Origin of the sequence: Paraburkholderia sp. IW21, from assembly GCF_041321145.1 — a bacterium.
Lineage (GTDB): Bacteria > Pseudomonadota > Gammaproteobacteria > Burkholderiales > Burkholderiaceae > Paraburkholderia.
The window spans coordinates 1-111,997 of sequence record NZ_JBGGWA010000018.1 but is presented as its reverse complement, the minus strand read 5'-3'; the positions used below and the strand labels follow the sequence as shown (position 1 = coordinate 111,997).

The window sequence follows — 111,997 nt, the reverse complement described above, 5'->3', positions numbered from 1 at the left end:
GCCAATACCTTGATTTCCACTGCTTGCTCCTGAGTCAGCATCGGCGGCAAAAGCCGCCATCGTCTACCAGGTGGGTCAGGTTTACTGCGGCGACAGGGTCATTTTTACATCGGCGCTAACAGTGAGTCAGCACCACTTTCGAAAGGTCGACCGCGTCGCGTTCACGGCCAAACTCCAGCAGCGGTATCAGTCGCTTAAAGAACAAGAAGCGCTTTTCGATGCCGGTGTTGCCGTAATCGAAAATCTGCGAGAGGAACGCGTACAGGCGGACGAATGCGCCCATATCATTTTTGAAGAGAACGAGCGCGTCGAGCGCATCTTTCGCGGCCTGAGCGGCCTTGTCGTCGTGCTGCTCTTCGGCAAGGGTCCTCTCCTGCTGCCTGGCTTTGTAGCGTTTGAGCAGCCGGTCCGCCACAGGCGCAATGGCTGCGTTCAACTGCGCTTGAGTTCCTTTCGCGTCCAGTTCGACCTTCGCCACCCGTTCGACCTCAAAGTCATCGTAGTTGCCACTCCCATCGAGCTTGGTGTAGCTGCGTTACCGAAGGGACCGTTTGGTGACGGCGTCACAGGCGTAGGTGCCAAGAAGGCGACCTACTTCTTGCGTTCGGTGCGCAAAGGGTTCATCCACGTCTATTACCCATCCCAAAGCAAGTGGCAAATCTATGGCGTGACGTCCGAAGGCTATGTCTTCAACTACCCGCTCGACGTCGACCTGCCCGAAACGCAGGAGAAAGGATTCAACTGTCAGCAGACCGGGCACAAGGAACTCGCGCAGTGCATCAGCATCGACCATCCGCAGAAGGCAGGCAAGGTCTATCTGGCTTTCAGCGACGTACGCTGGACGGCTCCTGTGCGCAAGCGTTATGAAGCCAACGAAAATGGTTGCAGGGACCACCGGATGCAGCTCTTCGATGCAGCGGGATGGGCGAACGGCAGCCATTCGCAGAAGCATGCCCAGACCATTGCGCACGTTACCGACTATGTGCTCGAGTACAAGGGCGGCGTGGACGTCGCTGCATCTTGCTCGCCGTTTGCCTTCAAGGACCGCGCAAGCGAAGCGAGCGGGCTCAAGCAATTTACGGACGCACACGACAAGGGCAATGGCGTTTTCTTCGCACTTTGGGACCCAGCTGGCATCACGCAGGAGCTCAACGCCGAGCAGTTTGTAGCGATGGGTGCGGCCATGAAGCCGTATCAGAGAAAAATGTGGACGGCGAGCGCGATTGACGGAATGAAATCCTCTATCGAAGAAAGTGCAGAGGAGGACGAGAATGCGGCCGCAGAGCAGCTCAAGGGACAGTCGGCTGAAACGTACGCCCTTTACTCCCTGTTTGATGGGGGGAAGGCCTACGAAAAGGCGGTCAAGTCCATCGACGAGCAGAAGGAACGGGAGATGGATTCGGTGAAGGCAGCTGCCTGGAAGCCGTACACCGAATCCTACAGCCAGAATGCGGTGACGCAGTTCCGCAATGACATGAAGACGCAGATGCAACAGATAGAAGACACGGTGCTCAACCCGCTCGCAGACGACTATGTCGCCTGGCTAAAGGGCACGCAGCTGAGGACGGTGTTTGCGTGGGACTTCCATGAACTCGATGTAGCAAAGGGCGTCGAATACGCCGAACTCTTCTACGCATGTATATATGGGTCGGCTGACCGCAGGGTGGTCTATGACCTGGTCCTCGAATGGGCCAAGGGAGACTTGAAGGACCGCCACAATCCGCTTCTGCGTTCGATGATTCTGAACCACGACCCGTCGGCTGAAAAACTGAAGGAAGCGGCAGGATTCCCTATGCTTGAAGTGCGGGAGCCGGCCGCGAAGCTCATTGAGCTGAACCACTCTGCCAACGAGATTCTCGAGAAGGAAGGCCGGGGCCTGATTGTGCGGGCCGACAAGGCAGTGGCTGGCATGCTGCACGAGCTGGGTGGTCCGATTGCCGGCTTTATCGCCAAGACTGGCGATACAGCGAGTGTCCGGGTTCTCACAGCGTGCATGAGTCTGCGTTCGCGCACCACCGTCATCTACAAGCCCGTCGAAGGAACCGTCAACCAGTGGATTTCCTTTATGGCGCGCCAGATGTACGAACAGATGCCCGCGAACAAACGTCCAAGCCTGGGTTCGCTGAACGCGAACCTGCGTAAGACTTTCCAGAGCTCGTCTCCCAAGGATGGCCCAATCAAGGTTCCGCAGTTCATTGTCTTCAACGCCGATGAGGCTCTCCAGGCGTCATCGGGCGCTACTTCCCTCAGTGGCAGGGGGACGGCAATCTTTGCACCGGGAGTGCGCGCGGTATTGACGGAAGAGAACATCAATGCAAGCTTTCTTCCAAAATTTCGGGCTGCGACACAGGGTGAAGTTGGATACGGCGTCATCGGGGTTATCTTCAATGCGGTGAACTGGATGTTGGCTAGCAAGGAGTTGGCAAAGTCCAGTGCGCTGAACCGCAAGGAGAACCATGACAAGTTCGTTGCTGCTATCGTCTCAACGTGTGCGGCGTCCTTCCAGACGGTTGGTAATGGAATGAAGGCATTTAGCAAACTGGGGGGGCGTTATTCGCAGCTGTTGCTGAAATGGGGCACCGTTATCGAAATTGCCTTCCGTGTCGTAGGTGCGGTAGCCGGATTGGTCGGGGCGTGGTATGACCTTCAGCAATTCAAGACCGAACGAGAGTCCGGACATGCGGGCCTAGCCTCCTTGTATTTTGCATCTGCCGTTACAAACGGCCTGCTTTGCCTTGCCATGATTGCCGGCGCGACCGTCCTGATTTTTGCGCTTATGGTTGTGCTTGTTGTCATCGGTCTTTTAATAGCATGGAAGAAGCACCGGGAAATCGAGGAATGGCTCAATAAGTGCTTCTTCGGTACAGCGACGGAAAAGTTCTCAGAACTCGACGAACGCAAGCAGTTCGAAGCGCTGACCTCATAAGCGAGTCACCATGGCATACGATTACCTGACAAAGATTCGAATCAACCGTCCACTAACCGAGGAAGAGGTCGCACGGCGCATTAATGTTCACAAGCCCGTCGTCAATGAAGCTGCCGATGCTTACACCGTGTTCGGGATGAACGATGTTTATCTCGAAGTCTGCGACGCTTCTTACTCGCAGGTTGGCTGGGGCCTTCTTGCTTTCCTGCTTTGTTTCCCGGCATTTGCTTTACTCACCGTGGAAGCCGCGCAGAGCGCGATTGTCGATACGCCGGCGATGGTCAGGAACGGTGAACAGGGGGTGTTCAGTGCCGGCATGTGGGTCTTCACCGTGATTACGGTGCTGTGCTGCGTGCTCACGGTTGTGATACTTCTGCGCGATTGCTTCAACTACAGGCACAAGGCCGTGCGCTTCAATCGCCAGACGCGAATGGTGTACGCCTTCCGGCACAATGGGCCGGGCGGAGTAATCGCGGTACCTTGGGACAAGGCGTTTTTCTACCCGCACCGATTGCCTTCCAATGGGCTGGCGGGGGGAGCGCCAACACTGATGCGGTGCTTTGTCCTTGACGACGCCGGAAAGAAAATCGTCAACACGTTCAGCTTCGGTGCTCGTACGGTCAACGGCGCAGACGAGTCCACTCCGATTGGCAAACAGGTCCTCTATCAGGTTCAGGCCAACTTCGAGTTCATCCGGCGGTACATGGAGCAGGGTCCGGACGCGCTACCGAAGGTCGAACGGTATCTTCCGCGAGGCCCCTCTCTGCGCGCCTCAATGAGCGTCTGGTTCTATGGCATAGGAGCTGTCGGCAGTGCTGGTGGTGCCATGCGCGTTGTCACCATCCTGCTTTCGGGGCCGATATTCCTGCTGTCGATACTGCATTACATTGCGCAACTGACGAGCCGGGAGCCGGTATGGCCGACCGAGATAGAAGCCGCCTGCGGCAACTCAGCGTCGCCCGCAATGGCTCAAGCCTGAGGTTGCGGGCTTCCTTTGCTGTGTGAACGCGCTACTACTGTCTCGCCCGGATTCGCTTGAGTGAACTGCCAGACCTGCGTCGCGGCCAAGGTCAGCACGTTAGCCCGTGTCGCAACGCCACTCCCTTCCGGGCACTGATTCGCACGCGGGCAAACACGTCAACATTTAACTTGTCACCATATATCCGATGCGAAAGAAATGCGGCCTTCTCTTCTGTGCGACGACGCTGATTTTCCTCACAGCCTGCCACAGCGCATCAGACAGCTCGCTAGCTCGCGCAGCCGCCACGCTCGCAAAGACGGAGGCCCCACATGACGCCCAGTGGGTCCAACTCGAAAGCAGTGACGCGGCCGTGCAGGAGTGTGCCATCAAGTTCCCGGACGCTGACCACCCCTGGACCGCGCGTATCGGACTTAAGCCGGGGCAATATGCTATTCACGCTCGCATCCAACAAGATGGGACAACTGGTTCCTGGTCGTCAGGCGAGGTATGGTCGGACGCGAAGACCGATGACCGATGACGGCAAAGACACGCTGGATGAGAGCACGCTCAAGGCGAGGTTGCATGACTGCGCCACGCACGTAATGTCCGTCGGTTTGCTTGAGAGCAATCTTGGCCCCGACAACGCCGTCGTAACGGGACTACGTGCGCTGGAAAAGCAGGATATCGAGAATGCGAAGGCGCTTCGCAAATCGGCGCAGAGCGGCAGCTAGGGCTGGTGTGCCGTCAAACAGCCAATTCGAGTTCACAGCATCGCGACACCGCCGAAGCGGCATTGAGGTCATTTGATATTCGCCGTCAGTGCTGACGTTAAAACCGAAGCCTTGTTTGATGGGATTCCCGCGTGGCCTGACCGCAAGAGTTTCGGCGCAGAAACACGCTCTGCCATTTGCCGGAATTTATTGAGCGAGAAGGAGGATGTCTTACCATGAGCCGCAAATTTATACTGAAAGACGACACGACTACCCACAACGGTGTGGTGCTAGACGGCATCGCAGGTTCGTCGTTCGACGGCCGGCCGTTGGCCTATCTTGGGGCTCCTGTATCGTGCCACACGTGCAACACCGAGGGCATCATCATCAGCGATGGCTCGCCTCATACGATGAGCGTGATGGGCAAGCAGGTCGCGCTCGAGAACGATTTATGCCAGTGCAAATGCGAGCCTCTTCCGAAGCTGGTGGCGTCGCAGACCATGGGCTCACTAACATCCTGATTGGCGCAAGCTCATTGCGGTCTAGCGACGACTTAACAGTTTTCATTCAAAGAGAGTCGATGGTCGATAAGCCGTGGACAAAGTGCCGCGACTAGGGTGAACTGCTGGTGCCCGCCTAGTCGTTTCGCGAGCTGCCTCGGAGCTTAGGAGGAATCGCTAGGGCAGCGTAAGCGAGAAGATATGGCGTATGACTACATGACCAGGGTGGGGTTGAATCGCCCAGTTGACGAGAGTGAAGCGACGCGGCGCATAGACGTCCGCAAACCGGTCGCCGCCGAGGCTGCTGACGCCTATACCGTGTTCGGCATGAACGATGTGTACCTGGAGGTTTGTGACGGCTCATATTCGCAGGTTGGATGGTGTCTGCTTGCCTTCCTGGTTGGGTTCCCTGCGTTCGTATTTTTCACGGTCACTGCGATACAGGGCGCTGTGGAGATAACTCCGGCGATGGTCAGGAACGGTGAGCAGGGAGTCTTCAGCGCCGGGATGTGGTTTTTTGCGGTGGTGGGAGTGCTTAGCTGCGCGTTCACGGTGTTGCTTCTCCTGCGCGACTGCTTCAACTACCGGCACAAATCTGTGCGGTTCAACCGCAAGACTCGCACGGTGTATGCGTTTCGGCACAACGGCCCGTGCGGTGTCATCGCCGTTCCATGGGATAAGGCATTCTTCTTTGTACACCGGCTGCCCTCCAACGCCACGTTTGGCGGAGCGCCCACTCTGATGCGCTGTTTCGTTCTTGACGTCTCCGGCAAGAAAATCGTTGACACCTTCAGCTTTGGGCTTCGGACAGTCAACGGAGCGAAAGAGTCCACGCGCTACGGCAAACAGGTGCTTTATCAGGTCCAGGCCAACTTCGAGTTCATTCGCCGTTACATGGAAAGCGGTCCGGATTCGCTGCCACCTGTGAAAAACTATCTGCCGCGCGGCCCCTCTCTTCGAGCTTCCATGAGCCTATGGTTCTACGGACTGCGCGACATTAGCGGCGTTAGCACGGGACTCCGCATTTTTTCCACCGTACTCAGTGTGCCAGTTTTTTTGCTGTCCGTGCTCCACTACATTGCCCAGCTAACCTGTCGTGAACCGATATGGCCGGAGGACGTCGAGGCAGCATGCGACAACGTCCGGGCAGCGGTTGTAGCGGAAGTGTGACTGGCGACGGACGCCGCCCTATGCAATGGCCTTAGAAGGCGCGAGCCGGTTTGGCCCGCGGACGTCGAGGTTGCCTGCTTCTAGACGATGTTGGCGATGTAAAACGGCGTCGCTGTTGAACAAAAACCAGAGGAAGGTGCAGCATCGCCATTGCGTAGCGCAGACGTCAAAGCGATGGCGCTCATCTCGCAGTGCGTCGTACGCGGCGTGTTACAGCCACGATGTCAGGGTTCGACTAGAGGACCGTGCCGAATTGCTGCTGGTCGAGAGAAATGGTTGCAATGATGGAATCGAACTCCGCCATCAAATCCGGATGACGTTGGGCAACGTATTGCCGTGCAGAATCGTTTTCGAGGAGCTTGGCGAGATACCCTTTCGCAAGCACTAAATTCAACACGTCTTGACCGTAAGTCTGTTCCACGAGCTTGTACTGACCCTGCAGATTGCTCATTTCCCGCTCCATTTTCGCCATCTGCTCCGGGCTAACGCCGGTCAGTTTACGTGGCTTCTTGCCTTCGACAAGACGCGCTGCAGGCGTTGCTACCAACAATGCCTCCGCGTAGGAGACAGACACGTTGTTCGCGGCCACCATCAGCTCAACGCATTCGACCTGCCGCGTGGGCTTCATTTTGCGGATAGCGCGAACAAGCTCCGGTGAGAACTGCCGGTCTCCGAGAAGTTCAGCCGCTTCTGGGCACACGCCATCGAGCAGAGACATCTTCTTTATAATCAGGGATACATCCACGGAAAGAGCTTTCGCCAATCGTTCGGGCGATACGCCTCGGTCAATTACACGCCGAATCATATAGTGCTCCTGGATTGTCGAGAGGCGATTGACCCGGTTGTTATAGGTGTAGCTCTCGTCATCGGTCGCGACAAGACAGGCAACCCGCTCGTGCCCCAAGTCCTGGATGGCAAGTAAACGTAGATGCCCATCTAGCAGAACATGTTCCCCGGAAGACTGGTCCGCTGGCGTTACGGAAAGCGGTTCGATGAGGCCTACCTCCTCAATTGAAGTTCTTATCTGCCTGAATTTGCGCGACTCGAGCACCGGCGCCGGTATTCTCCGCGATGGCAAGATGCAGGAGACCGGCACCGACAACGGCTCGGGGATGAATCCGAGAGTTACGCCAGTCATGTGGCACTCCCGGTTGGCCAAACGCGTTCGGCAAGATACTTCGGCAGGCTGGCCAGCCCCTCAGCGCGCAGCAGGTTGATGAAGTTCTCATCGGCAAACAGTTGCCTCAATGCGCCGACCACAAATAACAACCGCTGTTGCGTGAACTCGGCCTTTCTCACCATGGACTTCTGACGTTCGACCTCGTGCTCATACGTTCGCACGAGACTCGATGTGGTCACAGCGGCGGATTTACTCGTCATATTGTGCGCGGTGCTTCGCCCGAGTGCCTTTCTGCGCTCGATGACGCGACGAGCGCTCATCAGTTGCTTGCCCCGCAATTTTCCCGACTCATAGGCCTCCTGGAGCGCTGCCTGTATTTCGGCATCATCGTCGCCGGCGCCGACAATCATGAGGGCCGCATTCAGGGGGACGACGCCTTTCTCCACCGCAACGACAAGTCTCTCTTCTCCCTGGCGCAGCAGCATAAGGATGCCGTGAACGTAAGCCGGCGTTAGACCCGTCTTTTCGGCAATGACCTTCGGCGCATATCCCTGCTCCTGCAGTTGCCGAATGCCGGCGAGCCGTTCGAGCGGGCGACACTGTCTGCGCGCGATGTTTTCCGTCAGACTCATGACGAACGCGTCCTCATCGCTGACGCTCACCACGAGTGCGGGAATAGTTGCTTCCCCGAGCGTGCGGAACGCCTTCAATCGCCCCTCGCCGCACACGAGCAGGTATTTTTCTATGCCGCCGGCCGTTGCACGCGGCGTGACCACGATAGGCTTCTTGAGTCCGATGGCCTTGATGTTGTCGACGATTTCATTGAAAACCCGACCGTTGCGTTCTCGCGGATTGATGACTTCAATCTGGGAGATGGGGACCATCCGGATTTCTCCGGGCTGCTGCCGCGCGTTCACGCTACTCTCCTGAGACGCGCACGCTCGGCCATGCCATAGAGGTAGTCCAGCGTATCAAAGCGATAACTCTCAAACTCGACTGGATTCTGGTCGGCGAGGTGAATACGCGGTTGTCCAAAATCCAGACGTGGCAAAAGATAGTAGTCCAGCGTCGATGCATTCGTCTGGTCGAGTCGCACCGCGACTGTGATATCCGGCAGGAGGCTGGTATCGAAGCGCACCTTCCAATGATTCCGGCCATTGTCATGCGCCTGGCAGCGCGCGAGCACAATGCACGCCGTGAATTCGTCATTGACCGTCAGCAGGTCGGTTGCCGGGTCGCGTATCACCGTGCCGCCCAAATCCGCGATTTTCCTCTCCGTCTGCGCAATGATTTCCGGATGCAGTTGCCGCAGGAAGCGGTTGGTCTCAATGTATCGATAGTCTCTGCCAGGAGTAAAACCGACTGTCTGGTAGGCGCGAATCAAACTGCCGAATCGATAAACATAGACCGACGTAGAAGGCATGCCATCTGTTTCGTCAATCACTACGCCAGACAGGAACCCGCGACTGCGGTACAGGTTGCGCAATCGTTCGATTAACTCCTCATTCGAATAATGCCGCGCCCTCGCTCTCATAATGCCCTGAGCCGTGTAGAACGTTTCACTTGGCACAATTGCCTGAAATGCTCCCTCCTTTCGAATCCACATGTCCGGTGTGTTGGTCACCCGCATCTTTTTCAGCTTGAACGACACACGGTTATAGACGTTGTTGCCAATGTATTTCTCGTTGGTTAATACCTCCCGTACCGTGGCTCGAGTCCACTCCCGGTCAAGGTCGGTCCGCACGTGCATGCCGTTCAGGCGAGCTGCGATTTCGTATTCGTCGAGTGACTCGTCGATAAACCAGTTATAGATTAGATTGACAGTTCGCACCTCGCTTTCCGGCCCCGGCATGAGGATTACCCGGTCCGTCTGCAGGCTTTTATGTTCGCCCCGGCACAGCTCCGCCTTCATGAGACCGTGCTCATCGACCAATACGCGGCGCAGCCCGTAGCCGGCTGGGCCTCCTTGCCGGAAGCCCATCTCAATTAAACGGCACTGGCCCGCGAAAACCTTCGCAGACAATTCACGGCTGTACTCGCCAGCCATTGCCCGCTTTACCCCTTTCACGATGGTCGAGACAGGTGACCCGTCGTTCTCGAACTGCTCGGCGCAGTACGCAACCTGGATGCCGGCACGGCGGCAGATGTACTCGTAATACGCGCTCTCGTCGGCATCCTGGAATCGCCCCCAGCGACTCACGTCATAGACGAGGATTGCGCCGAAATCGGCTTTGCCATTGACCACATCGGAGATGAGATTCTGGAGTGCCCGGCGACCGTCGATTCGAAGACCGCTTTTACCCTCGTCGGCATATGTGCGGACGATTTCGAATCCGCGGCGGGTCGCGTAGTCCCGAATTCGGTCGCGCTGGTTCTCGGTCGAATACTGCTGGTGCTCGGTCGACATGCGGACGTACTCGGCTGCCCGTCCTGCCATGGAGCCGGCGACGACTGCTGGACCCGCGCTATTGATTGACATGCTCCGCTCCGCAACTCAGACACAGACACGCGGCAGGCACCGAGCGCAAGGGGAGCCCCAAAGTGCGAACGCCGCGGCTTCACATTAGGCGGTGGCGTTTGAAAGCGAACGGTGACAAGGCAAACATAGCAGGCCAGACGCCAATGTGTATCACGTCATCTCTTTGCAATCACATGGGCGGTGCTGGCGGCGCAGACAGCACGGCGATGTGGACGGTCCACGCGTCCATTTTTGCAGCGCTGGCATCATCCGCATGACACAGCACGTAGAAGCCAGAGCCCAGCGGCCGGGGCAGTTCGATGACATCCATCTTTGCAATAGGCTTGAAACTCCGTCGTGCATTGCGCATCCGCTGCATGCTGCTGTTACGCTCCCGGTACGCCGGATGTGCAGCTCGATATTCGCGCCAATAGTCGGAGTGGCCTGCGCGCCATCTCGCCTGGGCACGGGCCTGGTTGTCGCGATAGTCGCGGTCGATACGGAGCCGGTGGTTCTGCCAGTCGCGTCGACGGGCGCGCTGGCACGCTTCCAACGAGCAGTAACGCTGACGAGGAACATGCAGCAGCGGCACGAACGCGTTGCCACAGGCGAGACAGAGGCGGGGGGATTTCATGAGTGCCCTCGAGGTCGGGTTGCGACGGGCAGACGCCGACGCCTCGACCAGTCACCGAAACGGCTGGCCTGAGACGGAATAGAGAGAGGCTTAACTCGGTAGCTGCTTCGTTAAACAGCCATCGCTGTCTGCCTGGCGCGTGAGTAGGCCAGTCTCAGAAACTTGGACATTTCTTGACCGCCGGCGTGCATCGAGATGGGTCGCTCACGACGGCCCTATGGGCGATGGCGATGGGAGAGCTTCGCCAGGACGGTACCCCGTTGTCATGCCGGTTCAGCTGCGTGCAAAAAAATCTCACGCGATGCTTCCCCAAATCTCATCCGATGCGTCGCACAGTCCGCAGAGCCTTGTCTGACGGGCCCAAAAATCTCACGTTTTGAGTGTCGCTACAAGCTGTGCTTTGCAAGTGGATCGCGACTGACTCCAGCAAGCGCATCTACCTAGGGTACGTTCATCGACAACATTATGATCGCAGTCGGACGCCCTAGTCTCCGATTCGTCACTAAAATACACAGGCCCCTGATCCCCGGATCATGGGCCTTTTTCTTTTCGTAATTCAGGCCGCGGTCGGGTTCCTCACGCACGCAGCTCAGCCTCGCTAGGCTTGTGCACAAATTCGTGAGCAACTAATGTTCTCGCCAAACCTGCGGCCCGCTCTGACGCCGAGGGTTAGATTTCATACTCGACGCACGCGACATCGGACGATCCTGATGTTGCGGTAGAAGCACTGCGGTCGCAGCGGTCCTTGGAAGAACTTCCCGTGAAGAGCATGATTACCTTTTTGGAATCAAAGGTACGGGCGCAACTGCTTTATGATTGGCGTCAGCCATGATCAACTCCTACAGTGAGCTGGTTTGTGGTCAGCGGGTCGTGTGGGTGGCAGCCCATGCGTCCCGCGCTTCATCTCCTTCCTCGTTCTCCTTGATGCTCGGCTCGGCGCTTTCGCGTCCTCTTCTACTCTCCAGCGAGCCAATCGTTCACTGATGCTTTATAAACTTGATGCGTCGTGATCGTCGGCTATGTTGTTAGGCATCCAATGTATTTTCGCGTATTGTCGAAGGTTGTGCAACAGCGTCGAGCGCTCGATGAAGAACGAAACAGGGCACACATTTCATCTCTAGCTTTGAGACAGATTCGCCCTACAGACGTCGTATGAGATCGAGCATGTCGAAGCCCGACTGACGCTCCCGCATCGCTCGGCTTTCCTCCCTAAGCCGACCCAATCAAGCCTCAATAAAACCCACCAACAATGCCTAATGCATATTAGAGCGCCTATATAAGAGATATTTAACATTCTTCAATGATTCAATTTGCCTCGCGTTGTAAATGTTTTGTAAAAAATCACGCGACTAGCGTGGCGCGTGAAAAGCAAAGAAAAGTAAAAGAGGCAGCACATGGAAGCACGTCATATAAGCGGTAGCGTCAATGGCAGGCCAAGCCCAGCGCCTTACAACAAATGCATCAACCAAATAAATCGGCCGTTTAAATCCGAGCAGCAAATCCGTCAATAACGAAAAAAGCAAACTCAAAATAGAAAACCGCCAAAACCTGAGAGCGAAACAACCCATAACGACCACGCGACACCCAAAGAGACCACCGTGAATTCCGCCGACCTGTTGCGCGCCTTTGCCTCCCCGTCCCTGACGCAAACCAATCGCGCCTTCCGCCTGCACTGGGGCTCAGCCCAGTCGAGCCTTGAGCAAGTGCTGATCGCGCATCGCATCGACATCAGCGAGGGCCTGTGCTCAGGCATTGTGGGTCACTGACGTGTCTGTCGACGCGCGCGGACTTGCCGCTCAATGCGCTCATCGGCTTGCCGCTGTCGGCGCAGATGGTCACCGACCGTGGCGCCTTGCACCCGATCTGCGCGATCGTCACCGACGCGCACGCGGGTCAGTCGGACGGGTCGCTGGCGACCTACCAGTTGACCATGCGCGATGCGTTATCGGCGCTGGAGGGGCGAACCAATAGCGCATCTTCCGCACGCTGAGTGTGCCCGATGTGATTGAGAAGCTGCTGGGCGAATGGCAGAGAAAGAGTCCGGCGCTCGCGCGCGCGTTCGATTTCGACCGGTCGTCGCTGGATCGCGCGAAGTATCCGGTGTGCGAGACGCTGTTGCAGTTTCACGAGTCGGACGCGGATTTCATCCGGCGGCTGTGCCGTCGCGTGGGGCTGCGTGGGTCACGGCGGCGGGCAAGCGGGGAGCGGCCCCATCGGCCGACGGCGCCGGTGAGTCGCCGGTGCACACGCTGGTGCTTGGACCGCCCGATGAAACTGCCGAAGTCGTCGGTCGGCACGGTGCGCTATCACCGCGACGCGGCCACCGAAGCGCGCGACTCGATCACGCTGTGGTCGGCCTCGCGTCAGCTCGTGCCGGCGACGTGCAGCGCGCGAGCTGGGACTACAAGAGCGCGTCGGTGGCGCAGGCGTCGGAGACGAGCATCGTCGATCAGGGCGAATCCGGCAACGAGCTCGCGTAGCTGCTGCGCGATGCGGTCATCGACGTGCCGCACGCGGGCGATTCGTGGTCGGACTATGAGCGCGTCAGCAAGGCGCGCATGCTCGCCCATGAGTTGCGCTCGGCGAATGTGGATGGCGTGAGCGGGGTGCGGGATCTGGCTGTGGGCAGATGGTCCGAGTTGACCGGGCATTCAGTGGACACGGCTTGCTCTGCTCCCAGTTCAGATGCTATGTGCCGATAAATTCGCGCTTACACCGGGCCAACGTCCCATACCGCCAACCTTTCCATCAAGACAGACGCAACCGAGTCTCAATAAAACCTACCCGGTTCACCTAGAGTGTGTATCTAAGGACTATTTAACATTCTCCAACAATTTAATTTGCGCCATCTAGTATCCGCTTCGTAAAATCACCCGATTCCGCGAAGGCCGCGTGAAAAAGCAATTGCGCGTATCCAGTGCTGGTGAAGATCTCCCTAGTCGCGGCCGTGCAGAAAAGCGTCATCGCGAGTGACAGAGCCCGTATCACGATCGAGAACGCCGATGTGGAATTGCGCTGTCTGGGCAAGCCAACAACTAAAGCCGGACCGCATTATTTCGAAGAGCTCACAAGCCTCGATAACCCATTGCTGACAATGTCGCCAGGCGAATCGACAATCAACAACGCGTCCAACCAACCGCGCTAATTTTGATGATCATCAGCCCTCCCTTCCTGCCTACGTCTGGCAGGACGTCTAGCAACAGGACGTCGTCGATCCAATGATGGATGCCGTTGACCAATCCGTGTTGGCGCATGGGATTTACCCGATCGCATTTGATCGGCGCTGGCATACCGGTGTCCATCTGATGCCCGCGACACTAAACGAACGCGTGCGTGCAATTGCTGACGGCGAAGTCGTTGCGTACAGGTGTGCCAATCAGCCGTCGACGGTGGCGAAGGTAACCCGCCCGTGCAGAAAATCTTTTACCACTGCATGCCATTTCGCGATGCGTCGGCCGCTGTTAATTTGCCGAGCGCGGTCGGCAACCCCAACATGAATTTTAATGGCTATATCGCTCGCTGCGTGGCTTATACCCAACCGTTAGCGGTATTAGCGGATATTCTTTTCCCCGACGCGTCAGGCGGACTGCTGCTATTTCCAGAGGGCCGCACACCGCGGAGAACGTGAATATGAACTCTAAAAAAACCATTGCCGTTGCTTTGATCCTATTTGTTGTGGCTTTGAGCGGCTATGCTAACGTGAAGCTCAAAGCCGCGAGCGAAAGAAGTGAAATAGAAGTTCAAACTTGCAAAGTTTCCATCACGCCGAGTGCGCGCGGGGAAATTATGAAGCCGAGGGAGGAAAATAATTATAAGTTTGCAGGGTATAGCGAAGCCCTTATTTCTAACGGAGTCAGTCAACGTTTCGGGTTCTCGATTGGTTGTGTTGACCGAATTACGGATAGAAATGATGTGGCTAAAGAGTACGGTGGATACTTTGATCCAGGAAAAAAGACGTGGGTTGCATACTATCTTGATGAACAGGACAAGGACAGTCTTGCCCCTGCAACACACATCTACGCGATTCACACTTCCAATGCTAGCGGATTCGCACGGACGACCGATGACGTGATTGGGGATCCCCGTCAGCGCGCGCGTACATTGTCATACTGTCTGTTTTACGACGCGAAGGCGATTTGCGGAGAGGGGCAAGTTATGAACTTATCCGATCAAAAGGCAAACTTTCTCCCGACTGCACTGAAAATTTTGCGTAGCGTGGAGTTTGTCGATGTTCAGCCTCCCGAAGCAGGAATCAAGCAAAGCGGCAAATAACCCGCCAATTCACCGCATTTTTTGCGGAGAATAATTTGCCCTTGCGACAAATCCAGCCCCTAATTTCCGCATGAATCACGGAGATTGGCTCTGCATCTGGGAAGCACCTGACTGGCCCGCATGGCGCTATGACTTATCCCGCCTCGCAGCGCCGCTTGCGGCAGTCTCCTGAGCCCAGGCCTGCTGCTAGGGCGTTTTGCCGATGTCGGCCTGACGCTACGCGACAAGGCCAGTCTCGACGCGCTCACCGAAGACGTCATCAAAACCAGCGAAAATAGAAGGCGAACGACTCAACGTTGCGTCGGTACGCTCGTCAATAGCTACGATCAAACCGTCCAGCTTCAATCCCAAACAATCCGCTCAAAAATCGCCTTCAACTTTCCCCCCCGCACGCCATTCACCATCACAGCATGCGCGACCCTCCCGGCGAGATGCGCTCGAAAGTCGGCGTGACCATCACGATTCTGCGAAGCGGGCCCGCACCTAACGCAATTGGTCAGCACCGCCTTCAACGCGTCGAATGTCGGCCGCGCAAGATTCGGATGGCTGTTAACCACCACCCCCGCAAGATGCTGTCTCGCCCCACGACGCATCACGCGCGTCTTCCTCAGATTGACCGCAAACCCTTCCTCTATAGCAATCGCCGCCACCCGAATCGAAAGCCGCTCAGCCATCCGCGCGAGATCTTCGCCGCCGGAAAAAGCCAGATCGTCGGCATACCGCGTGTAGGTCGCACCGACGGTCCGCGCGAGCCCAGCAAGCCGAAGGTCCAGTCGAAAAGCACACAGATTCGCCAACGCGGGCGAAGTAGGCGCACCTTGCGGCAAATGCCTTGTCCGATAGCGCTGGCGTTCCTGCCAATCGATCCTGTCCCGCACATCGGGCGCCAGCAGGCGACCGCTCGGAACCCGATTGGTACACAGCGCAGTCACCGCACGCACAACTTCCCGAGGGTAGCCCAAAGTGCGGATCGCGGAGTAAACCCTTCCCGCATGAACAGACGCAAAGAAGTCAGTCAGATCAAAGCGGATCACTACCGCTTGTCCACCATGAGGCGCAGCAAACGTGACGATATTCCGCCCACGTCGAAAACCATGCGCGGCGTCGTGAGTTGGAATCCGATCGAGCAAACCGTGAAGCACTTTCCGCTGCAAGCTGCGCAAGCGCGATTTGGGAATCTCGATGATGCGACACCGTCCGTCGCGTTTCTCGATCGCCTTATAGGAATAGTGATGAAGCGGTGCCGTCGCATTCTGCGCCGGCACGCGCCAGCGATCCGCAAACCAGTCCAGTTCGGCGGCCTCGATCTCGAGCCACGCGGCCAGATCGCCGAGCGTGGGCAACTGGGGCAGCACGACTTCATGCAAACGCGGCGGGGGCGGGCGCTGTACCGGAGGCCTGATCAACACGCGGAGAATGGCGGGACGGTTTTCACTCTGCCACGCCGCGACAAAGCCCGGATGCTCAGCAACAATCCTCGACAGTTCCTTGCGATCGACGCTATCCCATCGCGAGCCAAATCGCTTCGCCACGCTGCGCGCCAATCGACTCATCCAGTCCGCGGGCGTGCCCAACGCAAGCGTCATTCGCTCGACCATCGCTGTGGGTTCAGCAGGCCCAGCAAGCATGGCATCGGCGATACCGAGGGTAACGAGTTGCAGCGAAGATAACGGCATAGAGCAAAGAGAGGGGCGGGACGGCCAGTCAACGCGTCTTGTGCTGCGTGAGCCGGCTTGCGCAACGCGCAAGTGACGCTCATGCGACGAACTGTGGAGGTCATTCTGATCCACGGGGTAGCCCCGTAGTGCCCGGAACGTATGCTTCCCGAACCTTGGCAAGCTTGACCAGCCGTCCCGCGAGGCGACGATAAACGACCGGCCTAGGACTTGTCAACGCCTTGGCAGTACGAAGCAATTTTGCGATAAACAACGCTCGCGCAGACAAACCCGATCAGCGTTGCGCTAAAGCCAGTTGCTGGATTCGGCATTCTTTGCTGCGACTATGCCGCCGTCAAAACCCTCAACTTATCCACATCCCCCTCTGGACAACTTTTGTACAACCCACCTGACACGTTGTGGGCGAAACCTTGATAAAACCGCAACCTCCCCAAACCGTTCAAAAGTTTTCCCTAGCTCCGCGCTCCTGTCCGCGCACGCTCCGCAGGGTTATCGATTCCGCAGTCCCTTGATCCGTCAGCGAAGTTTCAAGTTATCCACAACTAGGCGCGAGGCTTGTTAACTATTACTACGTATACATATACAAAGACTATAAAAACCAGAGAGGCGTACACGAAGCACGCTGCACAAGCGAGCACAGAGCAGGCAAAGCCGACAAATCATCAAACCAAAGGCAAACAAATCTCAGTCAGCAGATCGGCAGGCGCAGTTTCCTTCGGGCTATTCAAATACTCTTCGAACACCGGCGCATCCGCAGCTTCACGACCCGACTGCACGAGCCACGTCCCATACAACCACTCATAAGCCGCTCGCATATCGCTATACGGCCCCTTATGCCGCAACACCGCGTACTCGCCACCTTTCACATGCGTCACGGAAACCGGCGGACTCACCGTCACCGAAGCCTGAACCGGATGTGGCAACAACACCCCCGCCTTCGACCGCAACGCGTTCTCTTCCACGACACCCGGATCGTCGAAGTAAATCCCGATCATGCGCATCTGCCCCGCCAGCAAATTGTGTTTCGCCAGCCAGCCGAACAGCCCATCGAACGCCTTGCCGATCTGCATATACGGTCCCACGTGATCGACCGATAAAACATCCATCGGCTCCACGTTACGAAACACCACTTCATGCATCGTCATTTGATCACCTCCTGAAAGCGCCGGACGAAACCGGCTATGTGTGCCTCGCGTGCGATATTGCGCGGGCGGAATGCCGAACGCCGCGCGAAAGGTGCGAGAGAAAGATTGCAAACTGCTATAGCCCGAGCGCTCGGCAATTTCAGCGATCGGCATGACGCCGTTCGCGAGATATCCCGCCGCGCGGTGCAACCGCAAGCGGCGTACGGTCGTTGCTACCGTCTCGCCGTACATCGCCTGATAGATCCGGTGCCAGTGATACGGCGACAAACACGCGATTTCCGCCAGACGATCGATATCGAGTGGTTCGTCGAGATGATCGTAAATATGGTCCAACACGCGGCCAAGCCGAGTTTCGTAGCGTGCCCGATTGTCTGATTGGTTCATGAGTGAGTGGCCCACCAGGAAGATTACCGAATGGATGCAAACAAAAATACCACGTCCCCATTTACCAAATCCTGCGAACTTCATTTGCCGAACCTGAAAGGAGTTAAGCGCCCACTGACACAATCGCCTCAGAACTTTGCCGAATTTCGATAACACCTCGAATAATGGCTCACTACCATCGGCTGAAGCCTGTCCGCTCATGCACCGCAAAGCCTTGCGGCGTCGAGCAAGCGGCAACATCAGGAGCGCCCGATGAAGTCAGAGTCCAAAAGTCAGCACGTCGGTAAAGTCACGCATCACGAGTTGAAGCAGACGCTCGGCACGTGGCAACTGTGGGGGATCGCGGTCGGTCTGGTCATTTCCGGCGAGTACTTCGGCTGGAGCTACGGCTGGGCGAGCGCCGGCACGCTCGGTTTCGTCGTCACGGCGGTTTTTATCGCGGCGATGTACACGACCTTCATTTTCAGTTTCACCGAACTCACCACGTCGATTCCGCATGCGGGCGGTCCGTTCGCCTATGCGCGCCATGCTTTCGGCCCGACCGGCGGTTATCTGGCGGGCGCGGCGACCTTGGTCGAATTCGTCTTTGCGCCGCCTGCGATCGCGCTCGCAATCGGCGCATATCTGCACGTGCAGTTTCCGGGTCTCGAACCCAAACACGCGGCGATGGGCGCGTATCTGGTCTTCATGGCGTTGAATATCATCGGCGTGCAGATCGCCGCGGCCTTCGAGTTGTGTGTGACGCTGCTGGCGATTTTCGAATTGCTGGTCTTCATGGGCGTTGTGTCGCCCGGTTTCCAGTGGTCGAACTTCACGAAGGGCGGCTGGTCGGGCGCGGACACCTTCAGCATGGGCTCGTTCCACGGTATGTTCGCGGCGATTCCGTTCGCAATCTGGTTCTTCCTCGCGATCGAAGGCGTCGCAATGGCCGCTGAAGAAGCCAAAAATCCGAAGCGATCAATTCCGATCGCCTACGTCACAGGCATTCTGACGCTGGTGGTGCTCGCCATCGGCGTGATGGTGTTTGCAGGCGCCGCCGGCGACTGGACCAAGCTGTCGAATATCAACGATCCGCTGCCGCAAGCCATGAAATTCATCGTCGGTGAACATAGCGGCTGGATGCATATGCTCGTGTGGCTCGGCCTGTTCGGGCTCGTCGCGTCGTTTCACGGCATCATCCTCGGATACTCACGTCAGATCTTCGCGCTGGCTCGCGCGGGTTATCTGCCGGAGTGGCTCTCGAAGGTGCATCCGCGCTTCAAGACGCCGCATCGCGCGATCATTGCGGGTGGCGTGGTCGGCATCGCCGCGATCTACAGCGACGAGTTGATCCAGTTCGGCGGTCAGACGCTGACGGCGAACATCGTGACGATGTCCGTATTTGGCGCTATCGTGATGTATATCATCAGCATGTTGTCGCTGTTCAAGCTGCGCCGCTCGGACCCGAACATGGAGCGCCCGTTCCGCGCGCCGCTGTTTCCGTTCTTTCCCGCGTTCGCGCTGGTGGCCGCGGTGATTTGTCTGGCGACGATGGTCTACTTCAATTTCCTGGTGGCCATCGTATTCGCGATCTTCCTCGCGCTCGGCTACGTCTACTTCCTGTTGACGCGCCATCAACGCGAAGCGGCGCCGGCGGACGCTTTGCTCGAAGAATGACGGATCGAGCCGCTGTGCGAGCAGCGGCGATGGAGTCGTAAAGATGAGCTACACCGAGACAATCGGCAGCCGCACTTATCGCTTTGCCGACCTGAAAACGTTGATGGCGAAAGCCAGTCCGCTGCGTTCGGGCGACCAGCTCGCGGGCGTCGCGGCGGCGAGCGAAGAAGAGCGTGTGGCGGCCAAGATGGCGCTCGCGCAGGTGCCGCTGCGCACGTTCCTCAACGAAGCGTTGATCCCTTACGAAAGCGACGAGGTCACGCGCCTCGTGATCGACGATCACTCGCCGCAGGCCTTCGCCGAGATCGCGCATCTGACGGTCGGCGATTTCCGCAACTGGCTGTTGAGCAGCACGACCGATGCCGACGCGCTCACGCGTATCACCGCCGGTCTCACGCCGGAGATGGTGGCGGCGGTCTCGAAGCTGATGCGCAATCAGGATCTGATCGCGGCGGCGCGCAAACGTCCGGTGATCACGCGGTTTCGCAATACAGTCGGCTTACCGGGCCACATGTCGGTGCGTCTGCAACCGAATCATCCGACCGACGACGTCAAAGGCATCGCCGCGTCGATGCTCGACGGCCTGATGTACGGCTGCGGCGACGCGATGATCGGCATCAACCCCGCCAGCGACAATCTTGCCGCAATCACCAAGCTGCTGCTGATGATCGACGACTTCCGCCAACGCTATCAGGTGCCGACCCAATCGTGCGTGCTGACCCACGTCACGAACACGATCGCCGCGATCGAGAAAGGCGCACCGGTCGATCTGGTGTTTCAGTCGATTGCGGGTACGGAAAAAGCGAACGCGGGCTTCGGCATTTCACTTGCGCTGTTGCAGGAAGCGTATGAAGCGGGGCTGTCGCTGAAACGCGGCACCGTTGGCAATAACCTGATGTATTTCGAAACCGGGCAGGGCAGCGCGTTGTCGGCCGATGCACATCACGGTGTCGATCAACAAACATGCGAAGTGCGCGCCTACGCGGTGGCGCGCAAGTTCAATCCGTTTCTGGTCAACACGGTGGTCGGCTTCATCGGACCGGAGTATCTGTACGACGGCAAGCAGATCACGCGCGCCGGTCTTGAAGACCACTTCTGCGGCAAACTGCTCGGCGTGCCGATGGGTTGCGACATCTGCTACACGAATCACGCGGAAGCCGATCAGGACGACATGGATAACCTGCTCACGCTACTTGGCGTGGCGGGCATCAACTTCATCATGGGCATTCCGGGTGCGGACGATGTGATGCTCAACTATCAAAGCACTTCATTCCACGATGCACTGTATGTGCGTGACGTGCTCGGCCTGCGCCGTGCACCGGAATTCGAAGAATGGCTGGAGTCGATGCAGATCACCGACGCGCGCGGCGCATTGCTGAGTGCATCGACACAGCAACCGCTGCTGGAAGGCGCACGCGACTGGATGGGGATCGCATGAGCGACTTCCTCGAAAAAAATCCATGGAACGCGCTGCGGCAGTTCACCAATGCGCGCATCGCGTTGGGCCGCGCGGGGAACAGTTTGCCGACGGCACCGTTGCTCGCGTTCAACCTGTCGCATGCGCAAGCGCGCGACGCGGTGCATCATCCGCTCGATACTGACGTGCTGCACGAACAGTTGCGCGCGCAGAACTTCAGCACGCTGGATGTGCATAGTGCCGCGCCGGATCGCGAGCATTATTTGCGGCGTCCTGATCTCGGCAGGCGTTTAAGCGATGAGAGCCGCGCAGCGCTTGGGCAACTGAAGGTCGATTCACCGGAAGTGGTCTTCGTAATCGCCGACGGTCTCTCTGCATTCGCGGCGTCGAAGCAAGCGATTCCGCTTTTGCACGCCGTTATTCCGCGGTTGGCCGATTGGAAAATTGGCCCTGTAGTGGTCGCACGTCAGGCCCGCGTCGCACTCGGTGACGAGATCGGCGAGTTGCTGAACGCAAAGCTGGTGGTAATGCTGATCGGCGAACGGCCAGGTTTAAGTTCACCTGATAGCCTCGGCATCTATCTGACTTACGCGCCGAAAGTCGGCTGCAGCGATGCGCAACGCAATTGCATTTCGAACGTGCGTCCTGAAGGCTTGGACTATCCGTTGGCCGCGCACAAATTGCACTATCTGCTGACGCATGCGAGGCGCCTCGGTCTCTCGGGTGTTGGCTTGAAAGACGATAGCGATGCGCTACTGGCGAGTACACCCCCAACACCTGCAGTCAGCGACGATTCAAACGACGGCGCGATGTAGAAAACTAAGCATCCGCCCGTTCCACCGGGTGCGTTTCCAACCACGCGTTCTCGTCGTCCTCGAAGAGCCGCGAGCGCGTTAGGAAACGCAATCCGCTGGGCCGTTCCAAAGAAAACATCCCGCCATTTCCCGGCACCACATCGATGATCAACTGCGTGTGCTCCCAGTATTCGAACTGCGATTCGCTCATGTAAAACGGCACGCCGGCAATCGTGCCGAGTTTCACATCGGACGAGCCGACCATGAACTCGGCCTGAGGAAACATCATCGGTGCGCTGCCATCACAGCATCCGCCGGATTGGTGAAACAGCACGGCCCCGTGTTCGGCGCAGAGCTTGTCGATCAAGTCGACAGCAGCAGGTGTCGCGATCACGCGGGCCACTTTCTTCTCATCAGCCATCACATGCCCTCGCTGAAAAAGAGCGAGCCGCGCAATGCGGCCCGCTCGAACAGGATCGTTGCGCTTAGAAGAAACCGAGCGGTTTCTCGCTATAGCTGACGAGCAAGTTCTTGGTCTGCTGATAGTGATCGAGCATCATCTTGTGATTCTCGCGGCCGATGCCCGATTGCTTGTAGCCACCGAATGCAGCATGTGCCGGATACGCGTGATAGCAGTTGGTCCACACGCGGCCGGCCTGGATTTGCCGGCCGAAGCGATAAGCGCGCGTGCCGTCGCGCGTCCAGACACCGGCGCCCAGGCCGTAGAGCGTGTCGTTGGCGATCTCGAGCGCTTCTTCTTCGTTCTTGAACGTCGTCACGGAAACAACCGGTCCGAAGATTTCTTCCTGGAAGATGCGCATCTTGTTGTGACCGCGGAATACCGTCGGCTTCACGTAATAGCCCTTGCTCAGTTCGCCGCCGAGCGCGTTGCGTTCACCGCCGATCAGACATTCGGCGCCTTCCTGCTTGCCGAGATCGACGTACGAGAGGATTTTCTCCAGCTGTTCCTGCGAGGCCTGAGCGCCGATCATCGTCTTCGTGTCGAGCGGATGGCCTTGCGTGATTGCAGCGACGCGCTTCAACGCGCGCTCCATGAAACGGTCGTAAATCTTTTCGTCGATCAGCACACGCGACGGACACGTGCACACTTCGCCCTGATTCAGCGCGAACATCGTGAAGCCTTCGAGCGCCTTGTCGAAATAGCTGTCGTCTTCGCTCATCACGTCGGCGAAGAAGATGTTCGGGCTTTTGCCGCCGAGTTCGAGCGTGACCGGAATGATGTTCTGGCTCGCGTACTGCATGATGAGGCGGCCCGTTGTTGTCTCGCCGGTGAAAGCGATCTTGGCGATGCGCTTACTCGACGCGAGCGGTTTGCCGGCTTCGAGACCGAAACCGTTGACGATGTTCAGCACGCCCGCGGGCAACAGGTCGTGGATCAGTTCGGCCAGCACGAGAATCGACGCGGGCGTCTGTTCGGCCGGCTTCAGCACGACGCAATTGCCGGCAGCCAATGCAGGCGCGAGCTTCCACACCGCCATGAGAATCGGGAAATTCCACGGAATGATCTGGCCGACCACGCCGAGCGGTTCGTGAAAGTGATACGCGACGGTGTCGTCATCGATCTGGGAAAGCGAGCCTTCCTGCGCACGCACGGCGCCGGCGAAATAGCGGAAGTGATCAATCGCGAGCGGAATGTCGGCGGCCATGGTTTCGCGCAGCGGCTTGCCGTTGTCGATCGTTTCGGCCACGGCGAGCCGCTGCAGATTCGCTTCCATCCGGTCGGCGATGCGGTTGAGGATGTTCGCGCGATCGGTGGTCGAGGTCCTGCCCCATGCCGCCTTCGCACGATGAGCGGCGTCGAGCGCGAGTTCGATATCGGATTCGCGCGAGCGCGGAATCGACGTGAATGTCTCACCGGTGATCGGTGAGACATTATCGAAGTACTCGCCACCCACGGGCTTGACCCATTCGCCGCCGATAAAATTCGCATACTGTTTTTTGTATGGGAATTCGGTGGTCAGAAACTGCATCTCTGCGTGATTCATCTGTGTGCTCCTCACATGTTTGAATGGGCTATATTCGGCGCGATATTTCGCTTGGCCGCGTGAAGCTAGAGCCAGAAGTGTGCCAATGCACCGCGCTGGTGAGTCACGCACGCGCAGCAGGCACTCCTGCAAAGCATGGTGTGTGGGAGTGTTCAGTCTGCGAAGGGGTGAGCGTGTCGTTTATGATCAATGTGGGCAGCGTTGTTCACGAATTGAACAGGGCGTGAGCGCTTGCCGTCGCCATCCGGGCAACGTAAGCACCGAATCCGTTCGGCATGGGAATTGCCTTCTTTTCTCCTCGGTACTCCGTTTTCGCAGGTCCGGTATGACGATTGATTTCCTCAGCGACACCCAGACAGCACCCACGCATGCGCAACAGCCGAGCTTTTGCGTGCACACGTGCGTCGCCCACGATGCCGACGAGCAGGCGCGCAATCTCCACGGCTGGAACCAGACCTACGACCAGCTCACCGCTGGCTGCTTTGTCGGCCGCCTGACGGAGTTGTGTCTCGACCACATGCAGGTGTTCGTCGAAACGACCAGCCACACGCTTCGGCAGACCTGCGAGGTGCAGAAGGACGCCTACTGGTTCGGTATTCCAACGTGTCCCGAGGGGTCCGGACGTATCGATGCGCAGGTGATCGCCGGGAATGCGCTCGCGTTCCGTCCCGGCGGGATCGAATTCGAACTGCTGACCTCGGCGGGCTACGAGATTTTCGGTGTGGTGGTGAAGGGTGAAGTGCTGCGCCGGTACGCGGCCGACGTGGAGCGCGTCGGTCTCACCGACCCTTTGCCGAACACGGAAGTTGTGCAGATCGGCATGGATCGCAAGGCGCGGCTGTGCGCATCGCTGCGGCGGCTTCTTGAGGATGGTGCGGCGAACGGCGCGCCGCTGTCTTCGGTCGCACGCAACAATTTGCAGGCGTCGGTGCTGGCGTCGCTATTCGATGCGGGTGCGCTGCCTGCCACGGAGCAGGTTGCGATGCCTGCGCGTCCGCGTCGTCAGTCGATCGTGGCGGAAGCGCGCGAGTATGTGCTGGCCAATCGCGACCGCGCGGTCAACGTGCCGGAGTTGTGCGAGCGGCTGCATGTGAGCAGGCGCACACTGCAATACGGCTTTCAGGACGTGCTCGGCATGGCGCCCGCCACGTATCTGCGCACGATCCGGCTGAATGGCGCGCGGCGCGATCTGTGCAATGCCTCGCACGAATCACGCTCGGTGCAGGACGTGGCGGCGGCGTGGGGCTTCTGGCATCTGAGCCAGTTTGCCACCGATTACCGGAAGCTTTTCGGTGTGCGGCCGTCGGATACTTTGAAGGCCGCGATTGGCGCTCATCGGCTATCGGGTAATCGTTCGTTCGCTCACTAGGATCCCGCGGCCCGCGGTGCGTTGCTGGCAAAACGCCCAGACTTATTTGCGCAGCAACCGCAAACCATTCGCCACCACCAGCAGGCTCGCGCCCACATCGGCGAACACGGCCATCCACATCGTGCCCAGGCCGATCACCGTCAGCACGAGGAAGACGCTCTTGATGCCGAGCGCCAGCGTGATGTTCTGCACCAGCACCGAATGCGTCGCCTTCGACAAACGGATGAACAGCGGAATCTTGCGCAGATCGTCGTCCATCAAGGCGACGTCGGCGGTTTCGATCGCCGTGTCGGTGCCCATCGCGCCCATCGCAAAGCCGATGTCGGCGCGCGCCAACGCGGGGGCGTCGTTGATGCCGTCGCCGACCATGCCCACCGTCGCGCCGTCCTTCGACCACTGCGCCACCGCGTTCAGCTTGTCTTCGGGCAATTGATCGCCGCGCGCCTGGTCAATGCCGACTTGCTGCGCGATCGCGGCAGCCGTATGCGGGTTGTCGCCGGTGAGCATGGCCGTACGCACGCCGAGGCGCTGCAACTCGGCGATGGCGGCGCGGCTCGTGTCCTTCACCGTATCGGCGACGGCGAACAGCGCGAGCACGCGCTCGGCATCCACCAGCATCACGACGGTTTTGCCTTGCCGTTCGAGCGCGTCCAGCCGCGCTTCGAGCGACGCTGAACAACGGCCTAGCTCTTCGACCAGCCGATGATTGCCGAGCCAATACGGCACGCCGTCGATGTCGCCGCGCACGCCGCGTCCCGCCAGTGCTTCGAATGCCTCGACCGTGACGGCGGCAATGTTGTCGTGTTTGGCCACCGCCGCAATCGCCATCGACACCGGATGATCCGAGCGCCCCGCGAGACTCGCCGCGAGTGTCCGGCAACGGACGACATCGACATCGGCCCGCATCTCGAACTCGGTTTGCACCGGTTTGCCGTGCGTGATCGTGCCGGTTTTGTCGAGCGCGAGCCAACTCAGCTTGCGGCCCTGTTCGAGATAGGCGCCGCCTTTGATCAGAATGCCCTTGCGGGCGGCCGCGGCGAGGCCGCTGACGATCGTCACGGGCGTCGAGATCACCAGCGCGCAGGGGCAGGCGATCACCAGCATCACCAGCGCCTTGTAGATCCACGCGTGCCACAGGCCGCCGAACAGCAGCGGCGGCAGCACCGCCACGACCAGCGCGACCGCGAACACGATCGGCGTATAGACCCGCGCGAACTGATCGACGAAACGCTGCGTCGGCGCTTTGGTGCCTTGCGCTTCTTCGACCGCGTGAATGATGCGCGCGAGCGTCGTATTGCTGGCCGCGGCCGTGACGCGATAGTCGAACGAACCGGCCTGGTTGATCGTGCCGGCGAACACCGCGTCGCCCATGGCCTTGTCGACCGGCAGGCTTTCGCCGGTAATCGGCGCCTGATCGACGCTCGAACGGCCCGCGACGATTTCGCCGTCGAGCGCAATCCGTTCGCCCGGCTTCACGCGAACCACCGCGCCGAGCGCGATCGCTTTGAGGTCCATGAGCTGCCAGCTGCCGTTAGCTTGCTGCACGCTTGCCTGTTCGGGGGTGAGTTGCATTAACCCCTGGATGGCGTTGCGGGCGCGGTCGAGCGATTTCGCTTCGATCAGTTCGGCGATCGTGAAGAGCACCATCACCATCGCGGCTTCCGGCCACTGCTGCAAGACCAGCGCGCCGGTCACCGCAATGCTCATCAGCGCGTTGATGTTCAGGTTGGCGTTGCGAATCGCGAGCCAGCCCTTCTTGTAGGTTGTCAGGCCGCAGGAGGCGATCGCGAGGATTGCGAGACCCGCAGCCAGCCAGGCGGGGGCGCCGAGCCAACCGGCGGCCTCTGAGCCCGCCGCAGCGAGGCCTGCGAGCGCCAGCGGCCACCACGGCTTGGGCGGCGCGTGAGGGGCGGCGGCTGTCGCGTCCGGGTTCGCGTCCGCTAGTTCAGGCGTGAAGTCGAGCGAACGGAGCGCGGCGAGGATCGACGCGAGGGCGTCCGGTGCATGCACGACGGTCAACACGCGCTGCATCAGGTTGAAGTCCATGCTGCGCACGTACGGCATGCGGCTGAATTTCTTGCGGATCAGCGCCTCTTCGGTCGGGCAGTCCATCTGCATGATGCGGATCGCGGTGCGCACATCGGTGCCCACGCTTTCCGATTGCGGGAGCTTGACCGGCGCGGCCGCAGCGTGCGCCGTGCCGCAACAGCCAGCGTCGGCGTGGCTATGGCCGTGGTCATGGTTGTGCGCTTCGTGCCCATGGCCGCCGTTTTCGCCGGCTTTCTGGGCCTGATCCGGGTCATGGTCATGCCCTTTGTCGCCGTGATCGCAGGTTTCGCCGTCGTGGAGAACATGTTCATGATCGTGGTCGTGAACATGCCCTTCATGCCGGTGGGCACAGGCTTTGGCCTGTTCTTGGCGGTCGGCTTCGGCGGGGTTCGCGTGCGGCATGGGTGGCTTCCTGGTTCGATTTGTGGTCTAGTAAACACCTTGAAGCCACTACAAGGTCAAGGCCGCAATCCGGAGGGTCCATGAAAATTGGCGAACTGGCGAAAATCGCCCATTGCACGACCGAAACCATCCGTTTCTACGAAAAAGAGGGCCTGTTGCCCGAAGCGGAGCGCACCGAAGCCAATTACCGCAGCTATACGGTCAAGCACGTCGAACGGCTGCGCTTCATCCGCAATTGCCGTGCGCTCGATATGACCCACGACGAAATCCGTGCGTTGCTGCGTCTGACAGACGCACCGGCGGACGGCTGCGGCGGCATCAATGCCTTGATCGACGAGCACATCACGCACGTCGACACGCGCATCGACGAATTGAAGCAACTGAAAGTGCAACTGACCACGCTGCGTGAGCAATGTCACGGCGAACAGGCAGTAGAAGACTGCGGCATCGTCCAAGGTCTCACCGAAATGGACGTGAGCGCGACGCGTGCGCGGCATACGCATCTGGGTTGAAGCGCTTCGCCGAGCGTGAACGGCGACGAAGACCGCAGCAGTGACCCCATTCACGGCGCGGCCGCCCTGGCGGCCCGCCCAATAAGCAATCGAATCCAGTTGGAGAATCAACGTGTTTACCTGTAGAAACCAGCCCTGCGGCGAGCAGTGGGAACAGTCGGACGTCGTCATCAAGAATGAAGGGCAAGGGCTCCTGTTCCGCTGCCCGATGTGCGGCGCGCGCAATTACGTCGAGCGTTTCGACGGGGAAGATGGCTCGGTGCTGTACGAGCAGATCGAAGGTCGACCCGCCACCGGCCCCATGGCCGAATAACCCCTAGCCTTCAGCCTCTTCAGTCGATAGCGAGCCATCATCTCTATGAACAGTCCCACCTCAGCCGGCGCGCCGTTTAGCCAGCTACCGCTGCCGCCCGCGACGCTCGCCAATCTGACGCAGCTCGGCTACGTCGAAATGACGCCGATCCAGGCCGCGAGCCTGCCGATCGCGTTGGCCGGCCACGATCTGATCGCCCAGGCGAAAACCGGCAGCGGCAAGACCGCGGCGTTTTCGCTGGCGCTGCTCTCGCGTCTCGACGTGCGCAACTTCGCCGTGCAGGCGATGGTGCTGTGCCCGACGCGCGAACTTGCCGATCAGGTCACGCAGGAAATTCGCCGCCTCGCGCGCGCCGAAGAAAACATCAAGGTGCTGACGCTGTGCGGCGGCACGCCGATGCGTCCGCAAACCGCCAGCCTCGAACACGGCGCGCACATTGTCGTCGGCACGCCGGGCCGCATCATGGATCACCTCGAGCGCGGCAGCCTGCCGTTGCAGTCGCTCAACACGCTGGTGCTCGACGAGGCCGACCGCATGCTCGACATGGGTTTCTTCGACGATATCGCCACGGTCGTGAAGCAATGCCCGAAAGAGCGGCAAACGCTGCTGTTCTCCGCGACGTACCCGGATGGCATCGTCAAACTCAGCCAGCAATTCCTGCGTAATCCGAAGGAAGTGAAACTTGCCGAGCGGCACGACAACACCAAGATCCGTCAGCGCTTCTACGAAGTCACCGAAGACCAGCGTCTGCATGCCGTCGGTTTGTTGTTGAACCACTATCGTCCGGTGAGCACGCTTGCGTTCTGCAACACCAAGCAGCAATGCCGCGATCTGCTCGACGTGCTGCGCGCGCAAGGTTTTCATGCACTCGCGCTGCACGGTGAACTCGATCAGCGTGAACGCGATCAGGTGCTGATCCAGTTCGCGAATCGCAGTTGCTCGGTGCTGGTCGCCACCGACGTTGCCTCGCGCGGTCTGGACATCGCGGAGCTCGAAGCGGTGATTAACGTCGACGTGACGCCGGACCCGGAAGTGCACGTGCACCGTATCGGCCGCACAGGTCGCGCCGATCAGGAAGGTTGGGCGCTGAGCCTCGCCAGCATGAACGAGATGGGCCGCGTGGGCAGTCTCGAACAGGCGCAAAAACGTGAAGTCGAATGGCACAAGCTGGCCGAACTGAAGGCCGAAAGCAACGAGCGGCTGCTGCCGCCGATGGAAACGTTGCAGATTCTCGGCGGCCGCAAGGAAAAGATCCGTCCGGGCGATGTGCTCGGCGCGCTGACCGGCGAAGCGGGTTTCACCGGTTCGCAGATCGGCAAGATCAACGTGACGGAAATGTCGACCTATGTGGCGGTGGAGCGCAGCATCGCGCGCGAAGCGCTGCGCAAGCTCAGCGCCGGCAAGGTGAAGGGCAAGAAGGTCAAGGTCCGTTTGATGGACGAGATCTGATCGTCCATTAGTTGGCTTTTAACGGCTGCGACCACGTGGTCGCAGCCGGGTTGGTCTGGCTCACCGCTGCGCATCACATTACGTCATACCTCGGCGGTGTTCCGCGTTCCTCGCGCGGCTGTATTTCTCCCGCCAAACCCCCGGTTTCATTGCCTTATCCTGCGCCAACGCGGCATTGCGCGAGCCATGACGTAAACGCATGCCGCGCATGACAAAGTTTCGATTGTGACCGTTCTTTGGCTGATGCCTAATCATCGAACCGGACGGGACCGCCGCGCAGTTGGCAGTCCGCGAATCCGCTGCCGGATGGAGAAAGGGAGAAAGTCTTATGCAGAGCGCCATGCAAGCCCGCTCGAAACTGCCTGACGTAGGCACGACGATTTTTACCGTGATCGGTCAACTGGCCGCGCAATACGACGCGCTGAACCTGTCGCAAGGTGCGCCGAACTTTGCGCCCGACGCCAAACTGATCGACGGAGTCGCCCAAGCCATGCGCGCCGGGCACAACCAGTACGCGCCGATGGCCGGCATCGCCGCCTTGCGCGAAGCACTCGCCGACAAGGTCGAGACGCTGTATGGCGTGCGTTATGACCCGTCGAGCGAAGTCACCGTGATCGCCAGCGCCAGCGAAGGCCTGTATTCGACGATCAGCGCATTGGTGCACCCGGGCGACGAAGTCATCTACTTCGAGCCGTCGTTCGATAGCTACGGCCCGATCGTTCGCCTGCAAGGCGCGACGCCGGTTGCGATCAAACTGTCGCTGAGCGACTTCCGCGTGGACTGGGACGAGGTCGCCGCCGCGATTACGCCGAAGACACGCATGATCATTATCAACACGCCGCACAACCCGACCGCGACCGTGTTCAGCGAGGCGGATATCGCGCGTCTGAAAGCCTTGACGCGCAACACCGATATCGTGATTCTCTCCGACGAAGTCTACGAACACGTGGTGTTCGACGGCGCCAAGCATCAGAGCATGGCCTGCAACGCCGAACTCGCTGAGCGCAGCGTGATCGTGTCGTCGTTCGGCAAGTCCTATCACGTGACCGGCTGGCGCGTCGGCTATTGCCTCGCGCCTGCCGGGCTGATGGACGAGATTCGCAAAGTCCATCAGTTCATGGTGTTTTCCGCCGATACACCGATGCAGTACGCGTTCGTCGATGCATTGGCCCATCGCGAGAGCTACCTCGGCCTGTCCGCGTTCTATCAGAAGAAGCGCGATCTGCTTGCGCATGCGCTGCGCGATTCGCGCTTCGAGTTGTTGCCGAGCGAAGGCAGCTTTTTCATGCTCGCGCGTTTTCGCGGTTTCTCCGAGGAAAACGATAGCGATTTCGTGCTGCGCCTGATTCGCGATGCGCGTGTCGCGACGATTCCGCTGTCGGCGTTTTATACCGACGGCACGGATTCCGGCTTGATTCGCCTGAGCTTCTCGAAAGACGACGCGACCTTGATCGAAGGTGCGCGGCGTTTGTGCGAAATCTGATTGATCGGTTGGCACGCGGTTGCTCGGGACAGCAGCATTTTTGACCGCAGTATGATCGTCGCGCCGTTGCGCATCAGCGCGGTTGCAAGCCGGCGTTACAACACTCTCCAAGGGAAAGGAATCTGTTATGAAATTGCTCAAGCCTCTATTGGCGCTGGCCTGCGCGTTCACGTCGATTGCGGCCTCGTCCGCCGCGATTGCCGCCGACACGTCGACGCTGCGTTTCGGACTCGAAGCGCAGTATCCGCCGTTCGAATCGAAAGGGCCGAACGGTGAATTGCAGGGTCTCGACATCGACGTCGGCAAGGCCGTCTGCGCCGCCGCGCATATGACGTGCAAATGGGTCGAAACCTCGTTCGACGGGTTGATCCCCGCGCTGCAGGGCCGCAAGTTCGACGCGATCAATTCGGCGATGAACGCGACCGAGCAACGCCGTCAGGCAATCGATTTCACCACCGTTGTGTATCGCGTGCCGTCGCAACTGATCGCGAAGCGCGACAGCGGTCTGCTGCCGACACCGGCATCTTTGAAGGGCAAACGTGTCGGCGTATTGCAGGCATCGATTCAGGAAACCTTCGCGAAGGCGCACTGGGAACCGGCTGGTGTCACCGTCGTGCCGTATCAGGATCAGAACCAGGTCTATACGGATCTCGTGGCGGGCCGCCTCGACGCGACGCTCGTTCTGGCGCCGGCGGGACAGACGGGTTTTCTGTCGAAGCCTGACGGCAAGGATTACGCTTTCGTCGGCCAGCCGGTGCGCGACGACAAGATTCTCGGCAGCGGCATTGCGTACGGCATTCGCAAGGGCGACACCGCGTTGCGTGACCAGTTGAACGCGGCAATCGCGAAGGTCCAGGCCGACGGGACGGTGAAGACGCTGGCGGCGAAGTATCTCGGCAATATCGACGTCACGTCGAAGTAACGGTTTGCTGATGTGGGAGCGGCCGCCGGCGCGCGCATGGGCGCCGAGATAGATCCGCTCCTGTCGCGCACACAAATGTCAGCCGCAGTGGCGTGTCAGTGAAGCGTTGCCGCAGCGCCGCAGCACTTCTTGAACTTTTTGCCGCTACCGCAAGGGCACGGGTCGTTGCGGCCGATCTTCGATTCGGTGCGTTGCATCGACGTCGCGAGCGTCCGTTCGTGGACGGCCTGACGGTAGGGCAGCCAGTAACGGTAGATCGCTGCAACGCTGGTGGGAATCTCTTGAGTGAGGGCTTCACACTGTAGCGGAGTGTCGACCAACTCCTCCTCTTCCGGCGTCAGATCCAGTGCGCCCATCAGGCGTATCGGACGCAACCATTCCTCGCCTCGCTCGCTATCGAACAGCGCTTGCCAATCCGCCCGAACGAGCGTGAGACCTTGCATGAAGCCCAATGCCCACGCTTCACCGTCGATGTATTCGCGGTCACTGTCGTCAATGCGGCTGAAGCCGAAAACCGGTTCGAACCCATCCGGATCGTTCTCCAGACTGGCAATGATGCCGTTCATATGCCGCAAGATCAGCCCGAGAATGTGCTGCGCCTGATCTATTGTTTCGAATGCGGGAGCGTCCTCCTCGCTGGAGCCCCAGACGCCCGGCAGCCAGTAACTGGGCGGGACCGCATTCGGTCCGATGACCATTGCGGTCAGATAACCGTCCAGGCTCTCGACCGTTAGCGTCTCGTCCGACGTCAGGCCGGAAATCAGAAACTCGTCGAGTTCGTCGAACTCTTTTTCGGAGAGGGGGGTAGCCAGATCGCCCGGGCTGAATTTTGACTTGGACATGGTGGCTCCGGAACTTCGAATCGCGGGTCCCGCGATGGTATGTCGGGAGGAGGCTGAGTCGGTTGGCTCCCGTGCAGAGAGTGCCACAAAGCAAAAAGCCCAGTCGCAAGGACCGGGCTTTTTGTTGAATCTTTGGTGGGGCGTGAGTGACTCGAACACTCGACCTACGGATTAAGAGTCCGCTGCTCTACCAACTGAGCTAACGCCCCCAACAGAAGCGAAATTATGCCGAAACTTTCCGAGATTGCCAACCCCCTTTAGCAGATTCCCTAAAAAAATCTGGATGGGGCTGCCCGGCGCCTGTGCTGCCAAACGGACACCCGCCGGACACGCGCGCCGCTCACCGTCCCGGTATCATGTCGCGGACACATTGCCGCACGAAGCGTCGTGCGGCTTTCGACCGGGGACCGCCATGGATGAAAAAGAAATTATCGAACTGCTCGACCGCATCCTGGCGCCGTGGGTCCGCGCGCTCACGTTGACCCCAGTCAAGGTCGACGAAGAAAGCGCAACACTGCGCCTGCCGTTTTCCGGCGGCTTGCGCCATTCGGGTGGCGTGATCTGCGGTCAGGTCTTCATGGCGGCCGCCGACACCGCAATGATCGTCGCCATTTCCGCCGCGCTCGGCGGCTTCAAGCCGATGAGCACGGTCTCGCTCAACATCAATTTCATGCGCGCGGTCCGCAAGGGCGATGTGCTGATCACCGCGCGCGTGTTGCGCATGGGCCGCAATCTCGTGTTCGGCGAAGTTGAACTGTTCGACGAAGCCGGCAAAATGGCCGTCCACGCCACCACCACCTATGCGTTGCTCGACTGAAACCTGAAGCGTAAGACTGGCCCGCAAGCCGCATTAGAGGAAAAAGCCAAGATGTTCGATCAGGTCGTATTCGCCGGCGGCGGCAATCGCTGTTGGTGGCAGGCGGGATTCTGGGATGTCGTGCAGCCGGAGTTGAATATCCGCCCGCGCGTCATTGCCGGCATTTCGGCCGGCGCTGCCACCGCGTGCATGCTCTACACGCGCGATTCCGACTGGGTCATGCGCTATTACGAAGACGCGCTGCGCCACAACACCCGCAACGCGTACTGGGGCAATCTGCTGCGCGGCGAATCGGTGTTTCCGCATTACCGCATTTACCGGCAGGCGCTGCTCGACATTTACGGCGATAAGTTCTCGACGCTCGCGAACGCGCCGGAGATCCGCATCGGCGTATCGCATCTGCCGCGTTGGCTCGGCGCGCGCAGCGCGGTCGCCGCGGGCCTGATCGCATACAACATCGAAAAATACGTGCGCAAGACGCTGCATCCGACACTCGGTCAGACGCTCGGCTTTCATCCGGAATTCGTGCGCGCGCAGGATTGCGCGACGGTCGAGGACCTTGCGGATCTGATTCTGCAATCGTCGAGTACGCCGCCGTTCACGCCGGTTTTGCGACGCAATGGCCGGCCGGTGCTGGATGGCGGGATGGTCGACAACGTGCCGGTCGGCGCGCTCGACGCCGACGTGCCGGGTAACGTGCTGGTGATGGTCACGCGTCTTTATCCGCGTCCGCAGATGTTCGTCGTGCCGCATGGCGTGCAGCAACGGCTCTATGTACAGCCGTCGCGCAAGGTGCCGATCTCGAGTTGGGACTACACGAGTCCGTCGCAGATGGTGCACGCGTATAACCTTGGCCGCGCCGACGGGGAGACCCTCCTCGAACGCATACCGGATTTGCTGGAAGCCGGCGCGCACGAAGCGCGCTGAGGTGTGCAATGGCGGCGCGGTTTCTAAAAGCGCCGCCTGGCTCGCAGGCTGCGCGCCAACGGGATTGCCGCGCAGATTACAGCCCAAAAGCTACCGTGAGGGATTAACGCGGGTGCCTAACGCAAAGACTAGTGGCGCCGTAGCTTAACGTCGGCGGCCGCCCTGCAACGCTTCCGGGTTCGCCACGCTGGCCGTATCGCCGGCGTCGAAAGCCAGAATGTTCTGGAACGCCGCGGTGAAATACAACTCGTAGCTCTCGCGCTCCACATAGCCGATGTGCGGCGTGCAGATCACATTCTCCATGCGCAGCAGGCTGTAGCCTTGCAGAATTGGCTCGCTTTCGTAGACATCGATTGCGACCATCCCCGGACGGTTGTGCGACAGCGCATTCACCAACGCGTTTTCGTCGAGCAGTTCAGCCCGGCTCGTGTTCACGAGCAGCGCGGTCGGTTTCATCCGCATCAGGTCTTCCTGCTTGACGATGCCGCGCGTGTCGTCGTGCAGACGCAGATGCAGCGACAGCACGTCGCTTTGCTCGAAGAAGGCCTCACGGCTTTCGGCGACGCCATATCCGTCCGCGCGCGCCGCTTCGCGCGAATGCTCGCGGCCCCAGATCACGACGTTCATGCCGAACGCCTTGCCATATCCGGCAAGCAAACGGCCGATCTTGCCGTAGCCCCAAATCCCCAGCGTCTGACCGCGCAACACCTGGCCCAAACCGAAGTTCAGCGGCAGCGCCGAGGTCTTCAGGCCGGACTGCTGCCAGGCTCCTTGCTTAAGGTTTGCTACGTATTGCGGAATTCGCCGCTGCGCCGCCATGATGAGAGCCCAAGTCAGCTCGGCCGGCGCAGTCGGTGAGCCGCTGCCCTCCAGCACGGCGATGCCGCGCTCCGTGCAGGCTGCCAGATCGATATGGCTGGATACTTTGCCGGTTTGGCTGATCATGCGCAAATGCGGCAACTTGTCGAGCAGTTGCGAGCTGATGCGAGTGCGTTCGCGGATCAGAACCAAGGCGTCGACTTCGGAAAGACGACTCGCCAACTGGCCAAGACCGCGAACCGTGTTGTTGAAAACCTTGACCTCATGGTCGGCAAGCAGTTGAAAGCAGTCGAGCTTGCGGACGGCGTCCTGGTAATCGTCGAGGATGGCAATCTTCATGGTATGTGTCTTGCGGCGCACCATGGCGGTGCGCAACGGAGTGTTATGCTGACTGTCCCATCATGTGACCTAGGTCACATGCCGGTCTGGCTGGATGCCTTACCGTAGAAGCTGCCGCGAAGAACGGCAGCGCCACGGCAAGGCCGATTGACATCGTTTTTAACAGTTTGTTGCGTGTTGAGGCAAGCCGCTTTACAGACGGTTGCAGAAGGCCGTTTGGCGGACACCTCCACGCAACAGACCGTGTAGCCCATGATGACCTGCACATTGACGCGTCGGCTCGCAGGAACGCCGACGTGAAGAAATGAACGCCTCTCGCATGCAGCGTCTCAGGGCTCGTACCGTTTTTCTATTGCTTTCAAAACGGAGACAGGTCAATGAATCATCCCTCATTCGAAGGACAGCCCACCATCGAGGCACCCGCGTGGGTCACAAACCGGAAGCTGGTCGATTGGGTCCGGCGCGTGGCCGCCTTGACCAAGCCCGATCGAATCGTCTGGTGCGACGGTTCACAGGAAGAGTACGACCGCCTATGTGCCCAAATGGTCGAAGCCGGCACCCTCAAGAAACTCAATCCCGCCAAACGTCCTAACTCTTATCTGGCATGGTCCGATCCGGCAGACGTGGCGCGTGTCGAAGACCGTACCTTCATCTGCTCACAACGTCGTGAAGACGCTGGTCCGACCAACAACTGGATCGCCCCTGCCGACATGCGCTCGACGCTCGACGGCCTGTTCGACGGCGCCATGCGTGGCCGCACCATGTACGTGGTGCCGTTCTCGATGGGGCCGCTGGGTTCGCCGATCGCGCACATCGGCGTCGAGTTGAGCGACAGCCCATACGTGGCGACTAACATGCGCATCATGACGCGCATGGGTCGGAAGGTGTACGACGTGCTCGGCGAAGACGGCGAGTTCGTGCCGTGCGTGCATTCCGTCGGTGCGCCGCTCGGGGCCGGGGCGAAAGACGTGCCGTGGCCCTGCAACGACACCAAATACATTGTCCATTTCCCTGAGTCGCGCGAAATCTGGAGTTACGGCTCGGGATACGGCGGCAATGCGCTGCTCGGCAAGAAGTGTTTCGCGCTGCGCATTGCATCCACGATGGGCCGCAACGAAGGCTGGCTCGCCGAACACATGCTGGTTCTCGGGGTGACGTCACCGGAAGGGCGCAAGCATCATGTCGCGGCGGCGTTCCCGTCGGCTTGCGGCAAGACCAATTTCGCGATGCTGATCCCGCCGGAAGGCCTGAACGGCTGGAAAATCTCCACGATCGGCGACGATATTGCCTGGATCAAGCCCGGCAAGGACGGGCGCTTGTACGCGATCAACCCGGAAGCGGGCTATTTCGGCGTCGCGCCGGGCACGAGCGAAAAGACCAACTTCAACGCCATGGCCACGCTGAAGGAAAACGTCATCTTCACGAACGTCGCGCTGACGGACGACGGCGACGTCTGGTGGGAAGGCATGACCGAGGAACTGCCCGCGCATCTGATCGACTGGCAAGGCAAGGACTGGACGCCGGCGATCGCGAAGGAGGCCGGACGCAAGGCCGCACACCCGAACGCGCGCTTCACGGCGCCGGCCTCGCAATGTCCGTCGATCGATGCCGACTGGGAAAACCCGGCGGGCGTCGCGATCGACGCGTTCATTTTTGGCGGCCGCCGTTCCACCACCGTGCCGCTCGTCACCGAAGCGCGCACCTGGGTCGAGGGCGTCTACATGGCCGCGACCATGGGCTCGGAAACCACCGCGGCGGCGGCGGGGCAGCAGGGCGTGGTGCGACGGGACCCGTTCGCGATGCTGCCGTTCTGCGGCTACAACATGAGCGACTACTTCGGGCACTGGCTGAAAACCGGCGAGCGTCTCGAGAAAATGAACGCGAAGCTGCCGAAAATCTTCTGCGTGAACTGGTTCCGCAAGGGCGCGGACGGCAAGTTCGTCTGGCCGGGCTTCGGCGAGAACATGCGCGTGTTGACCTGGATGGTTGGCCGCATCGAAGGCAAGGCACAAGGCGAAGACCACGCGTTCGGCGTGTCGCCGCACTATGAAGACATCGACTGGAGCGGGCTGAATTTCAGCCGGGAGCAATTCCAGCAGGTGATCTCGGTCGACGACGCTGCCTGGCGCGAAGAACTCGCGTTGCATGCCAAGCTATTTGACACATTGCAACAAGGTCTGCCACCGGCTTTGACGCAGGCCAAGCTCGCGTTTGAGGGAAAACTCGCTGCCTGATCATGTGAGTATTCACTCCGCATAGAAGCCGCCTTCGGGCGGCTTTTCTTTTGTGGTCCGACCCGCATCGTGATTTTTTCTAATTCCACAAGACTTGGACAACCTTTACATCCGATCGAACAAAAAAGACTATGCAAGCTGCAGTGCAGCAAATTGTTGCTCATTTCGGCATAATCCAGATCCATGCCCCACATCGGGGAACACAGTCGCACGAATATCGACAATATTTCCGATTTCGCGGGCAACTTCTGCACGATTTTACGAGTCGTAGGAGGATTCCAAGTTCGCTTCACTGGTTTTCACCAATTGTCAGGAAGCGGTAACACGGCAGGAGTTGTCCTATGGATCATTTGCAGTCGATGCGAGTTTTCGTCAAAGTGGCGGATCTCGGCAGTTTTGCCCGCGCTGCGAGCGCGATGGATATTTCCAACGCAGTTGCCACCCGTCATGTTGCCGATCTCGAAGGCCGTCTTGGTACGCGGCTGCTCAATCGCACAACCCGCAGCTTGTCTCTGACCGAATCCGGTCAGGTCTATCTTGAGCGCGCGCGCCAGATTCTCGACGAACTGGAAGACGTCGAACAGATGGTGGTCGCGCGCAATCACGAACCCGTCGGTACGTTGCGAATAGTCGCGCCGGTCGTGTTCGGTTTGCATAACCTTGCACCCGTGCTGCAGACGTACGCGGAGCGTTATCCGAAAGTTATTCCCGACGTCACACTGGTCGACCGTCAGGTCGATCTGGTTGAAGAAGGCTTCGACGTGGGCGTGGTGATCGCACGGCAGATGCGCAGCGCGAGCATTGTCACGCGCCGCTTGACCACGGGCTGCATGACGGTGTGCGCAACGCCGGCCTATCTGGAGAAGCACGGCACGCCCACGCGTCCCGAGCATTTGCTGGAACATCCGTGCCTGAGCCTGCCGTCCGAGTACTGGGGCGACGAGCGCGTGTTCACGGGCCCGGAAGGCGAGGTGCGCGTGCGGCCGTCCAACGTGATCGTGGCGAACAACACGGAAATGCTGCGGCAGTTTGCACTGCTCGGCATGGGCCTCGCGATTCTGCCGAGCTATCTGATCGGCCGTGACATGACGCGCGGCAGGCTCGTGCGTCTGCTCGGCGATTACCGTTTGCCGCAGGTCGAGATCAACATTGCGTATCCGAGCCGTCGTCACTTGCCGGCAAAGGTGCGCACGTTCATCGATCATCTTGTCGAGCATTTCAGCCAGACGCCGAACAGTCTGCTCGGCGAGCAGTGGATCAAGGACGGCCTTGGGCGGCCTGCTACCGCCGCCGAACTCGATGCCATGGATCACATGCCGCCGGAGGCGTTCGATGGCGCCGAGCCGCTGTCACGGCTGCTGGATAGCGAGCTATCGCCGCTGCCGAAGACTTTGTCGAAGACAACGAATCGTCCGCGGCCCACCGTTCTGTCGCCGCTTTAAGCATTCGGGCGACGCTGTCGGCAGCGCTGGGGTAAGCGCGGTCTGGTGGCCAAATGAAAAGGCGCAGTCACGAAAGTGACTGCGCCTTTTTTCTGGGCAATTGCGAAACTGGCCGGAAGCTAAATACCCCCCGGCCACCTGCCCGAATTACGAGCCCGTCTTGCGCGCCACCGCTTTCCTGGCCGGCGCCTTCTTGGCTGCGGCGGTTTTGGTAGCAGGCGCCTTCTTGGCCGCTGCAGTTTTGGTAGCGGGTGTCTTCTTTGCCGCTGCCTTCTTTGCAGCGGGCGGGGTCTTCACCGCGACCACTGCATCTTCGTCATCGGACTCCGGCGCTGCCTTGGCTGCCGACTTAGCCGCTGCGGTCTTCGCAGCAGTCTTGGCCGACGGCTCCTTCTTTTCGAATTCGAAGCCGATCTTGCCGTCGTTCTGCTTGACGAGGAACGCCTTGAAGTTGCGGCCGGTACGCGACGACTTGAAGTTCGTCAGCAGATCGGTGCGACCTTCTTCGAGCAGCTTGGCCATCTGCTCACGGGCAATTTCCTGCTGCAAGATCACCTTGCCCGAGCGGAAGTCGCAAGTCTTCGGATTCGCGACCGAGTTCTCGCAGACATAGCTCATGCCGTGCTCGAACACGCGGCCCTTGCACTTCGGACACGCACCTACCGATTGTTGATCGGAGAAGTCAGGCGGTTCGCCGTCTTCACCGCCAGAGTCCTGACCGAAGTCGAACTCGAGCTTGTAATTCTTGATCTCGTCGTCGAGCGAGAGCTTCAGGATCGCCGAGAACGGACGGCCCATCTTGCTGCGGAAACCCGACAGCGGTCCGATCGTCTTGTTCTGCAACAGATCTTCAACTTCCGGAATTTCGAACTGGCGTCCGCCCGGAATCTTCGAGATCGAGAACTCGCACTTCGAACACGCAAAGCGCCGGTAATTTTCCTTCACCTGACCGCCGCAATGCGGACACGGCGTCTGCAACGTCGCGTAATCGCCCGGGATCGTGTCGGAATCGTATTCCTTCGCGCGCTTGACGATGGTTTGCGTCATGCGGGCGATCTCCTGCATGAACGCGTCGCGCGGCAGGTTGCCCCGCTCCATCTGCGAGAGTTTGTATTCCCACTCGCCGGTCAATTCCGGAGCGGTCAATTCCTTCACGCCGAGCCCGCGCAACAGCGTCATCAGCTGGAACGCCTTGGCGGTCGGAATCAGATCGCGGCCTTCGCGGATCAGATACTTTTCGCCGAGTAGCCCTTCGATGATGGCGGCGCGGGTGGCCGGCGTGCCGAGACCCTTGGCGGCCATGGCCTCGCGCAACTCGTCGTCTTCGACCAGTTTGCCCGCGCCTTCCATGGCCGACAGCAAGGTCGCTTCGTTGTAGCGTGCGGGCGGTTTCGTCACCAGTTGCTGCGCGGCGATCTTGTCCGTCTTGACCTTCTCATCCTTTTGCACCGGCACGAGGTTCGCGTCTTCGCCGCTGATTTCGCGGCCATAGATCTGCAACCAGCCCGGTTCGACCAGCACCTTGCCTTCCGTCTTGAAGTGATGGCCGACCACTTCCGTGATCCGCGTCGTCACCCGGAATTCGGCGGCCGGGAAGAACACCGACAGGAAGCGTTTCACGACGAGGTCGTAAAGCTTCTGTTCCGGCTCGGACAGATTCTTCGGCGCTTGCGCCGTCGGGATGATTGCGAAGTGGTCGCTGATCTTCGAATTGTCGAAGATGCGCTTGTTCGGCTTCACCCAGCCCTTGTCGAGCACCTGCTTGGCATACGGGAGATAGTTGTTGCTCTCCTTGAGCATGCCCAGCGTTTCCTTGACCGTATCCATATAGTCTTCCGGCAACGCGCGCGCGTCGGTCCGGGGATAGGTCAGCACCTTGTGCTTTTCGTACAGCGCCTGAGCGAGGCCGAGCGTGTTTTTCGCCGAGAAGCCGAAGCGGCCGTTGGCCTCACGCTGCAAGCTGGTCAGGTCGAACAGCGCCGGCGACAGTTGCGTGGACGGCTTCGATTCTTCCGTCACCGTGCCGATCTGGCCACGGCAGGCGGCGACGATCGTTTCGGCCGCGGGCAGCGCCCACAGACGCGAATCGCGTTTTTCCGGATCGAACTCGTCGCGCTTGAATTTCGGATCGAACCAGCGGCCTTCGTAGAAGCCGCCCGCGCAGACGAAGTCCGCCTTCACTTCCCAGTAATCGCGCGGCACGAAGCGACGAATCTTCTCTTCACGCTCGACGACGATCGACAGCGTCGGCGTCTGCACGCGCCCGACCGTGGTCAGGAAGAAGCCGCCACCCTTGCTGTTGAACGCGGTCATGGCCCGCGTGCCGTTGATGCCGACCAGCCAGTCCGCTTCCGAGCGGCAGCGCGCGGCATCGGCGAGCGGCTGCATTTCTTCGTCGCTACGCAGACGGGCAAAGCCGTCGCGGATCGAACCGGCTGTCATGGACTGGAGCCACAGGCGCTGTACCGGTTGCTTCGCTTTCGCATGTTGCGCGATCAGGCGGAAAATCAGTTCGCCCTCGCGCCCCGCGTCACATGCGTTGATGAGCCGTTCGATGTCTTTACGCTTGAGCAGCTTGGTCAGCACCTTCAGGCGCGACTCGCTCTTGGCGATCGGATTCAGATCGAAATGCGGCGGAATGACGGGCAGATTGGCGAAACTCCACTTGCCGCGTTTGACTTCATATTCTTCGGGTGCGGCAATTTCCAGCAAGTGGCCGACTGCCGAGGAAAGGACGTAGTCGTCGCTTTCGTAGTATTCGTCATGCTTGGTAAAGCCGCCCAAAGCGCGCGCGATGTCGTTCGCGACGGAAGGCTTTTCGGCGATGATCAGTGCTTTGGACATGACTCGATGTGAGGTTGGTAGATCCGGGTTGATGGTCTTGAGTACGCGAAATTAGCGCGCGACCCTCGTTTGCGACCTTTGCGACCCAATAACGACCGCTTTATAGCACACGGCGCGAAAGCGGCGTGTCAAGTGCCATAAAAAGCGCGCCGTCATCATTGCGCGCTCAGTAATCGAACGGACTGCTGCAGTTGCGTTATGCACCGCTCGCAACGCCCGCGCCGCAAGGCTCGGCGGCTGGCGCCCACGTTCACGCGGCCGTCAGCGCGGGCCGCAGTTTGGGCGCGCCGCTGACGCCGGGCACGGCCGTCAGGTCGGACAACATCCGCTCCACAATCGCCGCCTGCGGTAAAACGGTGCCGAAAAAACGTGTCGTTACCGAGTCTTCGATCAGGATCGTCGGGAAATTTTCGACGTCCAGATCTTCGAAGCGGTCCGCATGGGTTTCGATGTCGATCCAGGCGAAACAGATTTCCGGATGCTTATCCGCCAGGCGGTCGAAGGCGTCCCGATACTCACGACAGGTCCCGCACCACTCTGCGCACAGGCAAGCCACGAACAGTGTGTCGGGTTCGTTGACGCGCTCGGCGATCCGGTCTTGGTCGGTGTCGAGATTCAGCGCGGGCATGGTGGTTCCTTACGTACTTTTGTCAGGTGCTTTGGCGCGAATGTAGCATGGCCGATCACGAATCGTGGTCAACCCCGGTCAATGCGGGGTCAGCGGTGGGTCGCCCGCGTAAAGCGGCCGCCGGGCAGCGCGGTCACCTGGCCGGCGAGTTCGAGTTGCAGCAGCGTGGTTTGTAATGCCGCATCCTCCATCTCGGTGCGAGTGGCAAGAATTTCAAGCGTGGCGGGGGCATGGCCGAGCGCGTCGAGGAGTCGCTGCGCTTCGGCGCCCATGGCCAGCGGGGCAGCTGGTGAGGTGGGCGCCGCTGTCAATTCGGGCTGGACCGCTGCCGATGCATGCGGCGCCGAGCCCGTGCCATCCCAAAGGACCGTCGGCTTGCTGGCGGCCTTCGCAGTCACGGGCCTGGCGAAGCCCAGTTCCTCCAGCACCTCATCGGGCGTTTCCACCAGCTTGGCGCCTTGCTTGATGATCCGATGACAACCGCGCGACAACGGCGCATGGATCGAGCCCGGCAACGCGAAGATATCGCGCCCCATTTCATTGGCAAGCCGAGCCGTAATCAGCGAACCCGAGCGCATGGCGGCCTCGACGATCACAACGCCGCTGACGAGGCCGGCGATCAGACGGTTGCGTTGCGGAAAATTGGCGGCGCGCGCAGGCGTGCCGAGCGGCCATTCCGAAAGGATCGCGCCTTGCGCCGCGATCTGCCGCGCCAGTGCGTGATGCGCGGCCGGGTACACGAGGTCCGCGCCGGTGCCGATCACGGCCACCGTGCCGCCAACGCCGGTCAGGGCGCCTCGATGCGCCGCACCGTCGATACCCAGCGCCAGCCCCGACACGATGGTGACGCCGGCCTGCGAAAGCTCACGCGCGAAGCGCTCCGCGTCTTCAGCGCCCTGTGGTGTCGCGCTGCGGCTGCCCACCAGGGCAACCGCCCGTGTGTGCAGCAGATTCAACCGGCCCTTTATATATAGCAGCGGCGGTGGATCAGGCATGGTCAGCAGCGCGGGTGGGTAGGCGGGGTCGTCGAGCGTCACCGCCTGGTTGCCGGGCAACGCGCGCCACGCGATCACCGCGTCGAGTTGCGTGTCGAAGTCTGGGCTCGGCGGTGCCAGCACGGTACGCGCCGTAGCCTCGCCGACGATCTCGGCAAGCGTCTCCGGCGATTGCTTGAAAATCGCTTCCGGCAGTCCAAAAGCGCTCAGCAGCAAGCGCAACGCAGCCGGTTTCAGCCCCGGCGCGAGCGAAAGCCGCAGCCAGGCGGCGAGTTCAATATCGGTTGCGGGCAAGGTATGCATGGAAAGTCGATCCTCCTACAGGGCCAGCGGGCAGGCGGGCGCCATGCTAAAATTTTCATCATCCGAAATAACTGCAGCGCCGCGCCCACCCGCGCGGGCTCGTCGTATAGCGCACGGGGCGCGTTGAATCGAACCGGTTCGACACCATCTATCCTCTGCGTAACGCGATGCGCCCACAACCTGGCCGAATGGCCAACGCTAGCCTTCCACCGGTCAGCGGCGCCTAAAAACACACTCAAGATCATGGCTTTACTGAACATCCTCAATTACCCGGACAAACGGCTGCACAAGATCGCGAAGCCGGTCGACGTGGTCAACGATCGCATCCGCCGGCTCGTCGCCGACATGGCCGAGACGATGTACGCCGCGCCCGGCGTCGGCCTTGCGGCGACCCAGGTCGACGTGCATGAGCGCGTGATCGTGATCGACGTGTCGGACTCGCACGACGAACTGCTCGCCTTCATCAACCCGGAAATCATCTGGTCGAGCGAGGAGAAAAAGCTGTCGGAAGAGGGCTGCCTCTCGGTGCCGGGCATTTACGACAATGTCGAGCGCGCGGAGCACGTGCGTGTGCGGGCGTTGAACCAGAAGGGCGAAACCTTCGAGATGGATTGCGAAGGGCTGCTCGCGGTCTGCATCCAGCACGAAATGGATCACCTGATGGGCCGCGTGTTCGTCGAGTACCTGTCGTCGCTGAAGCAGACGCGCATCAAGAACAAGATGAAGAAGCTCGCCCACGCGATGTAATGCGCGTCCACCCCGCCTACTTCCCCCGTTCATGAGCCATTCGTTGCGCGTCATCTTTGCCGGTACGCCGGAGTTCGCCGCGGCCGCGCTGGCCGCGATCCACAGCGCCGGTTTTCCGGTGCCGCTCGTGCTGACCCAGCCCGACCGGCCTGCAGGACGCGGAATGAAATTGCAGGCGAGCCCGGTCAAGCGGTACGCGCAGGAGCATGGGCTTGCTGTCGCGCAGCCGCCTTCACTGCGCCCCACCGGCAAATATCCCGCTGAAGCCGCAGCCGCGATCGATCAATTGCGCGCCACGCCTCACGACGTCATGGTGGTGGCCGCCTACGGTCTGATCCTGCCGCAGGAAGTGCTCGATATTCCGCCGCTTGGCTGTATCAACATTCATGCATCGTTGTTGCCGCGCTGGCGCGGTGCCGCGCCGATCCATCGCGCGATCGAAGCGGGCGACGCGGAAACCGGCATCACGCTGATGCAGATGGACGTCGGCCTCGACACCGGTGCGATGATCTCCGAAGCACGCACGCCGGTTTCCAACGACGACACCACGGCCATCTTGCACGACCGGCTCGCGCGCGACGGCGCGAAGCTGATCGTCGAGGCGTTGATCGAACTCGAACGTAGCGGCAAGCTGGCGGCAACGGCGCAGCCTGCGGAGGGCGTGACTTACGCGGAAAAGATCGGCAAGCACGAAGCCGCCCTCGACTGGCGCCGCCCGGCCGCAGTCCTCGAGCGCCAGGTGCGCGCCTTCGATCCGTTCCCCGGCGGCGTCGGCACGCTGGAAGACGGCACGTCGATCAAGATATGGGCGGCAGTCCCGGTCGAGGCGCAAAGCGACAAAGCACCTGGCACCATTGCCGATATCTCGCCCGAAGGCGTCGTAGTGGCTTGTGGCGAAGGCGCACTGCGTCTCACGCAATTGCAAAAACCCGGCGGCAAGCGCTTGCCGGTGCGCGAATTCCTGGCCGGCACGACGCTGGCCGTGGGGCAGCGTTTCCAGCTTCCCGAAGCAAAATAACAGCCTCGCGGGTACCTTGAACATCGTCCGTTCAGCCGATGTTCAAGGTCCTGTCCGTTCGCGCGCGGCGCGTTAGAATTCTCCATGCAACGGCCCAGCTTTCGAGGATTCCCATGTTCGGCATCACCCATTTCGAGTTCTTCGTCGTCGCGGTCTTTTTGTTGAATGTGACGCCCGGTCCCGATACGGCTTATATCGTCGGGCGCAGCGTCGCTCAGGGCCGTGGCGCCGGGCTGATGTCCGCGCTCGGTATCTCCGCCGGTTGCTGCGTTCACTCGCTCGCGTGCGCATTTGGCCTGACAGCGCTGCTGGCCGCGTCGGCCACCGCGTTTACCGTTATCAAATTCGTCGGCGCTATTTATCTGATCTATCTAGGCGTGCGCCTGATTTTCGCCAAGCCGGCCGTGGATCAGGCGGCGGGTGAAGCACGTGCGGCCGGCGCGCCGAAGTCGTTGCGTCAGTTGTTCCTGCAAGGCTTCTGGACCAATGTGTTGAACCCCAAGGTCGTACTGTTCTTTGTGTCGTTCTTCCCGCAGTTCGTAACCACCGGCAGTGACCACAAGGCGCTCGCCTTCCTCACGCTCGGCGTCGTGTTCGTCGTGATGAGCATGGTCTGGAACAGCTTTGTCGCGTGGATCGCCGGCAGCGTGACGCGGCGTTTCTCCGGCAAGCCGTCGGTGAAGAAGTGGCTCGATCGCGGCGTTGGCAGTGCATTTGTCGGCTTGGGGATCAAGCTCGCCACGGCATCAAGGTGATTGAATTTTCCTCGCGTGCCCATATCTAACATTTCGCTTACAATCGGCGGCCGCGATAGTGCGGCGTAGATATGAACCCGCGTCAGGGCAAGGAGTGACAGACATGTTCAATTGGGTCAAAACCGCGATGTTGATGGCCGCGATCACGGCCCTTTTCATCGTGATCGGCGGGATGATCGGCGGGTCGCGCGGCATGATGATCGCGCTCGTGATCGCCCTTGGGATGAATTTCTTTTCATACTGGTTCTCGGACAAGATGGTCCTGCGCATGTACAACGCGCAGGAAGTCGACGAAAACAGTGCACCGCAGTTCTACCGCATGGTCCGCGAACTCTCCACGCGCGCCGGCCTGCCGATGCCGCGCGTCTACCTGATCAATGAAGACGCGCCCAACGCGTTCGCGACCGGCCGCAATCCGGAGCATGCGGCGGTCGCCGCCACCACCGGCATCTTGCGCGTGCTGTCCGAGCGCGAAATGCGCGGCGTGATGGCGCACGAACTGGCGCACGTGAAGCACCGCGACATCCTGATCTCCACCGTTTCGGCGACGATGGCGGGCGCCATTTCCGCGTTGGCGAACTTCGCAATGTTCTTTGGCAGCCGCGACGAAAATGGTCGTTCGACGAATCCGATTGCAGGCATCGCCGTTGCGTTGCTCGCACCGATCGCCGGGGCGCTGATCCAGATGGCGATTTCGCGCGCGCGTGAATTCGAAGCGGACCGCGGCGGCGCGCAGATTTCCGGCGACCCGCAGGCGCTTGCCTCGGCGCTCGACAAGATCCATCGCTACGCGAGCGGCGTGCCTTTCCCCACGGCCGAGCAGCATCCGGCCACCGCGCAGATGATGATCATGAATCCGCTCTCGGGTGGCGGCATCGCGAATCTGTTCTCGACGCACCCGGCAACCGAGGAACGCATCGCGCGCCTGATGGAAATGGCGCGCACGGGGCGCTTCGAATAAAGGCGTACGACGCTCACGTGTCGTGACGAAAGGCGAGTCCGCGGGCTCGCCTTTTTTTCGAGCAGCGAAGATTGCCCGCAAGTGGCGGCGTTGCCGGATATGAGCAGTGTGAAAACGTTTCGCGCCGGCCGCCGGGTCGGGCCAAATCGTTCCAGTGCGGGTCGACGTGGCCAGGCTACCCGGCCGCGGCGGTCACCACCCCGCGCCACGCTACAATGTGTGCTGTTTGCGTCGCGCGCACCGCGCGGCCTGCCTTTGCCTCTTTCATGACTCCAAAGCCTTCTTCGCGTTCTGCTTCCTCATCGGCGCGTCCGCGCGAATCCCGTTTGTCGATGCTGCATCTCGCGCCCGAATCGCTCGGTTTCGCGCTCGACTGCGCGGGCCAGGCCGTTGGCGCCGTACGCCTTGGCGCGGCGTTGCCGGCCGCGCTGCAATCCGTATTTGTGTCCGCGCCTGAAGGCAGCGCTGCCGCTGCGCGCGGCGCGGTGCAGGACATCGCGTACCGCACCATGCGGCGTCTCGCGACCGTCGAGTGGCTGATCGCGAAGCTGGTGAAGAAGGCGCCCCCGCCGCATGTCGGTCATGTGCTGGCCTGCGCGCTCGCGTTGCTCGTCGACGATGAAGCGAACGCCGCCTATGCGCCATTCACGGTCGTCGATCAGGCAGTGAGTGCAATCGCCGGGCGTCGTGAGTTCGCATTCGCAAAGGGCCTCGTCAACGCCGTGCTGCGCAATTTCCTGCGCGAGCGCGAGACGCTGCTGGGCGCGGCGCAAGCCGACGAAGTCGCGCGCTGGAATTACCCGGCGTGGTGGATCGACGCGGTCAGAGGCGCATGGCCCGACGCATGGCAAGCGGTGCTCGCTGCCGGTAATACCCAAGGTCCGTTGACGCTGCGCGTCAACGCGCGCCGTTCGACCGTCGATGCCTATCTTCAAGTGCTGCAAGACCATCACATCCCGGCGAGCCGAGCCGGCGAGCATGCCGTCAAACTCACCACGCCGATGCCGGTCGACCGCATCCCCGGCTTCAACGACGGCGTCGTCTCGGTGCAGGACGCCGGCGCGCAGCTCGCCGCGCAACTGCTCGGTGCGCGCGACGGCATGCGGGTGCTCGACGCGTGCGCGGCGCCTGGCGGCAAGACCGGCCACCTGCTCGAACTGGCCAATCTGCAACTCGTCGCGCTTGAAAGCGATGCGGCGCGCGCGCGTCGCATCGACGAAAACTTGCAGCGCCTCAAGCTCGAAGCGGAAGTGCGCATTGGCGACGCGGGCGCGCCCGCAAAATGGCACGACGACATCGATCAGCCGTTCGATCGCATTCTGGCCGACGTGCCGTGTTCGGCGTCGGGCATCGTGCGGCGTCATCCGGATATCCGCTGGCTGCGTCGCGCATCAGATATTCCCGCGCTGGTGGCCGAACAGCGCCGCATTCTCGATGCACTGTGGCCGCTCGTGAAGCCAGGCGGCGAGTTGCTCTACGTTACGTGTTCGATCTTCCCCGAAGAAGGCGAGTTGCAGGCGCAGTGGTTTGGAAACAAGTATCAGGATGCGGTACGATTGGACGCGCCGGGGCAACTGCTACCCTCAGTTGCCCGCGCGCCCGCCGACCCATCGGCCGGTTCCCATGCCGGACACGACGCTGATGACAGCGCCGGCTCGAACTCAGACCACGACGGATTTTTCTACGCGCGCTTCCAGAAACGGTGACCATCAAACGCTTCTTCCCGCTTCGGCTCGCTGCCGTGCTCTGGATTGCGCTGGCCGTATGGCTGGCTGCACCGGGCATGGCGCACGCCGACCCGATCGCGGTGCAGCGTGCATCGCTGCAATCGGACAACACTGGCTGGAGCCTCGACGCGCGTTTCGACTTCGATCTGAACAGCAATCTCGAAGACGCGGTCAATAAAGGCATTCCGCTTTACTTTACGACCGACTTCGAACTGAGCCGGCCGCGCTGGTACTGGTTCGACGAACAGCCGGTGAGCGTGTCGCAGAGCATCCGCCTGTCGTTCCAGCCGCTCACGCGCGAGTACCGCGTGTCGAGCGTGTCGTCGGGCGGGTTGCAGCTCGGCTTCGGTACGTTGAAAGATGCGCTCGCAGTGATCAAGCACATCACGTCGTGGCATGTGATCGACCGTAATCAGGTGCATGTCGGGGAGACGTATAACGCGTCGGTGCGCATGCAACTCGACATCGCACTGATGCCCAAGCCGTTCCAGATCGACGCGGTGAACAACCGCGACTGGAGCCTGTCGTCCGATTGGAAGCGCTTTACCTTCACGGTGACCGAACGTGCTAAATAGAGTGCGCCGATCCACCAGTGTCAGCAGCATCGTCGTGCGCGTGCTGGTGTCCACGGTCGCCGTGACGGCCGTCCTGCTGCTCGTGCTGCTCGCAGCCGCGAGCGCGAATACCGAATTCTTCGACCGCTATTACCAGTGGCTGTACGCGGCCAACCTCGCGGTCGCGATGATCTTTTTGCTGGTGGTGGCAACGCTCGTCATCATCATCATTTCGCGGCTTCGAAAAGGTAAGTTTGGCACGCGGCTGTTAGCGAAACTCGCATTCTTCATGGCGCTGGTCGGCGTGGTGCCGGGCGGCATCATTTACGTCGTCTCGTATCAGTTCGTGTCGCGCAGTATCGAGTCGTGGTTCGACGTGAATGTCGAAACCGCGCTGACCTCGGGCCTGAATCTCGGCCGCGGCATGCTCGACGCCTCGCTGTCCGATCTGCAGACCAAGGGTCGCTTGATGTCCGAGCAGCTGGCGAGCGCGGATGCCGCCGGCACTACGCTCACGCTCTTACGTCTGCGCGATCAGTTCGGCGTGCAGGACGCGACGATCGTCGAGCCCACGCGCAGCATGTCGGGCGCGACGCCGGATATGCACGTGGTCGCCCAGGCGTCCGGCAACTACGCAACGCTCGTGCCGAGCGACTTGCCCACGCCGATGATGGTGGACCAGGCGCGGGGCCGAGGCTATGCGGCGATCGAAGGCGAAGTCGACGGCGATCCGCACGCGCATGGCAGCAAGGGCGTGCTGAGACTGCGTGTCGTGCAGCGGATTCCGGATTCGAACGCGGCGCTATTGCAGCCCACCGAACGCTTCCTGCAACTCACGCAGCCGGTCCCGCCGTCGCTCGCCCGCAATGCCGACGCGGTTCAGCGTGCCTATCGCGAATATCAGGAGAAAGCGCTAGGTCGCACTGGCTTGCGCAAGATGTACATCGGCACGCTGACGCTTGCGCTGTTCCTCGCCACCTTCATCGCGATGATGCTGGCGCTCGCGCTCGGCAATCAGCTGGCGCGGCCGTTGTTCCTCCTGGCCCAAGGCACCAAGGAAGTGACCGAGGGCGACTACACGCCGAAGCGCGAAATCAAGTCGCGCGACGAACTGGGCTTTCTCACGCAGTCGTTCAACGCGATGACGCGGCAGTTGTCCGAGGCGCGCGCCGCGGTCGAGAACAACCGCATCGCGCTCGAGCATTCCAAGGCCTATCTGGAAAGCATTCTCGCGAATCTGACCGCAGGCGTGTTCGTATTCGACCGGCAGTTCCGCCTCACCACCGCGAATCGTGGCGCCGAGCGCATCTTCCGTCAGCAGTTCCAGGAGGTGCTGGGTTTGGCGCTCGAGCAGATCGGCGCGTCGAGCGAATTTGGGGGGATGGTGCGCAAGGCCTTTGCCGATCGCGAAGCGGCAAGCGGCGACGGTCACGACGACCGCGGCCACTGGCAACAGCAGTTTTCGGTGCCGGTGCCGGGCGAAACCGAGCCGCTTACCTTGCTCGTGCGCGGCGCGCGTCTGGTGTCCGCCGCCGACCGCGATGCTGACGACATGCAGACCTCCGGCTACGTTGTCGTGTTCGACGATATTTCGGACGTGATCTCCGCGCAGCGTTCCATCGCCTGGGGCGAAGTCGCGCGGCGCCTCGCGCACGAGATCAAGAATCCGCTCACGCCGATCCAGCTCTCCGCCGAGCGCTTGCAGATGAAGCTCGCCGACAAGCTGTCACCGTCGGATGCCGATGTGTTGAAGCGTGGCGCGACCACCATCGTCAACCAGGTCGCGGCGATGAAGCAGATGGTCGACAATTTCCGCGACTATGCGCGCACGCCCCCGGCGGTCCTCGCGCATCTGCAACTGAACGAACTGGTCAGCGAAGTGCTCACACTGTACGGTATCGAGGAAGGCAAAGGCGCGATTCAAGTGGAACTCGCGGACCTGCCGGCGATTCGCGGCGACGCGACGCAATTGCGTCAGGTGATTCACAACCTGCTGCAAAACGCGCAGGATGCAGTGGCCGACATCGAGCAACCGCATGTGTTGCTCGAGACGAGGACAGTAGAATACGGAGACCCCGACGCGGAAGGCAAAGTACGCGTTGCGGTGCGTCTGACGGTGTCGGATAACGGACCGGGCTTTTCCGCGCGTATCCTCACACGTGCATTCGAACCTTACGTGACGACCAAGGCCAAAGGTACGGGTCTCGGTCTTGCGATGGTCAAGAAGATCGTCGACGAACACGGCGCGCGGATCGACATTCGCAACCGCATGAAAGCGGGCGATGTGATCGAAGGCGCGCAGATCTCGATCCTCTTCCTTCAATTGGCAGACGATGCCGCGGCACCTGAAGCAGGGCCGCGAGCGGCGCACGGTAGTGCGTCGCAGGGAACGACAAAAGCAACAGTGCAGACAAAGGCAGCGTAAATGGCAACCATCCTGGTGGTAGATGATGAAATGGGCATCCGGGAATTGCTCTCGGAGATCCTGAGCGACGAGGGGCATGTCGTGGAAGCCGCGGAAAACGCGCAGGAAGCGCGCGAATTCCGCCTGCGTCAGGCGCCGGACCTGGTGCTGCTCGACATCTGGATGCCCGACACCGACGGCGTGACGTTGCTCAAGGAATGGGCCGCGCAAGGGCAGCTGACCATGCCGGTGATCATGATGTCCGGGCACGCAACCATCGATACAGCGGTCGAAGCGACCAAGATCGGCGCACTCAATTTCCTCGAGAAGCCGATTGCGTTGCAGAAGCTGCTAAAGGCCGTCGAGCAAGGCCTCGCTCGCGGCAACGCCGTGGCGGCGCCCGGTGGCGCGGCAGCCAAGCCGGTGCTGCCGGTCAGCACGTCGACTGTGGCATCGGCGGCTGCGTTGCCGATGCTGTCGTCGGATGGCATGGGCAGCGGCGCGTTGGCCGCGCAAACGGCGTCGATCTCGTTCGATATCCCGTTGCGCGACGCCCGCGATGCGTTCGAGCGTGCGTACTTCGAATATCACCTCGCACGTGAGAATGGCAGCATGACGCGCGTCGCCGAAAAGACGGGCCTGGAGCGCACGCACCTGTATCGCAAGCTCAAGCAACTCGGTGTCGATCTCGGCAAGAACAAAGGGGAGTGAACCGTCACGCAATGCACGCGGGTCCGCCCTCGGCGGATTTTTTCGAGAAGGGGCTTGTCGTGCTGCTGACCCTTTGATATCATTTCGTTCTTCGTTGGCCCGGTAGCTCAGTTGGTAGAGCAGCGGATTGAAAATCCGCGTGTCGATGGTTCGATTCCGTCCCAGGCCACCAGGATTCAGCCCCAGGAAATCGCAAGATTCCTGGGGCTTTTCCTTTTTTGCCCCTTTATTGACGGGCATTCGTTTCGGCAGGGCTGGCTTGCCGCTGCGGTGGGCCGATGCTCGGCGGCGTCGGGCGTCGCGTGATAAAATCGCGACAGTTCAAGGACTTGCATGCGCGATATGCCGCTGGCGCGCCAGCACACCGGACACGTCTTCGTATCCTGACGCCGGGCGCTCGTGCGCACGCTGCCGCAACACGGCAACGCAGCAACAGACGCCAAACCCTTCGCCCGACGATTAACGGTATAAGTGCCCAGCGACTCTGCATGCGGAAGGCGCGGCCTATACTGCTTTGGGCCGGCAGCATTGCCGGCACGCGTCGCGCCGCGTTGCTTGCATGGCGCACCTCGCGCAGCGCGACGTGGCACTCATTATTCACGGAGTTTCACGGTGATCCGCAAAGACGCTAAACGTAGCGCGCTGGTGCTGTTTTCCGGCGGCCAGGATTCCGCCACGTGCCTCGCCTGGGCGCTCGAACGTTATGAAACGGTCGAGACGCTCGGCTTCGATTATGGTCAGCGGCACCGCGTCGAGCTCGAATGCCGCGAAGGGTTTCGTAGCGCCGTAGTACGTGCATTTCCGGCATGGGCCGACCGCCTCGGCGACGACCATATGATCGATCTGTCGGTGCTTGGCTCGATCAGCGATACCGCGATGACACGCGAGATCGAAATCGAAGCCACTGCCAATGGTTTGCCGAACACGTTCGTGCCGGGCCGCAATCTCATGTTTATGACGATTGCGGCTGCCATCGCGTATCGGCGTGGTTTGCAGGTGCTGGTCGGCGGGATGTGCGAGACGGACTTCTCGGGCTACCCCGATTGCCGCGACGACACGATGAAAGCGTTGCAGGTTGCGCTGAACCTCGGCATGGATACGCGCTTCCTGCTCGAAACGCCGCTGATGTGGCTCGACAAGGCCGACACGTGGCGTCTCGCGCACGAATTGGGCGGCGATGAACTGGTCGAACTGGTGCGCGTCGAAACGCACACCTGCTATGTTGGCGAGCGCGCCGAATTGCACGCATGGGGCTTTGGTTGTGGCGAATGCCCGGCGTGCCGCTTGCGCAAGCGGGGCTACGAAGCGTATCTGGCCGGCGAAAAGGTCACCGAGCCGGTCTGACGGTCTGACGCTGGCGCAACGTGCGAACGGGCGCGGCGCAGGCAATCATTTTCAGGAACACAAGGCAGATAGCAGCATGACTTACGCGGTCAAGGAAATCTTCTACACATTGCAGGGCGAGGGCGCGAATGCCGGGCGTCCGGCCGTATTCTGCCGGTTCGCCGGCTGCAATCTGTGGTCGGGCCGCGAAGAAGATCGTGCGGAGGCCGTGTGCCGCTTCTGCGATACGGATTTCGTCGGCACTGACGGCGAGAACGGCGGCAAGTACCGCACCGCCGAAGAACTGGTGCAGATGATCGCGTCGCAGTGGCCGGAAGGCGAGGGCGAGCGCTTCGTGGTCTGCACCGGCGGCGAACCGATGCTGCAGATCGACCAGCCATTCGTCGACGCCCTGCATGCCGCCGGCTTCGAAATCGCCATTGAAACCAACGGCTCGCTGCCGGTGCTGGAAACGATCGACTGGATCTGCGTGAGCCCGAAAGCCGACGCGCCGCTCGTCGTCACGAAAGGCAACGAACTGAAGGTCGTGATTCCGCAGGACAACCAGCGTTTGTCCGACTATGCGAAGCTCGACTTCGAGTATTTCCTCGTCCAGCCGATGGACGGCCCGTCGCGCGACCTCAACACCAGGCTCGCGATCGACTGGTGCAAACGCCATCCGCAATGGCGCCTGTCGATGCAGACCCACAAGTATCTGAACATTCCCTGATTTGCCGTGCTGACGATTACACGAAAACTCGAATTCGACGCGGGCCACCGCATCCCCGATCACCGCAGCCAGTGCCGTAATCTGCATGGTCATCGCTATGTGCTCGAAATCACGCTGCAAGGCGACCTGGTCGACACCGAAGGCGCGCCGGATCGTGGCATGGTGATGGACTTCGCCGACGTGAAGTCGCTCGCGGTCGAGCATCTGGTCGACAAGTGGGACCATGCGTTTCTCGTCTACGAAGGCGACACGCAGGTGCGCGGCTTTCTGGACACCATGGCCGGCCACAAGACGGTCGTGCTCGATCGCATCCCGACCGTTGAAAATCTTGCCGCCGTCGCGTTCGACATTCTCGCGAACGTCTACGACGCGCATTACGGCGTGAATCTGCGCCTGCACAAGGTGCGCCTGTTCGAGACGCCGAACTGCTGGGCCGACGTGGTCCGCGACTAAACACACGGCCGCGCGGCTCAAGCTGCCGCGATCCCACCCCCGCGTTTTTGTCACGGTATGATCGTTCCGATAACCACACGGAGCGAGACATGCCGGTCACCGCATTGCGTCGCAGCAGGCATTCAGGCCGTCACGGCCTTGGCGTGGGTCTGTTCCACCACGCCAGCATCCTTAGCCTCATTTCGGACCCTGTGCCCCATCGTCAGGGGGCGCGGCAATGAGTACCTTCACGAATCCCCTCAAGCAACGCCTGAAAGAAGCCGATTCGCTGTTCGGCCTATGGCTGTCCCTCGGTAGCGATGCCGCAGCCGAGGCGCTCGCGCACGCGGGCTTCGACTGGCTGTTGATCGATATGGAGCACGCACCGAACGATAGCGGCGACGTCACGTCGCAATTGCGCGCGATCGCCGCCGCGCATCTGCCGAGCGAGCCGGTCGTTCGCGTGCCCGCCAGCGAGGCGTGGCTCGTCAAGCGCGTGCTGGACGCTGGCGCGCGCACGCTGATGTTCCCGAATATCGAATCCGCCGAGGAGGCGGCACACGCCGTGCGTCTAACGCAATATCCGACCGCCGAGGTGCTCGGCGGTCTGCGCGGCGTAGCGGGTGCAGTGCGTGCGGCTTCCTACGGCATGCGGCGTGATTACGTGCAGACCGCGAACGCGCAGATCGCGAACATCGTGCAGATCGAGTCAGCGCGCGGCTTGCAGGAAGTGGAGAAAATCGCGGCGATCCCTGGCGTCGATTGCCTGTTCGTCGGACCGGCCGATCTGGCCGCGAGCCTCGGCCACCTTGGCGATTCGAAGCATGCCGACGTGCAGGCGGCGATCGCGCGCATTGTCAGCGCCGCTGATAAGGCCGGTATCGCCACTGGCATTTTTGCTATGGATGTCGCGAGCGCAAAGCAGTATCGCGACGCTGGTTTTCGTTTTATCGCCTTGGCCGCCGACGTCATGTGGATGTTGCGCGCGACCCGCCAGGCGCTGCAGGAGGTGAGGACATGAAGGGGATGGTGCAGTGCGTCGTCGTTCGTCTGGCGGTCGCAGCGGCGTTGATAGCGAATGTGACGGCGTATGCGCAGGATCGGGTCGCGAAGTCGAATGATCCGCAGACGCAAACCGCGGTCGCCGACTACAACGCCGGCAATCTGAGCGCGGCGCTAGCCGAGTTCCATAAAGCGGCGGAGCGCGGCAGCCGGCTCGCCGAGTTCAACTACGCGATGATGCTGCTCAACGGCGAAGGCACCACAGCCAACGTCGACGAAGGCAAGAAGTGGCTGCGCAAGGCCGCCGACGCCAACATGTCGCACGCGCAGTACGTGTACGGCAAGATGTACGACGACGGCGAGTTCGTCGGGCGTGATCCGGTCGAGGCGCATCGGTGGTTCCTGAAGGCCGCGCAGCAGGGGCACGTGCAGGCGGAGCTCGCGCTGGCCAACCAGTTTCTCGATGGCCGGGGCACTCCCCGCGATAACCAGCAGGCCTTCGTCTGGTACAAAAAGGCGGCGCAAGGTGGCGACATGACCGCGCAATACGTGACCGGCTCGTTCTATGAGCGCGGCGGCGACGGTGTCGACAAGAACCTGAACGTGGCCCGCGCGTATTACGCGGCGGCGGCGGCGCAGGGCGATCCCGCGGCGAAACTCAAGTATCAGCAACTCAGCGCGCAGTTGCGCGATCAGAAGGAAGTGAAACCGCAGTGAATGAACAAAGGGGCGCTCCTTGCGGGGCGCCCCTTTGTCTGTTGAGCCTTCCCTCGACCGTTTTGAGTCGGCGCTTTTTTGGCTCTGCGGCCTTAGCTCCGCCGCTTTAACTCTGCATCAATCGCTTCTGCCGCGCGACGCTCATGATGAGACCGATCGCGACACCCAGCGTAGTCAGCGCGGTGCCCCCATAACTCATAAACGGCAACGGCACGCCCACCACCGGCAAGATCCCGCTCACCATCCCGATGTTGACGAACGCGTAGGTGAAGAACGCCATCGTGAGCGATCCCGCCAGCAGCCGTCCAAACAGCGTCGCCCCATTGGCCGCGATATACAGACCGCGCGCGATCAAAAGCATATAAAGCGTGAGCAGCACGATCCCGCCCGCCAGCCCGAATTCCTCCGAAAACACCGCGAAGATGAAATCGGTGTGCTTTTCAGGGATGAACTCCAGATGCGCCTGTGTGCCCTTCAGCCAGCCCTTGCCGAGCGGGCCGCCCGAGCCGATTGCGATCACCGCCTGGATGGTGTGAAAGCCCTTGCCGAGCGGATCGGAAGTCGGATCAAGCAGCGTGCAGATGCGATGCTTCTGATAATCGTGCATCAGCGGCCACTGCACTTCCGGCTGACAGATCTTGTCCTGGAACGCCGCGATGGAAGCGACCGCGATCACACCGGCAATCAGCACCGGCACGATCAGCTTGAAACTCAGCCCCGCGAAGTAAATCACGAAGAAGCCGGCCGCGAACACCAGCACGGCGGTCCCAAGGTCAGGCTGCTTGGCGATCAAACCGACCGGGACAATCAGGATCAGGAAGCCGACCAGAAAGTCATACCAGCGCATCACGCCTTCGCGGCGCTGGTAGTACCAGGCGAGCATCAGCGGTGTGGCGATCTTCAGAATCTCCGACGGCTGGATCACCACGCCGACGTTGATCCAACGCTTCGCACCTTTGCGCGTGAGGCCGAACAGTGCGACCGCGACCAGTAACGCGATTCCGAACGTATAAAGCGGGACCGCGAAGCGCATCAACGTGGTGGGCGGCACATTGGCCAGTGCCCACATCAGCACGAACGTCAGCATGATGTTGCGCAGTTGGTCTTCCACCCGGCCGGGCATGTCCAGCGTCGCGCTGTACAGCGTGACGATGCCGACGCACAGCAGCAGGAACACGATCAGTGCGAGCGGGCGGTCAAAGCCCGCGAACATCCGCTTGATGCGGTCGAGCCAGGCGCGCTTGTCGAATTGCATGCCTTTCTCCTTACTCGTCGATGCCGCCGGAAACCGGCTGGCGTGGCGACGTGGACTGAATGACGTCATCGCGCGACGGGGCTGCGGCGCTCGGCGCCGGCTCGTTGCTCGGGCGGGGTTTGTGCGGGACACTGGATTTACGCGGCGGCGGGTTCCTGGCAGCGGTGGACGCAGACGCGGCAACGGCCGCCGACGCGCCGGACGCGGCAGCCGCATCTGTCGGCGCCGACGTCGCAACTGGTGCCGATGCGGCCGCCGCCGCGGAAGCCGCCGCTGCGGCCGAAGCCGAAACCGGCATAGGCAATGCGGTAAAGCCTGCCGCGACCTTGACCGGCAGCGCGCCGTCCTGCGTGGGGGCATCGCCCACTTGCGGCGCGGATGCATCCTGAGTCGCCGAGGCCGCTGCAGCGATAGCCGCCGCTTCCGCGCCGGGCTTGTTCTTGCCGACCAGGTAGTAATCGAGCACCCGCCGCGCGATCGGGCCCGCCGATTCCGCACCCCAGCCGCCGTTTTCGACGATCAGCGCGAGTGCGATTTTCGGTTGCTCGGCCGGCGCGAAGGCGATGAACAGCGCGTGGTCGCGCAGATGCTCGGCGACCGCATGGCCCTTGTAGTTCGCGCCTTGCAGCGAGTAGACCTGCGCGGTACCCGTCTTGCCCGCTGCCTGATAGGGCGCGCCGATGAACAGTTTCGACGCCGTGCCGTTCGTCACGACACCTACCATTGCCCGCTTGATGATGTCGATGTCCGATTGCTTCACAGCGATCTTGTAGCTGGGATCGCGTACGACTGCGCGCGTTTCTTTCGTGATCGGATTCTCGATGTCGCGCACCAGGTGCGGCTTCATCACGATGCCGTTGTTGGCGAGCGTGGCCGTGGCGTGCGCGAGTTGAAGAATGGTGAACGAGTTATAGCCCTGGCCGATGCCCAGACTGATCGTTTCGCCTTCATACCAGCGCTGCTGCTCGGGCTTGCGGTACGCCTTGCGCTTCCATTCCGTCGACGGCAGGATGCCGCGCGCTTCGCCCGAAATGTCGATGCCGGTGATCTGCCCGAAGCCCCACGGTTTCATGAAGTTGGCGATCGCGTTGACGCCGAGATCGTGCGCGAGCATGTAGAAATACGTGTCGTTCGACACCACGATCGCGCGGTTCATGTCGACCCAGCCCTGGCCCGAGCGCACGTCGTTGCGGAACGTGTGGCCGCCGAATGTGTACGAGCCCGGATCCTGGAACCCCCAGCTCGGCGTGCGCTTATGCAGCGTCAGCGCGGCGAGCGCCATGAACGGCTTATAGGTCGAGCCCGGCGGATAGGTGCCGTGCAGCGGGCGATTCAGGAGCGGATGGTCCGGCGAATTGTTGAGCTCGTCCCAGGTCTGCTGATCGATGCCGTCGACGAACGAATTCGGATCGAAACTCGGCGCCGACACGAACGCGAGTACGTCGCCCGTTGCCGGTTCGATGGCGACCAGCGCCCCGCGGCGGCCTGCAAACGCCTGCTCGGCGACCTCCTGCAGGCCAATATCGAGCGAGAGTTCGAGGTTGTTGCCGGGCGTTGCCTGGGTGCGTGACAGCGTGCGCACGGGCCGCCCGCCGGCGGTCACTTCGACTTCCTCGAAACCGGTCTGGCCGTGGAGTTCCGTCTCGTAGCTCTGCTCGACGCCGATCTTGCCGATGTAGTCGGTACCCTTGTAGTTGTTCGCGTCCAGACGCGGATCGTAGTGATCCGGATCGCTGTCGTTCTGATCGCTGGCGTCGTCGATCCGCTCCTGATCGCGCTGCGAAATCCGGCCGATGTAGCCGATCACGTGGGCGGCCGTCGCCCCGAGCGGGTATTGGCGGAACAGGCGCGCGCGCACTTCCACGCCCGGAAAGCGGAAGCGTTGCGCGGTAAAGCGCGCGACTTCGTCGTCGGTCAGGCGGGTGCGGATCGGCAGGCTCTCGAAGTTCTTCGAGTCTTCCTGCAGCTTCTTGAAGCGGCGGCGGTCGCGTGCATCGATCGAAACAACCGTGGCCAGGTTGTCGATCACGTTTTCGAGCGTGTCGTTCAGCTTCGACGGCGTGATTTCGAGCGTGTACGCCGAGTAGTTCTTGGCGAGCACCACCCCGTTGCGATCGGTGATGATGCCGCGGTTCGGCACGATCGGCGCGACTGAGATGCGGTTTTCGTCGGCTTGCAGCGAGTACTTGCTGTAGTGCCAGACTTGCAGGAACAGGAAACGGAAGCCGATCAGCCCGAAGCAGACGAACACGAACACGCCCGCCGCCGCGACCCGCAGGCGGAACTTCGAGAGCTGTTGCTGAGTGTCCTTGAATTCGGTCATGCGATTCTGCAAAAGGCCGCGTGACGGCCGTCATGAGTGTGCGCCCAAACCGGCCGGAACCGGGAGGCATGAATAGCGATGCGCGTCGAGCAGGCCGGGAGCGTGGGTGCCATCACACAGGCCGGTGCGCTCGATGCATGACTAAATCGGCCGCGTATCGTCCGGGTCGGCCGGACGACGCTGCGGCATCAGGAGCAGCATGCTGGCAATCGGCCACAGCGCGGCTTCGACAAAACCGTCGATCAGGTAACTCCAGCCCGGAAATGCCGCACCCGTCAGCAGACGGATCACGAACGGCACCAGTTGCGCGACGACTAGCAGCGGCATGACCGCGAAGGTCTGCACGCCGAGCGACATCCACAGCACCCGGCGATGGATCGTAATCGCACCGTACGACAACAGCGTATACGCCAGCGCGTGTTCGCCAAGCAGGCTGGCGTTGTGCACGTCCATCAGCAAACCGAGAAAGAAGGCGATGCCCATGCCGACCTTGCGCGGCTGGTGCACGTTCCAGAACAGCAGCACGAGCGCGACGAAGTCCGGCACGCCGGCGAGGCGCCCCCACGGCATCAGGTTCAGCAAGAATGCCGCGGCGAGGCTAAACGCGATGAAGTACGGATTGACCGGCTGCAGAATGTATTGCGGACGGTTCATGGCTTGGTCCCCGGCGTGGCTTGCGGCTTCGCGCTCTTGTCAGCGGCCGGCTTCCTTTCGTTGGTGGTCTTCTTCTCCGCGGCGGCGGGTTTGCTCGACGGGGCTTTCTCAGCGGCCTTGGCGGCGGGTTTTTCAGCCGGCTTCGCCGCGGACTTATCCGTCGTGACCTTGCTGTCCGCGGGTTTGCCGCCCTTCTTTGCTTTCGCGTCCTTCGCGGCGGTAACCGCATCGGGCTCTTCCGCCGGACGCGGCGGCACGTTGTTTACATAGTGCAGCACCAGCAACTGGCGCGCGCCACGTACCGGCGCGACCGGCAAGCAGATCACGCGCGCGAACGCCGTGTCGGCCTGTTTGTCGACCCGCACCACCTTGGCGACCGGCAGCCCCGGCGGATAAACGCCGTCGAGCCCGCTAGTGACGAGTTCGTCGCCGGTTTGCACGTCGGCGCTGATCGGTACGAAGCGCAGGTCGAGCGTATCGCCCTTCGGCGTGCCGTAAATCACGCTGCGCAAGCCGGTGCGCACGATCTGCACGGGCACTGCCTGATCCTTGTCGGTGAGCAGCGTCACTTCGGCTTGCAGCGGGAACACGCGCGTTACCTGACCGATCACGCCGTCTTCGTTGACGACCGGCGAACCGTCCTGGACGCCTTGCTGGGCACCGCGGCCGATCACGACCTTCTGCGTGAACGGATCGCGCGTGTCGTACTGGATCTCAGCAGGCAGCGATTGTGTGGTCGAGCGCTGGGAGAGTTGCAGCAGCGCGCGCAAATGGGCGTTTTCGGCGGCCAGTTCGGCGGCCGTATTGGCTTGCTGCGAGAGCTGAAGATCTTTGGCGCGCAGCGTGTCGTTTTCGTGGCGCAATGTGGCGCTGGTCACGGCCAGGTCGGCGGCGCCCATGAAGATGTCGCGCGGCACGAGGGCTGCGCGTTGCAACGGATAAAGACCCGCGCCGAGCACGCCGCGAACGATTTCGAGCGTTTTGAAGCGTGCGTCGGAGATCAGCAGGGCGAGCGCCAGCACGACGAAAAAAACCAGCCGTGCGAGGGCGGAAGGGCCTTGCTTGAACAGGGGCGGCGGACTGTATTCCATGGTCGGCGCCGGGGACGTGGGCGGTTGGGTGAGACGGCGGCGCGCGAGGAACGCGCGTTCAGCGCGCGGAGGCTGGCAGGCCCAGCCAACGGCAAACCGGCCCGCAAGGGGCCGTTTGCCTGATCCGCGCTGCTGACATGGAGACGGGCTCGCTTACTCGTACGAGAAGATGCTGCCCAGCTTGTCCATGCGTTCGAGCGCCATGCCCGAGCCGCGCACAACGCAGGTCAGCGGGTCTTCGGCGACGAGCACCGGCAGGCCGGTTTCTTCGGCCAGCAGGCGGTCCAGATCGCGCAGCAGCGCGCCACCGCCCGTCAGCATCATGCCGCGCTCGGCGATGTCGGCGCCCAGTTCCGGCGGCGTCTGTTCGAGCGCGATCTTTACCGACGACACGATCTGATTCAGCGGATCGGTGAGGGCTTCGAGAATTTCGTTGCTGGAGATGGTGAAGCTGCGCGGAATGCCTTCCGACAGATTGCGGCCCTTCACTTCCATTTCCTTGACTTCGGAACCCGGGAACGCGGAGCCGATTTCTTTCTTGATGGCTTCAGCGGTCTGCTCGCCGATCAGCATGCCGTAGTTGCGGCGGATGTAGTTGACGATGGCTTCGTCGAACTTGTCGCCGCCGACGCGCACCGAGCCCTTGTACACGATGCCGCCGAGCGAGATCACGCCGACTTCGGTCGTGCCGCCGCCGATGTCCACGACCATCGAGCCGGTTGCTTCCGACACCGGCAGGCCCGCGCCGATTGCCGCTGCCATGGGTTCTTCAATGAGGTAGACCTGCGAAGCACCCGCACCGTGCGCGGCTTCCTTGATGGCGCGACGCTCGACCTGGGTCGAACCGCACGGCACGCAAATGATGATGCGCGGCGACGGCGAGAACATGCGCGATTCGTGAGCCGTTTTGATGAACTGCTTGATCATCTGCTCGGTAACGGTGAAGTCGGCGATCACGCCGTCTTTCATCGGGCGGATCGCCTCGATGTTGCCCGGTACCTTGCCGAGCATCTGCTTGGCTTCCTTACCGACTGCCTGAATGGTTTTCTTACCGTTGGGACCGCCTTCCTGGCGGATCGAGACCACCGACGGTTCATCAAGAACGATACCCTTGCCACGCATGTAGATAAGCGTGTTGGCAGTGCCGAGGTCAATCGCCAGATCGTTGGAGAAGTAGCTGCGCAGAAAACCGAACATTCAAAATCCTGTCTCGCTTGGGGCCGGCCCTCGCAACGTATGCGCAGGGCGGCAGCGGAAAAAATAACAGCTTCAACCGGGCGGAAGCGGCGCCACAGGAACTTGAAGCTGCGAGGGAGTCTACCGGAGGCCGGTACAAAGCCTGGTCAGAAAAATCCGAACTATCTTTGGGAATTGTTCAGAAAGGCCTTGGTAAGTCGGTCCGGGTTTGGGTCGAACGCGTAATGATACCTTATAATTTTGGATGTTTTGAAGGAAACGGACGGCACTTTTTGCCACCGCTGACCCCTTTACCGAGGTCTTCCTCCAGCGTCGTAACCCGCTGTCGCAGCATCGTTTTCCCGCGCTGCGGCGGTCCACCACATTTTCCGGTGACAGCATGGCTCTGACCCTGACCGATGTAAAACGCATCGCGCACCTCGCGCGGCTTGAACTGGCCGACGCCGACGCTGAGCACACGCTCGCCCAGCTCAATGATTTTTTCGGCCTCGTCGAGCAAATGCAGGCGGTCGATACCACCGGCATCGCCCCGCTTGCCCACCCGATCGAGCAGATCGAAGACGTCGCGCTGCGTCTGCGTGACGACGCGGTAACCGAAACGGTCGACCGCGAAGCTTTCCAGCGCCCGGCGCCGGCTGTGCAAGACGGCCTGTACCTGGTGCCGAAGGTGATCGAGTAAGACCCGCGAATAAAGCCCAGGATAAACGCAATGCATGAAAAAAGCTTGACCGAACTGCGCGCCGCACTGGCGGCCAGGGAATGCTCCGCAGTCGAACTGGCGCAGCTGTATCTGAAGCGGATCGACGCGGCCAACAGCCTGAACGCCTTCATTCAGGTCGACCCCGATCTCACGCTCGTGCAGGCGAAAGCCGCCGACGCGCTGCTTCACACCGGCCACGCCGGTCCGCTGGTCGGCCTGCCGATCGCGCACAAGGACGTGTTCGTCACCAAGGGCTGGCGCTCCACCGCCGGCTCGAAGATGCTGTCGAACTACGAGAGTCCGTTCGATGCGACGGTGGTCGCGCGCCTGCAGAACGCCGGCATGGTGTGTGTGGGCAAGACCAATATGGACGAGTTCGCGATGGGCTCGTCCAACGAGAATTCGTACTTTGGCCCCGTGCAGAATCCGTGGGATCGTAAGGCTGTGCCGGGTGGTTCGTCGGGTGGCTCGGCGGCTGCAGTCGCGGCGCGCCTCGCACCCGCTGCAACCGGCACGGATACGGGCGGCTCGATTCGTCAGCCGGCTTCGTTCTCCGGCATCACCGGCATCAAGCCGACGTACGGCCGTGTGTCGCGTTACGGGATGATCGCGTTCGCGTCGTCGCTGGATCAGGGCGGCCCGATGGCGCAGACCGCCGCGGATTGCGCGACGCTGCTCAACGCCATGGCCGGTTTCGACGAGCGCGATTCGACCAGCCTCACGCGCGACGACGAAGACTTCACGCGCTACATCGGTAAGACGTGGAAGGAAGATGGCGCGGACAAGCCGCTCGCCGGTCTGCGCATCGGTCTGCCGAAGGAATACTTCGGCGCAGGCCTTGCCGACGACGTGCGCGCTTCGATCGACGCCGCCTTGAAGCAATACGAAGCGCTTGGCGCCACGCTGGTGGAAGTCTCTCTGCCGAAAACCGAGCTCTCGATCCCGGTGTACTACGTGATCGCGCCGGCGGAAGCCTCGTCGAACCTGTCGCGTTTCGACGGCGTGCGCTTCGGCCATCGCGCCGCGGAGTACCGCGATCTGCTCGACATGTACAAGAAGTCGCGTGCCGAAGGCTTCGGTCCGGAAGTGAAGCGCCGCATCCTGGTGGGCGCCTATGTGCTGTCGCATGGCTACTACGACGCGTACTACCTGCAAGCCCAAAAGATTCGCCGCATCATCGCGCAGGACTTCCAGGAAGCGTTCAGGCAGTGCGACGTGATCATGGGGCCGGTCGCGCCGTCGGTGGCGTGGGACCTCGGCGCGAAGGGCGACGATCCGGTGCAGATGTATCTGGCCGACATCTACACGCTGTCGGTGAGTCTCGCCGGTTTGCCGGGCATGAGCGTGCCGTGCGGCTTCGGCGCGGGCGCGAATGCGCAGCGTCCGGTGGGTCTGCAGATCATCGGCAACTATTTCAATGAAGCCCGGATGCTGCAAGTAGCCGACGCGTTCCAGCGCGCGACCGACTGGCATCGCAAAGCACCGGCAGGAGTGTGAGCACCATGACCAAGCAATGGGAAGTCGTGATCGGTCTGGAGACCCACGCGCAACTGTCGACCCAATCGAAGATTTTTTCGGGCGCCCCCACGCAATTCGGCGCTGCGCCCAACACGCAAGCGTGCCCCGTCGATCTCGCGTTGCCGGGCTCCTTGCCGGTGATGAATCGCGGCGCCGTTGAGCGTGCGATTCAGTTCGGCCTCGCGATCGGCTCCACAATCGCGCCGCGCAGCATCTTCGCGCGTAAGAATTATTTCTACCCCGATCTGCCGAAGGGTTATCAGATCAGCCAGTACGAAATTCCCGTGGTGCAGGGCGGCCAGGTGACGATCCAGGTCCCGGCCAACGAAAAGGCGGGCAAGGAAGCGTACGAGAAGGTCGTCAACCTGACGCGCGCTCACCTCGAAGAAGACGCGGGCAAATCGCTGCACGAAGACTTCGCGGGCATGACCGGCATCGATCTGAATCGTGCCGGCACGCCGCTGCTCGAAATCGTCACCGAGCCGGAAATGCGCAGCGCGGCGGAAGCGGTTGCGTATGCGAAGACGCTGCACACGCTGGTCACGTGGCTCGGCATCTGCGACGGCAACATGCAGGAAGGCTCGTTCCGTTGCGATGCGAACGTGTCGGTGCGGCCGGTCGGTCAGGCGGAATTCGGCACGCGTGCCGAGATCAAGAACCTGAACTCGTTTCGCTTCCTCGAAGAAGCCATCCAGTACGAAGTGCGCCGTCAGATCGAATTGATCGAAGACGGTGGCACGGTGGTGCAGGAAACGCGTCTGTACGACCCGGACAAGCGCGAAACGCGCTCCATGCGCAGCAAGGAAGACGCGCACGATTACCGCTATTTCCCCGATCCCGATCTGATGCCGCTGGTAATCGACGCGGCATGGGTCGAGCGCGTGAAGAGCGAGATGCCGGAACTGCCGGAAGCGATTCAACGGCGCTTCGTGTCGCAATACGGCCTGACGCCGTACGACGCCAACGTACTGACGTCGAGCAAGGCCATGGCTGCGTACTACGAAGCGGTTGTGCTCAAGGTCGGCCCGGCGCAGGCGAAGGTCGCGGCTAACTGGCTGATGGGCGAAGTGTCGTCGCAACTGAATCGCGAAGGCGTCGATTTCGCCGATAGCCCGGTGTCCTCCGCGCAACTCGCGCTGCTGTTGCAACGTATCGCCGACGGCACGATTTCCAACAAGATCGCCAAGGAAATTTTCCTCGCGATCTGGGAAGAGAAGGCCACCGACGAAGCCGCTGCCGATCGCATCATCGAGGCGAAGGGTTTGAAGCAGATTTCGGACACCGGCGAGCTGGAAGCGATCATCGACGAAGTACTCGCCGCGAACCAGAAGTCGGTTGAGGAATTCCGCGCCGGCAAGGAAAAGGCGTTCAACGCGCTGATCGGCCAGGCGATGAAAGCGACCAAGGGCAAGGCGAATCCGGCGCAGGTGAACGAACTGCTGAAGAAGAAGCTCTCCTGAGTTGAAGCCAAGCTGAAGCGCAGTTGAAAAAACACGGTTGAAGCGCGAGCTTCAGTCATCACGGGCTGTTGCCGGAAACGAAAGTGGGGCAACGGCCCGTTTCATTTTGCGGGTACGTTTAAACGCAGATCACGGAGTGTGTGAATGGCGAAGCAACCCGGCCTCGACGATTTCCGCGTACCGTATTTCGACGAAGGCAAAAAGAACAGCAAATTCTCGCTCGACGCTTTCGATCCGGGCGCCAAGCCTTTTTCGACGGGCTCGAAAGATTCCGACCGCGCGAGATTGTCGGAAATCGGCGCGAGGCTCGATACGTTGCAGGAGTGCCTGCACGCGCAGCAGAAGCGTCGGGTGTTGCTGGTGCTGCAAGGCATGGACACCAGCGGCAAGGACGGTACGATCCGCGCCGTGTTTCATGAAGTCGATCCGCTTGGTTTGCGTATCGTGCCGTTCAAGGCGCCGACGCCTGTCGAATTGGCCCATGATTTTTTGTGGCGCGTGCATGCGCAAGCGCCCGCAGCCGGCGAACTGACGATCTTCAACCGCAGTCACTACGAAGATCTGCTGGTGCCACGCGTGCTCGGCAACCTGGATGCCGAAGCATTCGAGCGGCGCTGCTGCCATATTCGCCAGTTCGAAGCGCTGCTGGCCTGCTGTGGTACGACCGTCGTCAAATGCATGCTGCACATTTCGAAAGACGAGCAGCGCGCGCGTTTGCAAGCGCGTATCGACGATCCGAGCAAGCACTGGAAATTCGACGTCGCCGATCTCGAAGCCCGCAAGCAGTGGGACAAATATCAGGCAGCGTATCGCGACGCGCTGGCCGCGACTTCGACGGATTACGCGCCGTGGTATGTGATTCCGGCCGATTCGAAGACCCATCGAAATGTGATGGTCGCCGAGTTGCTGCTGCGCACGTTCGACGCGCTGAAGCTCGAATATCCTCCGGCTAAAGAATCGCTGAAGGGCATCAAGGTCGAGTGACCCTTTGCCTTCGCTCTTTGCTCTCACAACGAATCGAACATAAAAGGAACGACATGTTGCGTGTGATTACCGCCAACCTGAACGGCATCCGCTCAGCGGCGAAGAAGGGCTTTTTCGAATGGTTCGGCGAACAGAAAGCCGACGTGTTGTGCGTGCAGGAAATCAAATGCTCGCAGGACGATATGACGCCCGAATTCATGGCGCCGCACGATTACACCGGGTATTTCCAGCATGCGGTGAAGAAGGGCTATAGCGGCGCGGGCGTGTATACCCGTCATGAGCCTGATGAAGTGGTGATCGGCTTCGGCAGCGAGGAATTCGATCCGGAAGGGCGCTATGTCGAACTGCGTTTCGGCAAACTGTCGGTCATCTCGGTCTACGTGCCGTCGGGGTCGAGCGGCGAAGAACGCCAGCAGGCCAAGTTCCGTTTCATGGACGAGTTCATGCCGCATCTTGCGGAACTGTCCCAGGAGCGCGAAGTGATCGTGTGCGGCGACGTGAACATCGTCCACAAAGAGATCGACATCAAGAACTGGAAGAGCAACCAGAAGAACTCAGGTTGTCTGCCGGAAGAGCGCGAATGGCTGACCAGACTGTTCGACGAAGTGGGCTACGTCGACGTGTTTCGCACGCTCGATCAGCGGCCGGAACAGTACACGTGGTGGAGCAATCGCGGTCAGGCGTATGCCAAGAACGTGGGGTGGCGGATCGATTATCAGATCGCGACGCAGGGTATCGCGAGCAAGGCGAAACGCACCGACGTGTTCCGCGATATCAAGTTCAGCGACCATGCGCCGCTGACGGTCGATTACGACCACAGCGTGGTGAGCTAGCAATACAGGTACACCGGGACGAAAAGTGCGCAGGCGATGCCGTGCTTGCCCGATGTACCGATAGCGGCCTTTCCTCGCAGTTCCTCCGGGCCCTGTTTATGCGCTCGCCGCGGCGCCGCTATCAACGTCCGGCGAGTGTGCATAGTACTTTTGCCCGTCGCAGTACACGCCACGTGGGTCATGCAGTGCGCACGGCCAGGAGGTGAAGGCGGCGACCGAGTCGTGTACGTACTCGGCCAGCAGGCTATCGACTGCGGGAGGAATTTCACTCGAATCGTCCCACGACGAGAGGATCAATTTCTCGTAATCGGTCAACGGGCGTGGCCGTGGTGGTGGCCAATCGCGATCAGCGTGACGAGGTTCGATTGGATTGCGCAGAAATGCGATCCGCTGCACGAGTCGCCGTTGTTCGCCCAGTAACTGTTTTGCTTGCGCCTCGGGCTGGGCAGGCACGTCGTACACCCATGTGTTGGGTTGGCAGGGCGGATGGTCCTGATCCGTAGCAGGCGGCACGCTTGCGCAGACGGTCCGGCTGACTTTGTTGTAGAGCTGGCCAAGCACGCGTAGATCGGAACGCTGCCGTGCAAGCGTGCCGCGCCAGCGGAAATTCAGGCGGCGGTGGGCGTGAATCAAGGATTCGAGGTCGTCGCCGGTCGCTTCCGGCAAGGCGGCCATGTAGTTCTGGTATAGGCTCAATACCGGGTTGTCGTCATCGAGTGCGTAGTCAGTGCGCATATCCAGGTCCAACTGCCGTGGCAACTGCATCGGCACACCGGCACGCAGGGCATCGGCCAGCATATGACGCAACGGAATGCGTGCTAGGTCACTACTACGGCCCTGTTCGTCGGGCGCATAGCCACCGCCAACGTCCGAATGCACGCCCGGGTACACCACCTCCTCGCAGTTGGCGGGGTACTTGCGTCCCACGCGCACCGAATCGAGCGGAAATGCCTGGCGTACTTCGTGCGCCGAGACGTAATGCACGCACCGTTCCACCTCAGGCGGAATCGCCAGCTCTGATGCCCAGTCGAGATGCAGGGCGGGGCCGCCGACTGATGCAACCGTATCGAACAGGCCCATGAAATTGATGCGCAGTGGCACGCGCTCGCCGTTCGGGGCGAGCCAGATCAGGCCGCTGTCCGTGCGTTCGCTCTTCATGTCGATCAACCGGCGCACGAAGGCGCGTGCTTCTGTCGCGCCGCGCGAGAACCCGAAGATGGCGACCTTGATGAACTGCATGCACTTCCATGCAGCCGCGCCCCATTCGCGTTCGAGAATGCGGGAAAACTCGGCAAGCGCGAACTTGATGCGCAGGTCGCCACCTGCGCCCAGTCCGAGTCCTCGCACGCCTCCCGGGTCGTCTTCGAGGGTGTCGGTATAGCCGGCTACTTTTTTGATTCGGAAGGGCGTCCCGACGCCGGAGATGTACGTTGGCGAAGACCCAAGCCGTTGTCGGTCATCGACGGCTGCACCGAAGAGCTTGGCAATGTTCGAATGTCTGTTGAGCGGTAGATCGCGCTCCAGATTGTTGTTGGTCCCGTCAAAGAAGAACGACAGCTTAGGATATAGGCGGCACTTGGCGTCCATATACGTGTACGGTCCGTCCTTGTTGGACGACGCGAACAGTTCCTTGAGGCGCTTTTCTGCGCCTTGAATGGCAGCGCTGTCAATTTCTTTGTCGGTGATTGGCGCACTGGCCAGGCGAACAGTCATCAGTTTTCCTGTGGAAGTGAGTTATCTATCGGCACAGCCCGATCTGGAAGGCGAAAACGCCAGTTCGGCCGTATTGAGGTCGCGCAGAATCACGCAGACGTAGGCGTCGTCCCTGTTTGGATCGGGGTCGCTGTGTGGGCCACCTGCTGGGAAGCGGGCTACAACAGTGCGCTGTTCGCGAGGTTTCGTGATGGCTTTGGTCTCTGGATTTTCTTCTGTGCCCCATGTCCATGTGACTGCCACCGGCTGGCTCCAGTCGGCAAGGCCGGGATAACAGCAGGCGGCCGCTCCTCCTCCAGCATGTCTGGTCACATTTCCCGCCCAATACTTGTCGATGAAGATGTTCATTGCGTAGCGGTCCGTATGATTGATGGGCACCATCGCCATGGCGCTTCCGCCAGATGCAAACGGATCATCCGGCAGTGCGGCGGACCCGGCACATGCCGAGAGCGTGACCACCGCGCACGCAGCGAGGCTTGTCAAACGGAACGAGGTCGGTTTCATGCAGCCTGTTCTCCTGAAGTGAGTTATCTATCGGCACAGCCCGATCTGGAAGGCGAAAACGCCAGTTCGGCCGTGTTGAGGTCGCGCAGAATCACGCAGACGTAGGCGTCGTCCCTGTTCGGGTCGGGGTCGCTGTGTGGGCCATCTGCGGGGAAGTGAGCCACGACGGTATGTTTTTCGTCGGGCTTCGTAACGGCCTTTGTTTGGGGGTCCTCTTCCCAACCCCAAATCCATGTGACTGTTACCGGCTGGCTCCAGTTAGCAAGGCCGGGATAACAGCAGGCGGCCGCGCCTCCTCCGGCGTGTCTGGTCACATTGCCCGCCCAGTATTTGTCGACGAAGATGTCGGCGGCATAGCGGTCCGTATGATTGATGGGCACCATCGCCATGGCGCTTCCGCCAGATGCAAACGGATCATCCGGCAGTGCGGCGGACCCGGCACATGCCGAGAGCGTGGCCACCGCGCACGCAGCGAGGCTTGTCAAACGGAAAGAGGTCGGTTTCATGCAGGCTTTTCTCCTGAAGTGAGTTATTTATCGGCACAGCCCGAAGCGGACGGCGAAAACGCCAGTTCGGCCGTGTTGAGATCGCGCAGAATCACGCAGACGTAGGCGTCATCCCTGTTCGGATCGGGGTCGCTGTGCGGGCCATCTGCGGGGAAGTGAGCCACGACGGTATGTTTTTCGTCGGGCTTCGTAACGGCCTTTGTTTGGGGGTCCTCTTCCCAACCCCAAATCCATGTGACTGTTACCGGCTGGCTCCAGTTAGCAAGGCCGGGATAACAGCAGGCGGCCGCGCCTCCTCCGGCGTGTCTGGTCACATTGCCCGCCCAGTATTTGTCGACGAAGATGTCGGCGGCATAGCGGTCCGTATGATTGATGGGCACCATCGCCATGGCGCTTCCGCCAGATGCAAACGGATCATCCGGCAGTGCGGCGGACCCGGCACATGCCGAGAGCGTGGCCACCGCGCACGCAGCGAGGCTTGTCAAACGGAAAGAGGTCGGTTTCATGCAGGCTTTTCTCCTGAAGTGAGTTATTTATCGGCACAGCCCGAAGCGGACGGCGAAAACGCCAGTTCGGCCGTGTTGAGATCGCGCAGAATCACGCAGACGTAGGCGTCGTCCCTGTTTGGATCGGGGTCGCTGGGTGGGCCACCTGCTGGGAAGCGGGCTACAACAGTGCGCTGTTCGCGAGGTTTCGTGATAGCTTTGGTCTCTGGATTTTCTGCTGTGCCCCATGTCCATGTGACTGCCACCGGCTGGCTCCAGTTAGCAAGGCCGGGATAACAGCAGGCGGCCGCGCCTCCTCCGGCATGTCTGGTCACATTGCCCGCCCAATACTTGTCGATGAAGATGTTCATTGCGTAGCGGTCCGTATGATTAACGGGCACCATCGCCATGGCGCTTCCGCCAGATGCAAACGGATCATCCGGCAGTGCGGCGGACCCCGCACACGCCGACAGCGTGACCAGTGCGCACGCAGCGAGGCTTGTCAAACGGAAAGAAGTCGGTTTCATGCCGGCTGTTCCTGTTGTAGTCGAAGCGGACGGTCTCCGAGCGTTTGCCTGCTGTGGCAACCGTGCAGGCAACAAGGATCCGCTGTGCGCGGAGAGAGGGTCTCTTCGCGCTACCTTTGTCGGCAGGAATTTAAGCCGTTTTCAATATCGGCTATCTTATTAAGCTGATGAACCACGTCAGCGTGATAGCGAATGCGGGATAGGGATGAGGGGAACGCGCGAGAATCCAGGGCGGACTCGCGATGAAGCCAGCTATTGCCGTCAATTTCGCGACGTGGTGCGGCGCGGGCGCCCCATGCCGGCATAGTCCGGCAGCGCATCCACCGTTTTGCCGATGGCCTTCGCATAGAGCGGCAGCATATCCGGCAGGCGCTTGATGATGTCCTCGCGGCGTGCCGGCGTGTACGGATGCACGTAGATGAAGCCTTGGTCGCGATCGCTGCGCGTCGCCGACGCCAGCTTGTCCCACAGCGTGACCGCCGCGCGCGGATCGAAGCCGGCGCGTGAGGCAATATCGCTGCCGATCACGTCGGCTTCGGTTTCGTCGGTGTTCTCGTACTTCATTTCCAGCAACCGCGAACCGATGCCGAGCGGCGCTGCGCCGAGATCGGCGAGACCGAAGAGCTGCGGGATCGTGCCGGATGAGTCGAGCTGGCTAGCCTGTAGCTCGCCGAGCCGCTCGCGCGCATGCTCACGCAGCGCGTGCGCGATCTCATGACCGATCAGCATGCCGAGTTCGTTGTCGTTCAGGCGCGCGCGGTCGAGCAGGCCGCCATACACGACGATCTTGCCGCCCGGCAGGCAGTAAATGCGGACATGGGGCGAGCGCACCACGGCCACATCCCATTTCCAGCCTTTGGCCCGCTCGTTCCACTTCAACGAGTACGGGATCAGCTTGTCGACGATCGAACGCACGCGTGTGACGTGGGCGTCGGTATCGCCGTAAAGGCGGTTCGCGTGCTCCGCGCCGTACGCGATCTGGTTGAACTCTTCGGCGGCTTGGGCCTCGAGCATCGGCGATGGGATCAGGTTGCGGAACACCAGATAGCCGCCGTAGCGCAGCTGCGTGTTCGGACTACTGTAAGACGGGGAGGCCAGCGCGGCGGTGGTTGCGGTGGGCGTTGAGGTCGCTGCAGGTGCTTTTGCGGCGGCGGCCGGAGTCGAGGTAGGCGCGGGCGTTTTGGCTGTGACCGGCTGCGCTGGCGAGGCAGGCGGCGTGAGAGCCGCAGGCGCGCTGCCGGGGCTTGTTGCGCTGTTCGCGCCGGGCGCCGCCGATGTCGCGTTCTCGGGGCTTGCCGCGCCCGGTGCCGACCTGGCCGCCGGCGCCGTGACGGGCGCAGGCGCGGGCGCCGCTGCATTGGTGCCGACCGCCGGCATAGCCGTCGCGGACGCGCGCAACGGCGCTGTCAACGTCAGGCTCGCGCAACCGAGCGCCAACGCTGCACGCAGCACCGCGCGGCTGGCCTTGAGCGGCGCAATCCGGCAGGCATCCGGATTCGGGCGCATCACGCGCTTTGACTGAAGCGCCGTCACGGCCGGGTTCTCCAAGGCGCGATGCGCAGCAGAAGCAGCATGCCGGGCAGCCCCAACGCGGTACATGCGAGGAAGTAGTCGAACCAGCCGATTCGCGCGACCACATAGCCGCTCGCCGCCGACGCCAACGTGCGCGGCACCGAAGCGAGGCTCGTGAAAAGCGCGAACTGCGTGGCGGTGTAGCGCGGGTCTGTCGTGCTGGCGATATACGCGGTGAAGGCCGCCATCGTCAGACCGGTCGCGAAGGTTTCCAGGCCGTAGACCAACGCCAGCGCGACCGAGCGCGGATCGAGCTGCACGGTCCAATCGACGCCGATCAGCGCCAGCAGCGTTGATGTGCCCTGGCTCAGCCAGACGGCGATGTCGTAAATCACGGCAAGTCCAGGCGAAGCCGGACCAAGATGCGCAAGCCACGCAAAGCCGAGCGTCGAGACCATCTGCAGGATGCCGAAGATCCACAGCCCGCGACCAATGCCGACCTTCATCAGCCAGATGCCGCCGACAATTCCGCCCGCCAGACTCGCGCCGAATGCGGTGGTCTTGGCGATCACGCCGATCTGCGTGCGCGAAAAGCCGATGTCGAGAAAGAACGACGTGGACAGCGTGGTCGCCATCGTGTCGCCGAGCTTGTACAGGAAGATGAAGCCGAGCACGAACAGCGCACCGCGCCAGCCATCGCGTTGAATGAACTCTGTGAACGGCTGGACGATGGCTTCGCGCAGATTCTTCGGCGGCGTGCCGTGCACCGCGGGTTCGCTCACCACCAGCGTCATGATCATGCCCGGCAGCATGAATGCGGCGGTGACGATAAAAACAGTGGTCCACGGCAGATGGTCGGACAGAATCAGCGCGAGCGACCCCGGCACCAGCGCGGCGATCTTGTACGCGTTCACATGCACTGCATTGCCGAGACCTTGTTGCGTATCGCTCAACAACTCACGCCGGTAGGCGTCGATCACGATGTCCTGGCTCGCGCCGAAGAACGCGACCAGCGCTGTCAAAGCCGCCACCGTCCAGATTGACTCGCGCGGCGACACAAAGCCTAACGTCGCGATCGCGCCCGCCACCAGAATCTGCGTGACCAGCATCCACCCGCGCCGTCTGCCCGGACGCCAGCCCGGAAAACGCGGCACGTAGCGATCCATCAGCGGCGCCCAGATGAATTTCCAGGTGTACGGGAACTGAATCAGCGCAAAGAGGCCGATTTCCTTCAGATTGACGCCTTCGGAGCGTAGCCACGCCTGCACCAGATAGACGAGCGTGAACAGCGGCAGTCCCGACGTAAAGCCGAGAAAGACGCAGATCAGCATGCGCGTATTCAGAAACGCGCGCCAGCCGGGATGTTCTTCGTGAGCGGAAAGTGCAGGCGCCTCGTGCGGCGGGTTCGACATGTGGATAAGTGGGGTTAGCTTTTCTTGACGCGATAGACCGCAAGACTACCACGCCAGTTCACGCCCCACCGCACCACCTGGCCGTCGTGCAGCACCACGCGGTCGAGAATTTCAATGCCGACTTCCGGCGCCAGCGCCTCGAAATCCTTGATGGTCAGCACCCGCACGTTCGGCGTGTTGTGCCACTGATAAGGCAGCGACTTCGACACCGGCATGCGACCCTGCAGCACGGAAAGCCGGTGCGCCCAGTAGCCGAAATTCGGGAACGATACGATGCATTCCTTGCCCACTCGTACCGTTTCGCGCAGGATCGCGGCGGTCTGATGGATGGTTTGCAGTGTTTGCGACAGAACCGCGAAGTCGAAGCTGCCGTCCTCGAAAAGACGCAGGCCGTCTTCCAGATTCTGCTGGATCACGTTGACGCCGTTTTGCGTCGACGCCAGCACGCCGGCGTCGTTGATTTCGATGCCGTAGCCCTGCACGTCCAGTTCTTCGGTCAACAGCGACAGCAGCGACCCGTCGCCGCAGCCGAGGTCGAGCACGGTGGCGCGCGGTTCGACCCAGCGGGCGATCGCGCGGAAGTCAGGGCGCAGCGCCAGGTAATCGAGTGCTCGCTGGTTCATGCGTTCACCTCGTTCGCAATACGTTCGTAATAGGCGCGCATCAGGTTGTGATAGCGCGCGTCGTCGAGAAGGAAGGCGTCATGGCCGTGCGGCGCGTCGATTTCCGCGTAAGTCACCGTGCGCTTGTGGTCGAGCAGCGCTTTCACCAGTTCGCGTGAGCGGGCCGGCGCGAAACGCCAGTCGGTCGAGAAGCTGGCGATCAGATATTTCGCCGTGGTGTGCGCGAGGGCGGCGGTCAGATCGCCGTCGAAGGCTTTGGCCGGATCGAAATAGTCGAGCGCGCGGGTGATCAGCAGATACGTGTTCGCGTCGAAATAATCGGCGAATTTGTCGCCCTGGTAGCGCAGATACGACTCCACCTCGAATTCCACGTCGAAGTTGAAGTTGTACGCGTCCAACGCGCCTTCCGCGCGGCGCAACGAACGGCCGAATTTCTCGGCCATGTCGTCGTCCGACAGATACGTGATGTGGCCGATCATGCGTGCCACGCGCAAGCCGCGCTTCGGCTTTACGTTGTGCGCGTAGTAGTTGCCGCCGTGGAAGTCGGGGTCCGACAGGATCGCCGAGCGCGCCACCTCGTTAAATGCGATGTTCTGCGCCGAGAGCTTTGGCGTGGACGCGACCACGATGCAATGGCCGACCCGCTCCGGATACATCATGCTCCACGCGAGCGCCTGCATGCCGCCGAGGCTGCCGCCCATCACCGCGGCGAAACGCGTGATGCCGAACTCATCGGCGACGCGCGCCTGAGCGTTGACCCAGTCTTCGACCGTCACGACAGGAAAGGTCGCGCCGTATGGGTTGCCCGTTGACGGATCAATGCTCATCGGCCCGGTCGAGCCGAAGCACGAGCCCAGGTTGTTCACGCCGATCACGAAGAACGTGTTGGTGTCGAGCGGTTTGCCCGGACCGACCATGTTGTCCCACCAGCCGACGTCCTTGGGGTTGTCCGCGTACATACCCGCCACGTGGTGTGAGGCGTTGAGCGCGTGACACACCAGCACGGCATTGCTGCGCGCGGCGTTCAGCGCGCCGTAGGTCTCGACCATCAGGTCGTAACCGGCCAGCGAGCTGCCGTTCTGCAGCTGCAGCGGCGCGGTGAAATGCATTTTTTGGGGAGCGACGATACCGATCGATTCCATTCATTCCGCCATTTAACAAATACAGGGCGGCTAGATGGCGTCGGCGAGGCACGGAGGAGAAACAGTGTGCGCAGCTGACGACCTCTTTAGCCGCATTTATAGTGAACCGCGGGAAACGTTCCCGGTAGTTCGCGCGCCCGCAATCGAGTCAGCAAATCGGCGCGTGGAGGTGTTCTGGAGAGCGGCCTTCAGTGCATCTGGGGGCTGCAGTCAGGCGCAAAGTATAGCGGAAAATTTCACGCGGCAGCGTCGTGGACGCCTCTGCGCGCTCGTGGACCGCGCGGACTACTGAAGGATCAGCAGCAGTTGTGCGTCGGCGTGTTCGGCGGGCGGTCGCGCAAAGCCGCTGCGCACATACCTGTGCCAGCGGCCGATGATGTAGCTCAGTAAGAGGCTCGCGCGAATCGCGGGATCGTAACCGATGGGTAGCGTCATGGCCGCGTGGGCGTTTGTGTTGTCGGTAGCGTTCGCGTCCATTTGAGCGAGCCGCAAACACTGTTTCAACGACGCCTCGACCCGCTCCAGCATCTGATTGACGCGTTCGGTCAGACGTTCATGCTCGCCGACCAGCGCCTCGCACGTCAGAACGCGCGTCATGCCGGGATTTTTCGCGGGGAAGTTAAGCAGCATCAGCGCGATCGCGCGGGCCTGCAGCACGCCGTTGCTTTCCTTGTCGGCGATCTGGTTGATCAGGCCAAAGATGGTTTGCTCGATGAACTCAATTAGCCCTTCGAACATTTGCGCCTTGCTGGCGAAATGCCGGTACAACGCGGCTTCCGATACGCCAAGCCTGGCGGCAAGCGCCGCAGTGGTGATTTTCTCGCTCTTCGGCGCCTCCAGCATCGTGGCGAGCGTCTGCAGGATGTGCACGCGGCGCTCGCCCGGCTTCAGGCGCGTCGCACGCGGAGCGGGTTCGTGTTCGGCTACGGCTTCGTCAGGCTTGTCGATCGGCTGCATGGCTGTTGCCCCGTCTGCTGTCCCTTCAATCGAACCGAGCGGGTGCCCAGTCGTAGCGATTTTAACGAACGAATGCTTCGATCGACATAGTGCGGCCTGCCGGTGCCCGGCAACCGCGTCGGCACGCCGTCCGCGTGCGGTTTGCGCGGCAGATGGCCGGTGATCCACACGGTGCGGATGCCGAGCCGCCGGTAGTTCTTCAGATGCGAGCGTGTGTCTTCGACGAGGATCACGTCTTTGAGCGATACGTGCGCGTCGCGCATCGCCCGGCGCAACATCGCGTGATCGGGTTTGGCGCGCCAGCGGCGGCGATCGCGCATGTGCTCGATCGCAATCACCTGCTCGAACAGGCGTTCGATGCCCAGCTCCGCGAGCACCGCGCGCGCGTAAGCCTCGGGCGCATTGGTCAGCACGATTTTGCGGCCCGGCAGCGCCGCGACGAGGCGCGCGACGCCGCGCTCGTGGCGGATCATCGAGCCAAGATCGGGAAACGTGTGCACGACTTTCAGGAAGTCGTTCCCGTCGAGCGGATGGTGGCGCGTCAGACCGAGCAGTGCCGCGCCGTAGCGTTGCGTGTAGCCGGTGCGCAGACGGTTGGCCTCGGCGATTTCGACGCCCAGCGTGTCGATGATGTACTGCGTCATCCCCTGATTGATCGCCGGGAAGATCGCGTGCGAGGCGTGATGCAGCGTGTTGTCGAGATCGAACAGCCAGACCGGACGGCCACCAGCGATGTGTGGACGACGGCGTCGGGAAGTGGGGGTACGCATGATGGAGGACGCCGTTCAGGCGCGAGCCGTCGCTTCACGCAGCAAACGCGGACGGTTCGCGGCGCACGCGGCGGCGGCAATAGAGGGGAGAACGTGTTTGCGCCAGAGGGTGGCGCGCCGCGGGCCGTTAGAGATACCGGCAGCGCGTCTGCACGGCACACCAGGCACGCCGGGTTGGCGTACCGTGCGTGCCGGGTTTGGGGCAGGGATCAATGCGAGCGGATCATCGTGCCGAACGGTTGTTCGGTGAGAATCTCCAGCAGCACCGAGTGCTCGATGCGGCCGTCGATGATGTGCACCGAACGCACGCCGCTCTTCGCTGCATCCAGCGCCGACGAGATTTTCGGCAGCATGCCGCCGGAGATCGTGCCGTCTGCGAACAGGCCGTCGATTTCGCGCGCCGACAGATCGGTCAGCAGGTTGCCTTCTTTGTCCATCACGCCGGGGATATTGGTCATCATCACGAGCTTTTCGGCGTTCAGCACGACCGCCAGTTTGCCCGCCACCAGATCCGCGTTGATGTTGTATGACAGCCCGTCTTCACCGAAACCGATCGGCGAGATCACCGGAATGAACGCGTCGTCCTGCAGTGCCTTCACGACCGCCGGATTGATTGCCTCGACTTCGCCCACCTGGCCGATATCGACGTACTGGCCCGGATTGTCGCGGTCCGGCATCAGCATCTTGCGCGCGTGGATCAGACCGCCGTCTTTGCCGGTCAGGCCGACCGCGTGGCCGCCGAAATGGTTGATCAGCGTGACGATGTCCTGCTGCACCTCGCCGCCGAGCACCCATTCGACGACTTCCATCGTTTCTTCGTCGGTGACGCGCATGCCCTGAATGAACGTGCCCTGCTTGCCGATTTTCTTCAGCGCCTGGTCGATCTGCGGACCGCCGCCGTGCACGATGACCGGATTGATGCCGACCAGCTTCAGCAGAATCACGTCGCGCGCGAAGCCCTGCTTCAGGCGCTCTTCCGTCATGGCGTTGCCGCCGTATTTGATGACCACGGTCTTACCGTGATATTGACGAATGTAAGGCAGCGCCTCGGCCAGGATTTCAGCCTTCAGGGTGGGCGCGATCTGCGAAAGGTCGGGAAGCTCGGACATGGCGGCAGGCTCAGGCACGGAACGGTTAAAACAGGGCGAATTGTACAGGACTGGCGCGGTGCAACAGGGTTTTCGACACCGGCGCCGACGGCGGGCGGCGCGCGCTTTGCGCACTGCGCAATGAACGGCCGCAAGGGGCGACCGACAATCAAGCGTACCGGCATTGGGTCGTGCCCGTGAATTGGCCGAACGGACGACTCACCGAGGCTCGCCAGACGTGGCATCATTTCCTGATCCAGGCTGAAGCGAGATCATTCTGCCCGTCATGAAACCGTCCGCCTCCCGCTCCCGGAGCAGCGCGCTTTGCCCGCGCTGTGGCCATGCATTCGATTGCGCCATGCATGGAGTGCCATTCGACTGCTGGTGCCGGGAGATGCCGGCAATGCCGGCAGACAGGCTCGACCCGGCTGGCCGCTGCCTGTGTCCTGAATGTCTCGCCGCGGAAATCGCACGAGCGGCACACGCGAGGCCGGGCGGCGGTTCACCTTGAATGCCGGGCGCGCCGTGTTGGTGATCTATGCCGCGCGGTGCTGGACCGCAAGCGAGCCCAGATCACGTGCAACAGCTTCCAGCGCCGAATCCCATTGGCCGAACCGTGGCTGCCGGTATAGCGTCGCGCTCGGGTACCAAGGGCTGTCGCGCCGGTCGAGCAGCCAGACCCAATGCGGATTGACGTCGAGCATCACCCATGTGCGCTGGCCGAGCGCACCACTCAGATGCGCCGCGGACGTGCAAACCGTGATGACCAGATCGAGCGCGCTGACAAACGCGGCCGTGTCGTCGAAAGTGGCGAACCCGGCCGTGTAGTCGGTCATCGGCAGGCGGGCTGCACGCGCGGCTGTAACGTCCGCCTCTGCGCCCGGCTGTAGCGAATAGAACGCCACGTCTTGCATACCGCCGAAATGCGTCGCGTAGCGTTCCCAACCCACCCGCCGGAATGGATTGCGTTGATGGCCGGGGCTGCCGGTCCATGTCAATCCGACTTTGAGCCTCGTTTCTCCGGCCAGCCTCTGTTGCCATGACTCAATGGCTGCGGCGTCCGCATGCAAATAGGGCGTCGTAGCGGGGATCGTCTCTTCGCGCGTGTCGAAGATCAAAGGCAGGCTCAGTAGCGGAATCTCGTAGTCGAACGGCGGCAGGGATTCGACGCCGCCCCCGGCCGAATAATTGTCGACATGATCGCCAAGGCTGCGAGCGAGCAGCGCGCCCATCTGCGGAAATGAATTCCAGACGAGACGGCCGTCCTCGCGATGAACGCGCTCGGCCAGCAGCGGGATATAGCGGCTGAACTGCAAGACATCGCCCATGCCTTGTTCGCCCCACACAAGCAGCGTTTTGCCGGCGAGCGGTTCACCTCGCCAGGTGGGCGCCGGCATTGCCGGGCGGTTGCCGCCCAGTTCTAAAGAACCTTCCCAGCGCGCTTCATGGGCGTGCCAGCCGTGCGCGTAATCGCCTCGCATGAGCTGCAGCATGGCGAGATTGGAGCGCATGGTCGCGTCGTTGGGCGCCAGTGCAACGGCTGTTTGCGCGGCTTGCTCTGCCTCGTCCCAGCGTTGCGTTTCACGCAACGCCAGCGCATAGTTGTTATGCGCCAGCGAGCTATGCGGTGCGCATTGCATGGCTTGGGCGCCGGCTTCGAGCGCGCGCGGCAGATTCAAATTGACGCGGCTTGCATGGGCGAGATTGATCCACGCGTCGCCTTGGCCGGGTTCGTCATGAATCGCGCTTTCCAATAGTGCGAGCTGTTCGTTCAGGTCGCCGCCGGTGATCGTGAGCGCTCCAGCGAGATTGTTGCGCAACCGCGGCAGTTTCGGATCGATTGCAAGTGCGCGACGATATGGCGCGATTGCCTCGCTATGTCGGTTTGCCATCTGCAACGCGTAGCCGAACCGGAAGTGTGCAAGAGCGCGGCGGGGCGCGAGTTGGGCAATAATTGCGGCGAGTTCGATCGCGTCGTCGTGACGATGCTGTTCGAGCAAAGTAGTAAAGAGCGATTCGATCGAGTCGTCGTCGAGTGGATGGACTTGTGCAGCGGCATCGAGCCAGCTAGCCTCGGCGTCCGTGCCGTTTTGCCGGGCTGCGGCGGCATGTCGCAGAAAGTTCAGGAAAGCTGACGAGGCGGGCGTCTCGTTGTCAGAGGTAGGCAGCATGGATGAGTTGGGGCGGCGCAATAACCGATTCTGATTGATCGGCCCGAGCGACGCTGTCGCAAAAATGCCATGTTACCGGCACGCGGTCTCAAGGTAAGTCGGACTAGTCCGAACAGTTAAACTAAAGTCATGCATCGTATAACCAACACCGGCCGGGTCAACCTCGGTCATCTGTTCTGGCTACGCAGCCTCGCCATCATCGGCCAGTTGATGACGATCGCGTTCGTGCAGACCTTCATCGGCGTGCACTTGCCGTTGCCGGCAATACTGCTTGTGATCGCGCTCGAAGTGATCTTCAACGGACTTACGTGGTGGCGTGTCTCCCAGCAGCGGCCCGAGTCCAATCTCGAACTGTTCGGCCAACTCTGGGTCGATCTCGGCGCGTTGTCGGCGCTGTTGTTCCTCTCCGGTGGCACCACCAATCCATTTGTTTCGCTGTACCTTCCATCGCTCGCCATCGCCGCAGCCGTGTTGCCGTGGCATCTGATGGCGTGGCTCGCCGCGTTCGCGGTGGCCTGCTACGCCGTGCTCGGGTTCGATTCGGTGCCGCTGAATCTCGACAATCCGGCCAGTCTGTTCGAATACTATCGCGCCGGCATGTGGGTGAACTTCATGGTCAGCGTCGGCTTGATTGCGTGGTTCGTCGCGCGCATGTCACGCGCGCTGCGGCTACGTGACACAGCGCTCGGAGACGCGCAGCAGCGCTTGCTTCACGATGAACGTGCCGTCGCACTCGGTGTGCAGGCCGCGACTGTCGCGCACGAAATTGGCACGCCGCTGTCTACAATTGCAATGTTGTCCGAAGAATTGCGTGACGCGGCACGAACCGATAAGGGGCTCGCGCCCTACAGCGCCGATCTGGAGTTGCTTGAACAGCAAATGACGCTATGTACTTCGGCGCTTGCGCGACTGCGCAGCCGTGCATCGACGACCACCAACCGGCAGAAGGTCAGTGAATGGCTCGAGTCGTTCGGCGAGCAGTGGCGCTTGCGTCATCCGCATGTGAAGTTCAAGCAGATCGATGTGCCGCCCGCGGATGTGAGTCTTGACGATACGGTTGCCGTCAGTCAGATCCTCACGATTCTGCTCGACAACGCCGCGCGTGCGAGTCGCGATCACGTAACGTTGTCCTGCGTGCTCACCGCTCGCGGCGACCAGATCGTATTCGAAGTGTGCGACGCGGGTCCCGGTATTCCGGCCGCGTTACGCGGGTCGCTCGGCACGATGCCGGTCGACAGCACCCAGGGCGGACACGGCGTGGGCCTGTATCTGGCATTTTCGGCCGCGGCACGTCTGAAGGGATCGATCGAGTTGACCGATGTCAGTGAGATCAAACCGCGTGGCACGCGCGCAGTGCTGGGACTGCCGCTTGCGGCGCGCAAATTATCCGGCGCGGGCCGTCAAGGCACCGCGCCGTCCAACACGGAGAAACAGGCATGAGCGATATGAATTTTCTGGTGATTGACGACGATGAGGTGTTCTCCGGCATCCTCGCCCGCGGGCTGACGCGGCGCGGTTATACGGTGGCCGAAGCGCACAACGCTGACGAGGCGATCAAGTTGGCGAATCAGCAGAAGTTCAGCCAGATCACGGTGGACCTGCATCTCGGCAACGACTCCGGCCTTACGCTCGTCGCGCCGCTGCGCGATCTGCAGCCTGACGCGCGCATGCTGGTGTTGACCGGCTATGCAAGTATCGCCACGGCGGTGCAGGCGGTGAAAGACGGGGCGGATAACTACCTGGCGAAGCCCGCTAATGTCGAAACGATCTTGTCGGCGCTGCAAAGCGAAGCGAGCGCGCTGCAAGCCGAAGAGGCGATCGAGCATCCCATGCCGTTGTCGGTTGCGCGTCTGGAGTGGGAGCATATTCAACGCGTCCTCGCGGAGCACGGCGGCAATATTTCAGCGACTGCGCGTGCGTTGAACATGCATCGTCGAACGCTGCAGCGCAAGTTGGCGAAGCGGCCGGTCAAGCAGTAAGCGCTGCGTCCTGCATGGGTCCTGCTTGCGCTTGCGGGCCGGAAAGCAAAACGGGCTGTCTTTCTCAAGACAGCCCGTTTTTTTACGCCTCACGCATGATCGGCACCTGGCGAGACGCGTTTTTTTAACGCGACATCAACGTCGGCATCGAGATCACAGCACGTAGCGCGATAGATCCTCGTCGTCCGCCACTTCGTTCAGCGCGCGATCGACATACGCCGCGTCGATCTGCACCGTCGTGCCCGAATGATTGCCCGCTGCGAACGAGACATCTTCGAGCAGTTTTTCGATCACTGTGTAAAGGCGGCGTGCGCCGATGTTTTCGGTCTTCTCGTTGACCGAGTACGCGATTTCAGCCATGCGGCGAATGCCGTCGTCGGCGAATTCGAGGTGGACGTCTTCGGTGGCCAGCAGTGCCTGGTATTGCTTGACGAGGCTCGCGTCGGTCGATACCAGGATCGATTCGAAATCGCCCACCGACAGTGAATCCAGCTCGACCCGAATCGGGAAACGGCCTTGCAGCTCCGGAATCAGATCGCTTGGCTTGGCCAGGTGAAATGCGCCGCTCGCGATAAACAGAATGTGGTCGGTCTTCACCATGCCGTACTTGGTGTTGATCGTGGTGCCTTCGACGAGCGGCAGCAGATCGCGCTGCACGCCCTGACGCGACACTTCCCCACCGCCTGCTTCGTTGCGCGATGCGATCTTGTCGATTTCGTCGAGAAACACGATGCCGTTCTGCTCGACGTTCTGCACCGCCTTGGCTTTCACCTCTTCGTCGTTGAGCATCTTGCCGGCTTCTTCGTCCGTGAGGACTTTCAGCGCTTCCTTCACCTTCAGCTTGCGGCGCGTTTTCTTGCCACCGCCGATGTTCGCGAACATTGAACGGATCTGCTCGGTCATGTCTTCCATGCCCGGCGGCCCCATGATGTCCATACCGGCTTGCGGTTGTTCGACGTCGAGTTCGATTTCCTTGTCGTCGAGCAGGCCTTCGCGCAGACGTTTGCGGAAAGTCTGACGCGTGGTGCTGCCTTCGTCGACGGTGTCCGCGGCGCTGGAGCTCGCGCCGAAGCCGACCGGCCGTGCGCTCGGCAGCAGGATGTCGAGGATGCGGTCTTCGGCCTGATCTTCGGCCTTGGTTCGCACTTTGCGCATTTCCGTTTCGCGCGTTTGCTTGACCGAGATTTCGATCAGATCGCGCACGATGCTGTCGACGTCGCGGCCCACGTAACCAACCTCAGTGAACTTGGTGGCTTCGATCTTGATGAACGGCGCGTCGGCCAGTTTCGCCAGACGCCGCGCGATTTCGGTTTTGCCGACGCCGGTCGGTCCGATCATCAGAATGTTCTTCGGCGTGATTTCCTGGCGCAGCGGATCTTCGACCTGCTGACGTCGCCAGCGATTGCGCAGCGCCACGGCAACCGCTTTCTTTGCGCGGCCTTGGCCGATGATGTGCTTGTCGAGTTCCGAGACGATCTCGGCAGGGGTCATGGTGCTCATCGTGGGTCCTTACTCGATCGTCTCGATGACGCGGTTATGGTTCGTATAGATGCACATGTCGCCGGCAATCTCCAACGACTTCTCCACGATCTCGCGGGGCGACATCTCGGTGTTGTCGGCGAGCGCCTTCGCGGCGGCCTGCGCATAGGCGCCGCCCGAACCGATCGCGCAGATGCCGCCTTCCGGATCGAGCACGTCGCCGTTACCGGTAATGACGAGAGTCGTGGTGGCGTCCGCGGCGATCAGCATCGCTTCGAGACGACGCAGCATGCGGTCGGTACGCCAGTCTTTAGCGAGTTCGACCGCGGCGCGCGTCAGGTTGCCCTGATGTTTTTCCAGCTTTGCTTCGAAGCGGTCGAGCAGCGAGAAGGCGTCGGCCGTGCCGCCGGCGAAGCCGACCAGCACCTTGCCGTTATAGATGCGCCGGACTTTCTTCGCACCGCCTTTCATGACGATGTTGCCCAGCGTTACCTGGCCGTCGCCGCCGAGCGCGACCTTGTCGCCCCGACGTACGGAGACGATCGTCGTGCCGTGAAATTGCTCCATATGCGTTCCTCTTTGCAAAACGGGTAGGACGCGGTGGCGCAGCGCCACCGCATGAATCCTGCAAGCGGACGGCGCGCAACGCTGAAACGATCAACCGGTCGGCGCGCGCTCGTGCAACGCATGTTCGACTTATTTTAGGGCGTGCGCGGTCATATCAAGAGCCGGCAAATGGCATAAGACGAAAACACGGTATTCGCGGCGCAGCCCAAAAAGCGTCGCGCAAAAGAAAAAAGGCGCACAGATCACCGTGCGCCTCTCGACGAAGCAGCGTAAAAGGGCGCGGAGCCGAAGCCGCGCCGCAGGCGTTCAGTCGCCGAACAGCTTCTGGCGCAGTTCGCGGCGTTCCTGCGCTTCGAGCGACAGGGTGGCCGTGGGCCGTGCGAGCAGACGCGGAATGCCGATCGGCTCGCCGGTTTCTTCGCACCAGCCATAATCGCCCGAATCGATGCGCGCGATCGATTGCTGCACCTTCTTCAGCAGCTTGCGCTCGCGGTCGCGCGTGCGCAGTTCCAGCGCATGCTCTTCCTCGATCGTTGCACGGTCGGCCGGGTCCGGCACGATTACGGTTTCGCGCAGGTTCTCGGTCGTCTGGCCGGCATTGCGGAGAATGTCCGCCTGCAGCTGTTCGAGCTTGTTCTTGAAGAAAGCGAGCTGATCCGCATTCATGTAATCCTTGTCGCTCATCTTCAGGATTTCGGCTTCAGTCAAGAGTCGTTTCGTCGTCATCTGGCTTGCTTCTTCAATGTGAGGCAAAACTCTTACATAGTGCCCGCACTTTCGTGTTGCCCGCAGAAGCGCCACGAGGACGCTGAGCGCCAAGGCGTGCACGGACGATGGACTGTCGTGACGCCGAAGCGCCTTGCGCCCACGCGCCGGGCGTTGTTACGCCAATGCGGGGCCGAACTCCTCTGGAAACCGATTCTCAAATGCTCCTGAGGCATTGCTTGCCGGCAGCGCCTTGTCAGCTGTGCCAGCCGGCATTGTCGGCGTGTCTCCGGACAAGATTTTCCGGCGCCGTTTCAGGCCCGGCGCGGAATACGCGCTGACCGGGCAATTCGTTGTCATTCTCCAGTGGGCACGTATTGTAACTGAATCACAATCCGGCACCGCAACTGGTGAAAATCCCCCTGCGGCGCATCGATATCCCGAAAATATAACGCGCGCACGATCAAAAAGCGATGGTCGTGCACGCTTTAATACAGCAGGGTTTTCACGCGTTTTTCATACGCCGGACTTTTCAGCGACCTTGCGGTCGCATCCCGGCGTATTCGGCAGATGATTGCGTCGGCGCTCTCAATGCGTCAGTGCGCGCGCCTGCGGTGTGATCGCTCAAGCACGGGGCGTGCCGCACCCTGCTACCGCGCGACATGGCACTACGCTTACACCAGGCAGGCGTCCAGTCCGTCGGTGATCAGGTCTTGCGGCAGTTCGATGCCGATGAACACCATCTTGTTGGTCTTCTTTTCGATTGGCTGCCATTTCGCGGCCAGATCGCTGCCCATCATCTGGTGCACGCCCTGGAACACCACCTTGCGGTCGACGCCCTTCATATAGAGCACACCCTTGTAGCGCAGCAGGCGCTCGCCGTAGATCTGCAGAATGCCGCCGAGGAAGTCCTCGAGCTTGTTCGGATCAAACGGACGGTCGCTGCGGTAGACGAACGATTTGATCTTGTCGTCGTGATGCGCGTGGTGGTGATGCGCGTGATCGTGGCCTTCGTGGTCGCACTTGCCGTGGTCGTGATCGCAGTTTTCGTGATCGTGGCCGGCGTGCTCGTCGTGCGTGTGACCGTGCTCGTCATGCGCGTGAGCGTGGCTGTGTGCGTGTTCGTCTTCAGCGAGGAAGTCCGGATCGATTTCGAGCTTCGAATTCAGGTTGAAGCCACGCAGGTCGAAGATTTCCTTGATGTCCGCTTCACCGAAATTGACGATCTTGATCGCCGCCCTCGGATTCATGTGCAGCAGGCGGTGGCGCAGATCGTCCATGTGCTGTTCGTCCACCAGATCGGCCTTGGTGATGAACAGGCGATCGGCGAAGCCGACCTGGCGCTGCACCACTTCGTGCTCATCCAGCTGATGGTTCGCGTGCTTCGCGTCAACCAACGTGATGATCGCGTCGAGCAGGAATTCGTCGGCGATCTGGTTATCCATGAAGAAGGTTTGCGCGACCGGGCCTGGATTCGCGAGGCCGGTGGTTTCGATCACGACGCGGTCGAAATCCACTTCGCCGGACTGCTTCTTCGCAGCCAGATCGCCCAGCACGCGGGCGAGGTCACCGCGGATCGTGCAGCAGATGCAGCCATTGCTCATCTGGATGATCTGTTCGCTCGTGTCCTGCACGAGGATTTCGTTATCGATGTTCTCTTCGCCGAACTCGTTCTCGATCACGGCGATCTTCATCCCGTGCTTTTCGTTCAGGATGCGCTTGAGCAGGGTGGTTTTGCCGCTGCCGAGAAAGCCGGTCAGGATGGTGACTGGGATCATATGGGTCGCCTTGTACGTGAGTCTGTGCGGAATCGTGATGTGCAGCGAATGCGTCTGTTAATCCGGGTTGCCGGGTGCAGCAGCCTGACGGCGCGCGGCCCGATCTGGCCAGATATTGAAACATATCTGTCAAGCCGGCGCTGGCGGCGGGGCCGATCCCCTCCACAGCGCGCGGGAAATAGCCCTGAAACTATGGGCGATCAGGCAATTTGCAACAGCAGGCCCTTCAGATATTCGCCTTCCGGGAAGGCGGTGAGCAACGGGTGGTCGACCCCGGCGCCGAGGCGCTTGAGAATCCGCGCGTCGACGCGGGCGTCGGCCGCCGCGCCGGAAACGATCTTCTGGAACAGTTCGGAATCGATCGCGCCGGAGCACGAATACGTGAACAGCAGGCCGCCTGGGCGCAGCAGCTTCAGGCCGGTCAGATTGATATCCTTGTAAGCCCGCGCCGCGCGGTCCACGTGTTCACGCGATGGCGCGAATTTCGGCGGATCGAGCACGATCAGGTCGAAGCGCTCGCCTTCGTCGTAAAGGCGGCGCAGGGTTTTGAACGCGTCCGCGTCGAGCCAGGTGGCGCGCTCGGCGTCGAAACCATTGGCTGCCACGTTCTGCTGCGCGAGCGCCAAAGCCTCGCCCGATGAATCGATCGACACCACGCGTTTAGCGCCACCTTTCAAGGCCGCAAGCGAGAAGCCGCCGGTGTAGCAGAAGCAGTTCAGCACGTCGCGATCCTGCGCAAGCTGCTGTACCAGCAAGCGGTTGTCGCGCTGATCGACGTAAAAGCCCGTTTTGTGGCCATTGCGCACGTCGACGTGATAGCGCACGCCATTTTCGCTCGCGATCAGCGCCTCCGACGGCGCGTCGCCCGCCAGTACGCCCGTGATCTGCTCGAGCCCTTCCTTCTGACGAATCGACACGTCCGAGCGTTCGTAGACGTTCGGGCAGCCGGTCGCGCCGACCAGCGCGGCCACGATCGCTTCCTTCCACGCTTCCACGCCCGCCGCCATGAACTGGCACACGAGCTGGCTGCGCTGCCCTTCGTCCTCGGCGACGTAGTGATCGACGATCAGTCCGGGTAGTCCGTCCGCTTCGCCGAAAATCAGCCGCACGGCGCCGGTGTTGTGGACCATCGTTTGACGATGCGCCAGCGCGCGCTGCACGCGGCGCTTGAAGAACGCGTGATCGATCGGCTCGGTTTCGTCGAAGCTCCACACGCGCGCGCGAATCTGCGAATGCGGGCTGTAGGCCGCGCGCGCGAGGAAGCGGCCGTCGTGCGCGCGCACCAGCACGGTGACGCCGGGGGTGGGATTGCCGTCGACGCGATCGATCGCATTGGCATAGACCCACGGATGGCGGCGCAGCAGCGATTTTTCTTTCGACGGTTTGAGCGTAACGGTATTCATCAGGTGTCAGCAGAGCAATAGGCCGCGTGGGCAGACGCACGCAGCGGGTGAAGCGAAGGCGGAGACCGCAAAACCGCCCAATGCAAACAGCGGAATCAGTCGCGTTTTTTGGCGCGCGGATGCGCCTGATCGTAGACGTGCGCGAGATGCTGGAAATCGAGCGCGGTGTAGACCTGCGTCGCCGTGATGCTGGCGTGGCCGAGCAGTTCCTGCACGGCCCGCAGATCGCCGCTCGACTGCAACACATGCGTGGCGAACGAATGTCTCAGCACGTGCGGATGCACATTGGCGGGAATGCCGGCGACCAGCGCCGAGCGTTTCACACGATCACGCACCACATTCGGCGACAGCCGGTTGCCGCGCGCCGACAGAAACAGCGGATGCGGATCGTGCTTCACCATCTGGTCGCGCACCGCGAGCCACGCGCGCAATGCGTCGAGCGCTTTGCTGCCCACCGGCACGATGCGGCGACGGTCGCCTTTGCCGAGGACTTCGACTTCGGCGGAGTCGAGCTTCAGCCAGCCTGCGGAGCGGTAGCCGCCGGCATCGGCGAAACGGGCGTCGAGGCCGACCAGCTCCGACAGGCGCAAGCCCGACGAATAGAACAGTTCGAGCATCGCGTGGTCGCGCAAACCCTCGGGCGTCGCGGCGGGCGGACTTTCCATCAGGCGCGTGGCGTCGTCCACGGATAGCGCTTTGGGAAGCGCTTTGGGCTGCTTCGGCGCGCGTACCGAGGCGACCGGATTGGCCGGCAGATCGACGCGGCCCGCGAACCAGCGGTAAAACGCGCGCCAGGACGACAGCCGATGGCTGATCGAGCGCGCCGTCAGGCCGCAGGCGTGCGCTCGGGAAACCGCGCCGCGAATGTCGACGGCGGTGAGGCTTTCGAGCGGCCGGTCTTTGGCCAGCAGTTTCAGTTCCTCAAGCTCGTGGGTGTAGCCGCGCAGCGTATGCGTCGATAGTCGCCGCTCATGTTCGAGATTCGACAGATAGGCGGTGATCGGATCGGCTTCGGTCACGATGGTTCTAGCAGGTCAGCGCGGCAGCAGACGGCTCAGCGCCGCGCTTGCCAATGCGCCGATCTGCGTCAGAAAATCGGTCGCCATGCCCTCATGGAAGCGGCGTGCGTCGGCCGAACCCATCACCAGCAGGCCGAAGGTGGGCGCTTCTTCCTTGCCTTCGGGGTCGCGCAGCGCGAGCAACGCAATCGATTCGGTGGCGTGCGCGGACTCGGTCGTGCTGCCTGCCGCTGCGTCGTCGCTCACGGCCGACACTGCAGGAACCAGCCACTGTGCCGCTTCAAAACCGGTGTTCGCGCCGCAGTACGGCGTGGTGAGGCTATTCGCGAAGATCCGCACTTCCTCGCCGACATGACGTGCGAACTCGGCCTGTGCGTACGGCTCGGCGACGTCCCACACGCGCAACGCGGCTTGCGGCACATCGAAAATATCGCGCAAACCGGTGGCGATCGTGCGCGGCAGCGCGTACGGATCGCGCTCGGCCATCACGCGGATAGTCCAGCGATTGAATTTCGACGCGATGCTGTCGTTCTCGTGACCGTAGCGCAGCAGCTCGGCCAGACGGCGTTCGAGATGCTTGTTCTTGTCGCGCAGCATTTCCATCTGCCGCTCCTGCAGCGACGCCGCGGCTTTGCCGTGCGGGTTCGCAAGCCGGATCGTCGCGAGCATTTCCGCGTGTTCGGCGAAGAATTCGGGGTTGGCAAGCAGATATTCGGCGACTTCGCGATCGTTCATGGTTTCGGCTTAAGGACTACGGGACGACGCCTTCGGGCGGCGCATCGGTCATGAGTTCAGTTCGGTAACGCGTGGGGCATTGCACCGGCCATTCAATCGGCCAGTTCGATCTCGCCTTCAAAGACGGTTGCAGCAGGGCCGGCCATCAGTAGCGGCGCATCTTCTTGCGTGCTGTCCCACGTGATCGTCAGCTTGCCGCCGTGCGTGTGCACGAGCACCGGCGCATCCAGCAGCCCGCGACGAATGCCTGCGGCGACCGCCGCGCATGCGCCCGTGCCGCACGCCAGCGTCTCGCCGGCGCCGCGCTCGTAGACGCGCAGCTTGATCTCGCTACGGCCGACGATCTGCATGAAGCCTGCGTTCACGCGCTGCGGGAAGCGGGCATGCCGCTCGATCACCGGGCCTTCGACGAGTACCGGGAAATCTTCGACGTTGTCGACGACTTGCACGGCGTGCGGATTGCCCATCGACACCACGGAAATCCAGCGTGTCGCACCGTTCACGTCGAGCGGCCAAAGCGTGTCCGCGCCTTCGCGGCGGCCGTCGAGGCCTTTGATGGCGAACGGCACGCGCTCCGGTTCAAACACGGGCGCGCCCATGTCGACCAGGACTTCACCGTCTTCCTGCATGGTCAGCAGGATGGTGCCGTTCTGCACCTGCACGCGCACGCTGCGCTTGTCGGTCAGGCCGCTGTCGCGCACGAACTTGACGAAGCAGCGCGCGCCGTTGCCGCAATGCTCGACCTCGCCGCCGTCGCAATTGAAGATGCGGTATCTGAAATCGACGCCGTCCACCGTGGGCTTTTCGACCAGCAGCAACTGGTCGGCGCCGACGCCGAAATGCCGGTCCGCGAGCGCGCGCACTTGCGCCGGCGTCAGATCGACCGGGTGGGTGTAGCCGTCGAGCACGACGAAGTCGTTGCCCGCGCCGTGCATTTTGGTGAATTTCAGTTTCATCGCGCTATTGTAAGTGACGCGCCTGCCGGTGCGCCGCGCGCCGCATTATTTCCGCGTTCCGGCGCTTTTCCGCGTGAGCGGGTCAATACACGCTCGGCTCGCCTGGCGGCCGGGTTTTGAAGCGCTTATGCACCCAGTAATACTGCTCGGGAATCAGCGGAATCTGCTCTTCGAGGAAGGCATTCATGCGACGCGCGTCGATCTCGTCGTTGCCAGAAGGGTAGTTGTCCCACGGCTTGAATACCTTCAGGCGGTAGCCTCGGTAATTCGGCAGCACTTCGCCGATGAACGGCACCACCTGCGCATGGCCGACCTTGGCGAGCCGTCCAACGGCTGTCAGCGTGCACGCCGGAACGCCGAAGAACGGCACGAACGTCGAGTTGCGCATGCCGTAGTCCATGTCGGCGCCGAGCATGACGGGCTTGCGGTCGCGTAACCAGCGCAGCACAATGCGCGCGCTGTCCGCGCGGCTTGCCATATCCGCGCCAAAGCGGCCGCGTGCGGCCTTCGCCACCTCGTCGAGCACCGAGTTCGACATCGGCTGGTAGAGTGCGCCGCACTGCCGCTGCAGCGCGTGATTGATAAACACGGAGCCTGCCTCGATACCGACGAAATGCGCGCCGAGCAGGAGGGTGGGCGGCATGTCGGGATTCAGCAGGTCGATTTCGCTATCCACCTGCACGAGCTTTTCGAGCTTCTTCGCCGAGCCGAACCACTGAACGCTGCGTTCCACGTAACTGCGAATGGCGTGGCGGAAGTGTTTCTGAGCGATCTCTTCGCAATGCTCCGCGCTCCACTCCGGGAAACACAAGCGCAGGTTGATGTGGACGATGCGCTTACGGTTGCTGGGAACCTGATAAAGCAGCCAGCCCAGCCCGTCGCCCAGTCGCGCAACGAAACCGTACGGCAACAACGCCAGAAATTTCAGCAGTCCAATGGACAGGTAGGCGCCAAGACGACTCAACATGCCGTCCCTCCGTGTAGGGCGTCGAGCGACGCTTTGCTCAAGAAACCTGGAAACGGGTCGAAATACAGCACGGGTGAACACTCTGTGACAATCAAAGGAAGTCGCTATAATAAGGGCTTCGCCGAGTTAATAGACAACTTGCGGGGCGAAGCTGGCGGGTGCGATCCACTGGATAGGCGCCAGCCGGTAAGGTAATCCGCTAAAGCGTCGCCGCTTCAAGGCTCCCGAAGCTGGCTACGTGAAACTCAACCGTAACCACTCAACAGGAGTCTGCAACGTGGCAAACGACTATCTCTTCACTTCCGAATCCGTTTCCGAAGGCCATCCCGACAAAGTCGCGGATCAGATCTCGGACGCCATTCTCGACGCCATCCTGACCCAGGACAAATACTCGCGTGTCGCAGCCGAAACGCTGTGCAACACGGGTCTCGTAGTGCTGGCCGGTGAAATCACCACCACCGCGAACGTCGATTACATTCAGGTCGCGCGCAACACGATCAAGCGTATCGGCTACGACAACACCGACTACGGTATCGACTACCGCGGCTGCGCGGTGCTCGTGGCTTACGACAAGCAATCGCCGGACATCGCCCAGGGCGTGGATCGCGCGCACGACAACAACCTCGATCAAGGCGCCGGCGACCAGGGCCTGATGTTCGGTTACGCATGCGAAGAAACGCCGGAACTGATGCCGCTGCCGATCCACCTGTCGCACCGTCTGGTGGAACGTCAGGCGAATCTGCGCCGCGATGGACGCCTGCCCTGGCTGCGTCCGGATGCGAAGTCGCAAGTCACCGTGCGTTACGTCGACGGCAAGCCGCATGCAATTGACACGGTGGTGCTGTCCACGCAGCATTCGCCGGACATCGATCTGGCCACGCTGCGCGAAGCCGTGATCGAAGAAGTCATCAAGCCAACGCTGCCGGCTAACCTGATCAAGGGCGACATCAAGTTCCTGGTGAACCCCACCGGCCGGTTCGTGATCGGCGGCCCGCAAGGCGATTGCGGTCTGACGGGCCGCAAGATCATCGTCGATACGTACGGCGGCGCGGCGCCGCATGGTGGCGGCGCGTTCTCAGGCAAGGATCCGTCCAAGGTGGACCGTTCGGCGGCGTATGCCGGCCGTTATGTCGCGAAGAATATCGTGGCGGCGGGTTTGGCGTCGCGCTGCCTGATTCAGGTGTCGTATGCGATCGGCGTTGCCCAGCCGACTTCGGTCATGGTCAATACGTTCGGCACGGGCCGCGTGTCGGATGCAACGATCACGAAGCTGGTGCAGGAGCATTTCGACCTGCGTCCGAAGGGCATCATTCAGATGCTCGACCTGCTGCGCCCGATCTACGAGAAGAGCGCGGCCTACGGTCACTTCGGCCGCGAAGAGCCGGAATTCACCTGGGAATCCACGGACAAGGCTTTGGCGCTCGCCGAAGCAGCAGGCACCGAACCGGTTGCCGCGCTCGCAGAATAAGCGAACGCAGTCCGTTTCAGCGAAAAACCCCGCCGGCGCAAGCCGGGCGGGGTTTTTTTATTGCCATTGCATTGTGTGGCGGCTCATTTAGCCGCTCATTTAGCCGCTTATTTAACCATTCACTCAGCGGATCGCAAACGCGAACGCAAATACAAACCAGCCGGTGCTGCCGCTCGTCGACAGACGGCGCGGGCGGCGACTTGCGCCTTGCGGCGCGGCGACCGGTGCATTGTGCGTAGCGGTGAGGCGCAGCGGCGTCGGTTTGCGCAGCAGCGTGCGCAGCGAGAAACGGCGCGAACTGCCTTGCACGCGAAGCGCGGAGAAGAACGTGTGGAACCACGTGCGAATGCTGTCGACTGCTTTGGCTTCACGCCATTGCTCGCCTAATGCGCGAGTGCGGGTGGCATGGTGACGCAGTGCGCGCACAACACGGCGGCGCGCCGGGCGCGCCGCTTTCAATGCAGCGCGGGTAAGACGGGTGTTCAGAAGAGTATGCATGACTTTACAAGTAGGCAACGTGTCGCGCGACGGCGTGAGCACCAGAAGCAGCACCAACTGTGCCAATGGCGATGTCGCGATGGACGGCGCGAAAGCCCGGAATTCGACAGGAAAGTGCACGAAGCACAGCGGAGTCGGCGATAGCGGCCTGTTCGCGCCGCAAAAGTGCGGGAGTGGCGATCAACATGCATGCAGGCTACACGCGATTCATGACGTCAGAAAGTCCGTTTTTACCCTGCGAATACGGGTTTTTACGGAGTTGTCCCGTTGTGCCGGGCCTTTGGGATCGTGCCCTTTGCGCTCGATTATCGTGCGCGCTTTCCCCTTCAGCGTGCGGTGCAAATTACCCTGCGCATGAAAGTAGTGCGTAAGGTTGTGCTTTTTCGAAAGGCGAAACCGCACGCAGTCCGATCGCGCCCGTTTTACAATCGTGCATCAGCTAGTCGACAGTCACGGAACACCATGTCACTTCACTCGAAAAAAGAGCAGATTCACACGTTGCAGGAGCAGGGTTTTGTCGTCGTGCCCGGATTGGTGTCGCCCGAACGCTGCGCTGAACTGAAGCAGATTGCGGAGCGCCAGTTGCAGGAAGCGGGGGCGCCGATCGAGTTCGAAGCGGATCTGCGGTATCCGGGCGCACCGGAATCCAAATATGCACCGGGCGGACATACGGTTCGGCGCTTGCTGGATGCCTACGGGCGTCATCCGGTTTTTGCGCAGTGGGCGACCGCGCCGGAAATTCGCGGCTGGATGGAGTTGTACTTCGGTGAAGAGCCGCGCTTGTCGCGAGCGCATCACAATTGCATGATGACCAAGCATCCGGCGTATGGCAGCTTGACCGGCTGGCATCGTGATGTGCGGTATTGGTCGTTCGAGCGTGACGATCTGGTATCGGTGTGGCTCGCGGTCGGCTCGGAGACGGTCGATAACGGTGCGTTGTGGTTCGTACCGAAGTCGCACAGCGCGGCCTTCACCTCCGAGCGCTTCGATGAAGCCAAATTTTTCCGCTCAGATCTGGAAGAGAATCAGGCATTGATTCGTACCGCGGTTTCTCCCGAACTCAAGGCCGGGGACGTGGTGTTCTTTCATTGCAACACGCTGCATTCCGCAGGTAAGAACCTCAGCGATCAGGTTAAGTTTTCGTTGGTGTTTACCTATCACGGGGCTAGCAATGTACCCCTGCCGGGATCGCGGTCGGCGGCCAAGCCTGAAATTGCGTTTTAGGTTCTTTGCCTTGCGCGGCGCGGATATCTGTTTGTTTCGCGCTGCGTAGGCAATCAACGCCTATCTCTTGCGCCCTGAAATAGCCACCCCGGTCAGGCCGGCAATGGTGGCGATAACACCGCCCACGAGCAGAATGATCGCCTTGTTGGTCGGAGAGCCGGTGAACACGCGAGACACATCGCTGCTGACCGAGTTGAATGCCTGCCCGCCGAAATACAACAATACGATACCGCCGACAATCAGCGCGATTGAAATCGCCTTCGTCATGAACCACTCCTCCGATAAGCTTTGATCGGCCAAAGTGTAGGGGAGCCGCAAGCGATCGTCCATCCCGCATACTGGGCGTCTGCACGCATCACGCCGATTGGCTACCATAGCGGTCTAGCCTCACACGTACATAAACATAAAACCTGCACGCCTCCCGCAGCATGTGATCGCCTCCCGCAGCATGCGATCGCCTCACGCCCGTGATCGCCGGGTGACTTCAACCTCAAGGACACTAGCAATGGCTTACGAAGCAGCTTCAGAGCGCTATTCGGACATGCAATACCGCGTCTGCGGCACGTCGGGTCTCAAACTGCCGGCGCTGTCGCTGGGCCTGTGGCACAACTTCGGCGATACCACGCCGATCTCCACGCAGCGCGATATCCTGCGCACGGCCTTCGACCTGGGCATCACTCACTTCGACCTCGCCAACAATTACGGTCCTCCATATGGCAGCGCCGAAACCAACTTCGGCCGGCTCTTCAAAGACGATTTCAAGCCGTATCGCGACGAACTGCTGATCTCGTCGAAAGCGGGTTGGGACATGTGGCCCGGTCCGTACGGCCAGGGCGGCGGTTCGCGTAAGTACGTCCTCGCGAGCCTCGACCAAAGCCTGCAACGCATGGGCCTCGACTACGTCGATATCTTCTATTCGCATCGTTTTGATGCAGACACGCCGCTCGAAGAAACCGCCGGTGCATTGGCGAGCGCCGTTCAGCAAGGCAAGGCGTTGTACATCGGTATTTCGTCGTACTCGGCAACCAAGACGCTCGAGATGGCCAAGCTGCTCGCCGGGTACAAGGTGCCGCTGCTGATCCATCAGCCGGCGTACAACATGCTCAACCGCTGGATGGAACACGAACTGCTGGATACGCTCGAGAAGGTCGGTGCGGGTGCCATCGCCTTCACGCCGCTCGCGCAGGGCCTGCTCACCGGCAAATATCTGAACGGCGTGCCGGAAGACGCGCGCGTCAACAAGCCCGGTGGCGGTTCATTGAAGCAGGAGCATCTGAACCCGCAAAACATCGAGCATGTGCGCAAGCTCAACGACATCGCGCAGCGTCGCGGTCAAAGCCTCGCGCAGATGGCGCTGGCCTGGGCGCTGCGCGATGCGCGCGTTACGTCCGTGCTGATCGGTGCGAGCCGCGCGGAACAGGTGCGCGAGAACGTCGGTGCGCTGAAGAATGTCGCGTTCTCGAAAGAAGAACTGGCGGAGATCGACCGTTACGCGACTGAAGGCGGCATCAACCTGTGGGAAAAACCGTCGACTGATCAGGCCATCTGATTCCCGAGACGTTCATGTCGTGGAAACAGGAAAGCCGCCCCTGAGGGCGGCTTTTTTATCGACGCGTTCAAGCGGATGCGCTTCCCGCGCATCGGCGAAGCCGCCGCGTTCCGTCGACCGAACGATCGGCGAACCGTCCAGGCCGTTTTCGCCAGCCTCGCTATACCAATGCAGGCAAGCCTTCGACCAGCACGACCGCGAACACCACGCCGATCAGCGCGCCAAGCACGCGTAGCGCGTTGTGCCGCAACTCTGTCTTGCAGGGGAGCGCGCCGACAAACAGCGCGCCGGCCAGCGCCATCGGAATGACCAGGATGAAATCGCCGATCGTGAAGTAGGTCGTCATACCCGTCTCCTTATCTATTATCGGCGAAGGCAGCGGCTCGATTTCTGGGAGTCATGCACTGCCAACGCTCGATTCGAGTATAGGCGACGGTTCAACCGACATAACAACGGCTCGCGGCGCTGCAGCGCGTCTTCGCAGACTGCTAAACCCAACGCCGCAAAGGCCGCCGGGATTGTCGCGCCGCAGCAAAAACGCCGTAAAGAATGAAGCGTTTGCTTACACGGGCCTTACTTTTTAAGTCTGTCCGATGCGCCGCGGATCATTTCTCATGACGCGCCAGGTTCGCGCCGACGCAAGCGCATGGCCGCAACGATACCGATGACGAGCAGCGCGCCCACGAGTCCGGCGACCCCATTCCAGCCATGGCCGGTCCACACATGCCCGCCATACGATCCGACCACACTCGAGCCGATGTAATACGCGAGCAGATAAAGCGCGGCCGCCTGGCCCTTGGCGTCTTTGGCGAGGCGTCCGACCCAGCCGCTCGCCACCGAATGTCCGGCGAAGAAGCCGAACGTCACGCAAGCGATGCCGGTCGCGATCGCCGCCAGCGGATGCAGCATCGTGAGTGCGAGTCCGATCGCCATCAGCAGCAAGCTGCCGGTCAGTACGCGTGCCCGGCCGAAGGTGTCGGCCATGCGGCCCGACCACGGCGAGGCGATCACGCCTGTCAGATACACGACGAAAATCATGCCGATCTCTGCTTGGCTCAACAGGTATGGCGGCGCGAGCAGCCGGTAACCGATGTAGTTGTACAACGTGACGAAGCTGCCCATCAGCACGAAGCCGAGCAGAAGCAGCAGAGGCAAGCCGGGCTGCGTGAATTGCTTCAGCAGCGCGGCGCGGTGATGTGTAAAGCCGAGCCCGCGACGCGGCACGAAATGACGCGACGGCGGCAGCAGCGCGCGAAAGGCGAGCATCGAAAGAATGCCGAGTACGCCGATCGTGCCAATTGCCACGCGCCACGAAAACAGATCCGCGACGACGCCGGTAATCACCCGGCCGGCCATCCCGCCGATCGCGGTGCCTCCGACGTACAGTCCCATCGCGAGGCCGAGTCCATCCGGGTGGACCTCTTCGGCGAGGTACGCCATCGCAACGGCGGGCACGCCTCCGAGCGCGAGGCCTTCGAGCGCGCGCAACACGAGCAATTGATGCCAATGCGGTGCGATCGACACGCCGATCGTCAACAGCGCCGACAACGTGAGCGACGCGGTCATCAGCGCGTGACGGCTCCAGCCTTCCGAGACGAAGCCGGCCACGAACACGGCGAGCGCGAGCGCGGCCGTGGTCAGCGAGAGGGACAAGCTGCTTTGCGCCGGCGTCACGTTGAACGCCGTAGAAAACGCAGGCAGCAATGGCTGCACGCAGTAGAGCAGCGAGAAGGTGGCGTAACCGGCGAACAGCAGCGCGATGCTGGCGCGCCAATAGGCACGCGTACCGCGTTCGAGATAGGGAATGTCGGGGACGTCAGACACGGCAGCAGAGGTGAAAAAAGCGGATGAAGCAGGAACAGCCGAAGTAGCAGTCCGGTGGGATTCCGGCGATGCGGTCACGAAAAATCTCCTTGGGGAGCGGAAAGTATTGAAAGGAGTTAAGAATACGCTGAAAAAGCCCGGCGGGTGCGTGCGGCAACCAGCCGGGCGTGACCACGACGGGCGCAGAAGGCATGCTTCGCGGGCGGATTAGGCGGGCTGTCCTGACAGCGCATGATTTTGATATATCACCTCAGCAGGGTTTATGATGATCTCGTTACGACGCTTTACGCCCCGATCATCGGTCCGCCGTGCCGTAATGGGAATAGTGCGAAACGACGGGTGAAGAGCCCCTTTTTCGCGCTTTCCATGGCCCCGCAAAGCGGGAACAATGACTCGAACCTCTCACGCGTATTACGCGCAGCAGATTGGGTGCGTACGCAACGTTATCGGCGAAGCGGCGCTTTTTTCATTACCTTGACCGGCGCGGAAATCATAAAGCCGGCTATGGGAGAAACGGGGAAACATCATGCAAATCGGTTCCATTGTCCGATCGGTGCATATCGCCGTGCCGCAAGGCGCACGCGGGATTGTCATGCGCATTCTCGGCGACATGGCCATGGTGGCCTGGTATGCCGGCGAGCCCGGCACTTCGGAGCATCTGAACACTGAACCCTTTTTCCTTGAAGACCTGATCGAGACGGGCGAGCTGGTGCGGCCGTCGAGCGCGCAGGTGCATTGAAACTGGTTTGAGTCGGATTCGTGGCGGTTGCAGGTGGCTGTGAGCCGCAAGGTGAGCCGTCGCCCTCGTCTTTGACGGCGGCGCGGCGCACAATGCGGGCATGAACGACGACATTCTCGACCCACCGGACGGCGCCGATAGCGCCGTGCCTTTCGCCCGGCTCAAGCCGGAAATCGTGCTGGATGCGCTCGACAGCGTGCTCAGCAGCGTCGGTGTGTACACCGACGGACGCATGCTCCCGCTCAACAGCTACGAGAACCGCGTGTACCAGGTGGGCGTGGAAGACGGCCCGCCAGTGGTCGCGAAGTTCTACCGTCCCGAGCGCTGGACCGACGCAGCCATTCTCGAAGAACACGCCTTCGTTGCCGATCTCGCCGCGCGTGAGATTCCGGCTGTGCCGGCGCGTGTTTTCGAAGGCCGCACGCTGCATACCTTCGACGGTTTCCGCTTCTCGATCTTCGAGCGCCGCGGCGGTCGCGCGCCCGATCTGGACCGGCGCGGCACGCTCGAATGGCTGGGGCGTTTTATCGGCCGCCTTCATGCGGTTGGGCAGACGGAGAACTACACTGAGCGTCCCACGCTCGACATCAATACGTTCGGCTACGAGCCGCGCGATTTCCTGCTGTCGCACCGCTTTGTTCCTGACGACGTTCGCACCGCGTGGGAAACCGTGGTGAATCTCGCGCTTGAGGGCGTCGAACGCGCATTCGAGCGCGCCGGCGAAATTCGCATGCTGCGAATGCACGGCGATTGTCATCCGAGCAATGTGTTGTGGACCGACGCGGGCCCGCATTTCGTCGACTTCGACGATAGCCGCATGGGGCCGGCGGTGCAGGATTTGTGGCTGCTGCTGCCGGGCGAGCGCGCCGAGGCCTCGCGTGCGCTGGCGGATCTGCTTGCCGGTTATGAAGACTTCTGCGACTTCGAGCCGCGCGAACTCTATCTCGTCGAAGCGTTGCGCACGTTGCGGCTGATTCACTACCAGGCATGGCTCGCGCGCCGCTGGGACGACCCTGCCTTTCCGGCGGCGTTTCCGTGGTTCAACACGCAGCGCTATTGGGAAGACCGCATCCTCGAACTGCGCGAGCAGCTTGGCGCGATGCAGGAAGGGCCGCTCTGGCCGGTTTGAGCGTTTGGTGTCCTCACGGCAGCCGTTGCCTTACGGCGGCTCGACGCCACGCTCGACGATTCCACCACCGCTGATTTGGCGCGCAAGCCAGACCAGGGAGGAGCGGCGCACGGTTGGCAGGTTTTCGGGAACGGCACGTTGACGGGATCGCCAGCTCACGTTGGTTCGCTGCCAGGATGTCGAACGGCCGCCACGCATTGCGATTGAGCCGCCGCCACAATTGTGTAATGATATCCATTCTCAATTGAAAGGAGGCGACAGCGTTCTGTCGCATTGCTCTTGCCCAACTTGCTACGCCTGGAGTCCGGATTTGAACGCGCCTGACTCGATCGACATGAAACCTGCTGCCAGCGGCGGCACGCAATACACCGCCCATACGCCGGAGCGCGGTCATCCTCTGATGCACGACGCCGAGCAGGCGGCGCGACGTCAGCGTTCGCGACGGGCGAACTTCATCAAATGGTTGCGCAAGGTGCACGGCTGGGTCGGTTTGTGGGGTGCGGCGCTCGGCTTGATGTTCGGTGCGACCGGCTTTTTGCTGAACCATCGCGGCGGACCGTTGAAGGTGTCGTCCGGTGAGCCGCAGGTCGAGGAGATGCAGATTCCCGTGCCGCAAAAGCCGCTGGGTTCGCCGATGGAGATGGCCAGGTGGCTCAAAGGCGAGTTGAAGATCGACGGCAAGCCGGGCAAGGCGCGGCGTGAGCCGGCGCGTTCCGTGGCCTGGGGCGATCGCAGCGCGATGCAACCGGAGTTCTGGCAGGTCGGGATTTTCGGGCCGAGTCAGAACGTGCAGGCCGAGTACTGGGTCGGCAATGGGTTTGTCGCGGTGAAACGCACGCATAACTCGTTTCTCGCGACGATGAACAATCTGCATCGCGGCGTGGGCTTGAGTGTGGGATGGGTTTTGCTGATCGATACCATCGCCGGCGGGATGATTCTGCTTTCGTTGACCGGCGTCTTGCTGTGGACCGAGCTCAATAAGCGCCGCGTGGTGGGCGTCGTGCTGGTGGGCGGGTCGGTGATTGCGGCGGTGGTTTGCGGGTTGATGTAAGGGCATTTGCCTCGCGCGGCGGGGGCACGCATCGCGCCGCGCAGGCATAAATCAGACGCTCTCCCAATCTAAACGCTGCAGGTCGTCCCGCCGGACGCGGCAATCTCGCGCGCCGCCTTGGCGCCTTCCACCTGAAGCAAGGTCGGCAATGAAACGCCATTTTTAGCGGCCGTCACTTCGGCGAGAATGGACACCGCGATCTCGGGTGGCGTGCGGCTGCCGATATAGATCCCAACCGGCCCGTGCAACCGGGCCAGCTCGGCATCGTTCAGATCGAACTCCTTCAACCGCTCGCGCCGTGCCTGATTGTTCCTTCTTGAGCCCAAAGCGCCGACATAAAACGCCGGCGTCTTCAACGCCTCCATCAGCGCGAGATCATCCAGTTTCGGATCGTGCGTCAGGGCAATCACTGCGCAGCGCTCGTCGAGCTTCATCTCGGTCACCGTATCGTCCGGCATCGTCCGCACAATCTTCGTGCCGGGAATGCTCCACTCTTCGGTGTACTCCTCGCGCGGATCGCACACCGTCACCTGATAATCGAGCCCCACCGCGATGTTGCACAGGTAGCGCGACAACTGTCCCGCGCCGATCACCAGCATCCGGTAACGCGGGCCGTGAATCGTCAGCAGACGCTCGCCGTCGAAATGCACGCCGTCCGTCGCCAGCGCCGCATCGAGTCGCACCGCGCCCGTCACCATGTCGACTTCGCGTGCCACGAGGCGGCCGTCCTCCACCGCGTTGCAGAGCTCGGCAATGCCGCTTTGCGCTGTCAGCGGCTCCAGCACGAGCTGAATCGTGCCGCCGCAAGGCAGACCGAAGCGATGTGCTTCTTCCGCCGTGATGCCGTACTTGACGGCTTCCGGGCGTGTCTGTTCGATACCCTTTTGCCGCACCCGGTCGATCAGGTCGTCTTCGATGCAGCCGCCCGATACCGAGCCCACCACGAGTCCATCGTCGCGCACCGCGAGCATCGCGCCCTCGGGACGCGGCGACGAACCCCACGTCTTCACCACCGTCACCAGTAGCGCGCGATGTCCCTCTTCGAGCCAGCGTGCGCTGGACTTCAGGACTTCGAGATCCACGCTGTCCATGATTTCTTCCTTTTCGTTCCGTCGCCGCCGGATTCAGGGTCCGCGGGCTCATTCGATTCTGTATTTTGCGGCGTCGCTTTAGCGGCTGCCGTGTCCCCGTCATCCGAGGCCGGTGCGCCGCCACCGTCGCCGCCTACCTGCGCGCCGAAGCGCTTGAAAAATTCGCCTGCGATTTTACGCGCCGCGCCGTCGACCAGCCGCGAACCGATTTGCGCGAGCTTGCCGCCGACTTGCGCGCTCGCCGTGTAGGTCAGCTTCGTTGTGGCCTCGCCTTCGGGTTCGAGCGTGACGTGCGCCTTGCCCTTACCGAAGCCTGCCGCGCCACCTTGGCCTTCGAACACGATGGTGTAGGTGTTCGGCGCCTCGATGTCGGTCAGCAGCATACGCCCTTTGAAGCGCGCCTTCACCGGACCGACCGATGCGCTCATCACCACCGCGTACGCATTTTCGCCATCCGGATCGATGCTTTCGCAGCCGGGGATGCAGGCGCGGAGGATTTCCGTATCGTTCAGCGCATCCCACGCACGCTGCTGAGAAACCGGCAGCGTATGGGTTTCACTTAGTTCCATGGCTTTGCTCCTGCGGGTGTCGTGGCGGAGACGAGCAGACGAGGCGCGCGCGTGAGTTGCGCGAGATCGCGGCCGAACGCTGCCAGACTGTCGAGATTATGAACCGGGCGATGCGCGTCGACATACGGCAGGATCGCCTGCACGCCGCGCGCTTTCGGTGAGAAGCCGCTAAAACGCAGCAGCGGATTGAGCCACACGATACGGTGTGCGAAGCGGCGCAGGCGGGCCATTTCCGTGTCGAGCACGTCGATCGCTTCGTGATCCAGGCCGTCCGTGACGAGCAGCACCGTGGCTCTGCCAGTCAGCACACGACGTGCCCAGCGTCGGTTGAATTCGGCGAGCGCCGCGCCGATCCGTGTGCCGCCCGACCAGTCGACCACCTGATCGGTGAGCGCCGCGATCGCCACGTCGGGATCACGCTCGCGCAGCGCGCGCGTCGCGTTGGTGAGGCGGGTGCCGAACAGAAACACCTGCAAGCGTTCGCGCGACTGCAAGAGCGCGTGGCAGAAGTACAGCACCGCACGCGAATAGCTGCTCATCGAGCCGGAGATGTCGAGCAGCAACACCAGCGGCGGTTTGCGTTCCACGGCCGCGCGATATTTCCACACCGTCCAGTCGCCGCCGGCGCGTACCGCATGCCGGGCGCTCGCGCGCAAGTCAGCATGCGTGCCGTGCGAGGCGGCCTTCAGGCGGCGCGTCGGCTCCGTGGCAAGCGGCAGGCGCTGGCCGCGGATCAGGTGGCGGAGGGTCCGCCATTCGTCGGCGGAAAGGGTGTCGAAATCGCGATGGCGCAGTCGCTCTTCCGCGCTGAAGGTGACGTGCGCGTGCAGTTCGTGCTGTTCGGTTTCCTGCTGGGCTTTGTTATGCGGCGAGGGCGGCGTGCGTACGGCGAGCGCGTCGGCGAGACGGTTGTTGCGTTTCGGCGGCGGCAGTCCGTCGCGGACTTTCGGCAGCAGCAGGGCGCGCAGCTTGCCTTCCCAATCCGGGTCGCGCCAGAACAGCTCGAAGGCGGCGTTGAACAGATCGCGTTCGTCCGGCGCGGAGACCAACAGCGTGGCGAGGGCGGCGCGCACGTCGTCGCGTCGGCCGAGATCGATCCAATGCAACGCGGCGATCGCATCGACGGCTTGCGCCGGCGACATCGGCAAACCCGCGCCGCGCAGCACACGCACAAAGTGCACGACGTTGCGGGCCAGCGTGGGCGTCTCGATGGGCGCGGCCTGTGCCATCGCCGTTACCCCGGCGCTGCGAGACATTGTGCGATCTGCGCGGCATCGACGCGCGCCAGATCGTCCTGATACTTGAGCAGTACGCCCAGGGTGTTTTGCACCGATTGCGGATCGAGTTCCGTCACGGACAGCGCCTCCAAAGCGCGGCACCAGTCGATCGTTTCGGCGATGCCGGGCGCCTTGAACAGATCCATGCCGCGCAGTCGATGCACGAAATCGACCGCGCGCCGTTGCAATTCCACCGACGTCCGCGGCGCCCGCGCGGCGACGATCTCCAGTTCACGATCACGGTCGGGATAGCCGATCCATTGATACAGGCAGCGGCGCTTCAAGGCGTCGTGTACTTCGCGCGTCCGGTTCGACGTCATCACGACGAGCGGCGGCTGCTCGGCACGCACGGTGCCGTACTCGGGAATCGATACCTGGAAGTCTGAAAGCAGTTCGAGCAGGAATGCTTCGAACGGTTCGTCGGCCCGGTCGATCTCGTCGATCAGCAGCACGCGCCGTGCGCCGGGATGATTTTCGTCGGGCATCAGCGCTTGCAGCAGCGGACGCTTGAGCAGGAATTCGCTGCGATACAGCGTGTCGTTGCCGGGCCGCTCGCCGGCGGCTTCGGCCAGGCGCAGCGCCATGATCTGCCGCGGATAGTCCCACTCGTAGAGCGCGCTGGCGGTATCGAGTCCTTCGTAACATTGCAGGCGCAGCATCGAGGTGCCGAGCATGCCCGCTGCAGCTTTAGCGAGTTCGGTTTTGCCGACGCCCGGCTCGCCTTCGACGAACAACGGCCGCTCCATGCGCAACGAGAGATACAGCGCGGTTGCGAGCTCGCGGCTGGCGAAGTAGTCCTGGGCCGCGAGCTGTGCGAGGGTGTCGTCGATTGAAGCAGGCTGCATGGGGCTCCTGAGGCTCGCTAACCGTTTGCTTTCGTCACCGCTCGCGCGGCCAGCACCGGAATCAGATGCGCGCGATATTCGGCACTCGCGTGCATGTCGGTGTTCAGGTCGGCGTCGGACACGGTCACCGCGCGCGCGGCCTCGGGCGTGAAATTCGCCGTGAGCGCGCTTTCCAGTTCCGGCACACGAAATACCGAAGCCGCCGCACCCGTCACCGCAACACGCACGCCGCTCGCGAACTTCGCGACGAACACGCCAACCAGCGCAAAGTGCGAAGCCGGATTACGGAATTTCTCGTAGGCCGCGCGCTCGGGCACCGGAAACTCGACGGCGACGATCAGTTCGTCGGGCGCCAGCGCGGTCTCATACATGCCGACGAAGAAATCGCTCGCGGAAATGCGTCGCCGGTCCGTGACGATAGTGGCGTCCAGGGCCATCGCCGCAGCCGGATAGCAGGCGGCCGGATCGTTGTTCGCGAGCGAGCCGCCGAGCGTGCCGAGCGCGCGGACCTGCCGATCGCCGATGTGCGCCGCGAGATCCGAGAGCCCCGGCGACACACGCCGAAGCTCCGCATGATCCGCCACGTCGGCATGGCAAACAGCGGCGCCGATCGTCACTGTTTTTGCGTCGACCGTGATCGATTTGAGCGCGGGAATGCGCGTTACGTCGATCAGTTGCGAGGGCTGCGCGAGCCGCAGCCGCATGGTAGGCAGCAGGCTTTGTCCGCCGGCGAGGAATTTCGCGTCGCTGTCCGCGGTGATGGCTGCGGCGGCCGCTTTCGGATCCGTCGCGCGTTGATACTCGAATGAATACATGTCGAATGCTCCGCTCAGGATCTCAGTGGGGTTGCTTGGCAGCGTGAATCGCGGACCACACGCGATGCGGCGTCGCCGGCATTTGCAGGTCGGTCACGCCGAGCGGCGCGAGCGCGTCGATGATCGCGTTGATCACCGCCGGCGGCGAGCCGATCGCGCCTGCCTCGCCGCAGCCCTTCACACCGAGCGGATTGTGCGTGCATGGGGTGCCCTTCGCGGTTTCGACGGTGAAGTTCGGCAGATCGGACGCATGCGGCATCGCGTAGTCCATGTACGAGCCCGAGAGCAGCTGGCCGCTTTCGTTGTCGTACACGCAGCGCTCCAGCATCGCCTGACCGATGCCCTGGGCGAGGCCGCCATGCACCTGGCCTTCGACGATCATCGGATTGATCACGTTGCCGAAATCGTCGACCGCGGTGAACTGCTGGATGCGGCACACGCCGGTGTCGGGATCGACCTCGATCTCGCAGATGTACGCACCGGATGGATACGTGAAGTTGGTCGGATCGTAAAACGCACTTTCTTCGAGACCGGGTTCGAGCACGTCGAGCGGATAGTTGTGCGGCACGTACGCCGCGAGCGAGATGTCGGCGAACGCCTTGGTGCGATCGGTGCCGGCGACGCGGAACACGCCGTCCTTGAACTCGATGTCTTCGGCCGCGGCTTCGAGCAGATGGGCGGCGATTTTCTTCGCCTTGGTTTCGATCTTGTCGAGCGCCTTCATGATCGCCGAACCGCCGACTGCAATCGAGCGCGAGCCATAGGTGCCCATGCCGAATGGAATTCGGCCGGTATCGCCGTGAACGATTTCGACGCTTTCCAGCGCAATGCCGAGCCGGTCCGCGACCACTTGCGCGAAAGTCGTCTCGTGGCCCTGGCCGTGGCTGTGCGAGCCCGTGAAGACGGTGACCGAACCGGTCGGATGCACGCGAATCTGGCCGACTTCGAACAAACCGGCACGTGCGCCGAGTGCGCCCGCGATGTTCGACGGTGCCAACCCGCAGGCTTCGATGTAGCAAGAGTAGCCGAGGCCACGCCGCTTGCCGTTCTTTTCGGATTCCTGCCGGCGTGCTTCGAAGCCCTTCGCGTCCGCGAGTTCGAGCGCGCGGGAGAGGAGGACGTCATAGTCGCCGGTGTCGTAGGTGAGGCCGACCGGCGTGGCGTGCGGAAATTCGCGGATGAAGTTGCGGCGGCGGATTTCGGCCGGATCGAGCTTCATTTCGCGCGCGGCGGTTTCGACCAGGCGCTCGACGACATACGTTGCTTCGGGACGCCCCGCGCCGCGATAGGCGTCGACGGGTACGGTATTCGTGAACACCGCCTTCACTTCTGCGTAGATCGCAGGCGTGGCGTACTGGCCGGCGAGCAGCGTCGCGTAGAGGATGGTCGGCGTGGCCGTGGCGAACGTGGAGAGATACGCGCCGATGTTGGCGATCGTATGGACGCGCATTGCGAGGAACTTGCCGTCGGCGTCCATGGCCAGTTCGGCTTTGGTGACGTGGTCCCGGCCGTGCGCGTCGGAGATGAACGCTTCCGAGCGCTCCGCCGTCCATTTGATCGGCCGCCGAATCTTCTTCGATGCCCACGTCAGCGCGACATCTTCGGCATACAGATAGATTTTCGAGCCGAAGCCGCCGCCGACATCGGGCGCAATAATGCGCAGCTTCGATTCCGGCAGCGAGAGCACGAACGCCGCCATCAGCAGCCGCTCGACGTGCGGATTCTGGTTCGCGACATAGATCGTGTAGCTGTCGTCCTGCACCGAATAACTCGCATTGACCGCACGCGGTTCGATCGCGTTCGGGATCAGGCGGTTGTTGACGATATCGAGCGTGGTGACGTGCGCCGCTTTGGCGAAAGCGGCGTCGGTGGCGGCCTTGTCGCCGTGGCCCCACGTGAAGCAGGTGTTGTCGGGCACCTCGTCATGGACCGCCGGTTGCCCTGCATCCGCTGCATGCGCGGTATCGACTACCGCCGGCAGCACGTCGTAGTCGACCTCGATCAGTTCGGCGGCGTCTTTCGCGGCCTTGATCGAATCGGCGATGACCAGCGCGACCTGGTCGCCGACGTGGCGCGCTTTCGTATGCGCAATCACCGGATGCGGCGGCTCGTTCATCGGCTTGCCGTCGGTGCTGTGGATCAGCCAGCCGCACGGCAGGCCGCCGACGTTGTCCGCGGCCATGTCCGCGCCCGTGAATATCGCGATCACGCCGGGCGACTGTTTGGCCGCAGTGGTGTCGATGCTGTTGATTTTTGCGTGCGCGTGCGGCGAGCGCAGGAAGACGGCGTAGGTCTGTTGCGGCAGGACGATGTCGTCGGTGTACTGGCCGTTGCCGGTAAGGAACCGATAGTCTTCCTTACGTTCTACCGAGGCGCCGATCAGGCGATGGGTTTCGGGTGCGTTCATCGTCGGCTCCTCAGGCGGTGGCTTGGGTGGCGGCCGGCGCATCGGCGTGGGCCGTGCCGGAGGACTTCATACCTTCGGCGCCTTCGAGCACTGCTTTGACGATGTTGTGATATCCGGTACAGCGGCACAGATTGCCGTCGAGCTGGGTGCGCACGTCGTCGCCGGTGAGGTTGGGCTGACGCTGCACGAGCGAGATCGCGCTCATCACCATGCCGGGCGTACAGAAGCCGCATTGCAACCCGTGGCAGTGCTTGAACGCTGCTTGCATTGGGTGCAGCGCGCCGTCTTTGGCGAGTCCTTCGATGGTGGTGATGTCCGCGCCTTCGGCCTGGACCGCGAGGATGTTGCACGATTTGATCGCGCGGCCGTTCAGATGGACGGTGCATGCGCCGCACTGGGCGGTATCGCAACCGATATGCGTGCCGGTGAGGCGAAGTTGATCGCGAAGGAACTGAACAAGCAGGGTGCTAGGGTCGATTGAGGCGCTGATGGGCGCGCCGTTCACCGTCAGACTGATGCTGATCGCCATGAAGTTGTCTCCATATGGGGTGAGACCGGACCTTTGTTTTTTCCTGCCCTCAGCTGCCTGTTCGTGGGGTCCGATGCGGGTGCTGCGGTTTTGCGGTTTTTTATGGGTCTGGCGAAAAGTAAAGCACAAATCGGGCGATGGCGCTATGAGGGGAAGTGTGTCGCGCTTTTTTTTGCGCGTGGCGCTGGGGGTGTTTTGCGGTTTGCGGGGTTTGGCTGTTTTCTTGCGGTGTTGGCCTTTCCTTGAATTGTTAGTGGTCTATTGGCGTTGCCCCTGTGCGGGGCGGCACTTACTTCTCTTTGCCGGCTGCAAAGAGAAGTAAGCAAGAGAAAGCAGCTCAAACCGCTAATGCTAAGCGGCTCCCGCAGCC

General features: G+C 61.5%; 101 protein-coding genes, 2 tRNA genes and 3 pseudogenes. 52 read left to right on the top strand and 54 right to left on the bottom strand.

What is annotated here, in order from left to right; translation table 11 throughout:
* Positions 1 to 121: 121 nt before the first annotated feature.
* Positions 122 to 523, bottom strand: a pseudogene (locus ACAX43_RS30700) (type I restriction endonuclease subunit R); the annotation flags it as partial.
* On the opposite strand from ACAX43_RS30700, the gene ACAX43_RS30695 reads away from it, so the two are divergent.
* The 5 genes from ACAX43_RS30695 (at position 443) to ACAX43_RS30675 (ending at position 6,267) form a co-directional block, all read left to right on the top strand.
* Positions 443 to 2,926 carry a T6SS effector BTH_I2691 family protein gene (locus ACAX43_RS30695; RefSeq protein ID WP_370712101.1) on the top strand — a complete coding sequence of 828 codons (2,484 nt, stop codon included), beginning with the start codon at positions 443 to 445 and terminating at the stop codon, positions 2,924 to 2,926. The pseudogene ACAX43_RS30700 and the gene ACAX43_RS30695 sit on opposite strands and share 81 nt — an antisense overlap.
* 10 nt (positions 2,927 to 2,936) lie before the next feature.
* Entirely contained in the window at positions 2,937 to 3,905 is a 969-nt protein-coding gene (locus tag ACAX43_RS30690) for a DUF6708 domain-containing protein (RefSeq protein WP_370712095.1), read from the top strand.
* A 509-nt stretch (positions 3,906 to 4,414) separates the two neighbouring features.
* Complete coding sequence (locus ACAX43_RS30685) at positions 4,415 to 4,618, top strand: hypothetical protein (RefSeq protein ID WP_370712094.1); 204 nt, start codon at positions 4,415 to 4,417, stop codon at positions 4,616 to 4,618.
* Positions 4,619 to 4,833: 215 nt separating this feature from the next.
* Positions 4,834 to 5,118: a PAAR domain-containing protein gene (locus ACAX43_RS30680; RefSeq protein ID WP_154875264.1), complete on the top strand. Its 285-nt coding sequence runs from the start codon at positions 4,834 to 4,836 to the stop codon at positions 5,116 to 5,118.
* A gap of 180 nt (positions 5,119 to 5,298) precedes the next feature.
* The gene (locus tag ACAX43_RS30675; protein ID WP_370712093.1) at positions 5,299 to 6,267 is read left to right on the top strand and encodes a DUF6708 domain-containing protein; all 969 of its coding nucleotides are present in this window, start codon (positions 5,299 to 5,301) and stop codon (positions 6,265 to 6,267) included.
* A gap of 235 nt (positions 6,268 to 6,502) precedes the next feature.
* Here ACAX43_RS30675 and ACAX43_RS30670 read toward each other — a convergent pair whose 3' ends face one another.
* From ACAX43_RS30670 to ACAX43_RS30655, 4 genes are all read right to left on the bottom strand, one after another.
* Positions 6,503 to 7,405: a plasmid partitioning protein RepB C-terminal domain-containing protein gene (locus ACAX43_RS30670; protein WP_370712092.1), complete on the bottom strand. Its 903-nt coding sequence runs from the start codon at positions 7,403 to 7,405 to the stop codon at positions 6,503 to 6,505.
* Positions 7,402 to 8,304, bottom strand: coding sequence for a ParB/RepB/Spo0J family partition protein (locus tag ACAX43_RS30665; protein WP_370712091.1), 903 nt, complete (start codon positions 8,302 to 8,304; stop codon positions 7,402 to 7,404). Before ACAX43_RS30665 ends, ACAX43_RS30670 begins: the two co-directional genes overlap by 4 nt.
* Positions 8,301 to 9,866: a recombinase family protein gene (locus ACAX43_RS30660; RefSeq protein ID WP_370712090.1), complete on the bottom strand. Its 1,566-nt coding sequence runs from the start codon at positions 9,864 to 9,866 to the stop codon at positions 8,301 to 8,303. Before ACAX43_RS30660 ends, ACAX43_RS30665 begins: the two co-directional genes overlap by 4 nt.
* 169 nt (positions 9,867 to 10,035) lie before the next feature.
* Positions 10,036 to 10,479: a hypothetical protein gene (locus ACAX43_RS30655; protein WP_370712089.1), complete on the bottom strand. Its 444-nt coding sequence runs from the start codon at positions 10,477 to 10,479 to the stop codon at positions 10,036 to 10,038.
* 1,598 nt (positions 10,480 to 12,077) lie between these two features.
* Here ACAX43_RS30655 and ACAX43_RS30650 point away from each other — a divergent pair.
* The 6 genes and pseudogenes from ACAX43_RS30650 to ACAX43_RS30625 all read left to right on the top strand — a co-directional run.
* Positions 12,078 to 12,245 carry a hypothetical protein gene (locus ACAX43_RS30650; protein ID WP_370712088.1) on the top strand — a complete coding sequence of 56 codons (168 nt, stop codon included), beginning with the start codon at positions 12,078 to 12,080 and terminating at the stop codon, positions 12,243 to 12,245.
* Positions 12,221 to 13,080, top strand: a pseudogene (locus ACAX43_RS30645) (phage late control D family protein). Before ACAX43_RS30650 ends, ACAX43_RS30645 begins: the two are co-directional and overlap by 25 nt.
* A complete protein-coding gene (locus ACAX43_RS30640) occupies positions 13,038 to 13,181 on the top strand; it encodes a hypothetical protein (RefSeq protein WP_370712087.1) in 144 nt (47 codons plus the stop codon). Before ACAX43_RS30645 ends, ACAX43_RS30640 begins: the two are co-directional and overlap by 43 nt.
* 215 nt (positions 13,182 to 13,396) lie before the next feature.
* Positions 13,397 to 13,624: a hypothetical protein gene (locus ACAX43_RS30635; protein WP_370712086.1), complete on the top strand. Its 228-nt coding sequence runs from the start codon at positions 13,397 to 13,399 to the stop codon at positions 13,622 to 13,624.
* Between the two features lie 485 nt (positions 13,625 to 14,109).
* Positions 14,110 to 14,751, top strand: a complete 642-nt coding sequence (locus ACAX43_RS30630; RefSeq protein WP_370712085.1) for a hypothetical protein — start codon at positions 14,110 to 14,112, stop codon at positions 14,749 to 14,751.
* A 70-nt stretch (positions 14,752 to 14,821) separates the two neighbouring features.
* Positions 14,822 to 15,073: pseudogene (locus ACAX43_RS30625) on the top strand (DUF4172 domain-containing protein); the annotation flags it as partial.
* Positions 15,074 to 15,092: 19 nt separating this feature from the next.
* Here ACAX43_RS30625 and ACAX43_RS30620 read toward each other — a convergent pair.
* Complete coding sequence (locus ACAX43_RS30620) at positions 15,093 to 16,304, bottom strand: reverse transcriptase family protein (protein WP_370712099.1); 1,212 nt, start codon at positions 16,302 to 16,304, stop codon at positions 15,093 to 15,095.
* A 785-nt stretch (positions 16,305 to 17,089) separates the two neighbouring features.
* Complete coding sequence (locus ACAX43_RS30615; protein WP_370712098.1) at positions 17,090 to 17,956, bottom strand: GyrI-like domain-containing protein; 867 nt, start codon at positions 17,954 to 17,956, stop codon at positions 17,090 to 17,092.
* Positions 17,957 to 18,208: 252 nt separating this feature from the next.
* Between ACAX43_RS30615 and eat the strand changes: the two genes are divergently transcribed.
* From eat to eutC, 3 genes are read left to right on the top strand one after another with little or no spacing between them, the layout of a single operon-like run.
* Entirely contained in the window at positions 18,209 to 19,612 is a 1,404-nt protein-coding gene (eat, locus tag ACAX43_RS30610; RefSeq protein WP_370712084.1) for an ethanolamine permease, read from the top strand.
* Between the two features lie 43 nt (positions 19,613 to 19,655).
* The gene (locus tag ACAX43_RS30605; protein WP_370712083.1) at positions 19,656 to 21,050 is read left to right on the top strand and encodes an ethanolamine ammonia-lyase subunit EutB; all 1,395 of its coding nucleotides are present in this window, start codon (positions 19,656 to 19,658) and stop codon (positions 21,048 to 21,050) included.
* The gene (gene eutC / locus ACAX43_RS30600; RefSeq protein WP_370712082.1) at positions 21,047 to 21,844 is read left to right on the top strand and encodes an ethanolamine ammonia-lyase subunit EutC; all 798 of its coding nucleotides are present in this window, start codon (positions 21,047 to 21,049) and stop codon (positions 21,842 to 21,844) included. Before ACAX43_RS30605 ends, eutC begins: the two co-directional genes overlap by 4 nt.
* A 4-nt stretch (positions 21,845 to 21,848) precedes the next feature.
* Here the strand turns inward: eutC and ACAX43_RS30595 are convergent, their stop codons facing one another.
* Both ACAX43_RS30595 and adh read right to left on the bottom strand, forming a co-directional pair.
* A complete protein-coding gene (locus ACAX43_RS30595; RefSeq protein WP_370712081.1) occupies positions 21,849 to 22,244 on the bottom strand; it encodes a DUF779 domain-containing protein in 396 nt (131 codons plus the stop codon).
* A gap of 64 nt (positions 22,245 to 22,308) precedes the next feature.
* On the bottom strand, positions 22,309 to 23,829 hold the full coding sequence (gene adh / locus ACAX43_RS30590) for an aldehyde dehydrogenase (RefSeq protein WP_370712080.1): 1,521 nt from the start codon (positions 23,827 to 23,829) through the stop codon (positions 22,309 to 22,311).
* A 325-nt stretch (positions 23,830 to 24,154) separates the two neighbouring features.
* Here adh and ACAX43_RS30585 point away from each other — a divergent pair, with 325 nt between their 5' ends.
* The gene (locus tag ACAX43_RS30585; protein ID WP_370712079.1) at positions 24,155 to 25,198 is read left to right on the top strand and encodes a helix-turn-helix domain-containing protein; all 1,044 of its coding nucleotides are present in this window, start codon (positions 24,155 to 24,157) and stop codon (positions 25,196 to 25,198) included.
* Positions 25,199 to 25,240: 42 nt separating this feature from the next.
* On the opposite strand, the gene ACAX43_RS30580 is transcribed toward ACAX43_RS30585, so the two are convergent.
* Entirely contained in the window at positions 25,241 to 27,649 is a 2,409-nt protein-coding gene (locus tag ACAX43_RS30580; RefSeq protein WP_370712078.1) for a heavy metal translocating P-type ATPase, read from the bottom strand.
* Between the two features lie 80 nt (positions 27,650 to 27,729).
* On the opposite strand from ACAX43_RS30580, the gene cadR reads away from it, so the two are divergent.
* The 5 genes from cadR (at position 27,730) to ACAX43_RS30555 (ending at position 32,328) form a co-directional block, all read left to right on the top strand.
* Positions 27,730 to 28,161 carry a Cd(II)/Pb(II)-responsive transcriptional regulator gene (gene cadR, locus ACAX43_RS30575; RefSeq protein WP_370712077.1) on the top strand — a complete coding sequence of 144 codons (432 nt, stop codon included), beginning with the start codon at positions 27,730 to 27,732 and terminating at the stop codon, positions 28,159 to 28,161.
* 112 nt (positions 28,162 to 28,273) lie between these two features.
* A complete protein-coding gene (locus ACAX43_RS30570; protein ID WP_370712076.1) occupies positions 28,274 to 28,474 on the top strand; it encodes a hypothetical protein in 201 nt (66 codons plus the stop codon).
* Positions 28,475 to 28,519: 45 nt separating this feature from the next.
* Positions 28,520 to 29,923, top strand: a complete 1,404-nt coding sequence (gene dbpA, locus ACAX43_RS30565; RefSeq protein ID WP_370712075.1) for an ATP-dependent RNA helicase DbpA — start codon at positions 28,520 to 28,522, stop codon at positions 29,921 to 29,923.
* A 328-nt stretch (positions 29,924 to 30,251) separates the two neighbouring features.
* Positions 30,252 to 31,406, top strand: coding sequence for a pyridoxal phosphate-dependent aminotransferase (locus ACAX43_RS30560; protein WP_370712074.1), 1,155 nt, complete (start codon positions 30,252 to 30,254; stop codon positions 31,404 to 31,406).
* A 127-nt stretch (positions 31,407 to 31,533) separates the two neighbouring features.
* The gene (locus ACAX43_RS30555) at positions 31,534 to 32,328 is read left to right on the top strand and encodes an ABC transporter substrate-binding protein (protein WP_370712073.1); all 795 of its coding nucleotides are present in this window, start codon (positions 31,534 to 31,536) and stop codon (positions 32,326 to 32,328) included.
* Between the two features lie 95 nt (positions 32,329 to 32,423).
* Here the strand turns inward: ACAX43_RS30555 and ACAX43_RS30550 are convergent, their stop codons facing one another.
* Positions 32,424 to 33,170 (bottom strand): UPF0149 family protein, encoded by a 747-nt coding sequence (locus ACAX43_RS30550; protein WP_370712072.1) that lies wholly within the window; start codon positions 33,168 to 33,170, stop codon positions 32,424 to 32,426.
* A 133-nt stretch (positions 33,171 to 33,303) separates the two neighbouring features.
* Positions 33,304 to 33,379 (bottom strand) — tRNA-Lys (locus ACAX43_RS30545).
* A 203-nt stretch (positions 33,380 to 33,582) separates the two neighbouring features.
* On the opposite strand from ACAX43_RS30545, the gene ACAX43_RS30540 reads away from it, so the two are divergent.
* Together ACAX43_RS30540 and ACAX43_RS30535 are read left to right on the top strand one after the other, a co-directional pair.
* Complete coding sequence (locus tag ACAX43_RS30540; protein ID WP_370712071.1) at positions 33,583 to 33,987, top strand: PaaI family thioesterase; 405 nt, start codon at positions 33,583 to 33,585, stop codon at positions 33,985 to 33,987.
* Between the two features lie 51 nt (positions 33,988 to 34,038).
* Positions 34,039 to 34,914 carry a patatin-like phospholipase family protein gene (locus ACAX43_RS30535; protein ID WP_370712070.1) on the top strand — a complete coding sequence of 292 codons (876 nt, stop codon included), beginning with the start codon at positions 34,039 to 34,041 and terminating at the stop codon, positions 34,912 to 34,914.
* Positions 34,915 to 35,058: 144 nt separating this feature from the next.
* On the opposite strand, the gene ACAX43_RS30530 is transcribed toward ACAX43_RS30535, so the two are convergent.
* Complete coding sequence (locus ACAX43_RS30530) at positions 35,059 to 36,072, bottom strand: D-2-hydroxyacid dehydrogenase family protein (RefSeq protein WP_370712069.1); 1,014 nt, start codon at positions 36,070 to 36,072, stop codon at positions 35,059 to 35,061.
* 377 nt (positions 36,073 to 36,449) lie between these two features.
* Here ACAX43_RS30530 and ACAX43_RS30525 point away from each other — a divergent pair, with 377 nt between their 5' ends.
* Together ACAX43_RS30525 and ACAX43_RS30520 are read left to right on the top strand one after the other, a co-directional pair.
* Positions 36,450 to 38,306: a phosphoenolpyruvate carboxykinase (GTP) gene (locus tag ACAX43_RS30525; RefSeq protein WP_370712068.1), complete on the top strand. Its 1,857-nt coding sequence runs from the start codon at positions 36,450 to 36,452 to the stop codon at positions 38,304 to 38,306.
* A gap of 341 nt (positions 38,307 to 38,647) precedes the next feature.
* Positions 38,648 to 39,748: a LysR family transcriptional regulator gene (locus ACAX43_RS30520; protein ID WP_370712067.1), complete on the top strand. Its 1,101-nt coding sequence runs from the start codon at positions 38,648 to 38,650 to the stop codon at positions 39,746 to 39,748.
* A 147-nt stretch (positions 39,749 to 39,895) separates the two neighbouring features.
* Here the strand turns inward: ACAX43_RS30520 and ACAX43_RS30515 are convergent, their stop codons facing one another.
* The 3 genes from ACAX43_RS30515 to dprA all read right to left on the bottom strand — a co-directional run bounded on the left by ACAX43_RS30515 (position 39,896) and on the right by dprA (position 44,518).
* Positions 39,896 to 42,592, bottom strand: coding sequence for a DNA topoisomerase III (locus tag ACAX43_RS30515; RefSeq protein ID WP_370712066.1), 2,697 nt, complete (start codon positions 42,590 to 42,592; stop codon positions 39,896 to 39,898).
* Positions 42,593 to 42,842: 250 nt separating this feature from the next.
* Positions 42,843 to 43,220: a thioredoxin family protein gene (locus ACAX43_RS30510; RefSeq protein WP_370712065.1), complete on the bottom strand. Its 378-nt coding sequence runs from the start codon at positions 43,218 to 43,220 to the stop codon at positions 42,843 to 42,845.
* An 89-nt stretch (positions 43,221 to 43,309) separates the two neighbouring features.
* On the bottom strand, positions 43,310 to 44,518 hold the full coding sequence (dprA, locus tag ACAX43_RS30505; protein WP_370712064.1) for a DNA-processing protein DprA: 1,209 nt from the start codon (positions 44,516 to 44,518) through the stop codon (positions 43,310 to 43,312).
* A 243-nt stretch (positions 44,519 to 44,761) separates the two neighbouring features.
* Between dprA and def the strand changes: the two genes are divergently transcribed.
* The 14 genes from def (at position 44,762) to ACAX43_RS30435 (ending at position 57,599) form a co-directional block, all read left to right on the top strand.
* On the top strand, positions 44,762 to 45,265 hold the full coding sequence (gene def, locus ACAX43_RS30500) for a peptide deformylase (RefSeq protein WP_370712062.1): 504 nt from the start codon (positions 44,762 to 44,764) through the stop codon (positions 45,263 to 45,265).
* Positions 45,266 to 45,296: 31 nt separating this feature from the next.
* A complete protein-coding gene (fmt, locus tag ACAX43_RS30495) occupies positions 45,297 to 46,283 on the top strand; it encodes a methionyl-tRNA formyltransferase (protein WP_370712061.1) in 987 nt (328 codons plus the stop codon).
* Positions 46,284 to 46,396: 113 nt separating this feature from the next.
* Entirely contained in the window at positions 46,397 to 47,038 is a 642-nt protein-coding gene (locus ACAX43_RS30490) for a LysE family translocator (protein WP_370712060.1), read from the top strand.
* A 103-nt stretch (positions 47,039 to 47,141) separates the two neighbouring features.
* On the top strand, positions 47,142 to 47,999 hold the full coding sequence (gene htpX, locus ACAX43_RS30485) for a zinc metalloprotease HtpX (RefSeq protein ID WP_370712059.1): 858 nt from the start codon (positions 47,142 to 47,144) through the stop codon (positions 47,997 to 47,999).
* Between the two features lie 266 nt (positions 48,000 to 48,265).
* Positions 48,266 to 49,705, top strand: coding sequence for a 16S rRNA (cytosine(967)-C(5))-methyltransferase RsmB (rsmB, locus tag ACAX43_RS30480; protein WP_370712058.1), 1,440 nt, complete (start codon positions 48,266 to 48,268; stop codon positions 49,703 to 49,705).
* Positions 49,702 to 50,301 carry a DUF4390 domain-containing protein gene (locus ACAX43_RS30475; RefSeq protein WP_370712057.1) on the top strand — a complete coding sequence of 200 codons (600 nt, stop codon included), beginning with the start codon at positions 49,702 to 49,704 and terminating at the stop codon, positions 50,299 to 50,301. Before rsmB ends, ACAX43_RS30475 begins: the two co-directional genes overlap by 4 nt.
* Positions 50,291 to 52,705 carry an ATP-binding protein gene (locus ACAX43_RS30470; protein ID WP_370712056.1) on the top strand — a complete coding sequence of 805 codons (2,415 nt, stop codon included), beginning with the start codon at positions 50,291 to 50,293 and terminating at the stop codon, positions 52,703 to 52,705. The genes ACAX43_RS30475 and ACAX43_RS30470 overlap by 11 nt, the downstream gene beginning before the upstream one ends.
* Positions 52,706 to 53,395 (top strand): response regulator transcription factor EsaR, encoded by a 690-nt coding sequence (esaR, locus tag ACAX43_RS30465; protein ID WP_370712055.1) that lies wholly within the window; start codon positions 52,706 to 52,708, stop codon positions 53,393 to 53,395.
* A 96-nt stretch (positions 53,396 to 53,491) separates the two neighbouring features.
* A tRNA-Phe gene (locus ACAX43_RS30460) sits at positions 53,492 to 53,567 on the top strand.
* Between the two features lie 440 nt (positions 53,568 to 54,007).
* A complete protein-coding gene (gene queC, locus ACAX43_RS30455) occupies positions 54,008 to 54,739 on the top strand; it encodes a 7-cyano-7-deazaguanine synthase QueC (protein WP_370712054.1) in 732 nt (243 codons plus the stop codon).
* Positions 54,740 to 54,815: 76 nt separating this feature from the next.
* The gene (queE, locus tag ACAX43_RS30450) at positions 54,816 to 55,448 is read left to right on the top strand and encodes a 7-carboxy-7-deazaguanine synthase (protein ID WP_370712053.1); all 633 of its coding nucleotides are present in this window, start codon (positions 54,816 to 54,818) and stop codon (positions 55,446 to 55,448) included.
* Positions 55,449 to 55,454: 6 nt separating this feature from the next.
* A complete protein-coding gene (gene queD / locus ACAX43_RS30445) occupies positions 55,455 to 55,901 on the top strand; it encodes a 6-carboxytetrahydropterin synthase QueD (protein WP_115781555.1) in 447 nt (148 codons plus the stop codon).
* Between the two features lie 217 nt (positions 55,902 to 56,118).
* Positions 56,119 to 56,901 (top strand): HpcH/HpaI aldolase/citrate lyase family protein, encoded by a 783-nt coding sequence (locus ACAX43_RS30440; protein WP_370712052.1) that lies wholly within the window; start codon positions 56,119 to 56,121, stop codon positions 56,899 to 56,901.
* Complete coding sequence (locus tag ACAX43_RS30435; RefSeq protein ID WP_370712051.1) at positions 56,898 to 57,599, top strand: tetratricopeptide repeat protein; 702 nt, start codon at positions 56,898 to 56,900, stop codon at positions 57,597 to 57,599. Before ACAX43_RS30440 ends, ACAX43_RS30435 begins: the two co-directional genes overlap by 4 nt.
* A gap of 106 nt (positions 57,600 to 57,705) precedes the next feature.
* On the opposite strand, the gene rodA is transcribed toward ACAX43_RS30435, so the two are convergent.
* From rodA to ACAX43_RS30410, 5 genes are all read right to left on the bottom strand, one after another.
* Complete coding sequence (gene rodA, locus ACAX43_RS30430) at positions 57,706 to 58,854, bottom strand: rod shape-determining protein RodA (protein ID WP_370712050.1); 1,149 nt, start codon at positions 58,852 to 58,854, stop codon at positions 57,706 to 57,708.
* Between the two features lie 10 nt (positions 58,855 to 58,864).
* Complete coding sequence (mrdA, locus tag ACAX43_RS30425; protein WP_370712049.1) at positions 58,865 to 61,177, bottom strand: penicillin-binding protein 2; 2,313 nt, start codon at positions 61,175 to 61,177, stop codon at positions 58,865 to 58,867.
* Between the two features lie 141 nt (positions 61,178 to 61,318).
* Positions 61,319 to 61,831, bottom strand: coding sequence for a rod shape-determining protein MreD (gene mreD, locus ACAX43_RS30420; protein ID WP_370712048.1), 513 nt, complete (start codon positions 61,829 to 61,831; stop codon positions 61,319 to 61,321).
* Positions 61,828 to 62,922 carry a rod shape-determining protein MreC gene (gene mreC, locus ACAX43_RS30415; protein ID WP_370712047.1) on the bottom strand — a complete coding sequence of 365 codons (1,095 nt, stop codon included), beginning with the start codon at positions 62,920 to 62,922 and terminating at the stop codon, positions 61,828 to 61,830. Before mreC ends, mreD begins: the two co-directional genes overlap by 4 nt.
* Before the next feature lie 153 nt (positions 62,923 to 63,075).
* Positions 63,076 to 64,119 carry a rod shape-determining protein gene (locus ACAX43_RS30410; RefSeq protein WP_004189550.1) on the bottom strand — a complete coding sequence of 348 codons (1,044 nt, stop codon included), beginning with the start codon at positions 64,117 to 64,119 and terminating at the stop codon, positions 63,076 to 63,078.
* 379 nt (positions 64,120 to 64,498) lie between these two features.
* Between ACAX43_RS30410 and gatC the strand changes: the two genes are divergently transcribed.
* From gatC to ACAX43_RS30385, 5 genes are all read left to right on the top strand, one after another.
* A complete protein-coding gene (gene gatC / locus ACAX43_RS30405) occupies positions 64,499 to 64,798 on the top strand; it encodes an Asp-tRNA(Asn)/Glu-tRNA(Gln) amidotransferase subunit GatC (RefSeq protein ID WP_063494470.1) in 300 nt (99 codons plus the stop codon).
* A gap of 30 nt (positions 64,799 to 64,828) precedes the next feature.
* On the top strand, positions 64,829 to 66,316 hold the full coding sequence (gene gatA / locus ACAX43_RS30400) for an Asp-tRNA(Asn)/Glu-tRNA(Gln) amidotransferase subunit GatA (RefSeq protein ID WP_370712046.1): 1,488 nt from the start codon (positions 64,829 to 64,831) through the stop codon (positions 66,314 to 66,316).
* Between the two features lie 5 nt (positions 66,317 to 66,321).
* The gene (gene gatB, locus ACAX43_RS30395; RefSeq protein ID WP_370712045.1) at positions 66,322 to 67,797 is read left to right on the top strand and encodes an Asp-tRNA(Asn)/Glu-tRNA(Gln) amidotransferase subunit GatB; all 1,476 of its coding nucleotides are present in this window, start codon (positions 66,322 to 66,324) and stop codon (positions 67,795 to 67,797) included.
* A 144-nt stretch (positions 67,798 to 67,941) separates the two neighbouring features.
* The gene (locus ACAX43_RS30390) at positions 67,942 to 68,781 is read left to right on the top strand and encodes a PPK2 family polyphosphate kinase (protein ID WP_370712044.1); all 840 of its coding nucleotides are present in this window, start codon (positions 67,942 to 67,944) and stop codon (positions 68,779 to 68,781) included.
* A gap of 53 nt (positions 68,782 to 68,834) precedes the next feature.
* Positions 68,835 to 69,614, top strand: coding sequence for an exodeoxyribonuclease III (locus ACAX43_RS30385; protein ID WP_370712043.1), 780 nt, complete (start codon positions 68,835 to 68,837; stop codon positions 69,612 to 69,614).
* A gap of 96 nt (positions 69,615 to 69,710) precedes the next feature.
* Here ACAX43_RS30385 and ACAX43_RS30380 read toward each other — a convergent pair whose 3' ends face one another.
* The 12 genes from ACAX43_RS30380 to argB form a co-directional block, all read right to left on the bottom strand.
* Positions 69,711 to 71,327, bottom strand: coding sequence for a DUF2235 domain-containing protein (locus tag ACAX43_RS30380; protein ID WP_370712042.1), 1,617 nt, complete (start codon positions 71,325 to 71,327; stop codon positions 69,711 to 69,713).
* A gap of 21 nt (positions 71,328 to 71,348) precedes the next feature.
* A complete protein-coding gene (locus ACAX43_RS30375; RefSeq protein ID WP_370712041.1) occupies positions 71,349 to 71,831 on the bottom strand; it encodes a DUF3304 domain-containing protein in 483 nt (160 codons plus the stop codon).
* Between the two features lie 23 nt (positions 71,832 to 71,854).
* Positions 71,855 to 72,337: a DUF3304 domain-containing protein gene (locus tag ACAX43_RS30370; RefSeq protein ID WP_370712040.1), complete on the bottom strand. Its 483-nt coding sequence runs from the start codon at positions 72,335 to 72,337 to the stop codon at positions 71,855 to 71,857.
* 23 nt (positions 72,338 to 72,360) lie between these two features.
* Positions 72,361 to 72,726, bottom strand: coding sequence for a DUF3304 domain-containing protein (locus tag ACAX43_RS30365; protein ID WP_370712039.1), 366 nt, complete (start codon positions 72,724 to 72,726; stop codon positions 72,361 to 72,363).
* Positions 72,727 to 72,866: 140 nt separating this feature from the next.
* Positions 72,867 to 73,226, bottom strand: coding sequence for a DUF3304 domain-containing protein (locus tag ACAX43_RS30360; RefSeq protein ID WP_370712097.1), 360 nt, complete (start codon positions 73,224 to 73,226; stop codon positions 72,867 to 72,869).
* 384 nt (positions 73,227 to 73,610) lie between these two features.
* Positions 73,611 to 74,855: a M48 family metalloprotease gene (locus ACAX43_RS30355; protein WP_370712096.1), complete on the bottom strand. Its 1,245-nt coding sequence runs from the start codon at positions 74,853 to 74,855 to the stop codon at positions 73,611 to 73,613.
* 23 nt (positions 74,856 to 74,878) lie between these two features.
* Positions 74,879 to 76,273 carry an AmpG family muropeptide MFS transporter gene (locus ACAX43_RS30350; protein WP_370712038.1) on the bottom strand — a complete coding sequence of 465 codons (1,395 nt, stop codon included), beginning with the start codon at positions 76,271 to 76,273 and terminating at the stop codon, positions 74,879 to 74,881.
* 14 nt (positions 76,274 to 76,287) lie between these two features.
* Positions 76,288 to 76,896, bottom strand: a complete 609-nt coding sequence (gene metW, locus ACAX43_RS30345) for a methionine biosynthesis protein MetW (RefSeq protein ID WP_325044186.1) — start codon at positions 76,894 to 76,896, stop codon at positions 76,288 to 76,290.
* On the bottom strand, positions 76,893 to 78,038 hold the full coding sequence (locus ACAX43_RS30340) for a homoserine O-acetyltransferase (RefSeq protein WP_370712037.1): 1,146 nt from the start codon (positions 78,036 to 78,038) through the stop codon (positions 76,893 to 76,895). The genes metW and ACAX43_RS30340 overlap by 4 nt, the downstream gene beginning before the upstream one ends.
* Before the next feature lie 285 nt (positions 78,039 to 78,323).
* Entirely contained in the window at positions 78,324 to 78,995 is a 672-nt protein-coding gene (slmA, locus tag ACAX43_RS30335) for a nucleoid occlusion factor SlmA (RefSeq protein ID WP_370712036.1), read from the bottom strand.
* Positions 78,962 to 79,765, bottom strand: coding sequence for a pyrimidine 5'-nucleotidase (locus ACAX43_RS30330; protein ID WP_370712035.1), 804 nt, complete (start codon positions 79,763 to 79,765; stop codon positions 78,962 to 78,964). The genes slmA and ACAX43_RS30330 overlap by 34 nt, the downstream gene beginning before the upstream one ends.
* A gap of 209 nt (positions 79,766 to 79,974) precedes the next feature.
* Positions 79,975 to 80,874, bottom strand: a complete 900-nt coding sequence (argB, locus tag ACAX43_RS30325; protein WP_007179687.1) for an acetylglutamate kinase — start codon at positions 80,872 to 80,874, stop codon at positions 79,975 to 79,977.
* 265 nt (positions 80,875 to 81,139) lie between these two features.
* On the opposite strand from argB, the gene ACAX43_RS30320 reads away from it, so the two are divergent.
* Positions 81,140 to 81,364 (top strand): cysteine-rich CWC family protein, encoded by a 225-nt coding sequence (locus ACAX43_RS30320; protein ID WP_370712034.1) that lies wholly within the window; start codon positions 81,140 to 81,142, stop codon positions 81,362 to 81,364.
* A gap of 25 nt (positions 81,365 to 81,389) precedes the next feature.
* Here ACAX43_RS30320 and ACAX43_RS30315 read toward each other — a convergent pair whose 3' ends face one another.
* Positions 81,390 to 83,024 (bottom strand): tetratricopeptide repeat protein, encoded by a 1,635-nt coding sequence (locus tag ACAX43_RS30315; protein WP_370712033.1) that lies wholly within the window; start codon positions 83,022 to 83,024, stop codon positions 81,390 to 81,392.
* A gap of 129 nt (positions 83,025 to 83,153) precedes the next feature.
* Here ACAX43_RS30315 and ACAX43_RS30310 point away from each other — a divergent pair, with 129 nt between their 5' ends.
* Together ACAX43_RS30310 and ACAX43_RS30305 are read left to right on the top strand one after the other, a co-directional pair.
* Complete coding sequence (locus tag ACAX43_RS30310) at positions 83,154 to 84,464, top strand: ATP-binding protein (RefSeq protein WP_370712032.1); 1,311 nt, start codon at positions 83,154 to 83,156, stop codon at positions 84,462 to 84,464.
* Positions 84,461 to 85,003 (top strand): response regulator transcription factor, encoded by a 543-nt coding sequence (locus ACAX43_RS30305; RefSeq protein WP_370712031.1) that lies wholly within the window; start codon positions 84,461 to 84,463, stop codon positions 85,001 to 85,003. Before ACAX43_RS30310 ends, ACAX43_RS30305 begins: the two co-directional genes overlap by 4 nt.
* Before the next feature lie 153 nt (positions 85,004 to 85,156).
* Here ACAX43_RS30305 and hslU read toward each other — a convergent pair whose 3' ends face one another.
* The 9 genes from hslU to ACAX43_RS30260 form a co-directional block, all read right to left on the bottom strand.
* Positions 85,157 to 86,503 (bottom strand): ATP-dependent protease ATPase subunit HslU, encoded by a 1,347-nt coding sequence (gene hslU / locus ACAX43_RS30300; protein WP_370712030.1) that lies wholly within the window; start codon positions 86,501 to 86,503, stop codon positions 85,157 to 85,159.
* A 9-nt stretch (positions 86,504 to 86,512) separates the two neighbouring features.
* Positions 86,513 to 87,049: an ATP-dependent protease subunit HslV gene (gene hslV / locus ACAX43_RS30295; RefSeq protein ID WP_091797221.1), complete on the bottom strand. Its 537-nt coding sequence runs from the start codon at positions 87,047 to 87,049 to the stop codon at positions 86,513 to 86,515.
* A 306-nt stretch (positions 87,050 to 87,355) separates the two neighbouring features.
* Positions 87,356 to 87,775, bottom strand: a complete 420-nt coding sequence (gene dksA, locus ACAX43_RS30290; protein WP_035554081.1) for an RNA polymerase-binding protein DksA — start codon at positions 87,773 to 87,775, stop codon at positions 87,356 to 87,358.
* 653 nt (positions 87,776 to 88,428) lie between these two features.
* Positions 88,429 to 89,532, bottom strand: coding sequence for a GTP-binding protein (locus ACAX43_RS30285; RefSeq protein WP_370712028.1), 1,104 nt, complete (start codon positions 89,530 to 89,532; stop codon positions 88,429 to 88,431).
* A 200-nt stretch (positions 89,533 to 89,732) separates the two neighbouring features.
* The gene (locus tag ACAX43_RS30280) at positions 89,733 to 90,935 is read right to left on the bottom strand and encodes a class I SAM-dependent rRNA methyltransferase (protein ID WP_370712027.1); all 1,203 of its coding nucleotides are present in this window, start codon (positions 90,933 to 90,935) and stop codon (positions 89,733 to 89,735) included.
* Positions 90,936 to 91,030: 95 nt separating this feature from the next.
* On the bottom strand, positions 91,031 to 91,954 hold the full coding sequence (xerC, locus tag ACAX43_RS30275) for a tyrosine recombinase XerC (protein WP_370712026.1): 924 nt from the start codon (positions 91,952 to 91,954) through the stop codon (positions 91,031 to 91,033).
* Between the two features lie 15 nt (positions 91,955 to 91,969).
* Complete coding sequence (locus ACAX43_RS30270) at positions 91,970 to 92,689, bottom strand: DUF484 family protein (protein ID WP_370712025.1); 720 nt, start codon at positions 92,687 to 92,689, stop codon at positions 91,970 to 91,972.
* Positions 92,690 to 92,781: 92 nt separating this feature from the next.
* Positions 92,782 to 93,645: a diaminopimelate epimerase gene (gene dapF / locus ACAX43_RS30265; protein ID WP_370712024.1), complete on the bottom strand. Its 864-nt coding sequence runs from the start codon at positions 93,643 to 93,645 to the stop codon at positions 92,782 to 92,784.
* A gap of 82 nt (positions 93,646 to 93,727) precedes the next feature.
* Entirely contained in the window at positions 93,728 to 94,612 is an 885-nt protein-coding gene (locus ACAX43_RS30260; protein ID WP_370712023.1) for a lipid A biosynthesis lauroyl acyltransferase, read from the bottom strand.
* A 277-nt stretch (positions 94,613 to 94,889) separates the two neighbouring features.
* Here ACAX43_RS30260 and metK point away from each other — a divergent pair, with 277 nt between their 5' ends.
* Complete coding sequence (gene metK / locus ACAX43_RS30255) at positions 94,890 to 96,080, top strand: methionine adenosyltransferase (RefSeq protein ID WP_370712022.1); 1,191 nt, start codon at positions 94,890 to 94,892, stop codon at positions 96,078 to 96,080.
* Between the two features lie 123 nt (positions 96,081 to 96,203).
* On the opposite strand, the gene ACAX43_RS30250 is transcribed toward metK, so the two are convergent.
* Positions 96,204 to 96,578 (bottom strand): hypothetical protein, encoded by a 375-nt coding sequence (locus tag ACAX43_RS30250; RefSeq protein WP_370712021.1) that lies wholly within the window; start codon positions 96,576 to 96,578, stop codon positions 96,204 to 96,206.
* Positions 96,579 to 97,040: 462 nt separating this feature from the next.
* Between ACAX43_RS30250 and ACAX43_RS30245 the strand changes: the two genes are divergently transcribed.
* A complete protein-coding gene (locus tag ACAX43_RS30245) occupies positions 97,041 to 97,802 on the top strand; it encodes a phytanoyl-CoA dioxygenase family protein (RefSeq protein ID WP_370712019.1) in 762 nt (253 codons plus the stop codon).
* Positions 97,803 to 97,862: 60 nt separating this feature from the next.
* Here ACAX43_RS30245 and ACAX43_RS30240 read toward each other — a convergent pair whose 3' ends face one another.
* Positions 97,863 to 98,069, bottom strand: coding sequence for a DUF3185 family protein (locus ACAX43_RS30240; protein WP_370712018.1), 207 nt, complete (start codon positions 98,067 to 98,069; stop codon positions 97,863 to 97,865).
* Between the two features lie 238 nt (positions 98,070 to 98,307).
* On the opposite strand from ACAX43_RS30240, the gene mgrA reads away from it, so the two are divergent.
* Positions 98,308 to 99,351: an L-glyceraldehyde 3-phosphate reductase gene (gene mgrA / locus ACAX43_RS30235; protein WP_370712017.1), complete on the top strand. Its 1,044-nt coding sequence runs from the start codon at positions 98,308 to 98,310 to the stop codon at positions 99,349 to 99,351.
* Between the two features lie 160 nt (positions 99,352 to 99,511).
* Here the strand turns inward: mgrA and ACAX43_RS30230 are convergent, their stop codons facing one another.
* The gene (locus tag ACAX43_RS30230) at positions 99,512 to 99,697 is read right to left on the bottom strand and encodes a hypothetical protein (RefSeq protein WP_120297341.1); all 186 of its coding nucleotides are present in this window, start codon (positions 99,695 to 99,697) and stop codon (positions 99,512 to 99,514) included.
* Positions 99,698 to 99,963: 266 nt separating this feature from the next.
* Positions 99,964 to 101,253 (bottom strand): MFS transporter, encoded by a 1,290-nt coding sequence (locus ACAX43_RS30225; protein WP_370712016.1) that lies wholly within the window; start codon positions 101,251 to 101,253, stop codon positions 99,964 to 99,966.
* Positions 101,254 to 101,701: 448 nt separating this feature from the next.
* Between ACAX43_RS30225 and ACAX43_RS30220 the strand changes: the two genes are divergently transcribed.
* The 3 genes from ACAX43_RS30220 to ACAX43_RS30210 all read left to right on the top strand — a co-directional run bounded on the left by ACAX43_RS30220 (position 101,702) and on the right by ACAX43_RS30210 (position 104,094).
* A complete protein-coding gene (locus ACAX43_RS30220) occupies positions 101,702 to 101,914 on the top strand; it encodes a hypothetical protein (protein WP_370712015.1) in 213 nt (70 codons plus the stop codon).
* A 100-nt stretch (positions 101,915 to 102,014) separates the two neighbouring features.
* Positions 102,015 to 103,043 (top strand): serine/threonine protein kinase, encoded by a 1,029-nt coding sequence (locus tag ACAX43_RS30215; protein ID WP_370712014.1) that lies wholly within the window; start codon positions 102,015 to 102,017, stop codon positions 103,041 to 103,043.
* Positions 103,044 to 103,353: 310 nt separating this feature from the next.
* Entirely contained in the window at positions 103,354 to 104,094 is a 741-nt protein-coding gene (locus ACAX43_RS30210; protein WP_370712013.1) for a PepSY-associated TM helix domain-containing protein, read from the top strand.
* A gap of 68 nt (positions 104,095 to 104,162) precedes the next feature.
* Here ACAX43_RS30210 and ACAX43_RS30205 read toward each other — a convergent pair whose 3' ends face one another.
* The 7 genes from ACAX43_RS30205 to ACAX43_RS30175 are packed head-to-tail and all read right to left on the bottom strand — an operon-like array spanning position 104,163 to position 111,627.
* The gene (locus ACAX43_RS30205) at positions 104,163 to 105,185 is read right to left on the bottom strand and encodes an XdhC family protein (RefSeq protein WP_370712012.1); all 1,023 of its coding nucleotides are present in this window, start codon (positions 105,183 to 105,185) and stop codon (positions 104,163 to 104,165) included.
* Positions 105,158 to 105,754, bottom strand: a complete 597-nt coding sequence (locus ACAX43_RS30200; protein WP_370712011.1) for a CoxG family protein — start codon at positions 105,752 to 105,754, stop codon at positions 105,158 to 105,160. Before ACAX43_RS30200 ends, ACAX43_RS30205 begins: the two co-directional genes overlap by 28 nt.
* Complete coding sequence (locus tag ACAX43_RS30195; RefSeq protein WP_370712010.1) at positions 105,745 to 107,010, bottom strand: VWA domain-containing protein; 1,266 nt, start codon at positions 107,008 to 107,010, stop codon at positions 105,745 to 105,747. The genes ACAX43_RS30200 and ACAX43_RS30195 overlap by 10 nt, the downstream gene beginning before the upstream one ends.
* Positions 106,989 to 107,876: an AAA family ATPase gene (locus ACAX43_RS30190; RefSeq protein ID WP_370712009.1), complete on the bottom strand. Its 888-nt coding sequence runs from the start codon at positions 107,874 to 107,876 to the stop codon at positions 106,989 to 106,991. Before ACAX43_RS30190 ends, ACAX43_RS30195 begins: the two co-directional genes overlap by 22 nt.
* 17 nt (positions 107,877 to 107,893) lie before the next feature.
* On the bottom strand, positions 107,894 to 108,691 hold the full coding sequence (locus ACAX43_RS30185) for a xanthine dehydrogenase family protein subunit M (RefSeq protein ID WP_370712008.1): 798 nt from the start codon (positions 108,689 to 108,691) through the stop codon (positions 107,894 to 107,896).
* Positions 108,692 to 108,713: 22 nt separating this feature from the next.
* Positions 108,714 to 111,098 (bottom strand): xanthine dehydrogenase family protein molybdopterin-binding subunit, encoded by a 2,385-nt coding sequence (locus ACAX43_RS30180; protein ID WP_370712007.1) that lies wholly within the window; start codon positions 111,096 to 111,098, stop codon positions 108,714 to 108,716.
* A 10-nt stretch (positions 111,099 to 111,108) separates the two neighbouring features.
* Positions 111,109 to 111,627, bottom strand: a complete 519-nt coding sequence (locus ACAX43_RS30175; protein ID WP_370712006.1) for a (2Fe-2S)-binding protein — start codon at positions 111,625 to 111,627, stop codon at positions 111,109 to 111,111.
* Between the last annotated feature and the right edge of the window lie 370 nt (positions 111,628 to 111,997).

What these genes read in the sequence shown, in the direction of transcription:
- ACAX43_RS30550 (WP_370712072.1), bottom strand. Translation starts at nt 33,170, where the DNA reads ATGTCCAAGTCAAAATTCAGCCCGGGCGATCTGGCTACCCCCCTCTCC.
- ACAX43_RS30615 (WP_370712098.1), bottom strand. Translation starts at nt 17,956, where the DNA reads ATGAACCAATCAGACAATCGGGCACGCTACGAAACTCGGCTTGGCCGC.
- ACAX43_RS30200 (WP_370712011.1), bottom strand. Translation starts at nt 105,754, where the DNA reads ATGGAACTAAGTGAAACCCATACGCTGCCGGTTTCTCAGCAGCGTGCG.
- htpX (WP_370712059.1), top strand. Translation starts at nt 47,142, where the DNA reads ATGTTCAATTGGGTCAAAACCGCGATGTTGATGGCCGCGATCACGGCC.
- ACAX43_RS30510 (WP_370712065.1), bottom strand. Translation starts at nt 43,220, where the DNA reads ATGCCCGCGCTGAATCTCGACACCGACCAAGACCGGATCGCCGAGCGC.
- ACAX43_RS30580 (WP_370712078.1), bottom strand. Translation starts at nt 27,649, where the DNA reads ATGCCGCACGCGAACCCCGCCGAAGCCGACCGCCAAGAACAGGCCAAA.
- metW (WP_325044186.1), bottom strand. Translation starts at nt 76,896, where the DNA reads ATGAACCAGCGAGCACTCGATTACCTGGCGCTGCGCCCTGACTTCCGC.
- ACAX43_RS30245 (WP_370712019.1), top strand. Translation starts at nt 97,041, where the DNA reads ATGTCACTTCACTCGAAAAAAGAGCAGATTCACACGTTGCAGGAGCAG.
- ACAX43_RS30175 (WP_370712006.1), bottom strand. Translation starts at nt 111,627, where the DNA reads ATGGCGATCAGCATCAGTCTGACGGTGAACGGCGCGCCCATCAGCGCC.
- ACAX43_RS30195 (WP_370712010.1), bottom strand. Translation starts at nt 107,010, where the DNA reads ATGTCTCGCAGCGCCGGGGTAACGGCGATGGCACAGGCCGCGCCCATC.
- ACAX43_RS30435 (WP_370712051.1), top strand. Translation starts at nt 56,898, where the DNA reads ATGAAGGGGATGGTGCAGTGCGTCGTCGTTCGTCTGGCGGTCGCAGCG.
- fmt (WP_370712061.1), top strand. Translation starts at nt 45,297, where the DNA reads ATGAGCCATTCGTTGCGCGTCATCTTTGCCGGTACGCCGGAGTTCGCC.
- ACAX43_RS30620 (WP_370712099.1), bottom strand. Translation starts at nt 16,304, where the DNA reads ATGAGTCGATTGGCGCGCAGCGTGGCGAAGCGATTTGGCTCGCGATGG.
- ACAX43_RS30690 (WP_370712095.1), top strand. Translation starts at nt 2,937, where the DNA reads ATGGCATACGATTACCTGACAAAGATTCGAATCAACCGTCCACTAACC.
- adh (WP_370712080.1), bottom strand. Translation starts at nt 23,829, where the DNA reads ATGAATCACGCAGAGATGCAGTTTCTGACCACCGAATTCCCATACAAA.
- ACAX43_RS30515 (WP_370712066.1), bottom strand. Translation starts at nt 42,592, where the DNA reads ATGTCCAAAGCACTGATCATCGCCGAAAAGCCTTCCGTCGCGAACGAC.
- ACAX43_RS30525 (WP_370712068.1), top strand. Translation starts at nt 36,450, where the DNA reads ATGAATCATCCCTCATTCGAAGGACAGCCCACCATCGAGGCACCCGCG.
- ACAX43_RS30670 (WP_370712092.1), bottom strand. Translation starts at nt 7,405, where the DNA reads ATGACTGGCGTAACTCTCGGATTCATCCCCGAGCCGTTGTCGGTGCCG.
- ACAX43_RS30230 (WP_120297341.1), bottom strand. Translation starts at nt 99,697, where the DNA reads ATGACGACCTACTTCACGATCGGCGATTTCATCCTGGTCATTCCGATG.
- ACAX43_RS30410 (WP_004189550.1), bottom strand. Translation starts at nt 64,119, where the DNA reads ATGTTCGGTTTTCTGCGCAGCTACTTCTCCAACGATCTGGCGATTGAC.
- ACAX43_RS30375 (WP_370712041.1), bottom strand. Translation starts at nt 71,831, where the DNA reads ATGAAACCGACCTCGTTCCGTTTGACAAGCCTCGCTGCGTGCGCGGTG.
- ACAX43_RS30220 (WP_370712015.1), top strand. Translation starts at nt 101,702, where the DNA reads ATGCAAATCGGTTCCATTGTCCGATCGGTGCATATCGCCGTGCCGCAA.
- ACAX43_RS30555 (WP_370712073.1), top strand. Translation starts at nt 31,534, where the DNA reads ATGAAATTGCTCAAGCCTCTATTGGCGCTGGCCTGCGCGTTCACGTCG.
- ACAX43_RS30655 (WP_370712089.1), bottom strand. Translation starts at nt 10,479, where the DNA reads ATGAAATCCCCCCGCCTCTGTCTCGCCTGTGGCAACGCGTTCGTGCCG.
- slmA (WP_370712036.1), bottom strand. Translation starts at nt 78,995, where the DNA reads ATGCAGCCGATCGACAAGCCTGACGAAGCCGTAGCCGAACACGAACCC.
- ACAX43_RS30315 (WP_370712033.1), bottom strand. Translation starts at nt 83,024, where the DNA reads ATGCTGCCTACCTCTGACAACGAGACGCCCGCCTCGTCAGCTTTCCTG.
- mrdA (WP_370712049.1), bottom strand. Translation starts at nt 61,177, where the DNA reads ATGACCGAATTCAAGGACACTCAGCAACAGCTCTCGAAGTTCCGCCTG.
- queE (WP_370712053.1), top strand. Translation starts at nt 54,816, where the DNA reads ATGACTTACGCGGTCAAGGAAATCTTCTACACATTGCAGGGCGAGGGC.
- ACAX43_RS30440 (WP_370712052.1), top strand. Translation starts at nt 56,119, where the DNA reads ATGAGTACCTTCACGAATCCCCTCAAGCAACGCCTGAAAGAAGCCGAT.
- ACAX43_RS30385 (WP_370712043.1), top strand. Translation starts at nt 68,835, where the DNA reads ATGTTGCGTGTGATTACCGCCAACCTGAACGGCATCCGCTCAGCGGCG.
- rodA (WP_370712050.1), bottom strand. Translation starts at nt 58,854, where the DNA reads ATGCAATTCGACAAGCGCGCCTGGCTCGACCGCATCAAGCGGATGTTC.
- ACAX43_RS30310 (WP_370712032.1), top strand. Translation starts at nt 83,154, where the DNA reads ATGCATCGTATAACCAACACCGGCCGGGTCAACCTCGGTCATCTGTTC.
- ACAX43_RS30605 (WP_370712083.1), top strand. Translation starts at nt 19,656, where the DNA reads ATGAGCTACACCGAGACAATCGGCAGCCGCACTTATCGCTTTGCCGAC.
- esaR (WP_370712055.1), top strand. Translation starts at nt 52,706, where the DNA reads ATGGCAACCATCCTGGTGGTAGATGATGAAATGGGCATCCGGGAATTG.
- ACAX43_RS30360 (WP_370712097.1), bottom strand. Translation starts at nt 73,226, where the DNA reads ATGGTGCCCGTTAATCATACGGACCGCTACGCAATGAACATCTTCATC.
- ACAX43_RS30530 (WP_370712069.1), bottom strand. Translation starts at nt 36,072, where the DNA reads ATGAAGATTGCCATCCTCGACGATTACCAGGACGCCGTCCGCAAGCTC.
- rsmB (WP_370712058.1), top strand. Translation starts at nt 48,266, where the DNA reads ATGACTCCAAAGCCTTCTTCGCGTTCTGCTTCCTCATCGGCGCGTCCG.
- ACAX43_RS30380 (WP_370712042.1), bottom strand. Translation starts at nt 71,327, where the DNA reads ATGACTGTTCGCCTGGCCAGTGCGCCAATCACCGACAAAGAAATTGAC.
- dksA (WP_035554081.1), bottom strand. Translation starts at nt 87,775, where the DNA reads ATGACGACGAAACGACTCTTGACTGAAGCCGAAATCCTGAAGATGAGC.
- ACAX43_RS30540 (WP_370712071.1), top strand. Translation starts at nt 33,583, where the DNA reads ATGGATGAAAAAGAAATTATCGAACTGCTCGACCGCATCCTGGCGCCG.
- ACAX43_RS30270 (WP_370712025.1), bottom strand. Translation starts at nt 92,689, where the DNA reads ATGAACGATCGCGAAGTCGCCGAATATCTGCTTGCCAACCCCGAATTC.
- ACAX43_RS30535 (WP_370712070.1), top strand. Translation starts at nt 34,039, where the DNA reads ATGTTCGATCAGGTCGTATTCGCCGGCGGCGGCAATCGCTGTTGGTGG.
- ACAX43_RS30190 (WP_370712009.1), bottom strand. Translation starts at nt 107,876, where the DNA reads ATGCAGCCTGCTTCAATCGACGACACCCTCGCACAGCTCGCGGCCCAG.
- ACAX43_RS30660 (WP_370712090.1), bottom strand. Translation starts at nt 9,866, where the DNA reads ATGTCAATCAATAGCGCGGGTCCAGCAGTCGTCGCCGGCTCCATGGCA.
- ACAX43_RS30390 (WP_370712044.1), top strand. Translation starts at nt 67,942, where the DNA reads ATGGCGAAGCAACCCGGCCTCGACGATTTCCGCGTACCGTATTTCGAC.
- dapF (WP_370712024.1), bottom strand. Translation starts at nt 93,645, where the DNA reads ATGAAACTGAAATTCACCAAAATGCACGGCGCGGGCAACGACTTCGTC.
- ACAX43_RS30490 (WP_370712060.1), top strand. Translation starts at nt 46,397, where the DNA reads ATGTTCGGCATCACCCATTTCGAGTTCTTCGTCGTCGCGGTCTTTTTG.
- ACAX43_RS30680 (WP_154875264.1), top strand. Translation starts at nt 4,834, where the DNA reads ATGAGCCGCAAATTTATACTGAAAGACGACACGACTACCCACAACGGT.
- ACAX43_RS30585 (WP_370712079.1), top strand. Translation starts at nt 24,155, where the DNA reads ATGACGATTGATTTCCTCAGCGACACCCAGACAGCACCCACGCATGCG.
- hslU (WP_370712030.1), bottom strand. Translation starts at nt 86,503, where the DNA reads ATGAGCACCATGACCCCTGCCGAGATCGTCTCGGAACTCGACAAGCAC.
- def (WP_370712062.1), top strand. Translation starts at nt 44,762, where the DNA reads ATGGCTTTACTGAACATCCTCAATTACCCGGACAAACGGCTGCACAAG.
- mreD (WP_370712048.1), bottom strand. Translation starts at nt 61,831, where the DNA reads ATGAACCGTCCGCAATACATTCTGCAGCCGGTCAATCCGTACTTCATC.
- ACAX43_RS30595 (WP_370712081.1), bottom strand. Translation starts at nt 22,244, where the DNA reads ATGGCTGATGAGAAGAAAGTGGCCCGCGTGATCGCGACACCTGCTGCT.
- ACAX43_RS30370 (WP_370712040.1), bottom strand. Translation starts at nt 72,337, where the DNA reads ATGAAACCGACCTCTTTCCGTTTGACAAGCCTCGCTGCGTGCGCGGTG.
- ACAX43_RS30675 (WP_370712093.1), top strand. Translation starts at nt 5,299, where the DNA reads ATGGCGTATGACTACATGACCAGGGTGGGGTTGAATCGCCCAGTTGAC.
- cadR (WP_370712077.1), top strand. Translation starts at nt 27,730, where the DNA reads ATGAAAATTGGCGAACTGGCGAAAATCGCCCATTGCACGACCGAAACC.
- argB (WP_007179687.1), bottom strand. Translation starts at nt 80,874, where the DNA reads ATGTCCGAGCTTCCCGACCTTTCGCAGATCGCGCCCACCCTGAAGGCT.
- hslV (WP_091797221.1), bottom strand. Translation starts at nt 87,049, where the DNA reads ATGGAGCAATTTCACGGCACGACGATCGTCTCCGTACGTCGGGGCGAC.
- ACAX43_RS30280 (WP_370712027.1), bottom strand. Translation starts at nt 90,935, where the DNA reads ATGAATACCGTTACGCTCAAACCGTCGAAAGAAAAATCGCTGCTGCGC.
- gatB (WP_370712045.1), top strand. Translation starts at nt 66,322, where the DNA reads ATGACCAAGCAATGGGAAGTCGTGATCGGTCTGGAGACCCACGCGCAA.
- ACAX43_RS30215 (WP_370712014.1), top strand. Translation starts at nt 102,015, where the DNA reads ATGAACGACGACATTCTCGACCCACCGGACGGCGCCGATAGCGCCGTG.
- dprA (WP_370712064.1), bottom strand. Translation starts at nt 44,518, where the DNA reads ATGCATACCTTGCCCGCAACCGATATTGAACTCGCCGCCTGGCTGCGG.
- mgrA (WP_370712017.1), top strand. Translation starts at nt 98,308, where the DNA reads ATGGCTTACGAAGCAGCTTCAGAGCGCTATTCGGACATGCAATACCGC.
- ACAX43_RS30320 (WP_370712034.1), top strand. Translation starts at nt 81,140, where the DNA reads ATGAAACCGTCCGCCTCCCGCTCCCGGAGCAGCGCGCTTTGCCCGCGC.
- ACAX43_RS30285 (WP_370712028.1), bottom strand. Translation starts at nt 89,532, where the DNA reads ATGATCCCAGTCACCATCCTGACCGGCTTTCTCGGCAGCGGCAAAACC.
- ACAX43_RS30355 (WP_370712096.1), bottom strand. Translation starts at nt 74,855, where the DNA reads ATGCGCCCGAATCCGGATGCCTGCCGGATTGCGCCGCTCAAGGCCAGC.
- mreC (WP_370712047.1), bottom strand. Translation starts at nt 62,922, where the DNA reads ATGGAATACAGTCCGCCGCCCCTGTTCAAGCAAGGCCCTTCCGCCCTC.
- ACAX43_RS30330 (WP_370712035.1), bottom strand. Translation starts at nt 79,765, where the DNA reads ATGCGTACCCCCACTTCCCGACGCCGTCGTCCACACATCGCTGGTGGC.
- ACAX43_RS30260 (WP_370712023.1), bottom strand. Translation starts at nt 94,612, where the DNA reads ATGTTGAGTCGTCTTGGCGCCTACCTGTCCATTGGACTGCTGAAATTT.
- gatA (WP_370712046.1), top strand. Translation starts at nt 64,829, where the DNA reads ATGCATGAAAAAAGCTTGACCGAACTGCGCGCCGCACTGGCGGCCAGG.
- eutC (WP_370712082.1), top strand. Translation starts at nt 21,047, where the DNA reads ATGAGCGACTTCCTCGAAAAAAATCCATGGAACGCGCTGCGGCAGTTC.
- ACAX43_RS30180 (WP_370712007.1), bottom strand. Translation starts at nt 111,098, where the DNA reads ATGAACGCACCCGAAACCCATCGCCTGATCGGCGCCTCGGTAGAACGT.
- ACAX43_RS30205 (WP_370712012.1), bottom strand. Translation starts at nt 105,185, where the DNA reads ATGGACAGCGTGGATCTCGAAGTCCTGAAGTCCAGCGCACGCTGGCTC.
- ACAX43_RS30340 (WP_370712037.1), bottom strand. Translation starts at nt 78,038, where the DNA reads ATGGAATCGATCGGTATCGTCGCTCCCCAAAAAATGCATTTCACCGCG.
- ACAX43_RS30630 (WP_370712085.1), top strand. Translation starts at nt 14,110, where the DNA reads ATGAACTCTAAAAAAACCATTGCCGTTGCTTTGATCCTATTTGTTGTG.
- ACAX43_RS30520 (WP_370712067.1), top strand. Translation starts at nt 38,648, where the DNA reads ATGGATCATTTGCAGTCGATGCGAGTTTTCGTCAAAGTGGCGGATCTC.
- ACAX43_RS30240 (WP_370712018.1), bottom strand. Translation starts at nt 98,069, where the DNA reads ATGACGAAGGCGATTTCAATCGCGCTGATTGTCGGCGGTATCGTATTG.
- gatC (WP_063494470.1), top strand. Translation starts at nt 64,499, where the DNA reads ATGGCTCTGACCCTGACCGATGTAAAACGCATCGCGCACCTCGCGCGG.
- ACAX43_RS30365 (WP_370712039.1), bottom strand. Translation starts at nt 72,726, where the DNA reads ATGGCGATGGTGCCCATCAATCATACGGACCGCTATGCCGCCGACATC.
- ACAX43_RS30305 (WP_370712031.1), top strand. Translation starts at nt 84,461, where the DNA reads ATGAGCGATATGAATTTTCTGGTGATTGACGACGATGAGGTGTTCTCC.
- ACAX43_RS30350 (WP_370712038.1), bottom strand. Translation starts at nt 76,273, where the DNA reads ATGTCGAACCCGCCGCACGAGGCGCCTGCACTTTCCGCTCACGAAGAA.
- ACAX43_RS30685 (WP_370712094.1), top strand. Translation starts at nt 4,415, where the DNA reads ATGACCGATGACGGCAAAGACACGCTGGATGAGAGCACGCTCAAGGCG.
- dbpA (WP_370712075.1), top strand. Translation starts at nt 28,520, where the DNA reads ATGAACAGTCCCACCTCAGCCGGCGCGCCGTTTAGCCAGCTACCGCTG.
- ACAX43_RS30640 (WP_370712087.1), top strand. Translation starts at nt 13,038, where the DNA reads ATGCTCGCCCATGAGTTGCGCTCGGCGAATGTGGATGGCGTGAGCGGG.
- ACAX43_RS30250 (WP_370712021.1), bottom strand. Translation starts at nt 96,578, where the DNA reads ATGCATACTCTTCTGAACACCCGTCTTACCCGCGCTGCATTGAAAGCG.
- eat (WP_370712084.1), top strand. Translation starts at nt 18,209, where the DNA reads ATGAAGTCAGAGTCCAAAAGTCAGCACGTCGGTAAAGTCACGCATCAC.
- ACAX43_RS30185 (WP_370712008.1), bottom strand. Translation starts at nt 108,691, where the DNA reads ATGTATTCATTCGAGTATCAACGCGCGACGGATCCGAAAGCGGCCGCC.
- ACAX43_RS30560 (WP_370712074.1), top strand. Translation starts at nt 30,252, where the DNA reads ATGCAGAGCGCCATGCAAGCCCGCTCGAAACTGCCTGACGTAGGCACG.